The organism is Kitasatospora sp. NPDC001603 (genome assembly GCF_040298365.1).
Taxonomy (GTDB): Bacteria; Actinomycetota; Actinomycetes; order Streptomycetales; family Streptomycetaceae; genus Kitasatospora.
This window is the reverse complement of record NZ_JBEPAA010000003.1, coordinates 113,086-226,930: the sequence shown is the minus strand read 5'-3', so window position 1 is coordinate 226,930 and position 113,845 is coordinate 113,086. Positions and strand designations below refer to the sequence as shown.

At 73.6% G+C, this 113,845-nt stretch carries 99 protein-coding genes, 1 pseudogene and 3 riboswitches (2 of these 103 running past the window's edge); of the genes and pseudogenes, 34 read left to right on the top strand and 66 right to left on the bottom strand.

Annotated elements, in window-relative coordinates; all coding sequences use genetic code 11:
* The 4 genes in view from ABT263_RS03895 to hisD are tightly spaced (at most 5 nt apart) and all read right to left on the bottom strand, a layout consistent with a single transcriptional unit that may run on beyond the window.
* Positions 1-34 carry the 5' portion of a CG2302 family histidine operon protein gene (locus ABT263_RS03895; RefSeq protein WP_329487225.1) on the bottom strand. It extends 119 nt beyond the left edge of the window, so the window shows 34 of its 153 coding nt (coding positions 1-34); it begins with the start codon at positions 32-34; its stop codon lies off the left edge, out of view.
* On the bottom strand, positions 31-624 hold the full coding sequence (gene hisB / locus ABT263_RS03890; RefSeq protein WP_329487226.1) for an imidazoleglycerol-phosphate dehydratase HisB: 594 nt from the start codon (positions 622-624) through the stop codon (positions 31-33). The genes ABT263_RS03895 and hisB overlap by 4 nt, the downstream gene beginning before the upstream one ends.
* Positions 625-629: 5 nt before the next feature.
* A complete protein-coding gene (locus ABT263_RS03885; RefSeq protein WP_352287183.1) occupies positions 630-1,778 on the bottom strand; it encodes a histidinol-phosphate transaminase in 1,149 nt (382 codons plus the stop codon).
* Positions 1,775-3,109, bottom strand: a complete 1,335-nt coding sequence (gene hisD, locus ABT263_RS03880) for a histidinol dehydrogenase (protein ID WP_352287180.1) — start codon at positions 3,107-3,109, stop codon at positions 1,775-1,777. Before hisD ends, ABT263_RS03885 begins: the two co-directional genes overlap by 4 nt.
* A gap of 91 nt (positions 3,110-3,200) precedes the next feature.
* On the opposite strand from hisD, the gene ABT263_RS03875 reads away from it, so the two are divergent.
* The 3 genes from ABT263_RS03875 to ybaK are packed head-to-tail and all read left to right on the top strand — an operon-like array spanning position 3,201 to position 6,115.
* Positions 3,201-4,817, top strand: a complete 1,617-nt coding sequence (locus tag ABT263_RS03875) for an oxidoreductase (protein WP_352287178.1) — start codon at positions 3,201-3,203, stop codon at positions 4,815-4,817.
* Positions 4,818-4,859: 42 nt separating this feature from the next.
* Positions 4,860-5,588, top strand: coding sequence for an LON peptidase substrate-binding domain-containing protein (locus ABT263_RS03870; RefSeq protein WP_329487230.1), 729 nt, complete (start codon positions 4,860-4,862; stop codon positions 5,586-5,588).
* Positions 5,589-5,620: 32 nt separating this feature from the next.
* A complete protein-coding gene (gene ybaK, locus ABT263_RS03865) occupies positions 5,621-6,115 on the top strand; it encodes a Cys-tRNA(Pro) deacylase (RefSeq protein WP_352287176.1) in 495 nt (164 codons plus the stop codon).
* A 54-nt stretch (positions 6,116-6,169) separates the two neighbouring features.
* On the opposite strand, the gene ABT263_RS03860 is transcribed toward ybaK, so the two are convergent.
* The 6 genes from ABT263_RS03860 to ABT263_RS03835 form a co-directional block, all read right to left on the bottom strand.
* A complete protein-coding gene (locus tag ABT263_RS03860; RefSeq protein WP_352287173.1) occupies positions 6,170-7,009 on the bottom strand; it encodes a hypothetical protein in 840 nt (279 codons plus the stop codon).
* Between the two features lie 162 nt (positions 7,010-7,171).
* On the bottom strand, positions 7,172-7,984 hold the full coding sequence (locus ABT263_RS03855) for an ABC transporter permease (protein WP_352287170.1): 813 nt from the start codon (positions 7,982-7,984) through the stop codon (positions 7,172-7,174).
* Complete coding sequence (locus tag ABT263_RS03850; protein ID WP_352287167.1) at positions 7,981-8,982, bottom strand: ABC transporter ATP-binding protein; 1,002 nt, start codon at positions 8,980-8,982, stop codon at positions 7,981-7,983. The genes ABT263_RS03855 and ABT263_RS03850 overlap by 4 nt, the downstream gene beginning before the upstream one ends.
* Positions 8,983-9,131: 149 nt before the next feature.
* Positions 9,132-10,337 carry an NYN domain-containing protein gene (locus ABT263_RS03845; RefSeq protein WP_352287165.1) on the bottom strand — a complete coding sequence of 402 codons (1,206 nt, stop codon included), beginning with the start codon at positions 10,335-10,337 and terminating at the stop codon, positions 9,132-9,134.
* 309 nt (positions 10,338-10,646) lie between these two features.
* The gene (locus tag ABT263_RS03840) at positions 10,647-11,693 is read right to left on the bottom strand and encodes an aspartate-semialdehyde dehydrogenase (RefSeq protein ID WP_329487236.1); all 1,047 of its coding nucleotides are present in this window, start codon (positions 11,691-11,693) and stop codon (positions 10,647-10,649) included.
* Positions 11,694-11,851: 158 nt separating this feature from the next.
* Positions 11,852-12,751, bottom strand: a complete 900-nt coding sequence (locus ABT263_RS03835; protein ID WP_352287162.1) for a dihydrodipicolinate synthase family protein — start codon at positions 12,749-12,751, stop codon at positions 11,852-11,854.
* Between the two features lie 72 nt (positions 12,752-12,823).
* Between ABT263_RS03835 and ABT263_RS03830 the strand changes: the two genes are divergently transcribed.
* Positions 12,824-13,714 (top strand): LysR family transcriptional regulator, encoded by an 891-nt coding sequence (locus ABT263_RS03830; RefSeq protein WP_352287160.1) that lies wholly within the window; start codon positions 12,824-12,826, stop codon positions 13,712-13,714.
* A gap of 31 nt (positions 13,715-13,745) precedes the next feature.
* On the opposite strand, the gene dnaE is transcribed toward ABT263_RS03830, so the two are convergent.
* Positions 13,746-17,279 carry a DNA polymerase III subunit alpha gene (gene dnaE, locus ABT263_RS03825; RefSeq protein ID WP_352287158.1) on the bottom strand — a complete coding sequence of 1,178 codons (3,534 nt, stop codon included), beginning with the start codon at positions 17,277-17,279 and terminating at the stop codon, positions 13,746-13,748.
* A 187-nt stretch (positions 17,280-17,466) separates the two neighbouring features.
* On the opposite strand from dnaE, the gene ABT263_RS03820 reads away from it, so the two are divergent.
* Complete coding sequence (locus ABT263_RS03820; protein ID WP_352287155.1) at positions 17,467-18,795, top strand: DUF2252 domain-containing protein; 1,329 nt, start codon at positions 17,467-17,469, stop codon at positions 18,793-18,795.
* A gap of 2 nt (positions 18,796-18,797) precedes the next feature.
* On the opposite strand, the gene ABT263_RS03815 is transcribed toward ABT263_RS03820, so the two are convergent.
* Complete coding sequence (locus tag ABT263_RS03815) at positions 18,798-20,015, bottom strand: hypothetical protein (RefSeq protein WP_352287152.1); 1,218 nt, start codon at positions 20,013-20,015, stop codon at positions 18,798-18,800.
* A gap of 245 nt (positions 20,016-20,260) precedes the next feature.
* On the opposite strand from ABT263_RS03815, the pseudogene ABT263_RS03810 reads away from it, so the two are divergent.
* Positions 20,261-20,788 (top strand): annotated as a pseudogene (locus ABT263_RS03810) (DNA glycosylase AlkZ-like family protein); the annotation flags it as partial.
* A 169-nt stretch (positions 20,789-20,957) separates the two neighbouring features.
* Here the strand turns inward: ABT263_RS03810 and ABT263_RS03805 are convergent.
* The gene (locus ABT263_RS03805) at positions 20,958-21,548 is read right to left on the bottom strand and encodes a dienelactone hydrolase family protein (protein WP_352287149.1); all 591 of its coding nucleotides are present in this window, start codon (positions 21,546-21,548) and stop codon (positions 20,958-20,960) included.
* A 190-nt stretch (positions 21,549-21,738) separates the two neighbouring features.
* On the opposite strand from ABT263_RS03805, the gene ABT263_RS03800 reads away from it, so the two are divergent.
* Positions 21,739-23,373 carry an alkaline phosphatase D family protein gene (locus tag ABT263_RS03800; protein ID WP_352287246.1) on the top strand — a complete coding sequence of 545 codons (1,635 nt, stop codon included), beginning with the start codon at positions 21,739-21,741 and terminating at the stop codon, positions 23,371-23,373.
* A 69-nt stretch (positions 23,374-23,442) separates the two neighbouring features.
* Here ABT263_RS03800 and ABT263_RS03795 read toward each other — a convergent pair whose 3' ends face one another.
* Both ABT263_RS03795 and ABT263_RS03790 read right to left on the bottom strand, forming a co-directional pair.
* Entirely contained in the window at positions 23,443-24,315 is an 873-nt protein-coding gene (locus ABT263_RS03795) for an ABC transporter permease (RefSeq protein ID WP_352287147.1), read from the bottom strand.
* Positions 24,312-27,146 (bottom strand): alpha/beta fold hydrolase, encoded by a 2,835-nt coding sequence (locus tag ABT263_RS03790; protein WP_352287144.1) that lies wholly within the window; start codon positions 27,144-27,146, stop codon positions 24,312-24,314. The genes ABT263_RS03795 and ABT263_RS03790 overlap by 4 nt, the downstream gene beginning before the upstream one ends.
* A gap of 94 nt (positions 27,147-27,240) precedes the next feature.
* On the opposite strand from ABT263_RS03790, the gene ABT263_RS03785 reads away from it, so the two are divergent.
* Positions 27,241-27,693, top strand: a complete 453-nt coding sequence (locus ABT263_RS03785; protein ID WP_352287141.1) for a hypothetical protein — start codon at positions 27,241-27,243, stop codon at positions 27,691-27,693.
* On the opposite strand, the gene ABT263_RS03780 is transcribed toward ABT263_RS03785, so the two are convergent.
* The 4 genes from ABT263_RS03780 to ABT263_RS03765 form a co-directional block, all read right to left on the bottom strand.
* Positions 27,690-28,160: a GNAT family N-acetyltransferase gene (locus tag ABT263_RS03780; RefSeq protein ID WP_329487245.1), complete on the bottom strand. Its 471-nt coding sequence runs from the start codon at positions 28,158-28,160 to the stop codon at positions 27,690-27,692. The genes ABT263_RS03785 and ABT263_RS03780 overlap by 4 nt on opposite strands.
* Position 28,161: 1 nt before the next feature.
* Positions 28,162-29,100: an RluA family pseudouridine synthase gene (locus ABT263_RS03775; RefSeq protein ID WP_329487246.1), complete on the bottom strand. Its 939-nt coding sequence runs from the start codon at positions 29,098-29,100 to the stop codon at positions 28,162-28,164.
* Between the two features lie 33 nt (positions 29,101-29,133).
* Entirely contained in the window at positions 29,134-29,745 is a 612-nt protein-coding gene (gene lspA, locus ABT263_RS03770) for a signal peptidase II (RefSeq protein ID WP_352287138.1), read from the bottom strand.
* A 209-nt stretch (positions 29,746-29,954) separates the two neighbouring features.
* Positions 29,955-30,461, bottom strand: a complete 507-nt coding sequence (locus ABT263_RS03765) for a TraR/DksA family transcriptional regulator (RefSeq protein ID WP_352287135.1) — start codon at positions 30,459-30,461, stop codon at positions 29,955-29,957.
* A 605-nt stretch (positions 30,462-31,066) separates the two neighbouring features.
* Here ABT263_RS03765 and ileS point away from each other — a divergent pair.
* Positions 31,067-34,195 (top strand): isoleucine--tRNA ligase, encoded by a 3,129-nt coding sequence (ileS, locus tag ABT263_RS03760; protein ID WP_352287134.1) that lies wholly within the window; start codon positions 31,067-31,069, stop codon positions 34,193-34,195.
* 223 nt (positions 34,196-34,418) lie between these two features.
* Here ileS and ABT263_RS03755 read toward each other — a convergent pair whose 3' ends face one another.
* The 16 genes from ABT263_RS03755 to rsmH all read right to left on the bottom strand — a co-directional run bounded on the left by ABT263_RS03755 (position 34,419) and on the right by rsmH (position 53,242).
* Positions 34,419-35,750 carry a DivIVA domain-containing protein gene (locus ABT263_RS03755; protein ID WP_352287132.1) on the bottom strand — a complete coding sequence of 444 codons (1,332 nt, stop codon included), beginning with the start codon at positions 35,748-35,750 and terminating at the stop codon, positions 34,419-34,421.
* A 59-nt stretch (positions 35,751-35,809) separates the two neighbouring features.
* The gene (locus tag ABT263_RS03750) at positions 35,810-36,091 is read right to left on the bottom strand and encodes a YggT family protein (RefSeq protein WP_148645520.1); all 282 of its coding nucleotides are present in this window, start codon (positions 36,089-36,091) and stop codon (positions 35,810-35,812) included.
* Positions 36,092-36,184: 93 nt separating this feature from the next.
* A complete protein-coding gene (locus ABT263_RS03745) occupies positions 36,185-36,784 on the bottom strand; it encodes a cell division protein SepF (RefSeq protein WP_329487250.1) in 600 nt (199 codons plus the stop codon).
* A gap of 303 nt (positions 36,785-37,087) precedes the next feature.
* Entirely contained in the window at positions 37,088-37,876 is a 789-nt protein-coding gene (locus ABT263_RS03740) for a YggS family pyridoxal phosphate-dependent enzyme (protein ID WP_329487251.1), read from the bottom strand.
* Positions 37,873-38,607, bottom strand: a complete 735-nt coding sequence (gene pgeF, locus ABT263_RS03735; RefSeq protein ID WP_352287130.1) for a peptidoglycan editing factor PgeF — start codon at positions 38,605-38,607, stop codon at positions 37,873-37,875. Before pgeF ends, ABT263_RS03740 begins: the two co-directional genes overlap by 4 nt.
* Positions 38,608-38,610: 3 nt before the next feature.
* Positions 38,611-39,822, bottom strand: coding sequence for a cell division protein FtsZ (gene ftsZ, locus ABT263_RS03730; protein WP_329487253.1), 1,212 nt, complete (start codon positions 39,820-39,822; stop codon positions 38,611-38,613).
* A gap of 363 nt (positions 39,823-40,185) precedes the next feature.
* On the bottom strand, positions 40,186-40,929 hold the full coding sequence (locus tag ABT263_RS03725) for a cell division protein FtsQ/DivIB (protein WP_352287128.1): 744 nt from the start codon (positions 40,927-40,929) through the stop codon (positions 40,186-40,188).
* Positions 40,930-40,984: 55 nt separating this feature from the next.
* Positions 40,985-42,091 (bottom strand): undecaprenyldiphospho-muramoylpentapeptide beta-N-acetylglucosaminyltransferase, encoded by a 1,107-nt coding sequence (gene murG / locus ABT263_RS03720; RefSeq protein ID WP_329487255.1) that lies wholly within the window; start codon positions 42,089-42,091, stop codon positions 40,985-40,987.
* Positions 42,092-42,097: 6 nt separating this feature from the next.
* A complete protein-coding gene (gene ftsW / locus ABT263_RS03715) occupies positions 42,098-43,486 on the bottom strand; it encodes a putative lipid II flippase FtsW (RefSeq protein WP_352287125.1) in 1,389 nt (462 codons plus the stop codon).
* A 295-nt stretch (positions 43,487-43,781) separates the two neighbouring features.
* Entirely contained in the window at positions 43,782-45,215 is a 1,434-nt protein-coding gene (gene murD, locus ABT263_RS03710) for a UDP-N-acetylmuramoyl-L-alanine--D-glutamate ligase (RefSeq protein WP_352287123.1), read from the bottom strand.
* A complete protein-coding gene (gene mraY / locus ABT263_RS03705; protein WP_329487257.1) occupies positions 45,212-46,273 on the bottom strand; it encodes a phospho-N-acetylmuramoyl-pentapeptide-transferase in 1,062 nt (353 codons plus the stop codon). The genes murD and mraY overlap by 4 nt, the downstream gene beginning before the upstream one ends.
* Complete coding sequence (locus tag ABT263_RS03700) at positions 46,273-47,676, bottom strand: UDP-N-acetylmuramoyl-tripeptide--D-alanyl-D-alanine ligase (RefSeq protein WP_329487258.1); 1,404 nt, start codon at positions 47,674-47,676, stop codon at positions 46,273-46,275. The genes mraY and ABT263_RS03700 overlap by 1 nt, the downstream gene beginning before the upstream one ends.
* The gene (locus ABT263_RS03695) at positions 47,673-49,325 is read right to left on the bottom strand and encodes a UDP-N-acetylmuramoyl-L-alanyl-D-glutamate--2,6-diaminopimelate ligase (RefSeq protein WP_380382770.1); all 1,653 of its coding nucleotides are present in this window, start codon (positions 49,323-49,325) and stop codon (positions 47,673-47,675) included. Before ABT263_RS03695 ends, ABT263_RS03700 begins: the two co-directional genes overlap by 4 nt.
* Positions 49,326-49,331: 6 nt before the next feature.
* Positions 49,332-51,629: a peptidoglycan D,D-transpeptidase FtsI family protein gene (locus ABT263_RS03690; RefSeq protein ID WP_352287118.1), complete on the bottom strand. Its 2,298-nt coding sequence runs from the start codon at positions 51,627-51,629 to the stop codon at positions 49,332-49,334.
* On the bottom strand, positions 51,626-52,219 hold the full coding sequence (ftsL, locus tag ABT263_RS03685) for a cell division protein FtsL (RefSeq protein ID WP_352287115.1): 594 nt from the start codon (positions 52,217-52,219) through the stop codon (positions 51,626-51,628). The genes ABT263_RS03690 and ftsL overlap by 4 nt, the downstream gene beginning before the upstream one ends.
* Positions 52,220-52,267: 48 nt before the next feature.
* The gene (gene rsmH, locus ABT263_RS03680) at positions 52,268-53,242 is read right to left on the bottom strand and encodes a 16S rRNA (cytosine(1402)-N(4))-methyltransferase RsmH (RefSeq protein WP_352287112.1); all 975 of its coding nucleotides are present in this window, start codon (positions 53,240-53,242) and stop codon (positions 52,268-52,270) included.
* Between the two features lie 586 nt (positions 53,243-53,828).
* Here rsmH and ABT263_RS03675 point away from each other — a divergent pair.
* The 4 genes from ABT263_RS03675 (at position 53,829) to ABT263_RS03660 (ending at position 59,522) form a co-directional block, all read left to right on the top strand.
* A complete protein-coding gene (locus ABT263_RS03675) occupies positions 53,829-54,371 on the top strand; it encodes a beta-class carbonic anhydrase (RefSeq protein WP_329487263.1) in 543 nt (180 codons plus the stop codon).
* A 339-nt stretch (positions 54,372-54,710) separates the two neighbouring features.
* A complete protein-coding gene (locus ABT263_RS03670; protein WP_380382775.1) occupies positions 54,711-55,763 on the top strand; it encodes an AAA family ATPase in 1,053 nt (350 codons plus the stop codon).
* A 1-nt stretch (position 55,764) separates the two neighbouring features.
* Complete coding sequence (locus tag ABT263_RS03665) at positions 55,765-57,087, top strand: DUF58 domain-containing protein (RefSeq protein WP_352287109.1); 1,323 nt, start codon at positions 55,765-55,767, stop codon at positions 57,085-57,087.
* Positions 57,084-59,522, top strand: a complete 2,439-nt coding sequence (locus ABT263_RS03660) for a transglutaminase TgpA family protein (RefSeq protein ID WP_352287106.1) — start codon at positions 57,084-57,086, stop codon at positions 59,520-59,522. Before ABT263_RS03665 ends, ABT263_RS03660 begins: the two co-directional genes overlap by 4 nt.
* A 106-nt stretch (positions 59,523-59,628) precedes the next feature.
* On the opposite strand, the gene ABT263_RS03655 is transcribed toward ABT263_RS03660, so the two are convergent.
* The 3 genes from ABT263_RS03655 to ABT263_RS03645 all read right to left on the bottom strand — a co-directional run bounded on the left by ABT263_RS03655 (position 59,629) and on the right by ABT263_RS03645 (position 61,780).
* Positions 59,629-60,018, bottom strand: coding sequence for an SCO2097 family morphological protein (locus ABT263_RS03655; RefSeq protein WP_329487266.1), 390 nt, complete (start codon positions 60,016-60,018; stop codon positions 59,629-59,631).
* Positions 60,019-60,384: 366 nt separating this feature from the next.
* Entirely contained in the window at positions 60,385-61,137 is a 753-nt protein-coding gene (locus tag ABT263_RS03650) for a methyltransferase domain-containing protein (protein ID WP_352287104.1), read from the bottom strand.
* A gap of 79 nt (positions 61,138-61,216) precedes the next feature.
* Positions 61,217-61,780, bottom strand: a complete 564-nt coding sequence (locus ABT263_RS03645; protein ID WP_329487268.1) for an SAV_6107 family HEPN domain-containing protein — start codon at positions 61,778-61,780, stop codon at positions 61,217-61,219.
* A 542-nt stretch (positions 61,781-62,322) separates the two neighbouring features.
* On the opposite strand from ABT263_RS03645, the gene ABT263_RS03640 reads away from it, so the two are divergent.
* Entirely contained in the window at positions 62,323-62,952 is a 630-nt protein-coding gene (locus tag ABT263_RS03640) for a DUF4126 domain-containing protein (protein WP_352287102.1), read from the top strand.
* 10 nt (positions 62,953-62,962) lie between these two features.
* Positions 62,963-64,459 carry a phytoene desaturase family protein gene (locus ABT263_RS03635; protein ID WP_352287100.1) on the top strand — a complete coding sequence of 499 codons (1,497 nt, stop codon included), beginning with the start codon at positions 62,963-62,965 and terminating at the stop codon, positions 64,457-64,459.
* 31 nt (positions 64,460-64,490) lie between these two features.
* Here ABT263_RS03635 and ABT263_RS03630 read toward each other — a convergent pair whose 3' ends face one another.
* Together ABT263_RS03630 and metF are read right to left on the bottom strand one after the other, a co-directional pair.
* Positions 64,491-65,390, bottom strand: a complete 900-nt coding sequence (locus ABT263_RS03630; RefSeq protein ID WP_352287097.1) for a hypothetical protein — start codon at positions 65,388-65,390, stop codon at positions 64,491-64,493.
* Between the two features lie 133 nt (positions 65,391-65,523).
* Positions 65,524-66,438 (bottom strand): methylenetetrahydrofolate reductase [NAD(P)H], encoded by a 915-nt coding sequence (gene metF, locus ABT263_RS03625; protein ID WP_329487272.1) that lies wholly within the window; start codon positions 66,436-66,438, stop codon positions 65,524-65,526.
* 175 nt (positions 66,439-66,613) lie between these two features.
* Between metF and ABT263_RS03620 the strand changes: the two genes are divergently transcribed.
* Entirely contained in the window at positions 66,614-67,720 is a 1,107-nt protein-coding gene (locus tag ABT263_RS03620; protein ID WP_352287095.1) for a polyprenyl synthetase family protein, read from the top strand.
* 58 nt (positions 67,721-67,778) lie between these two features.
* On the opposite strand, the gene thiE is transcribed toward ABT263_RS03620, so the two are convergent.
* From thiE to ABT263_RS03605, 3 genes are read right to left on the bottom strand one after another with little or no spacing between them, the layout of a single operon-like run.
* A complete protein-coding gene (gene thiE / locus ABT263_RS03615) occupies positions 67,779-68,429 on the bottom strand; it encodes a thiamine phosphate synthase (protein WP_352287093.1) in 651 nt (216 codons plus the stop codon).
* Positions 68,429-68,794, bottom strand: a complete 366-nt coding sequence (locus ABT263_RS03610; RefSeq protein ID WP_329487275.1) for an Rv2175c family DNA-binding protein — start codon at positions 68,792-68,794, stop codon at positions 68,429-68,431. Before ABT263_RS03610 ends, thiE begins: the two co-directional genes overlap by 1 nt.
* A 52-nt stretch (positions 68,795-68,846) precedes the next feature.
* A complete protein-coding gene (locus ABT263_RS03605; protein WP_352287091.1) occupies positions 68,847-70,052 on the bottom strand; it encodes an NAD(P)/FAD-dependent oxidoreductase in 1,206 nt (401 codons plus the stop codon).
* 98 nt (positions 70,053-70,150) lie between these two features.
* A riboswitch (TPP riboswitch) is annotated at positions 70,151-70,263 on the top strand.
* 3 nt (positions 70,264-70,266) lie between these two features.
* On the opposite strand from ABT263_RS03605, the gene thiO reads away from it, so the two are divergent.
* The 5 genes from thiO to ABT263_RS03580 all read left to right on the top strand — a co-directional run bounded on the left by thiO (position 70,267) and on the right by ABT263_RS03580 (position 75,804).
* Positions 70,267-71,427, top strand: coding sequence for a glycine oxidase ThiO (gene thiO / locus ABT263_RS03600; protein WP_352287089.1), 1,161 nt, complete (start codon positions 70,267-70,269; stop codon positions 71,425-71,427).
* Complete coding sequence (gene thiS / locus ABT263_RS03595) at positions 71,424-71,633, top strand: sulfur carrier protein ThiS (protein ID WP_329487278.1); 210 nt, start codon at positions 71,424-71,426, stop codon at positions 71,631-71,633. The genes thiO and thiS overlap by 4 nt, the downstream gene beginning before the upstream one ends.
* A 2-nt stretch (positions 71,634-71,635) precedes the next feature.
* Entirely contained in the window at positions 71,636-72,433 is a 798-nt protein-coding gene (locus ABT263_RS03590; protein ID WP_352287088.1) for a thiazole synthase, read from the top strand.
* A gap of 89 nt (positions 72,434-72,522) precedes the next feature.
* Positions 72,523-74,292, top strand: a complete 1,770-nt coding sequence (gene pknB, locus ABT263_RS03585) for a Stk1 family PASTA domain-containing Ser/Thr kinase (protein ID WP_352287243.1) — start codon at positions 72,523-72,525, stop codon at positions 74,290-74,292.
* A 141-nt stretch (positions 74,293-74,433) separates the two neighbouring features.
* Positions 74,434-75,804 carry an FAD-binding oxidoreductase gene (locus ABT263_RS03580; protein WP_352287086.1) on the top strand — a complete coding sequence of 457 codons (1,371 nt, stop codon included), beginning with the start codon at positions 74,434-74,436 and terminating at the stop codon, positions 75,802-75,804.
* Between the two features lie 7 nt (positions 75,805-75,811).
* Here the strand turns inward: ABT263_RS03580 and ABT263_RS03575 are convergent, their stop codons facing one another.
* Positions 75,812-76,441, bottom strand: coding sequence for a molybdopterin-dependent oxidoreductase (locus ABT263_RS03575; RefSeq protein ID WP_352287084.1), 630 nt, complete (start codon positions 76,439-76,441; stop codon positions 75,812-75,814).
* Positions 76,442-76,659: 218 nt separating this feature from the next.
* Between ABT263_RS03575 and bfr the strand changes: the two genes are divergently transcribed.
* On the top strand, positions 76,660-77,139 hold the full coding sequence (gene bfr / locus ABT263_RS03570; protein WP_329487282.1) for a bacterioferritin: 480 nt from the start codon (positions 76,660-76,662) through the stop codon (positions 77,137-77,139).
* Between the two features lie 16 nt (positions 77,140-77,155).
* On the opposite strand, the gene ABT263_RS03565 is transcribed toward bfr, so the two are convergent.
* On the bottom strand, positions 77,156-77,440 hold the full coding sequence (locus tag ABT263_RS03565; RefSeq protein WP_352287082.1) for a (2Fe-2S)-binding protein: 285 nt from the start codon (positions 77,438-77,440) through the stop codon (positions 77,156-77,158).
* A gap of 187 nt (positions 77,441-77,627) precedes the next feature.
* Positions 77,628-78,965 (bottom strand): class II 3-deoxy-7-phosphoheptulonate synthase, encoded by a 1,338-nt coding sequence (locus tag ABT263_RS03560; protein WP_329487284.1) that lies wholly within the window; start codon positions 78,963-78,965, stop codon positions 77,628-77,630.
* A gap of 302 nt (positions 78,966-79,267) precedes the next feature.
* Here ABT263_RS03560 and ABT263_RS03555 point away from each other — a divergent pair, with 302 nt between their 5' ends.
* Positions 79,268-81,202, top strand: a complete 1,935-nt coding sequence (locus tag ABT263_RS03555) for an anthranilate synthase family protein (protein ID WP_352287080.1) — start codon at positions 79,268-79,270, stop codon at positions 81,200-81,202.
* Positions 81,203-81,253: 51 nt separating this feature from the next.
* Here the strand turns inward: ABT263_RS03555 and ABT263_RS03550 are convergent, their stop codons facing one another.
* The 3 genes from ABT263_RS03550 to ABT263_RS03540 are packed head-to-tail and all read right to left on the bottom strand — an operon-like array spanning position 81,254 to position 83,981.
* Entirely contained in the window at positions 81,254-81,937 is a 684-nt protein-coding gene (locus ABT263_RS03550; protein ID WP_396486880.1) for a response regulator, read from the bottom strand.
* On the bottom strand, positions 81,930-83,120 hold the full coding sequence (gene macS, locus ABT263_RS03545; RefSeq protein WP_329487286.1) for a MacS family sensor histidine kinase: 1,191 nt from the start codon (positions 83,118-83,120) through the stop codon (positions 81,930-81,932). The genes ABT263_RS03550 and macS overlap by 8 nt, the downstream gene beginning before the upstream one ends.
* A gap of 42 nt (positions 83,121-83,162) precedes the next feature.
* Positions 83,163-83,981 (bottom strand): lysophospholipid acyltransferase family protein, encoded by an 819-nt coding sequence (locus ABT263_RS03540; RefSeq protein ID WP_329487287.1) that lies wholly within the window; start codon positions 83,979-83,981, stop codon positions 83,163-83,165.
* A gap of 192 nt (positions 83,982-84,173) precedes the next feature.
* On the opposite strand from ABT263_RS03540, the gene ABT263_RS03535 reads away from it, so the two are divergent.
* Positions 84,174-84,968: an alpha/beta hydrolase gene (locus ABT263_RS03535; protein ID WP_352287078.1), complete on the top strand. Its 795-nt coding sequence runs from the start codon at positions 84,174-84,176 to the stop codon at positions 84,966-84,968.
* A gap of 10 nt (positions 84,969-84,978) precedes the next feature.
* A complete protein-coding gene (locus ABT263_RS03530) occupies positions 84,979-85,725 on the top strand; it encodes a hypothetical protein (protein ID WP_352287076.1) in 747 nt (248 codons plus the stop codon).
* Between the two features lie 60 nt (positions 85,726-85,785).
* Here ABT263_RS03530 and ABT263_RS03525 read toward each other — a convergent pair whose 3' ends face one another.
* The 5 genes from ABT263_RS03525 to ABT263_RS03505 all read right to left on the bottom strand — a co-directional run bounded on the left by ABT263_RS03525 (position 85,786) and on the right by ABT263_RS03505 (position 89,978).
* Positions 85,786-86,529, bottom strand: coding sequence for an endonuclease/exonuclease/phosphatase family protein (locus ABT263_RS03525; RefSeq protein ID WP_352287074.1), 744 nt, complete (start codon positions 86,527-86,529; stop codon positions 85,786-85,788).
* A 137-nt stretch (positions 86,530-86,666) separates the two neighbouring features.
* Positions 86,667-87,611: an ROK family glucokinase gene (locus tag ABT263_RS03520; protein WP_329487291.1), complete on the bottom strand. Its 945-nt coding sequence runs from the start codon at positions 87,609-87,611 to the stop codon at positions 86,667-86,669.
* A 192-nt stretch (positions 87,612-87,803) separates the two neighbouring features.
* Positions 87,804-88,163 (bottom strand): DUF5304 family protein, encoded by a 360-nt coding sequence (locus ABT263_RS03515; RefSeq protein ID WP_329487292.1) that lies wholly within the window; start codon positions 88,161-88,163, stop codon positions 87,804-87,806.
* A gap of 182 nt (positions 88,164-88,345) precedes the next feature.
* Positions 88,346-89,518 carry an ArsA family ATPase gene (locus tag ABT263_RS03510; protein ID WP_352287071.1) on the bottom strand — a complete coding sequence of 391 codons (1,173 nt, stop codon included), beginning with the start codon at positions 89,516-89,518 and terminating at the stop codon, positions 88,346-88,348.
* A gap of 25 nt (positions 89,519-89,543) precedes the next feature.
* Positions 89,544-89,978: an SRPBCC family protein gene (locus ABT263_RS03505; protein ID WP_329487294.1), complete on the bottom strand. Its 435-nt coding sequence runs from the start codon at positions 89,976-89,978 to the stop codon at positions 89,544-89,546.
* Positions 89,979-90,301: 323 nt separating this feature from the next.
* Between ABT263_RS03505 and ABT263_RS03500 the strand changes: the two genes are divergently transcribed.
* Positions 90,302-92,095, top strand: coding sequence for an AMP-dependent synthetase/ligase (locus ABT263_RS03500; protein WP_352287069.1), 1,794 nt, complete (start codon positions 90,302-90,304; stop codon positions 92,093-92,095).
* 47 nt (positions 92,096-92,142) lie between these two features.
* On the opposite strand, the gene ABT263_RS03495 is transcribed toward ABT263_RS03500, so the two are convergent.
* Positions 92,143-93,282 carry a glycosyltransferase family 4 protein gene (locus ABT263_RS03495; RefSeq protein WP_329487296.1) on the bottom strand — a complete coding sequence of 380 codons (1,140 nt, stop codon included), beginning with the start codon at positions 93,280-93,282 and terminating at the stop codon, positions 92,143-92,145.
* Between the two features lie 244 nt (positions 93,283-93,526).
* Here ABT263_RS03495 and ABT263_RS03490 point away from each other — a divergent pair, with 244 nt between their 5' ends.
* Complete coding sequence (locus tag ABT263_RS03490; RefSeq protein WP_352287067.1) at positions 93,527-94,951, top strand: glycosyltransferase 87 family protein; 1,425 nt, start codon at positions 93,527-93,529, stop codon at positions 94,949-94,951.
* On the opposite strand, the gene ABT263_RS03485 is transcribed toward ABT263_RS03490, so the two are convergent.
* The 6 genes from ABT263_RS03485 to ABT263_RS03460 all read right to left on the bottom strand — a co-directional run bounded on the left by ABT263_RS03485 (position 94,948) and on the right by ABT263_RS03460 (position 102,185).
* The gene (locus ABT263_RS03485) at positions 94,948-96,105 is read right to left on the bottom strand and encodes a hypothetical protein (RefSeq protein ID WP_352287064.1); all 1,158 of its coding nucleotides are present in this window, start codon (positions 96,103-96,105) and stop codon (positions 94,948-94,950) included. The two genes, ABT263_RS03490 and ABT263_RS03485, sit on opposite strands and share 4 nt — an antisense overlap.
* A 32-nt stretch (positions 96,106-96,137) precedes the next feature.
* Positions 96,138-97,196 carry a C40 family peptidase gene (locus ABT263_RS03480; protein WP_352287061.1) on the bottom strand — a complete coding sequence of 353 codons (1,059 nt, stop codon included), beginning with the start codon at positions 97,194-97,196 and terminating at the stop codon, positions 96,138-96,140.
* 225 nt (positions 97,197-97,421) lie between these two features.
* On the bottom strand, positions 97,422-98,570 hold the full coding sequence (locus ABT263_RS03475) for a C40 family peptidase (protein WP_352287058.1): 1,149 nt from the start codon (positions 98,568-98,570) through the stop codon (positions 97,422-97,424).
* Positions 98,571-98,580: 10 nt separating this feature from the next.
* A riboswitch (cyclic di-AMP (ydaO/yuaA leader) is annotated at positions 98,581-98,734 on the bottom strand.
* Positions 98,735-99,057: 323 nt separating this feature from the next.
* Entirely contained in the window at positions 99,058-100,101 is a 1,044-nt protein-coding gene (locus ABT263_RS03470) for a C40 family peptidase (RefSeq protein ID WP_329487301.1), read from the bottom strand.
* A 211-nt stretch (positions 100,102-100,312) separates the two neighbouring features.
* The gene (locus tag ABT263_RS03465; protein ID WP_352287055.1) at positions 100,313-101,857 is read right to left on the bottom strand and encodes an NYN domain-containing protein; all 1,545 of its coding nucleotides are present in this window, start codon (positions 101,855-101,857) and stop codon (positions 100,313-100,315) included.
* 76 nt (positions 101,858-101,933) lie between these two features.
* Positions 101,934-102,185, bottom strand: coding sequence for a hypothetical protein (locus ABT263_RS03460; protein WP_329487305.1), 252 nt, complete (start codon positions 102,183-102,185; stop codon positions 101,934-101,936).
* Positions 102,186-102,387: 202 nt separating this feature from the next.
* Here ABT263_RS03460 and ABT263_RS03455 point away from each other — a divergent pair, with 202 nt between their 5' ends.
* Together ABT263_RS03455 and ABT263_RS03450 are read left to right on the top strand one after the other, a co-directional pair.
* The gene (locus ABT263_RS03455; protein WP_352287053.1) at positions 102,388-103,170 is read left to right on the top strand and encodes a rhomboid family intramembrane serine protease; all 783 of its coding nucleotides are present in this window, start codon (positions 102,388-102,390) and stop codon (positions 103,168-103,170) included.
* 41 nt (positions 103,171-103,211) lie between these two features.
* The gene (locus ABT263_RS03450) at positions 103,212-103,493 is read left to right on the top strand and encodes an Lrp/AsnC ligand binding domain-containing protein (protein WP_329487307.1); all 282 of its coding nucleotides are present in this window, start codon (positions 103,212-103,214) and stop codon (positions 103,491-103,493) included.
* 10 nt (positions 103,494-103,503) lie between these two features.
* On the opposite strand, the gene ABT263_RS03445 is transcribed toward ABT263_RS03450, so the two are convergent.
* The 3 genes from ABT263_RS03445 to ABT263_RS03435 form a co-directional block, all read right to left on the bottom strand.
* A complete protein-coding gene (locus tag ABT263_RS03445; protein WP_352287051.1) occupies positions 103,504-104,868 on the bottom strand; it encodes an aminotransferase class V-fold PLP-dependent enzyme in 1,365 nt (454 codons plus the stop codon).
* Between the two features lie 51 nt (positions 104,869-104,919).
* Positions 104,920-105,037, bottom strand: a riboswitch (SAM riboswitch).
* A 146-nt stretch (positions 105,038-105,183) separates the two neighbouring features.
* Complete coding sequence (gene trpD, locus ABT263_RS03440; protein ID WP_352287048.1) at positions 105,184-106,260, bottom strand: anthranilate phosphoribosyltransferase; 1,077 nt, start codon at positions 106,258-106,260, stop codon at positions 105,184-105,186.
* Positions 106,261-106,382: 122 nt separating this feature from the next.
* Complete coding sequence (locus ABT263_RS03435) at positions 106,383-106,808, bottom strand: hypothetical protein (RefSeq protein ID WP_329487310.1); 426 nt, start codon at positions 106,806-106,808, stop codon at positions 106,383-106,385.
* A gap of 395 nt (positions 106,809-107,203) precedes the next feature.
* Here ABT263_RS03435 and ctaE point away from each other — a divergent pair, with 395 nt between their 5' ends.
* The 5 genes from ctaE (at position 107,204) to ABT263_RS03410 (ending at position 112,033) form a co-directional block, all read left to right on the top strand.
* On the top strand, positions 107,204-107,824 hold the full coding sequence (gene ctaE, locus ABT263_RS03430) for an aa3-type cytochrome oxidase subunit III (protein WP_073923280.1): 621 nt from the start codon (positions 107,204-107,206) through the stop codon (positions 107,822-107,824).
* Between the two features lie 187 nt (positions 107,825-108,011).
* Entirely contained in the window at positions 108,012-108,821 is an 810-nt protein-coding gene (gene qcrC, locus ABT263_RS03425; protein WP_329487311.1) for a cytochrome bc1 complex diheme cytochrome c subunit, read from the top strand.
* Positions 108,818-109,888 carry a cytochrome bc1 complex Rieske iron-sulfur subunit gene (gene qcrA, locus ABT263_RS03420; protein WP_380389855.1) on the top strand — a complete coding sequence of 357 codons (1,071 nt, stop codon included), beginning with the start codon at positions 108,818-108,820 and terminating at the stop codon, positions 109,886-109,888. Before qcrC ends, qcrA begins: the two co-directional genes overlap by 4 nt.
* Positions 109,885-111,546 (top strand): cytochrome bc1 complex cytochrome b subunit, encoded by a 1,662-nt coding sequence (gene qcrB / locus ABT263_RS03415; RefSeq protein ID WP_329487313.1) that lies wholly within the window; start codon positions 109,885-109,887, stop codon positions 111,544-111,546. Before qcrA ends, qcrB begins: the two co-directional genes overlap by 4 nt.
* A 103-nt stretch (positions 111,547-111,649) precedes the next feature.
* Complete coding sequence (locus ABT263_RS03410; protein ID WP_352287046.1) at positions 111,650-112,033, top strand: GntR family transcriptional regulator; 384 nt, start codon at positions 111,650-111,652, stop codon at positions 112,031-112,033.
* A 28-nt stretch (positions 112,034-112,061) separates the two neighbouring features.
* On the opposite strand, the gene ABT263_RS03405 is transcribed toward ABT263_RS03410, so the two are convergent.
* Entirely contained in the window at positions 112,062-113,321 is a 1,260-nt protein-coding gene (locus ABT263_RS03405) for a L,D-transpeptidase (protein ID WP_352287043.1), read from the bottom strand.
* Between the two features lie 165 nt (positions 113,322-113,486).
* On the bottom strand, positions 113,487-113,845 hold the 3' portion of the coding sequence (locus tag ABT263_RS03400; RefSeq protein WP_329487316.1) for a cytochrome c oxidase subunit 4. 58 nt of this gene lie beyond the right edge of the window; 359 of the gene's 417 nt are visible here — the last part of the coding sequence; the start codon falls outside the window, past its right edge; its stop codon occupies positions 113,487-113,489.

Here is a 113,845-nt window from a genome sequence, read left to right as displayed (position 1 = left end):
CGACGAAGAGGAGGACGATCGCGGACTTGCTCACAGCGCACCCTTGGTCGAGGGGAGGATGCCGACCGCGCGCGGGTCGCGCTCGGAGGCGTAGCGCAGGGCCCGGGCCAGCGCCTTGAACTGGCACTCCACGATGTGGTGCGCGTTGCGCCCGTACGGCACGTGGACGTGCAGGGCGACCTGCGCCTGGGCCACGAAGGACTCCAGGATGTGCCGGGTCATGGTGGTGTCGTAGCTGCCGATCATCGGCGCCATCGACTCCGGCTCGGTGTGCACCAGGTAGGGGCGGCCGGAGAGGTCCACCGTGACCTGGGCGAGCGACTCGTCCAGCGGCACCGTGCAGTTGCCGAACCGGTAGATGCCGACCTTGTCGCCGAGCGCCTGCTTGAAGGCGGCGCCCAGCGCGAGGGCGGTGTCCTCGATGGTGTGGTGGGTGTCGATGTGCAGGTCGCCGTCGGTCTTCACGGTGAGGTCGAAGAGGCCGTGGCGGCCGAGCTGGTCGAGCATGTGGTCGTAGAACCCGACGCCCGTGGAGATCTCGGTCCGGCCGGTGCCGTCGAGATCGATCTCGACCAGGACCGAGGTCTCCTTGGTGGTGCGTTCAACGCGTCCGATGCGGGACATGCGGGTTACAGCTCCTGACTGGCCGCGCGCGCGGAGCGCGCCGCTGCGGGGGTGGGGGCGGGCGACGGGAGGGCGGAGCGGACGGCGTCCAGGAAGGCGTCGTTCTCGGCCGGGGTGCCGGCGGTGACGCGCAGCCACCCGGGCACGCCGTTGTCCCGGACCAGGACGCCCCGGTCGAGGATCGCCTGCCAGACGGCGTGGGTGTCCGCGAAGCGGCCGAACTGGACGAAGTTGGCGTCCGACTCGGTCACCTCCAGGCCCAGCCCGCGCAGCGCGTCGACCAGCCGGTCCCGCTCGGCCTTGAGCCGGCCCACGTACCCGAGCAGGGTGTCGGTGTGCTCCAGGCAGGCCAGCGCGGTGGCCTGGGTGACGGCCGACAGGTGGTACGGCAGCCGGACCAGCTGCACCGCGTCCACCACGGCCGCGTCGGCGGCCAGGTAGCCCAGCCGCAGGCCCGCCGCGCCGAAGGCCTTGGACATGGTGCGGGTGACCACCAGGTTGGGGCGGCCCTCCAGCAGCGGCAGCAGCGAGGCGCGGTGCGAGAACTCGACGTAGGCCTCGTCCACGACCACCAGGCTGGGCCGGGCGGCCTGCGCGGCGTCGTAGAGCCGCAGCACCACGTCGGCGGCGACGGCGGTGCCGGTCGGGTTGTTGGGCGAGCAGACGAAGACGACGTTCGGCCGGTGCTCGGCGATCGCCGCGACGGCGGCGTCCACGTCGATGGTGAAGTCCGCGTCGCGCGGCCCGGAGAGCCAGCCGGTGCCGGTGCCCCGGGAGATCAGCGCGTGCATCGAGTAGGAGGGCTCGAAGCCCAGCGCCGTGCGGCCGGGGCCGCCGAAGGTCTGGAGCAGCTGCTGCAGGATCTCGTTGGAGCCGTTGGCGGCCCAGACCTGCTCGCGGGTGCGCGCGAAACCGGTCGTCGTGGTCAGGTAGGCGGCCAGGCCCTCGCGCAGCTCGACCGCGTCCCGGTCGGGGTAGCGGTTGAGGCCGCGGGCGGCCTCGGCCACCCGCTCGGCGATCCGGGCCACCAGCTCCGCGGGCAGCGGGTACGGGTTCTCGTTGGTGTTCAGCTGGACGGGGACGTCCAACTGCGGTGCTCCGTACGGGGACTGTCCGCGCAGTTCGTCACGGATGGGGAGGTCGTCGATCTTCACGAGCGGGGAACCGTCCAGTCGCTGTGCCAGTTCTGTTCGTCTCCCACGAAACGTGCCTTGACGGCGTCGCCGTGACCGGGGAGGTCCTCGGCGTCCGCGAGGTTGACGACGTGCGCGGCGATGCCGGCCAGCGCCTCCCGGTCGTACTCGACGACCTGGACGCCGCGCAGGAAGGTCTGCACGGAGAGTCCGGAGGAGTGGCAGGCGCAGCCGCCGGTCGGCAGCACGTGGTTGGAGCCGGCCGCGTAGTCGCCCAGCGAGACCGGGGTGTAGCGGCCGATGAAGATCGCGCCGGCGTTGCGGACCCGGTCGGCGACCGCGTGGGCGTCCCGGGTCTGGATCTCCAGGTGCTCGGCGGCGTAGGCGTTCACCACCGCCAGGCCCTGCGTCAGGTCGTCGACCAGGATGACGCCGGACTGCCGGCCGCCCAGCGCCTCGGCCACCCGCGCGCTGTGCTTCGTCCTGGCGACCTGCGTCTTCAGCTCGGCCTCGACCGCCTCGGCCAGCTCGGGCGAGTCGGTGACCAGCACCGAGCCGGAGGTGGGGCCGTGCTCGGCCTGGCTGATCAGGTCGGCCGCGACCTCCGCCGGGTCGGCGCTGTCGTCGGCGAGGACGGCGATCTCGGTCGGACCGGCCTCGGAGTCGATGCCGATCCGGCCCGCGAAGTACCGCTTGGCCGCAGCCACGTAGATGTTGCCCGGCCCGGTGACCATGTTGACCGGCTCGCACTCCTCGGTGCCGAGCGCGAACATGGCGACCGCCTGGGCGCCGCCGACCGCGTACACCTCGGTGACGCCGAGCAGCGCGCAGGCCGCCAGGATCGTCGGGTGCACCCGGCCGCCGAAGGCCTTCTGCGGCGGCGAGGTCACCGCGATGCCGGTCACCCCGGCCTCCTGCGCGGGCACCACGTTCATCACGACGGAGGACGGGTAGACGGCGAGGCCGCCCGGCACGTACAGGCCGACCCGGTCCACCGGCACCCAGCGCTGGGTGACCGTGCCACCCGGCACGACCTGGGTGGTGTGCCCGGTGCGGCGCTGGTCGGCGTGGACGAGGCGGGCGCGGCGGATCGACTCCTCCAGCGCGGCGCGGACCTTCGGGTCCAGCGTCTCCAGGGCCTCGGCGAGCTGCTCGGCGGGCACCCGGGTGGACTCCAGCCGCACGCCGTCGAAACGCTCGGTGATGTCGATCAGCGCCGCGACCCCGCGATGATGCACGTCCTCGGCGATCGGGCGCACCGTCTCCAGGGCGGCCGCGACGTCGAAGTCGGCACGGGGCAGCAGGTCGCGCGGGTCGTCGAGGGATCCGCGCAGGTCGATTCGAGAGATCACGCCACCCAGTGTAAGGAGTGGCCGGAACCGGCGGCCCCGCATTTCAGTCCGTGATACGAAAGGCGAGACGACCGGGGGAGACGGGGGAACGATGGCGGAGCGTGCGCCGGACGGCTGGACGCGGACCGAGCAGGGGCTCTGGGAGGCGTTCCGCCAGGGCGAGGTGTACGACCTGCGGGCCGGCGGCGCCGAACCGGCGAACGGCGCCGGCGGCCGGACCGGCACCCCGCTGGACGACCCCTTCGGCGACGCACCCTGGGGCCCCGGGCGCACCGTCCGCGCCGAGGTCCTGGCCCACCTGCTGCTGGACGGCCCGCCGGCCGCCCCCGGCCGGGTCGCCTCGCTCAAGCTGACCGGCGCCCGGGTCACCGGCCCGCTGGTGCTGGCCGGCGGCACCATCGGCCACTACGTCGAGGTGCACGACTGCCGCTTCGAGCGGAAGGTCCTGGTGTCCGAGGCCGACGCCGGCACCCTGCGCTTCGTCAGCTGCGCGATCCCCCGCCTGGAGGCCTCCCGCCTGACCACCTCCGGCGACCTGCACCTGGCCCGCTGCCGAATACCGGGCGGCGTCCGGCTCACCGACTCCCGGATCGGCACCGACCTGCTGCTCAACCAGGCCGTCCTCGGCGGCGACCGGTTCGGCCGGGCGCTGTCCGCCGACGGCCTGGCCGTCAGCCAGGACTTCGAGGCGGACCGGCTGGAGTCGCGCGGCGAGGTCAGCCTGCGCTCCGCCCGGATCGGCGGCCGGCTCTCGCTGCGCGGCGCCCAGCTGTACGCCGTCCCGGAGAACCCGAACGCCCTCAACGCCGTCCGGCTCACCGTCGGCCACACCCTGTACCTCAGCGGTTCGGCGGACGGCGGCTGGTCGTCCTCCGGCTCGTACTACGGCTCCGGCTACGGCCAGGTCGTCACGGCCGGCGTGGCCGGCACGCCGTTCCGCGCGCACGGCGCCGTCCGGCTCTCGGACAGCCGCTTCGACAACGCCTGCCTGATCTCCGACGCCGAGTTCCACCTGGGCACGGACGACGAGCTGGCGCTGCGCCGGATCCAGACCCCCGAGCTGCGCTTCACCTGCCGCACCCCGCCCACCGGCAAGGTCTCGCTCTCGCGCGCCCGGGTGGGGAACCTGGTCGACGCCCCGGACTCCTGGCCGCACGGCAGGCACCTCGGCCTCACCGGCTTCACCTACGAGTGCCTGCGCCCGGCCGCGCCCTTCAGCGTCCCGCAGCGGATCGCCTGGCTGGAGGGCTCCTCGGTGGAGTTCCAGCCCGAGTCCTACGAGCAGCTGGCCGCCGCCCTGCGCCGCGACGGCGCCGACGACGACGCCCGCGAGGTGCTGTACGCCAAGCAGCGCCGCCGCCGGCAGACCCTGCCGCTGCCGGCCCGGCTCTGGGGCCGGGTCCAGGACGTCACCGTCGGCTACGGCTTCCGCCCCGGCCGGGCCGCGCTCTGGCTGCTGCTCGCCTGGGCGCTCGGCAGCGGCTACTTCGCCGCCCACCGGCTCCAGCCGCTCAAGGCCGACGAGAGCCCGCACTGGAACCCGGTGCTGTACGCGCTCGGCCAGCTGCTGCCGGTCGTCGACCTCGGCCAGCAGGGCTGGAACCCCGGCGGGTTCAGCCAGTGGGTGGCCTCCGGGCTGGTGATCGTCGGCTGGATCCTCGCCACCACGGTCGCCGCGGGCGCGACCCGGATGCTCCAGCGCGGATAACCCGGGCGCGAGGCGGCCGTCCGGGGAACTACGCTGTCGGCCGTGACAGAACGGCTGCCGCTCTTCCCGCTGAACACCGTGCTCTACCCGGGCCTGGTGATGCCCCTGAACATCTTCGAGGAGCGTTACCGCCGTCTGGTCGCCGACCTGCTCGCCCTCCCCGAGGACCAGCCGCGGCGGTTCGGCGTGCTCGCCATCAAGGACGGCCGCGAGGTCGCGCCGGTCCGGCCCGAGGAGGGCCCGGCCGGTCCGCTGGACGGCCTGGGCACCGTCACCGGGGACCCTCTGGAGGCGCTGTACCACGTCGGCTGCGTGGCCGACGTCGCCTCGGCCCAGGAGCAGCCGGACGGCCGGTACGAGCTGCTGGTCACCGGGACCACCCGGTTCCGGCTCCGCTCGGTGGACACCGGCGGCGCGTACCTGAACGGCGAGATCGAGACGCTCGAGGAGCTGCCCGGCGAGGGCGCCGGGGCACTGGCCTCCGGCGTCGAGCGGGCGTTCCGGGCGTACCAGAAGCGGCTGGCCGGCGCCCGCGAGGCCAGCACGGTCGGCCGCCAGGAGCTGCCGGACGACCCGCAGGTGCTCTCCTACCTGGTGGCCGCGGCCTCGGTGTTCGGGACGCCGGTCAAGCAGGAGCTGCTGGCCTGCCCCGACACCGCCCGGCGGCTGACCTCCGAGCTGGAGCTGCTGCGCCGCGAGACGGCGGTGCTCAGCTGGCTGCCGTCGCTGCCCGCGGTCGATCTGACCCGGCAGTCGTTCAGTCCCAACTGACCACGCCCACTCACGCGTTCGAAGAGGTCCCGATGGCCAGGAAGCCGAAGAAGGGCGGCGGGGGAACGCCCGCCACCGTCGCCCTGGAGAACGCCGCGGTGGCGTTCACCGTGCACTCCTACCCGCACGATCCGGCCGCCGCCTCCTACGGCGGCGAGGCCGCCGAGGTGCTCGGCGTACCGCCCGAGCGGGTCTTCAAGACCCTGGTCGCCGATGTCGACGGGGTGCTCACGGTGGGCGTCGTCCCGGTCGCGGGCCGGCTGGACCTCAAGGCGCTCGCCACCGCCGTCGGCGGCAAGCGGGCCGCGATGGCGGACCCGGCGGCCGCCGAGCGCAGCAGCGGCTACGTCCTCGGCGGGATCTCCCCGCTCGGTCAGCGCCGCCCGCTGCGCACCGTGGTGGACGACAGCGCGCTCGCCCACGCCACGGTGTACGTCTCGGCCGGCCGGCGCGGGCTGGAGGTCGAGCTGGCCCCGGCCGACCTGGTCGGCGTCACCGGCGCGCTGACCGCCCCGATCGGCCGCTGACCGCCGGGGCGCACCGGGCGGGTCCGGCGAAGGCCGCCCCCGCCCGGTGCGCCGTCACGGCGTGCGGCCCTGCGGCGGCTGGTCCTGCGACGGGCGGTCACCCGGGTGCTCCCCCGCCGGGCCCGGGTGCTCCCCCGCCGGGCCCGGGTGGAACGGCCCGCCGGGCAGCGGACCGGCCGCGCCGGGCGGCCCGGCCACCGGCCGCTGCGGGTCGTACGGGCCCGCCCAGTACGGCGGCGGGTCCTCCTCGCGCTTGCCGAAGGCGGCCGAGAGCGCCAGGAGCACCACCATCGCGGCCATCGGCCAGGCCAGCAGCGCGCCGTAGGCCCCGAGGTCGATGTCCGCGTCGAAGTGGCCGCCGTTGCCGACCCGCCGCGCCTCGGCGACGAGGTCGCTCGCCGGGCCGAGCCGCCGGCCCAGACCCCAGGCGCCCACCGAGGCCAGCAGGCCGCCGACCGCGAGGCCGGTCGCCACCGCGATCCCGCCGCCGCGCCGCCGGGTGAGCAGGAAGGCGCCGAGCGCGGTCACGATGCCCATGCCCAGCCCGATCAGGACGAAGACGCTGTCCGCCCCGGCCCGCTGCTCGCCCTCCGGGTCGCCGTAGAGGATCTTGTTGCCGTCGACCACCAGCGGCACCTTCGGCGCCAGCCAGGCCCAGAGCACCGCCATCAGCAGACCCAGCGCCAGACAGGCCAGCACCGTGACCGCACCGACCTTCAGCTCGGGCAGCAGCCGCTCCAGCGGCGCCCGCCGGTCCGCGGCCCGCAGGACGGCCTGGTCCACGGGCGGCGGCGCGTACGGGTCCCGGCCGGCGGCCGGACCAGGGGCGGTGGCGTCCGCGTCGGTGCCCGCGGCGGCACGCAGGGGGTCCGGAGGTGTGTTCGGTACGGTCACGGGCCCCATCGTTTCACGACCACCGCCCGAACGGACCCGCCACCCGTACCGGCCCGCGCCCGGAGCCCGCCCGGCCTCGCGCGGCGGGACCGCCGCACGGTTGCCCGGGGCTCGCCCGACACCTCCCGCCGCCCGCCGGTGCGGCGGATCATCGGGCAGGCCCTAGCGGGTGGTGGCCCGCCGGTACGCCCAGGTGGCCACCGCGAGCGACGCCACGCCGACCCCGGCGCAGACCGCCAGGTCGCCCGCCACCGCCGCCCAGTCCGGGTCGGCCGCGAAGGTCCGGGCGAACGCCTCCACGCCGTACGTGGAGGGCAGCAGCTCGCGCAGCCAGAGCACCGGCTGCGGCAGGTTGTCCACCGGGAGCACGCCCAGCAGCAGCGCCGCCGACATGCCGAGCTGCCCCAGCATGGTGGCGATCTCCTGCTTGGGCGCCAGCAGCCCGCAGGCCGCGCCCAGCCCGGAGAGCGCCGCCCCGGCCAGCGGCACCACCGCGAGCAGCACCCAGAGCTGCCCCATCGGCAGCCCGAACATCCAGGCCCCGGCGACGGCCGTCACCACGGTGCCCGGCAGCGTGAAGGAGGCGTACGCGGCGGCCGCGCCGAGGACCACCGAGGCCGCCGGGACGGGCAGCGTCGCGTAGTGGTCGAGGCCGCCGGTGGCCCGCAGCCGGCCGAAGTACTGGGCCAGCAGGTTGAGCGCGACGAAGGCCACCACCAGCACGCTGGAGCCGGCCACCACCGACCGCGCGGCCGAGGTCTGCCCCGGGTCGACGACGCCCCGCATCATCACCAGGATGCCGAGCGACTGGAAGGTCGCCACGAACAGCAGCGGGATGCGGGCCACCTTGGCCCGGGCCAGCTGCGCCCGGTAGACGGCGGCCAGCGCGGGCAGCAGCCGGGCGGCGGGTGCCAGCGGGGCGGGCCCGCCGGCCAGGGCCCCGGCGGTCTGCGGCGGCACCGAGAGCAGCGTCACTTGGCCAGTCCTCCATGGCGGCCGCCCAGCTTGAGGTAGGCGTCCTCAAGGCTCGGGGTGGCCAGGGTGAAGTCGTCCAGCGCGGCGAAGGCCGGGCCGGTGGTGACGGCGGCGACCAGTTCGCGGGCCCGCTCGGGGCTGGTGCGCACGGTCCAGCGCCGGCCGGTGCGCTCGGCCCGCTCGGCGAGCGCGGCGACGGCGGGCACCGCCATCGGTGCCTCGTCCCGCCAGACCAGGTCCAGCCGGACGTCACCGTCCACCAGTGCCTTGAGTCCGCCGGGGGTGTCGCAGGCGATCACCCGGCCCTCGTCCACGACCGCGACGCGGTCCAGCACGGTCTCGGCCTCGATGACGTTGTGGGTGACCAGCAGCACGGTGGTCCGCCGTTCGGCGCGCCGGCGGTCGACGGCGCTCCAGACCGCGCGGCGGGCGACCGGGTCCATGCCGGTGGTCGGCTCGTCCAGCACCAGCAGCGGCCGCTCCCCCACCAGCGCGGCGGCGAAGCAGGCGAGGCGGCGCTGGCCGCCGGAGAGCTTGGCGAGCGGCCGGTGGGCGAGCGGTTCCAGGGCGAGTTCGGTCAGCACGTCGGCGGCCTCGGCCCGGGCCCGGGCCCGGCTGAGGCCGCGCAGCCGGCCGGTGGTCTCGGCGGCGAGCGCGACGGTCAGCTCGTCCAGCGCGCTGGACTCCTGGCCGAGGTAGCCCAGCAGGCGGGCGGCCCGCTCGGGGTGGCGGACGACGTCGTGGCCGAGCAGCTCGATGGAGCCCGAGTCGGGCCGCAGCAGGCCGGTGAGCTGGCGGACCAGCGTGGACTTGCCGGCTCCGTTCGGCCCCAGCAGCCCGAAGATCTCGCCCTGCCGGACGGTCAGGCTGATGCCGTCGTTGGCCCGGATCTCACCGGCGGCCCCGGTGCCGCGTCCGGCGCGGTAGGTCTTGACCAGGTCGCGTACGGCACAGCACGGCGAGGCCTCCCCGGGTGCCCGCCCGGCCGTCTCGCTCATCCGCCCGCCTCGCTCCACCGAGCGGTCGCACCACGGATCGCGTCCCTGTCGACGCTCCGCTCCTTGCCCTCGCTCACGAGCGAAGACTCTACGCGGTGGACGCGGTCGGCCGGACAAGGGGGCCCGGCCGCCCGGGGCGGCGGGGCGGGCTAGTCGTCGACGACGAGGTCCCCGCCCGGCACCCGGCCGGCGAGCTCCTTCCAGAATCCCGCCCGGATGGCGTACCGGTCGTGCTCGTCGATCTGGTCGTCCTTGTGCGCGAGCAGCCCGAACCGGGCCGCGTAGCGGAGCAGCTCGCCGTCGACCCGGTGCGGGATGCGCGGGTAGTCGGGCCAGAGCACGGTGAGCCGTTCGACGTCGCCGAGCCGCTCCGTCCAGCGGCGGGCGAACACCTGGCCGACCTCGTGGGCGTCCCCGCCGATGGTGGTGATGTCCTCCTCGCGGTCGGCCCAGCGCTGCTCGGCGGTGGTCAGCTGGGCCAGCGTGGGCAGGCCGTCCCCGGCGGTGACGGCCTGTTCGGCGGCGGGCCGCTCGACCCAGCCCCGGTCCGACGACCAGCGCAGCACCGGGCCGGTGGGGTGCGCCGCCGCCGCCGGCAGCTGGGGGGTGCGCCCGGCGAGGTCCTTGGGCGTCGGCACGACCTTCAGCGCGGTGGCCGTCCCGGTGGCGCGCCCGTTCGCCACCGGCACCTGCTCGGCCGCGGGGACTGCGGCGGGCCGGGCCGCGGACGCGACGGCGGCGGGCGGGGCGGCCAGGATCTTGGCGATCTCGTGGCGCGGCCCGGGGGCGGGGAAGGCGGTGGCGGTGTCGCGCAGGGTGAACGAGCCCTCGATCCACTCCCGGTCGAGCACCCGCCGCTCGTCCGCCTCGCCGACCAGGTCCTCGGACTGGTTGAAGTCGCCGTCGGCGGCCTGCAGCGCCCAGAGGTGCACGACCACGCCGTGCTCCTTGGCGGACATCATGCCGGGCAGCAGGTCCCCGTCGCCGGTGATCAGCACGACGTCCGCGCAGGCCCGGTTGCGGGCGAGCTCGGAGAGCTCGGCGTGCATCGCGGCGTCCACGCCCTTCTGCACCCAGCGGCCCTCCGCCCTGGTCAGGGCGCCCAGCCGGACGGTGACCCGCGGCAGGACCCGGAGCCGGCGGTGCTCGGGCATCGGGCGGCGGTCGGGGGCGGCGTCGAACCAGTAGATCCGCAGCAGCGGCAGCCCGGTCTCGGCCTCGGCGCGCTCGCGCAGCGCGGTGATGAGCGCGGTGTGGTCGACACTGACCCGGGAACGGCTCGGGTCGCCGGCGAGCAGGCTGGCGGCGGCGCCCAGCAGGTAACCGGCGTCCACCAGGACGACACAGCGGTCCATCGCGCACCTCTTTTCGCTCGCCCTCGGGGATCCGGCGGCGCCGGTGTGCGGCGCTGCCGGGTGGGCGCGGTCGGCCCGGCGCTCGGGCCCGTGGGGTGAGGGTGCCCGTGGCCGCCCGATCGTTGGGTCACCTTTACCCCTGGTGCGCCCGCCGAATCTCGGCGGATGTCGCGGTCCGGCAACATCCGGCGGCGGTGCGGCCGGGGCGCGGGCGAGGTGCGCGCGAGGTGCGGCCGGGGCGCGGGCGAGGGCCGGGAACGCGCGGCGGGCCCCGTCCGAGGACGGGGCCCGCCGGGTGCGACCGCGTGCTCAGCCCTTGAGCTCGGCGGCGACGAGTTCGGCCAGCTGGACGGCGTTGAGCGCGGCGCCCTTGCGCAGGTTGTCGTTGGAGACGAACAGCGACAGCCCGTTCTCCACCGTCTCGTCGACGCGGATGCGGCCGACGAAGCTCGGGTCCTTGCCCGCGGCCTGGAGCGGGGTGGGGATCTCGCTCAGCTCGACGCCGGGGGCGGCGGCGAGCAGCTCGACGGCGCGCTCGGGGCTGATCGGGCGCTCGAATCGGGCGTTGATCTGCAGCGAGTGGCCGGAGAAGACCGGGACGCGCACGCAGGTGCCGGCCACCTTCAGCCCGGGGATGCCGAGGATCTTGCGGCTCTCGTGGCGGAGCTTCTGCTCCTCGTCGGTCTCGTTGGAGCCGTCCTCGACGATGGAGCCGGCCAGCGGCAGCACGTTGAAGGCGATCGGGCGCTTGTAGACCTTGGGTTCGGGGAACTCGACCGCGGAGCCGTCGTGGGCGAGCGCCGAGGCGCCGTCGACGACCTTGGCGGCCTGGTCCTGGAGCTCGGCCACCCCGGCCACGCCGCTGCCCGAGACGGCCTGGTAGGTGGAGACGACCAGCGCGGCGAGGCCGGCCTCGTCGTGCAGCGGGCGCAGCACCGGCATGGCCGCCATGGTGGTGCAGTTCGGGTTGGCGATGATGCCCTTGGGGCGGTTCGCGATGGCGTCGGGGTTGACCTCGGAGACGACCAGCGGGACGTCGGGGTCACGGCGCCAGGCCGAGGAGTTGTCGATCACGACGGCGCCGGCCGCGGCCGCCTTGGGGGCGAGTTCCCTGGAGGTGGAGCCGCCCGCCGAGAAGATCACGATGTCCAGGCCGGTGTAGTCGGCCGTAGCCGCGTCCTCGACGGTGATGTCGGTGCCCTGCCAGGGCAGCGTGCGCCCGGCCGAACGGGCCGAGGCGAACAGCCGCAGCTGCTCCACCGGACCCACACCTCCGGGAAGTCCTGCGCGCTCCGCCAGGATCTCGCGGACCACGCCGCCGACCTGGCCGGTGGCCCCGACAATGCCGATCTTCATTCCGACTACTCCTCTTGATGGTGCTGGTCACAGCCGCCCTCCGCCCATCATGCCTTGTGACCCGGGCGGGGCGACCTGGTATTCCACGGTGTGAGAGCCCGGCCCCGGTCCGGCCGGTCCCGCCGGGCGCCGATCCGGCCGGATCGGCCCGGGCCGGACTAGTGGTCCAGACCGGTGGCGAGCGCGAGCGCCACCGCCACCTCGTCCGCCCCCGCCGGCAGCAGCGGCAGCCGGACGTCCGGGGTGGGGATCCGGCCCTGCGCGTGCAGCACGCCCTTGACCACGGCGGGGTTGGGCGCGGCGAAGGCGGCCGTCGCCAGCGCGGTCAGCCGGTGCCCCAGGGCCCGTGCCCGCGGTACGTCCCCGCGCTCCCAGGCGTCGGTCAGCTCGACGAACCGGGCGGTGGCCAGGTGGGCCGAGGCCGGGATGCCGCCGGCGCCGCCGAGCGCCAGCACCGGCGCGAGGAAGGCGTCCTCGCCGGACAGCACCGCGAACCCGTCCGGGGCCTGCGCGAGCAGCTCGACGGCCGCCTGGTCCAGCCCGCCGGTCGCGTACTTGACGCCGACCACGCCGTCGATCGCGGCGAGTTCGAGCAGCGCGCCGGCCGACAGCCGCTGCCCGGTCCGGTACGGGATGTGGTAGACGACCAGCGGCACCGCGCTCGCCGCGGCCAGCGCCCGGAAGTGCGCGACCGTCCCGGCCTCGCCCGGGCGGACGAAGGCCGGGACGGTGACCAGCGCGGCGGCCGCCCCCGGCACCCGCGCGCCCAGCCCGGCCAGCTCCTCGGCGGCGGCCCGGGTGTCGGCCCCGCCCGCGCCGACCACCAGCTGGGCGCCGCGGTCGGCGCAGACGGCCGCGCAGGCGTCGACCACCGCGCGCCGCTCGGCCGCGTCCAGCGTGGCCGGTTCGCCGGTGGTGCCGAGCGCGACCAGCCCGGCCGCGCCGTCGTCCAGCAGCGAACCGGCCAGCTTCTCCAGTGCGTCCAGCGCCACCGAGCCGTCCTCGGCGAACGGGGTGACCAGCGGGACGTAGATGCCCTTGAGAACCGTGTGTTCCATGCCCACGATCCTGCGGCCCGGTCATCACTCAGGTCCAGTTCACATTTCTGACGCTTCTCGTAAGCTGGGCCGATGCTCGATGTCCGACGCCTGCGCCTGCTGCGCGAACTCGCCCACCTCGGCACCATCGCCGCCGTCGCCGAGTCGCTCTCGTTCAGCCCTTCGGCGGTCTCCCAGCAGCTGTCCGTCCTGGAGAAGGAGGCCGGTGTCCCGCTGCTGGAGCGCACCGGGCGGCGGGTCGCGCTGACCCCGGCCGGGCTGGGCCTGGTCCGGCACGCCGAGGCGGTGCTGGCGCGGCTGGAACAGGCCGGCGCCGAACTCGCCCACGCCAGGGAGGGGCTGGCCGGTCCCCTGCGGATCGGCACCTATCCTTCGGCGGCCCGGGCGGTGATCCCGGCGGTGCTCGCCGAGCTGTCCGGCTGGCACCCGGGGCTGGAACCGATGGTGGCGGAGGTGGACCCGGCGGACGTGGCGGCGGCGCTGCGCGCGGGCGAGCTGGACGTCGCGCTGGTGCACGAGTACGACCTGGTGCCGACCGACCCGGAGCCCGGCCTCGCGGTGACCCGCCCGGTGTTCACCGAGCCGATGTACCTGGCGGCCCGGGCGGCCGGCACCGTCGCCGAGCAGCGCGCCGCGCCCTGGATCATGGCGCCGCGCGGCACGCTCTGCCACAGCATGGCCGTCCGGGCCTGCGAGAGCGCCGGCTTCGCCCCCCGGATCCGGCACCAGATCGACGACTTCGCGACGGTGCTGGCCCTGGTGGCGGCCGGCCAGGGGGTGGCGCTGGTCCCGCAGCTGGGCACGGAGCGGACCCCGCCCGGGGTGGTGCTGACCCGCCTGCCGATGTACCGCCGGACCCGCGCCGCCTTCCGGGCGGGCGCGGGCTCGCACCCGGCGATCTCGGCCTTCGTCTCGGCCCTGCACACCGCCGTCCCGCCAGCCCTCGGCGGCGCGGTGCTCTGAGCTCGCCCCGGGGCGTCTCCCGGGGCCGGTCTCAGTTCGCCAGGCAGCTCGGCCCGAGCAGCTGCTTGAGGTCCCCGAACAGCGCCGGGTCGGACTTCACCCGGTGCCGGTCCAGCCGCAGCACCGTGGTGGTGCCGCCGCGCCGGAGGTGGACGTGCACCTCGGTGGTCCCCTTGTGGTGGGCCAGTACCTCGCCGAGCCGGGTCACCACCTGCGGGTTGAGCCGGCTCTCCGCGATGGTGAGGGTGATCGGCAGCTGGGCGGCGACGTTCGACAGGTCCGGCACCGACAGCTCCATGCCCATCAGCCGCGGCACGTCCTCCCGCTTGTCCAGCTTGCCGCGGACGAACACCACGGAGTCCTCGACGAGTTGCGAGGAGACCAGCTGGTAGCTGGCGGGGAAGAACATGCAGTCGATCGAGCCCGCCAGGTCCTCGACGGTGGCGATCGCCCAGGCGTTGCCCTGCTTGGTCATCTTCCGCTGGAGGCCCGAGATGATGCCGCCGATGGTGACGATCGAGCCGTCCGGCCGCTCCGCGAGGTCGGCCACCGCGCAGTCCGCCCTGTCGGCGAGGAGGTGCTCGATGCCGTGCAGCGGGTGCGAGGAGACGTAGAGGCCGAGCATCTCCCGCTCCTGGGTGAGCAGGAAGGCCTTGTCCCACTCCTCCTCGGAGAAGACCACGTCCAGCCCGAAGCTCGGCTCGTCGGCGACCGCGTCGCCTCCGAACAGGTCGAACTGGCCCTCCGCCTCCTTGCGCTTGACCCCGACCACGTTGTCGATCATCGGCTCGAACTCCGCGGTCAGCCCCTTGCGGGTGTGCCCGAGCGAGTCGAACGCGCCCGCCTTGATGAGCGATTCGACGGTCCGCTTGTTGCAGACCACCGACTCCACCTTCTCCAGGAAGTCGGGGAAGGAGGTGAACTTCCCCTTCGCCTTCCGGGTGCGGATCATCGACTCCACCACCGGCCCGCCGACGTTGCGGATGGCGGTGAGACCGAACCGGACGAGGGTGTCCCCGTGCGGGGTGAAGTCGGAGTCGGACTCGTTGACGTCCGGCGGGAGCACCTGGATGCCCATCTTCCGGCACTCGTTGAGGTAGACCGCCGACTTGTCCTTGTCGTCCTTCACCGAGGTCAGCAGCCCGGACATGTACTCGGCCGGGTAGTTGGCCTTGAGGTACGCCGTCCAGTACGAGACCAGCCCGTACCCGGCGGTGTGCGCCTTGTTGAAGGCGTAGCCGGAGAAGGGGACGAGGACGTCCCACACCGCCTGGATCGCCGCGTCCGAGTAGCCGCGCTCGCGGCAGCCCCGCTGGAACGGGACGAACTCGGCCTCCAGGATCTCCTTCTTCTTCTTGCCCATCGCGCGGCGCAGCAGGTCGGCCTGGCCGAGCGAGTAACCGGCCAGGATCTGGGCGGCCTTCTGCACCTGCTCCTGGTAGACGATCAGGCCGTACGTCGGCTTGAGGATCTCCTCCAGGGGCTTCTCCAGCTCCGGGTGGATCGGGGTGATCTCCTGCTGGCCGTTCTTGCGCAGCGCGTAGTTGGTGTGCGAGTTGACGCCCATCGGGCCCGGTCGGTACAGCGCGAGGACGGCGGAGATGTCCTCGAAGTTGTCGGGCTTCATCAGGCGCAGCAGCGAGCGCATCGGCCCGCCGTCGAGCTGGAAGACGCCGAGCGTGTCGCCGCGGGCCAGCAGCTCGTAGGCGGGCTTGTCGTCCAGGGGCAGGTCGAGCAGGTTGATCCTGACGCCCTTGTTCCGCTCGATCGCCTTGACGGCATCGTCCATGATCGTCAGGTTGCGCAGGCCGAGGAAGTCCATCTTGAGAAGGCCGAGGCCCTCGCAGGTGGGGTAGTCGAACTGCGTGATGGTGACGCCGTCGGTGTGCCGGGTCCAGACCGGGATGTGGTCGGTGAGCGGCTCGGCGGACATGATGACGCCGGCCGCGTGCACCCCAGGCTGGCGGATCAGGCCCTCGATGCCGCGCGCGGTGTCGATCACCTTGCGGACGTCCGGGTCGTTCTCGTACAGCCCGCGGATCTCGCCGGCCTCGCCGTAGCGCGGGTGCGAGGGGTCGGTGATGCCCGAGAGCGGGATGCCCTTGCCCATGACGTCCGGCGGCATCGCCTTGGTGATCCGGTCGCCCATCGCGTACGGGTAGCCGAGGACGCGCGAGGAGTCCTTGATGGCGGCCTTCGCCTTGATGGTGCCGTACGTGACGATCATGGCGACCTTGTCGGAGCCCCACTTGTCCGTCACGTACCGGATCACGTCACCGCGCCGGCGCTCGTCGAAGTCGATGTCGACGTCGGGCATGGAGACGCGCTCGGGGTTGAGGAAGCGCTCGAAGATCAGGCCGTGCGGGATCGGGTCGAGGTCGGTGATGCCCATCGCGTAGGCGACCAGCGAGCCGGCCGCCGAGCCGCGGCCCGGCCCCACCGCGATGCCCTGCTCCTTGGCCCACATGATGAAGTCGGCGACCACCAGGAAGTACGCCGGGAACCCCATCTGGATGATGGTGTCCATCTCGTACTCGGCGAGCTTCTTGTGCTCCTCGTCGTACCCGCCCGGGAAGCGCCGGTCCATGCCCTGCCAGACCTGGGCCTTGAAGAAGTCCGCCTCCGACGCGAAGCCCGCCGGGATCGGGAAGCGCGGCATCAGGTTCTTGAACTCGAACATGCCCTCGGTGTCGACCCGCGAGGCGACCAGCAGCTGGCTGTTGCGGCAGCCCTCCTGCCAGGCGTCCGAGGAGTCCAGGGCGTACATCTCGGCGGCCGACTTGATGTAGTAGCCGGTGCCGTCGAAGCGGAAGCGGTCCGGGTCCGAGAGGTTCTTGCCGGTCTGGACGCAGAGCAGCAGGTCGTGCGCGCCGGCGTCGGACTCGGTGGTGTAGTGCGAGTCGTTGGTGACCACCGGCGGGATGTCCAGCTTCCGGCCGATCTCCAGCAGCCCGTCGCGGACCCGCTTCTCGATGTCCAGGCCGTGGTCCATCAGCTCCAGGAAGTAGTTCTCCCGGCCGAAGATCTCCCGGTAGTCGGCGGCGGACCGGAGCGCCTCGTCGAACTGGCCGAGCCGCAGCCTGGTCTGCACCTCGCCGGAGGGGCAGCCGGTGGTGGCCATCAGGCCGGCCGCGTGCTCGGCGATGATCTCCTTGTCCATCCGGGGCCACTTCACCAGCCAGCCCTCGGCGTAGGAGCGCGAGGTCAGCTTGAAGAGGTTGTGCAGGCCCTGCTTGTCGCGGGCCCAGATGGTCTTGTGGGTGTAGGCCCCGGACGCCGAGACGTCGTCCCGCTTCTGGTGCGGCTGGCCCCAGAGGACGCGCTTGGTGTTGGTGCGCGACTCGGGCGCGACGTACGCCTCGATGCCGATCACCGGCGTGATCCCGGCGGCGGTGGCCTGCTTGTGGAACTCCGCCGCGCCGTACATGTTGCCGTGGTCGGTCATCGCGACATGGGTCTGGCCCAGCCGCTCGACCTCCTTGAAGAGCTGCTTCAGCCGGGCGGCACCGTCCAGCATCGAGTACTCGGTGTGGACGTGCAGGTGCGCGTACGGCTGGTCGCTCAAGGCGGGGCCTCCGGAGGCTGGTGCTGTCTGGCTGGCCGGCGAACGCACAGGTCACGGAGGTGCCTGGAAACAGCTGTGGTCCGAGCCGCCATCGGGGCCCGGACCAGCTCTCACACGTTCACGGTCCTACTCTAGCCTCCGGCCCCAGAAGTGCCCGGCCGCCCACCACGCCGCAAAGGACCCTTCCATGTCCCACCCGCAGCCCATCGCCGACCACCGCGCCGAGACCGTCCTGAGCGTCTTCGACACGGCCTTCGGCGACCTGCTCGCCAAGGACCCGGCGGCGTTCCGGGTGAAGTTCCGGAAGATGGCCGCCTCGGCGTTCGCCTTCTACCGGGGCACCGCCGGGCTCTACTACGCCGACCTCGCCGACGGCCCGTTCGCCGGGTACGGCGCCACCTTCCTGGACGAGCGCACCAGCCGGGTCTGGATCCACGGGGACCTGCACGCCGAGAACTTCGGCACCTACCTGAACGCCGAGGGCCGCCTGGTCTTCAACGTCAACGACTTCGACGAGGCCTACGTCGGCGCCTTCACCTGGGACGTCCAGCGCCTCGCCGCCTCGCTGGCCCTGATCGGCTACGCCAAGGCACTGTCCGACACCACGATCACCCAGCTGGTCACCGCCTTCGCCACCGCCTACCGGGCCCAGATCGCCGCCCACGTCTCCTCCGGCGACGCCGACCCCTTCACCCTGGACACCGCCACCGGCCCGATCCTGGACACCCTGCGCCGGGCCCGGCTGCAGACCCGGGTCGCGCTGCTCGACGGCGACACCGTCGTCGAGGGCTACGAGCGCCGTTTCCGCCTCGGCGGCGGCGCGATCGAGCTGGACGAAGCGACCCGCGCCGAGGTGCTCGCCGCCTTCGAGGCGTACGTCGCCACCCTGCCGCCCGCCTCCCGCACCCGGCCGGAGTCGCTGAAGGTCAAGGACGTCGTCGGCCGCCGCGGCATCGGCATCGGCAGCGCCGGCCTGCCCTCCTACAACCTGCTGCTGGAGGGGCACACCGACGCGCTGGAGAACGACGTCGTCATCTACATGAAGCAGGGCCAGACCCCGGCCGTGTCGCGGCACGTCACCGACCCGGCGATCGCCGGGTACTTCGAGCACGAGGGCCACCGCACGGTCATCTCCCAGCGCGCCCTCCAGGCGCACAGCGACCCGTGGCTCGGCCACACCACCCTGCGCGGGCGCGGCCAGCTGGTCGCCGAGGTCTCGCCCTACACCACCGACCTCGACTGGACCGACCTCAACGAGCTGTCCGACCTGCTCGCCGTCACCGAGTACCTCGGCCGCGCCACCGCCACCATGCACGCGGCCGCCGACGAGTCCTCCAGCGGCCACACCCTGGTGCCGTTCTCCACCGAGCACGCCATCGACGCCGCCATCACCCGCGACGAGGCCGGCTTCACGGCGATGCTGGTCGACTTCGCGCACGCCTACGGGGCGCAGGCCCGCCAGGACCACCAGCTCTTCGTCGACCTCTACCGCAACGGCCGCATCCCCGGCCTGTAGGGCTACCCGGTCAGGGCCGCCAGCCGCTCCCCGGCGGCGGCCCTGACCTCCGCCTCCTCCATCGGGTCGTCCCGCAGGTAGGCCAGCCGCTCCCGCACCTCCGGCCCGTCCGGCGCCTGCCCGACGGCCAGCAGCCGCGCCGCCGCCTCGCAGTCCCGGAGCGACTCGGTGTACACCGCGCCCAGCCCGGCGGGGCCGATCGCGGCCAGCGCCTCCAGATAGGCGGCCCGCTCGTACGAGTGCGGCGTCCACAACCAGAACCGGCGCAGCAGCGAGACGGCGTCCCCGGCCTCCGCCGGCCCGAACCGGGCGAGCGCCTTGGCCTGCCTCCTCGGCCCGCACCAGTGCCGCCGCACCCAGTGCCGTTCCAGCTCCGCCACCAGCACCGGGACGTCCTCGACCGCCCCGTACTCGGCCAGTACCCACTGCCCCTGCGCCCGCAGCCAGTCCGGCTCCGTGACCGCGGCCCACTCCCGCGCGGCGGGCACCGCCCGGGCGCCGAGCTTCTCCAGCACCCCGATCAGTGGCCACAGCACGTACCTGCCGTCCGCCGTCCCCAGCGACGGCACCAGCGGAAGCACCCCGGGCTCCGGCCCCCGGTCGTCGAGCACGTCCAGCGCGGCGGTCCGGCGCTCCTGCGACTCGGCCGGATCCGCCAGCAGCTCCAGCAGCTCCGCGTTCCCCGTCCTCGCCAACGGCTTCGCCTCCGGGGGCCCGTGCACCGGCCCCGGCCTGACCCACCCCCAACGCGTCCACGGCTCGCCCCACCGGTCCGCCGGATCCCGTCGCGCCCGTTCCCCGGCCGTCTCCGCCAGGTCCTCCCACCACTCCACCGGCCACCGGTCCGCCATCGCCTCCAGCACCGGCGCCCAGTACCGCCCCACCCCCACATGCGCCCGCAGCGCCTCCCGGGCCTGCGCCGAACCGTCGAGCGCCAGCAGCACCAGCACCGCGCCGGCCCGCTCACAGGTGTCCTCGTCCCCCGCCAGCAGCTCGACCACCGGCCCGACCGGCAGCGCGAGGTCCCTGACCAGCCGCGCCAGATAGAGCGCCCGCTGATCGACGGACTCCCACCGCCAGTCCCACCGCACGCACCCGTACACCAGCTCGGCGGCCGCCGCCGGGTCCTCCTCGGCCATCCGTGCCCCGAGCCCCCGGCCCCGCTGCAACAGCCCCGGCAGCGTCGCCGCCGGGGCGTACTCGTATCTCCGCTGTGTCACCCCGCCATCCTCCCCCAGCCCCCCTCGAGGACGGTTTCCGACCTATATCCCCCCTAGCGTCGGCCTTCCCGGACATGCGATGCGGAGACCGACATGAACCTCACCTGGCCGCAGGTCAGCGCCCGCCGTCTCGCCCGGCACGGACTGACCGCTCCGCTGCCGGGCGGACCGGCCGCCGTCGCCGGGGCGGTCTGCCGCGCTGGCGCCAGGCCCTGCCATTGGCGGCGGTCCGCGGCGCGCTCTGAATCGGCCCGGACCGCGGCCGCCAGGTCACCTACACCAACCCGCACCGGCTGCTCCCCGCCTTCACTCCGGCCGAGCCGCGGACCGCCCTGGACTGGCTGCTCCGCCGCTACCCGCACGCCTACGGCCCGGCCACCCCGGAGCACTTCGCCCGCTGGCTGGCCGCCCCCACCCGCTGGGCCGAGCGGCTCTTCACCGACGACCTGGTGCCCGTCCCGCTCGAAGGCGGCACCGCGTGGCTGCCCGCCGACGACACCGACTTCCCGCCCGCCGAGCCGACCGGCCCGCGCCTGCTCCCCTACTTCGACGCCTACACCGTGGGCTGCCACCGCCGCGACCTGCTCTTCCCCGGCCCGGCCGCCACCCGCGCCCTGAACCGCGGCCAGGCCGGCAACTACCCGGTCCTGCTGATCGACGGCACGGTCGCCGGTGTCTGGCACCAACGCCGCACCGGCCGCCGCGTCGACATCACCGTCGAGCCCCTGACCGGACTCACCCGCCGGCACCGCCACGACCTCGACGCCCAGGCCACCCGAATCGGCGAAATCCCGGAAGCCACCCCCACCGTGACCATCGGCCAGGTCACCACCGGCCCCCACGCCCGACCGGGGCATCGAGGCGCCGAACAGAGTGGGGCGGGGCCGGAACAGCCGTGCACAGGAAGTCGGCCGGGCCGACTTCCTGTGCACGGGGCGCGTCTCAGGCCGCCTGGTCGTCCAGCTCGGCGAGAAAGTCCAGGGCCACCGCCCAGGTCCGCTCGGCCGCCTCGGCGTCGTAGTCGGGCAGCTCGGGGTCGGTGTAGACGTGACCGGCGCCCCGGTAGCGGTGGACCTCGACGTCGGCGCCGGCCCGACGCAGCTGCAGGTACCAGGCGTTCAGCCAGTCCTCGGACTCGAACGGGTCCGGCTCGGCCACGTGCAGCTGGACGGGGATCGAGGTCGCCGCGTCCTCCCGGATGTCCGAGGTGCCGTGCAGCAGGAGCAGGCCGAGCGCCTTCTCGTCGGCCAGCGCGAGGTTCTGGGCGAGCGAGCCGCCGAGCGAGAGGCCGGCGTAGACGAGCGCGGCTCCCGACCCCAGCAGCGGGGCGGCGGCGCCGACGGCCCGGCGCAGCAGCTCGTCACTGCCGAGCTCCTCCTTGTACGCCATGCCCTCCTCGACGTCGTCGAAGGTCTTCCCGTCGAACAGGTCCGGGGTGTGCACGGTGTGCCCGGCGGCGCGCAGCCGGTCGGCGGCGGCGTGGACGGCGGGGCGCAGTCCGTAGACGGAGTGGAGGAGCAGGATCTGGGCCACGGTCGGACTTCCTTGCAGGGCGGGCGGAGACTCCCCCCATCATCGCTCATGGCCACCGGGTGGCCTCGCGCCCGCGCGGCGGTGGCGGAGGCCACGCGTCGGTGAAGCGGCGACGAACAGTCAGTCCGTCCTATGGAGTGGCGCGTTACCGACCGGTAGCCTGTCCGCCGTGACTGACCTTGTCGATGACATGACCGCTGCCCGCCCGCACCGCCGCCAGGTGCTGAAGGCCACCGCGATCGTGGCGGGCGCCGCCGCCCTGCCGCTCGCCCTCGGCTCCGCGGCCTCGGCCGCGACCGCCCCGCAGTTCCTGCACGGCGTCGCCTCCGGCGACCCGCTCCCCGACGGCATCCTGCTCTGGACCCGGGTCACCCCGACCCCCGACGCCGTTCCCGGCTCCGCCACGGGCCCGGCCACCGAGGTCCGCTGGGAGCTCGCCACCGACAAGGGCTTCACCCGGATCGCGGCGAGCGGCACGGTGACCGCCACCGCCGCCTCCGACCACACCGTCAAGGCCGACGTCCGCGGCCTGACCCCGGACACCCTCTACTGGTACCGCTTCACCGCCGGCGCCGCCGTCTCCCCGGTCGGCCGCACCCACACCACCCCGGCCGCCGACGCCGCCCTCTCCCGTCTGCGCCTGGGCGTCGCGTCCTGCGCCAACTGGGAGGCCGGCTACTTCTCCGCCTACCGCCACCTCGCCGCCCGCGGCGACCTGGACGCCTTCCTCTTCCTCGGCGACTACATCTACGAGTACAAGACCGGCGAGTTCTGCGCCCGCGGCTCGGTCGTGCGCCCGCACGCCCCCGCCCACGAGATCCTCACCCTCGCCGACTACCGGACCAGGCACGGCCGCTACAAGACCGACGAGGACCTCCAGGGGCTGCACGCGCAGGTCCCGACCATCGCGATCTGGGACGACCACGAGTTCGCCAACGACGCCTGGTCCGGCGGCGCCGAGAACCACACCCCCGGCACCGAGGGCGACTGGGCCGACCGGATGGCCGCCGCCAAGCAGGCCTACTTCGAGTGGATGCCGGTCCGCCCGTCGATCGCCGGCACCACCTACCGCCGCCTGCGCTACGGCAAGCTCGCCGACTTCCACCTGATGGACCAGCGCTCGTTCCGCTCGGAGCAGGTCAAGGTCGGCAACGGCGACGTCGACTCGGCCGACCGCAGCATCACCGGTCGCGCCCAGATGGACTGGCTGAAGGCCGGGCTCACCGCCTCCGACACCACCTGGCGGCTGATCGGCAACGAGGTGATGATCTCCCCGGTCGCCTTCTTCTCGCTGCCGGACTACCTGCTGCGCCCGCTGGCCAAGCTGCTCGGCCTGCCGGGCGAGGGCCTCGCGGTCAACACCGACCAGTGGGACGGCTACACCCACGACCGCCGCGAGCTGCTCGGCCACCTCAAGACGAACGGCATCACCAACACCGTCTTCCTGACCGGTGACATCCACTCCGCCTGGGCGTCGGACGTCCCCAACGAGGCCGCCACCTACCCGCTCTCGGGCAGCGCGGCCACCGAGTTCGTGGTGACCTCGGTGACCTCGGACAACATCGACGACGTCCTCAAGGTCGCCCCGCAGACCCTCTCGCTGGTGGCGGCCGCGGCGATCAAGTCGGCCAACCCGCACGTCAAGTGGGTCGACCTGGACTCGCACGGCTACGGCGTCCTGGACATCACCCCGAGCCAGACCCAGATGGACTACTACGTCCTGTCCGACCGCACCCGCAAGGACGCCACCACCAAGTGGACGCGCTCCTACCGCACCCGGTCCGGCACCCAGCAGATCGAGCGGGTCTACTCCCCCGTCAAGTAGGCCGCGCCCCGGAGGGGGTACGCCACCCAGGCGTACCCCCTCCGCAGACGCCGCCCCTCCGCGGGCTCCTCAGGACACCACGTCCTTGCGCGCGAACCCGCGGAACGCCAGCGCCAGCAGCACCACCGCGTAGGAGAGCGACAGCGAGACGCCCTGCACCATGCCGCCCCACTCCAACTGCGGCTGCAGGGCGTCCGCCCAGGCGTACTGCCAGTGCGCGGGAAGCCATTCCCGCAGGTCACCGAGGGCGGTGACGGCGTCCAGCACCCCGGTGACGATCGAGGCGAACACCGCCCCGCCGACCGCGCCCAGCGGCGCGTCGGTCGCGGTGGAGAGCCAGAACGCCAGCGCCGCGATCACGACCTCGCTCAGGAACACGAACGCCACCGCGAGCGCCAGCCGCGGCAGTGCCTCCGTCGCCGACAGGGTCGCGCCGGTGGGCAGCTTCAGGTCCCCCCAGCCGTACGCGGCGGTGCCGACCAGCAGCCCGATCGTCGGCAGCAGCACCACGGCCGCCGCCGAGAAGGCCAGCCCCACCACGAACTTGCGGGCCAGCAGCCGGGCCCGCGGCACCGGCGCGGCCAGCAGGTAGCGCAGCGAGGACCAGCTGGCCTCCGAGGCCACGGTGTCCCCGCAGAACAGCGCCACCGGGATCACCAGCAGGAAGCCGGTGCCCATGAAGAGCAGGGTGGTCGCGAAGTTCGGGCCGGAGGCGGTGGCCAGCTCGATGAAGCTGGTCCGGTCGGCCCGTCCCGGCGTGCCGCCGATCTGGAACGCCGCCAGGATCACGAACGGCATCGCGGCCAGCACCCCGCCGATCACCAGGGTGCGCCGGCGCCGCAGCTGGCGCAGGGCCTCGATCCGCAGCGGAAGCGTCCGCCCGGGCCGGTACCCGGGCGCGTGGTCCGGTGAGACGTGGTCCGGTGACACAACGGCGCTCACGCCGCACCTCCGATCAGCGACAGGAACGCGTCCTCCAGCCGGCGGTGCGGTCCGGCCCGCTCCACCGGCACTCCCAGGCGCACCAGCTCGGCCAGCAGTTGGCTGGCCGCCATGCCGTCCAGCCGCACCAGCAGCCCGCCCTCGACCACCTCCACCGAGCCCACGCCGGCCAGCGCGCCCGCCTTGTCGGCGGCCACCGCCAGCTCCGACGGCCCAAACGAGTCGGGTGTGCCGATCAGCAGGTGCTCGCCCGCGCCGATGATCTCGGCGACGGCGCCCGCCGTGACCAGCCGGCCGCGGTCCATCACCACCAGGTCGGTGCAGCTCTGCTCGACCTCCGCCAGCAGGTGGCTGGAGACGATGACGGTCCGGCCGGCGGCGGCGTAGCGCACCATCACCTCGCGCATCTCGCGGATCTGCGGCGGGTCGAGCCCGTTGGTCGGCTCGTCCAGGATCAGCAGGTCCGGCAGGCCGAGCATGGCCTGCGCGATGGCCAGGCGCTGCCGCATGCCCTGCGAGTAGGTCCGCACCGCCCGGTCCAGCGCCTCGCCGAGCCCGGCGATGGCGAGCGCCTCCGCCAGGTGCGCGTCCGCCTCCGGGCGGCCGGTGGCCTGCCAGTACAGCCGCAGGTTGGCCCGGCCGCTCAGGTGCGGCAGGAACCCGGCGCCCTCGACGAAGGCGCCGACCCGCGACAGCACCGGCGCGCCGGGCCGCACCAGGTGGCCGAAGATCCTGATCTCGCCGGCGTCGGGCCGGATCAGGCCCATCAGCATCCGCAGCGTGGTGGTCTTGCCGGCGCCGTTGGGCCCGAGCAGCCCGAGCACCTGGCCCTGCTCCACCCGGAAGCCCACGTCCCGAACGGCGTACCGGTCGGTGGCGCCCTTGTAGCGCTTGCCGAGGCCGGTGATCTGCAGCGGCACCTCGGCCAGCGCCGGGTCGTAGGCCGGCCCGCGGGCGGTCCGGCCGCGCCGGCGCAGCCGCGGCAGGAGCAGCAGCGCGGCCGCCACCGCGACGGCGATCAGCGGCAGCACCCAGGTCCGGGCCGGCAGCGGGGCGGCCTCGGTGACCAGCTCGGCGACGGTCGGCGCGGTGACCGGGCCGGCCAGGGAGACCCGGTAGGTGGCCGGCTCGGCCGGCGAGGCGTACGCCAGGTCGGTCGCGGCGAGCACCAGCCGCAGCCGGTGCCCGGCGGCGAAGGTGTGGTCGACGGTGGGCAGCGCCACCGTGACGGTCCGGCCGCCGGGCGCGTCCGCGCCGGTCACCCGGAGCGGGGCGGACAGCTGCTGCGGCAGGGTCTGCTTGCCGTCCGGCGCGACGTCGTACAGCTTGGCGAAGAGCACCGCGTCCGGCCGGTCGGCCGCGACCTTCACCGTGACCGTCGGCTGCCCGGTCAGGTGCAGTTGCCCGTCCAGCGGCGCCGAGTCGAACCCGGCGTACTGACCGGGGAAGTCGAGCGAGAGCCCGGCCCCGAGCGAGGCGGCCTGGCTGAGCGCGCCGATGCCGGGCAGCGCGGAGATGTTGGGCGGCGCGCCGCCGGGCGGGTTGGCGAAGGTCTGCTCGGCGCCCGCCTTGCCGCCGGTCAGCTCCACCTGCCGCGAGCCGGTGCCCGCCAGGCCGGGGTAGGCGTCGGCGGAGGCGCCGCGCAGCACGGCCTGGAAGCCGGTGGAGTCCACCCCGCCGGTGCGGGTCACCCGGAACGCCGGCCCGGTGGAGCCGGCCGGGTCCTGCCCGGCCGGCTCCTTCAGGTACCGGTCGAACCAGGCCCCGACCCGGTCCTCCACCCGGGCGCTGGTGTCGGTGCCGCCGTCGTGCCCGCCGGCGAACCAGTCCACCGCGACCGGCGCGCCGTTGGCCGCGACCGCCCGGGCGATCGCATCGCCCTGGTCGAGCGGGAACAGCGAGTCCTGCTGGCCCTGGACGACCAGGGTGGGCGCCTTGAGCCGCCCGGCCACCGAGGACGGGCTGGAGCGGTCCAGCAGGGCCACGGCCTCCGGATCGGCGTGACCGGCGGTCGCCACCCGGTCGTACATCCGGCAGAGCTCGTCCAGGAAGCGGCCGCAGCCGACCGTCGCGTCCGCCGAATCGCCCGGGGCCTGCTGCGGCCCGGTGCCACCGCGCGGGGCCTCGCCCGAGGGGCCGAGGTCCCCCGCCGAGCCGGTGGTGAAGAAGATGCCGGCCCAGAGCTTCTTGAACACGCCGTCCACCGCGCCCGAGCCCCGCACGCCCTGCGGGAACAGCGCGTCGGCCAGGTTCCACCAGGTGATCTGGCTGGCCACCGCGTCGATCCGGCTGTCGTACGCGGAGCCGAGCAGCGACACCGCCCCGCCGTACGAGGCACCGGTGATGCCGACCCGCGGGTCGCCCGGCCCGTCGAGGCGCACCTCGGGCCGCTGGGCCAGCCAGTCGACCAGGTGCCGGACGTCCTCGACCTCGCGGTCGGGGGCGTTGAGGCCGATCCGGCCGCCGGAGTGGCCGAAGCCGCGCGCCGACCAGGTCAGCACCGCGTAGCCCTGCCGGGCGAGCTGCTGGGCGCGCTCGCGCTCGCCCTCCTTGGAACCGCCGAAGCCGTGGGCGAGCAGGACCGCCGGGCGGGGACCCGTCCCGGTCGTGAAGAACGAGGTGTCCAGCTGGACCGCGGCGTCGCTGCCGGGCGTCTCCGGCATGCTGAGGAAACGATCCTCCTGCCGGACGGGCTCGTCCCCGCCGGCGGCCACCGCCACCGCCGTGCCGACTCCGGCCACCACCACCAGGGCCACCGCCGCGGCCAGCACTCTTCGTCCGACAGCCGTTCCGCGGCCGCGCCACCGACGCCACGCCCCACCGAGCTCCATGGTCGGTGATCGTATCCGCCGTGCCGGTAGGCGTCCGATAAGGCCGCCCGGGCCGGGCCGCGCCGAGACGCCCGATTCATCCGGCTATGCCCGGGTGTCGTCCGCCCGTCCCGCCCCGTCCCGCCCCGTCCCACTGCCCGACGACGAGGTGCCTGCGCTCCGGCCGCTGATCGCCCTGCTCGCCGCCATCGCCGCCACCCTGGTGATCGGCCGGATCGTCGACCAGGCCCTCCAGCGCGTCGCCGCGAGCCACCCGGACGACGCCGTCCGGGCACTGCTGTGCGCCCGTTGCAGGATCCCCCTGCAGCTGGGGGCCGGGTCGGCGCTGACGCTCTCCGCCGCCCCGCGGGAGCGGATCCTCCACCGGCACGACGACGGCCCGCACCACCTGGTGCCGCTGTTCCTGCTCGGCTCCGTCGGCCGGCTCGCCGTCCGGGTGGTGGCGGCCGGCCTGGAGGCGGCGTTCAGCCGCGACGAGCCGGCGCCGACGACTGCGCACGGAGGAGCACCCCGGTCCCGGCGCGACCCGGGACCGGGCCGGCCCTAGAGCACCCGGGTCATGGTCCGGTGCGGGATCCCGGCGTCGTCGTAGACCGGCCCCTCCGCCGTGTAGCCGAGCCGCTCGTAGAAGCCCAGCGCCTGCACCTGCGCGTGCAGCTCGACCTCACGGGCGCCCCGCCCGCGTCCGGCCGCCTCGACGGCGCGGACCAGCTCGGCGCCCAGCCCGGTGCCGCGCGCCGCCTTCACCACCGCGAGCCGGCCGAGCAGCACCCGGCCCGCCGTCCCGCCGGTGAGGGCGAGCGCCTGCGGGCCGTGGATCAGCCGGGCGGTGCCGAGCGGCTCGCCCTCCGGCCCGACCGCCAGCAGGTGCTCGGAGGTCGCGTCGAGGTCGTCGTACTCCAGTTCCTCGGGCACGCCCTGCTCGGCGATGAACACCTCGTGCCGGACGCCCCGCACCAGTGCCAGGTCGTCCGCGCCCTCGGCCACCCGGATCCGCGCCGCGAAGGAGCTCATGTCAGCTCTCCGCCGAGATGATGTCCAGCGCCCTGCGCAGGTCCTCGGGGTACTCGCTGCCGAACTGCACCCACTCGCCGTCGGCCGGGTGCTCGAAGGCGAGCGAGACCGCGTGCAGCCACTGCCGGGTCAGCCCGAGCCGCTTGGCCAGCGTCGGGTCGGCGCCGTAGGTCAGGTCGCCCACGCAGGGGTGGCGCAGCGCCGACATGTGCACCCGGATCTGGTGGGTCCGGCCGGTCTCCAGCTTGATGTCCAGCAGCGAGGCGGCCCGGTAGGCCTCGATGAGGTCGTAGTGGGTGACGGAGGGCTTGCCCTCCTGGATGACCGCCCACTTCCAGTCGGAGCTGGGGTGGCGCCCGATCGGCGCGTCCACGGTGCCGCTCATCGGGTCCGGGTGGCCCTGCACCAGCGTGTGGTACTTCTTCTCGGTCACCCGGTCGTGGAACTGGCGCTTGAGGTCGGTGTAGGCGCGCTCGGACTTGGCGACCACCATCAGACCGGAGGTGCCCACGTCGAGCCGGTGCACGACGCCCTGGCGCTCGGCGGCGCCCGAGGTGGAGATCCGGTAGCCGGCCGCGGCCAGGCCGCCGATCACGGTCGGACCGGTCCAGCCGGGGCTGGGGTGGGCGGCGACGCCGACCGGCTTGTCGACGAGCACGATGTCCTCGTCGTCGTGGACGATGCGCATGCCCTCGACATGCTCGGCGACGATCCGCACGGGCGCGGCGGGGGCCGGGATCTCGACCTCCAGCCAGGAGCCGGCGGTGACCCGGTCCGACTTGCCGGCCAGGGCGCCGTCGAGCGTCACCTTGCCGTCGGCTGCCAACTCGGCGGCCTTCGTCCGGGAGAAACCGAACATCCGGGCGAGGGCGGCGTCGAGTCGCTCGCCCTCCAGGCCGTCGGGTACGGGGAGGCTGCGGATCTGCGCTGCGGTACTCACCCGTACGAGTATGCCGGACGCGGGAGCCGCCCCTTACGCGGTCGGGCCGGGCCGGTCCCCGTCGGCGTCGCCCCCGGCCGCCCCGTCCTTGCCGCCCGCGCCCTTGCCGGCCGGCTGGTGGACGGTGCCGTCCGGGTTGCTGCCGCGGAAGGAGAGCAGCACCACCAGGATGCCGCCGCAGACGATCGCCGAGTCGGCGAGGTTGAAGACGGCGAAGTGCTGGACGGAGATGAAGTCCACGACGTGGCCGCGGAAGGCGCTCGGCGAGCGGAACAGCCGGTCGGTCAGGTTGCCCAGCGCCCCGCCGAGCAGCAGCCCGAGCGCGATCGCCCAGGGGAGGCTGTACAGCCGGCGGGCGATCCGCCAGATGACCACGATGACCGACGCCGCGATCACGGTGAAGACGATGGTCAGCGCCTGGCCCATGCCGAACGCGGCGCCGGAGTTGCGGATCACCTGGAAGGTCACCACGTCGCCGATCACCTTGATCGCCGCGTGGTTCTCCAGGCGGGCGACCACCAGCAGCTTGGTCCCCAGGTCGATCAGGAAGGCGACCAGCGCGACGCCCAGCAGGACACCGATCCGCCGGCGCCCCTTCGGTGCCTCCTGCTCGACCGGAGCGGTCACCTCACCGGGCTCGGCCACGGCCTCCTCCAGGGCTTCGGCGGGGGTCGGGACGGACTCGTCCCGCGTCTGGGGGGAACCTTGCGTACTGATGATCCGCTCCGCTGCCGATGAGGGTCCCCCGGGGCCGAAGACCGGGGGAGAGTGGGCCGGTGGTCGCCGACCTCGACGAGTCAGGCGACGTTACGGGGTCGAGCGTACGGCAAGCCCGACCCCCCGCGTCGCCCCGGTCAGCGGCGTTCCTGCTTGGCCTTGCACTGGACGCAGAGCGTCGCCCGGGGGAAGGCCTGCATGCGGGCCTTGCCGATGGCCTGGCCGCAGGACTCGCAGGTCCCGAAGCCGACGCCCTCCAGCCGGCCCAGGGCCCGCTCGACCTGCGCGAGGCTGTCCCTGGCGTTGTTCGCCAGCGCCAGCTCGCTCTCCCGCGAGATGTTCTTCGTACCGGCGTCGACCTGGTCGTCGCCGGCTCCGTCGTTGGAGTCCCGCATCAGCCCGGTGATCGCGGCCTCGGCGGCGCCGATCTCGTTCTGCAGCCGGTCCAGCTCGCTGATCAGCTCGGCGTGCAGTTCGTGCACCTCCTGCGAGGTCCACGGGTCCTCGCCCGGGCGGACGGGAAGCTCGGCCGGGTCCACGGCCTCCGCGCCGCCGCCGCGGACCGCCGCGACGGCGGTGCGGGTGCGGCCGGGGGCCACGAGCGCGGAATCGTTGCTGGTCTTGTGCCGTGCGGTAGTGGTCACGGTCCCCTCCCCTGGTTCGCCTGCCACGGCCTTGCGGGCCCGCTTGGTGGCGGTACCCGCGCCGGTTGCCTCATCAGCCATGGCTTCGACCCCATCTACGAACGAATCGAGCCGCCGGTTCCCGGCGGCCTCCAGTGCCGGAACGATAATCCCCATCAAAACCGGTCACAACATGACATACCGACGCCTCACCATGATCCCACCCAGGCAGCCGTCACACCCGCCCCGCCCCGCGCGCTGACCTGAGTTGTGCCCAGAACACCCCCGCCTAACCGCCTCCGCGCGCCGTCGCGGCGGCGGACAAACCGACTTGCGGCTGCCGATAGACTGGGCCGGCAAGGCGCAGATGGGACGAGTACCGACGTACGCAGCCACCAGCGACCCGGGGACGGTGCGAGCCCGGGGGTGTGCGCGGCGGGAAGATCACCCCGGAGCCGCCGGAAGAACGGCCGCTGGTCAGCCCAGCGGCCCGGTAGAACCGGCAGCAAGCCCAAACAAGAGGGTCGCAGCAGCACCGCGGCCAAGGAGGGTGGTACCGCGGGGCGGCTCGCCGTCTCGTCCCTCCGTCGGATCCAGCCGATATCCGCCGGAGGTTTGACACCGCGATGACCACCTACAACGCCGTCCCCGCGCAGGTGGACCTGCCTGCCCTCGAACACCAGATCCTCTCGTTCTGGCAGGACAGCAAGATCTTCCAGCGCAGCCTGGAGCAGTCCGAGGGCCGCCCCGAGTGGGTGTTCTACGAGGGCCCGCCGACCGCCAACGGCATGCCCGGCGCCCACCACATCGAGGCGCGCGTCTTCAAGGACGTCTTCCCCCGCTACCGGACGATGAAGGGCTACCACGTCGCCCGCAAGGCCGGCTGGGACTGCCACGGCCTCCCCGTCGAGCTGGCCGTCGAGAAGGAGCTGGGCTTCTCCGGCAAGCAGGACATCGAGGCGTACGGCATCGCCGAGTTCAACGCCAAGTGCCGCGAGTCGGTGACCCGCCACACCGACGCCTTCACCGAGCTCACCACCCGGATGGGCTACTGGGTCGACCTCGACGACGCCTACCGGACGATGGACCCGTCCTACGTCCAGTCGGTCTGGTGGTCGCTCAAGCAGATCTTCGACAAGGGCCTGCTGGTCCAGGACCACCGGGTCGCCCCCTGGTGCCCGCGCTGCGGCACCGGCCTGTCCGACCACGAGCTGGCCCAGGGCTACGAGACCGTCGTCGACCCCTCGGTCTTCGTCCGCTTCCCGCTCACCTCCGGCCCGCTGGCCGGCGGGGCCGCGCTGCTGGTCTGGACGACCACGCCGTGGACCCTGGTCTCGAACACCGCCGCCGCCGTCCACCCCGAGGTCACCTACGTGGTGGCCACCGACGGCACCGAGCGGCTGGTCGTCGCGGAGCCGCTGCTGGCCAAGGCGCTCGGTGAGGGCTGGGAGGCCACCGGCGAGTCGTTCACCGGCGCCGAGATGGAGCGCTGGGCGTACCGCCGCCCCTTCGACCTGGTCGAGATCGAGGACGCGCACTACGTCCTCAACGCCGACTACGTCACCACCGAGGACGGCACCGGCATCGTCCACCAGTCCCCCGCCTTCGGCGCGGACGACCTCGCGACCTGCCGCCGCTACGGCCTGCCGGTGGTCAACCCGGTGCTCGCCGACGGCACCTTCGCGCCCGAGGTCCCGCTGGTCGGCGGCCAGTTCTTCAAGAAGGCCGACGAGGCCCTGGTCGCGGACCTCCAGGAGCGCGGCCTGCTCTTCCGCCACCTGCCGTACGAGCACAGCTACCCGCACTGCTGGCGCTGCCACACCGCGCTGCTCTACTACGCGCAGCCGTCCTGGTACATCCGGACCACCGCCGTCAAGGACGCGATGATCCGCGAGAACGAGGCCACCAACTGGTACCCGGAGACGGTCAAGCACGGCCGCTTCGGCGACTGGCTGAACAACAACATCGACTGGGCGCTCAGCCGCAACCGCTACTGGGGCACCCCGCTGCCGATCTGGCGCTGCGAGGAGAACCACCTCACCTGCGTCGGCTCGCTGGCCGAGCTCTCCGAGCTGACCGGCACCGACCAGAGCGGCCTGGACCCGCACCGCCCGTACATCGACGACGTCACCTTCGCCTGCCGCGAGTGCTCCGGCACCGCCACCCGGGTGCCCGAGGTGATCGACGCCTGGTACGACTCCGGCTCGATGCCCTTCGCCCAGTACGGCTACCCGTACCAGAACAAGGAGCTCTTCGAGAAGCGCTACCCGGCGCAGTTCATCTCGGAGGCGATCGACCAGACCCGCGGCTGGTTCTACACGCTGATGGCCGTCGGCACCCTGGTGTTCGACCGGAGCAGCTACCAGAACGTCGTCTGCCTGGGCCACATCCTGGCCGAGGACGGCCGCAAGATGTCCAAGCACCTGGGCAACATCCTGCAGCCGATCCCGCTCATGGACCAGCACGGCGCGGACGCGGTGCGCTGGTTCATGGCGGCCGGCGGTTCGCCCTGGTCGGCCCGCCGGGTCGGCCACGGCACCATCCAGGAGGTGGTCCGCAAGACCCTCCTCACCTACTGGAACACCGTCGCCTTCCAGGCCCTGTACGCCCGCACCTCCGGCTGGGCGCCGTCCGCGAGCGACCCGGCCCCGGCGGCGCGGCCGCAGCTGGACCGCTGGGTGCTCTCCGAACTGAACACCCTGGTCCGCGAGGTCGACGCGGCCTTCGAGGCGTACGACACCCAGCGCGCAGGCAAGCTGCTCTCCGGCTTCGTCGACGACCTCTCCAACTGGTACGTCCGCCGCGGCCGCCGCCGCTTCTGGCAGGGCGACGCCGCCGCGCTCGCCACCCTGCACGAGGCGCTGGAGACGGTCACCCGGCTGATGGCCCCGCTGACGCCGTTCATCACCGAGCGGGTCTGGCAGGACCTCGTCGTCCCGGTCGCCCCGCAGGCCCCGGCCTCGGTCCACCTGGCGGGCTGGCCGGAGGCGGACGAGGCGCTGATCGACGCCGACCTCTCGCGCCACATGGCGCTGGTGCGTCGCCTGGTCGAGCTGGGCCGGGCCACCCGCGCCGAGTCCGGTGTGAAGACCCGTCAGCCGCTCTCCCGCGCGCTGATCGCCGCCCAGGGCTGGGAGGAGCTGCCGGCCGACCTGCGCGCGCAGATCGCCGAGGAGCTCAACGTCTCCGCCCTGGAGTCGCTGGCCGAGGTCGGCGGCTCGCTGGTCGACACCACCGCCAAGGCGAACTTCCGGGCGCTCGGCAAGCGCTTCGGCAAGGGCGTGCAGGACGTGGCCAAGGTGGTCGCGGCCGCCGACGCCGCGGTGCTCGCCGCCGAGCTGCGCGCCACCGGCAGCACCGGGGTGGAGCTGAACGGCGAGCGGATCGAGCTGGGCCCGGACGAGGTGATCATCACCGAGACCCCGCGCGAGGGCTGGGCGGTCGCCAACGAGTCCGGTGCCACCGTCGCCCTCGACCTGGCCATCACCCCGGAGCTCAAGCGCCTCGGCATCGCCCGCGACGCGATCCGGCAGATCCAGGAGGCCCGGAAGAACTCCGGCCTGGAGGTCCCCGACCGGATCGTGCTGCGCTGGCAGGCCGCCTCCGACGAGACCACCGAGGCGATCACCGAGCACGGCCCGCTGGTCGCCGAGGAGGTGCTGGCCACCGACTTCGCGGCGGGCACCGCCGACTGGGAGTCCGAGACCTTCTCGGACGAGGGCCTCGGCCTGACCTTCCGGCTCCGCAAGGCCTGACCCGCACGGCCTGACCAGCAAGGCCCGACCCGTCGGGCCCGACCCGCACGGCGAAGCCGCCGCCGCCCCACCCGGGGTGGCGGCGGCTTCGCCGTCTCCGGAGCCCGCGCCCCGGCGCCCGGTCGCACCGGCGCTCACCCGGGGGCGGGCGCACAGACGAGGGCGCCCCCGTCATGACCCGGAAGTCACGGCAGGGGCGCCCTCGAAATGCCTGGCTACAACCTCAGTTGTCGCCGTCCTCGTCGATCAGGAAACCGCGCATCGGCGCCGGCGCCTGCTGCATCGGCTGCGGCGGCTGCGGGCGGACGGCGGCCATCGGCTGCGTCATCCCGGCCGGCTGCATCTGCGGGGCACCGGAGTTGCCACCGGAGGACTGCCCGCCGAAGCTCGGCGCACCGTTGTTGCCGCCGAAGGAGCTCTGGCCGCCGAACGAGGGCTGGTTCCCGCCGAAGGACGGCTGGTTGCCACCGAAGCTCGGAGCACCCCCGCTCATCGCGGACGCACCGGCCGGAGCCATCGACGACGCGGCCGGCGGCAGCGAGGCGGTGGCCGGGATGCGCGGCGGAGCGAGCGAGTCGTCCGCCTGCGACTCCAGCTGGCGCAGCTGGGTCTCCAGGTAGGACTTCAGACGCGTGCGGTACTCACGCTCGAACGCCCGCAGGTCCTCGACCTTGCGCTCCAGCGTGGCCCGCGCGGACTCCAGGGAGCCCATCGCGACGCGGTGCTTCTCCTGCGCGTCCCGCTCCAGGGCGTCGGCCTTGGCACGGGCGTCGCGCTCCAGACCCTCGGCCCGGCTGCGCGCCTCGCCGACGATCTTGTTGGCCTCGGAACGGGCCTCCGAGATCGCCTGGTCCGCGGTCTGCTGGGCGAGCGCCAGCACGCGGGCCGCGCTGTCGCCGCCGGGGCCCTGCTGCTGCTGCATCGGAGCGCCCATCGGGCCGCCCATCTGCTGCGGCTGGCCCATCGGGCCGCCCATCTGCTGCATCTGCTGCTGGCCCATGCCCTGGCCCATCGGGTTGCCCATCTGCTGCGGGCCGCCCGGACCGCCCATGGGCTGGAGCATCTGACCGCCCATCGGCTGTACCAGCTGCTGCTGGCCGCCCATGGTCTGGTTCATCTGCTGCTGCTGGCCGCCCATCGGGCCGCCCTGGCCGGACGGGAGCTGCGGGGCACCGGACGGCAGGCCGAGGGGCTGGTTGCCCATCTGCTGCTGCTGCGGGCCGCCCATCTGCTGCGGACCGCCGGGGCCGCCCATCTGCTGCGGGCCGGGGCCCTGCTGCTGCCCGGGCACCGGCGGGCCGGATATGGCGGCCGGCACCGGGGCGCCGGGACGCGAGTCCTGCGGCGGCTCCTTGCGCATGTTGGCCTGGTTCTGCGCGGCGGCACGGGTCGCGGCGGCCAGCTTGGCGCGCAGGTCCTCGTTCTCGCGGAGGAGGCGGGTCAGCTCCGCCTCGACCTCGTCGAGGAAGGCATCGACCTCGTCCTCGTCATAGCCTTCGCGCAGGCGGACGGTCGTGAACTGCTTGTTCCGAACGTCCTCGGGGGTCAATGGCATCTCTTCACCTCAACGTGATCGTCGGCACACCGGCATCCTGTCGCATCGCTCACCTACGACTAGGGCCGCACAAGCGAGATCAGGACATACACAATGATCATCAGTACGAAGAAGGACAGGTCGAGCGCCACGCCCCCGAGACGCAACGGCGGAATGAACCGCCGAAGAAGCTTGAGCGGCGGATCCGTGACAGTGTACGTGGCCTCCAGGACCAGGACCATGGCCTTGCCGGGCCGCCACGAACGTGCGAACTGGAAGACCCAGTCCATCACCAGCCGCACAAGCAGGAACACCAGGAAGACGGTCAGCGCGTAATAGAGCACCGCCCACACGATCCCCATCGCGCTTCCCTCTCCCCGGTTCTCGACCCTTCGGCCGTGCCGCCTGTCACTAACTCACTGTCGATCAGATCCACACGTAAAGTCATGGCCGGGTCAGCTCTGGTTGAAGAACCCACCCTCGGCGATCCGAGCCTTGTCCTCCGCCGTGACATCGACGTTAGCAGGCGACAGCAGGAACACCTTCTGTGTCACGCGCTCGATACTGCCGTGCAGACCGAAGACGAGTCCAGCGGCGAAGTCTACGAGCCGCTTGGCATCGGTGTCGTCCATCTCGGTGAGATTCATGATCACCGGGGTCCCGCCACGGAACTGTTCCCCGATCGTACGGGCCTCGTTGTAGGTCCGGGGGTGCAGCGTGGTGATGCGGTAGGGCTCTCGTTCGTTCACTACCTTGGGCATGATCACCGGGGCGCTCTTCTCCAGGTTGTGGCGGCGTTCGGGTGTGATGGACGACACTGGGGCCATCCTCGGGGTCTCCTGGCGGATCGGGACCGCGGCCGGCACCGGCTGCGGCGTGATCGAGGAGACCGGGGCGGGTGCCGCGGCGGGCCGGGGGATGTCCTCCGTCCGCCCCGTTCGGATCGGCTCGGGGTCCGCGTCGTAGTCGTCGTCGGGGTCGTACCCCTGGCCGTCGTACGTCTCGTCCTCCACGAGGCCGAGGTAGACCGCCATCTTGCGCATTGCGCCGGCCATGCTCCTGTCTCCTCCGCTCATGCCCACCTCGCTGTCCGCTCGGTGGTCGCTTCGCGAACGCGCGCCTCTCGATGGTCGCTCGCCCTGCCCGCTCCGTGGTGGACCGGCTCCGTACCGACGGCCGGGCCGTCCGGCCCCGGCTGCGGATTCCGCGGTCCGCCCACGACGAGCCGACGGGCCGACGGCCGGTCAGAACTCGTGGGTGGGGGCCGCGGAGCTACGATCCACGGTTCGCCAGCGCTCTGGAAAGCTGCTAGCTTCTGTCCTATTTTGTCCTGCAGTCTGATCTACTACCCGGTGACGTTACCCGAGGGGTGACCGCACTCCGAGTACCGCCGTTCCGACGCGCACGTGTGTCGCCCCGGCGGCAACGGCCTGCTCCAGGTCACCGCTCATTCCTGCGGAAACCATGGTGGCAGCAGGATGGGCCGCCCGTACGGCGGTTGCGATTTCCGTCAACCGCTCGAAGGCCCGGGCCGGATCGCCGGCGAGCGGACCGGAGAGCGGAGCGACGGTCATCACACCGTCCAGTCGCAGCCCGGGCGCGTCGGCGATCGCGTCGGCCAGCGCCTCGACCTCCGACGGGGTCGCCCCGGCCCGGCCCTCGCCCTCGCCGTGCTCCTTCTCCAGCGCGACCTGCACCAGGCAGCCGAGCTCGGGCCGCTCGGCCTTGAGCACCGCCGCGGAGAGCGACTCCACCAGCCGCGGCCGGTCCACCGAGTGCACGTGGTTCGCGTACCGGACCACCGAGCGGACCTTGTTGGTCTGCAGCTGGCCGACGAAGTGCCAGTCCAGCGGAAGGTTTCTGCACTGCTCCGCCTTGGGCGCCGCGTCCTGGTCGCGGTTCTCCGCGACGTCGGTGACGCCCAGTGCGGCCAGCAGTGCGCTGTCCTGCGCCGGGTAGGTCTTGGTGACGACGATCAGCCGCACCTCGTCACGCGCCCGCCCCGCGGCCGCGCAGGCGTCGGCGATCCGGCGTTCGACCACGTCGAGGTTGGTCCCGAGTTCCTCGTACCGGGCCCGCTGGCCCGGCGTCAGGGCGGCGAGGAAATCCGCACCGCCCGGGAACGGTCCGTAGATGTCGTTCGTCATGAGTGATCAGAGCCCAACCAGACGTAGCTCGCGAGCCGGCCCGTGCGCTGCTCGCGGCGATAGGAGTAGTGATCGGCGGATTCGAGGGTGCAGACCGATGATCGCACCAACTCGGTGACGCCCGCAGCGGACAGCTGCGCCGCCACTCCCTCCGGCACGTCCAGGGCCGGGGTGCCCCAGGAAGTCTCGGCGTGCGCGGCCGGCACCAGCCGGGCCACCTCCGCACGCAGTTCCGCCGGCACCTCGTAGCAGCGGCCGCAGACCGCGGGCCCGGTCGCGGCGGTGATCCGCCCCGGCTCGGCGCCCAGCTCCACCATCGCCCGGACCGCCGCCGGCACCACCCCGGCCGCGAGCCCGGGCCGGCCCGCGTGGGCCGCGCCCACCACGCCCGCCACCGGATCGGCCAGCAGGACGGGCGTGCAGTCCGCAGTCAGCACCGCCAGCGCCAGCGGCCGGTCGGTGACCACCGCGTCGACGGTCGGCGCCTCCCCCGCGGACTGGCGCCGCGTCACCACGGCCACCTCCGCGCCGTGGACCTGGTTCATCCAGACCACGTCCGCCGGGTCGAGGCCCAGCGCGCCGGCCGCGATCGCCCGGTTGCGCCGGACGGCGTCCGGGTCGTCCCCCACCGCGCCGCCGAGGTTCAGCTCCCCGTACGGCGAAGTGCTCACCCCGCCCCACCGGTCGGTGAAGGCGAAGTGAGCACCGTTGCGTACTGCGTGATCGACCACTGCTTACTTCAGGAAGTCCGGCACGTCGAGCTCCTCGGCGGGGCTCTCCACGTACGGCTGGCGGGCCGGCTGCACCTGCGGCGGCACCGGAGCGGCGGTCGTGGTGGCCGGGCTCTCCGTCGAACGCGCCGGGGCGTCGCCCTCGGAGCGGGCCGTCACCGACCCGATGCTCCCGTACGAGGGCCGGGTCGCCGGACGCTCGGGGGCGGCCGGCGGCGGCGTGGCCGGGGTGGCCTTGACCACCGGGTCGCGGACGATCGCCGGGGGCTGGCCGCCGTCGAAGCCGGCCGCGATCACGGTGACCCGCACCTCGTCGCCGAGCGCGTCGTCGATCACCGCACCGAAGATGATGTTGGCCTCGGGGTGCGCGGCCTCGCTGACCAGCTGGGCGGACTCGTTGATCTCGAACAGGCCGAGGTCGGAGCCGCCGGAGATGGAGAGCAGCACGCCGCGGGCGCCGTCGATCGAGGCCTCCAGCAGCGGCGAGGAGATCGCCATCACGGCGGCCGCCTTGGCGCGGTCCTCGCCCCGGGCCGACCCGATGCCCATGAGCGCCGAACCGGCCTCCGACATGACGGACTTGACGTCCGCGAAGTCGAGGTTGATCAGACCGGGGGTGGTGATCAGGTCGGTGATGCCCTGGACGCCGGAGAGCAGCACCTGGTCGGCGGAGCGGAACGCGTCCAGCACGCTGACCTGGCGGTCCGAGATGGACAGCAGGCGGTCGTTGGGGATCACGATGAGGGTGTCGACCTCTTCGCGCAGGCCGGCGATGCCGTCCTCGGCCTGGTTCGCGCGGCGACGGCCCTCGAAGGTGAAGGGGCGGGTGACCACGCCGATGGTCAGCGCGCCGAGCGAGCGGGCGATGTTGGCGACGACCGGCGCGCCGCCCGTGCCGGTACCACCGCCCTCGCCCGCGGTCACGAAGACCATGTCGGCCCCCTTGAGGACCTCCTCGATCTCCTCGCGGTGGTCCTCGGCGGCCTTGCGGCCGACCTCGGGGTTGGCGCCGGCGCCGAGGCCCCGGGTGAGTTCACGGCCCACATCGAGCTTGACGTCGGCGTCGCTCATCAGGAGGGCCTGCGCATCGGTGTTGATCGCGATGAACTCGACGCCCTTGAGACCGACCTCGATCATCCGGTTGATGGCGTTGACACCACCGCCGCCGATGCCGACAACCTTGATGACTGCGAGGTAGTTCTGCGGTGCTGCCACGTCGAAGGCCTCTCGCCTCGAATTTCCGGGTCGGCCGGCCCCCTGTGGGGTGCCGTACCGACGGATGTCGATGGGTAGGGAGCCTGGTTTCTGACTGAATGTCCGAAATGCCGACCGCCGACCCCAACCCTAAACTTGACGTTTAGGGTTAGTGCTGTGCCTCCGTCACATCACCAGGAAGCACAGTCTGGTGACACAGGACACTAGGTGGCCCCGGGCACGTGTTTCAACGAACACGCCGAGCTTCCCTTTTTCTTTTGAGCCTATGTGATCATCAACCAGCTTATGAAACCGGGGTGACCACCAAGGGTCGGGCCGTCACCGAAAGGCGTCAACCCCTCCCCAGGGAGAGAACCTACCGGATCATCCCGACACCGCCGGCGCGTCCGGCGCACTGACGTCGAAGTTCGTACCCTTCTGACTCATCAGTGCCACCAGCACCCGGGCTTTTCGATCGATCTGGTCCGGACTCCCCCAGCGGACCGTGGCACCCCCGCTGAGCTGCAGCTGGATGTCGTCGTAGGAGTGCACCAGCACCGCCCCGGCCCGCTGCCGGACCTCGGCGGGCAGCCCGGCGGCGACCGCCACCGCCCCCTGGACCAACTGCGGACGGGACATCACCCCGGCCGCGTCGTTCGCCTGCTGACTGAGCCGCAGTTCGACCACCGGCACTCCGGCCGGGGCGGCGTCCTCGGTGGCGAAGCTCACGCCACCTGCGTCCACCTGGGTGAATCTGCCGTCGTCCCCCTTGACGGCGGCCACCGCGGTGCGCTGGGTGATCTTCACCCGCAGGGTGTGCGGCCAGCCCCGCCAGACCTCGGCCCGGGCCACCCGCGGGATCGCCTCCACCCGCCGGGTGGCGGCGTCCAGGTCGACCCGGGCCAGCGGGCCGGCACCGACCGTGCCGATCGCCGCGCGGACCTGGTCGACCGTCAGCCGGTCGTCCTGCACCCCCTGCACCGCGACGCTGCGCACGTCCAGGGCCGAGGAGAGGAAGACCAGCCAGGCCAGCCCGCCCAGCACCGAGGCGCCGAGCGCGGCCAGCACCGCGATGCCCCGCCGGGAGAGCCGGAGCCGGGGCGAGTACTCCTCGTCCCCGAACTCCACCTCCTCCCGCGGGTACCCCCGGCCGGAGGCCGGGGGTTGATCGGCGGGCCGACCGTCAGCCACGGCGGCGGCCACCCCTGGCGGCCTCGATCGCTTCGTAGACCATGCCGACCAGCAGGTCGTCGGCGTCCCGGCGGCCGAACTCGGCGGCGGCCCGGCTCATGTCCCAGAGCCGCTGCGGGTCGGTGAGCACCGGCAGGACGTTCTGCAGGACCCACTCCGGGGTCAGTTCCGCGTCGTCGACCAGCAGCCCGCCGCCGGCCTTGACCATCGGCTGGGCGTTCAGCCGCTGCTCGCCGTTGCCGATCGGCAGCGGGACGAAGGCGGCCGGCAGGCCCACCGCCGCCAGCTCGGCCACCGTCATGGCGCCGGCCCGGCAGAGCATCAGGTCGGCGGCGGCGTACGCGAGGTCCATCCGGTCCACGTACGGCACGGCGCGGTAGGGCGGCATCCCGGGGATGTCGTCCACCTGCGGCAGCTCGTTCTTCGGCCCGACCGCGTGCAGGATCTGCACGCCGTACTGCTGGAGCCGGGGCGCGATGGCGGTGACGGTCTCGTTGAGCCGGCGGGCGCCCTGCGAGCCGCCGGAGACCAGCAGCGTGGGCAGCCGCTGGTCGAGGCCGAAGTAGTGCCGGGCCTCCGGCCGGGCCGCGTTGCGGTCCAGGGTGGCGATGGTCCGGCGCAGCGGGATGCCGATGTACCGGGAGTCGCGCAGCTTGCTGTCCGGCGTGGAGACGGCGACGAAGTCGCTGTACCGGGCACCGATCTTGTTGGCCAGGCCGGGCCGGGCGTTGGCCTCGTGGACCACGATCGGCACCCCGGCCCGCTTGGCGGCCAGGTAGGCCGGCATCGCGACGTAGCCGCCGAAGCCGACCACGACGTCCGCCTTGACCCGCTCGATGATCTCCTGGGCGGCCCGGACGGTGCCGCGCAGCCGGCCCGGGACGGTGATCAGCTCGGGGGTGGGCTTGCGGGGCAGCGGAACGGCCGGGATCAGCTCCAGGTGGTAGCCCCGCTCGGGCACCAGCCGGGTCTCCAGGCCGCGCTCGGTGCCCAGGGCGGTGATCCCGATGGACGGGTCGTGCCTGCGGAGGGCGTCCGCGAGGGCGAGGGCCGGCTCGATGTGACCGGCGGTCCCCCCGCCGGCGAGTACGACATGCACCGAAATTCACCGCTCCCTGCGTGCCGGCACCGGGGCCGGGCGCGCTGTGGTTCGTCGTCGTGGCAGCACCCGGGCCAGTCGTCTCCTGATCCGGGAGTTCTTGCTCCGGGCGGCCAGGGCCGCCTTCGCGCCCGAGGTGCTGCGCGCGAGGCACAGCAGCACACCGATCACGGACATGGCCGACAGCATGGCGGAACCGCCGTAGGAGAACAGCGGGAGCGGGACGCCCGCGATGGGCAGCAGTCCCAGTGCCGACCCCAGGTTGATCACGGCCTGCGCCATGATCCACGTGGTGGCGGCCCCCGCGGCGTACCTGACGAAGGGGTCCTTCGTACCGATGGCCACACGGATACCCGCGTAGCCTAGTGCCGCGAAGAGACCGATCACCGACAGCGTCCCCACCAGACCCAGTTCCTCGCCCGTCGTGGCGAAGATGAAGTCGGTGTGCGCCTCCGGGAGCTGGCCCCATTTCTCGACGCCGGCGCCGAGGCCGGAACCGAACAGACCGCCCAGTCCGAACGAGTACACCCCGTGCAGCGCCTGGAAGCACGCGCCGGCCGGGTCGAGCTTGGTCACCCCGATGCAGGAGAGCCGTTCGGCCCGGTGCGGGACGGTGACCACCAGGGCGGTGCAGACCACGACGGCGACGCCGAGGGTGGCGACGAACAGCCGCATCGGGGCGCCGACCATCCAGAGCAGGCCGAACAGCATGGCGACCAGGATCATCGAGGTGCCCATGTCGCCGCCGAGCATGATCATCGCGAGCAGCAGCAGCGCGCCCGGCACCAGCGGGACCAGCAGGTGCTTCCACTGGTCGAGGGTGCCGGTCCGCTGCTTGCGGGCGAGCAGGTCGGCCCCCCAGAGCACCAGCGCGAGCTTGGCGAACTCGGACGGCTGGAACTGGAAGAAGCCCAGATCCAGCCAGTTCCGGTTGCCGTTGACCTCCACCCCGACCCCGGGGATCGCGACCAGCGCGAGCGCACCGATCACGCCGAACATCACGGGGTAGACGATCACCCGGAGCACCGCCACCGGGACCAGCGCGAAGCCGACCAGCAGCGAGAAGCCGAGCAGCACCGCGACCAGTTGCTTGAAGAAGTAGAACTGGGTGGACCGGTGCTGGCCCAGCGCCAGGATCTGCGAGGCCGAGAAGACCATCATCAGGCCGAGCACCACGAGCAGCAGCGTCGCGCCGATGATCAGCAGATAGGGCGTGAGCGGCCGGTCCAGGGTGTACCGCAGACGGGCCCGGAAGGCCTGCAGACGGGCCAACGGGCCGGCCGACTTGTAGGCGGTCGTGGTGGCCGAGAGCACCCGCCACGGATCGCCGGAGCCCTTTCCCGGCGTACCGGAACCGCCCTCCCTGCCCTGCCCCGCCACCACGCTGCCCCTCATTCCTTTTGAGGCTCGGCTCGCCTCCGGGGCGCTTTGACCCGGCGCCGACACTCGTCGCTCCAACGCCCCTCGTTCCTCGGGGCGTCCTCGCTCCACCCTTTCGGCACCGGCGCGCCCCTTCGGCTCGCTCGCCCGTGCACTGGTCGGCGGGCCGAGCCGGACGTCTGTGCGAGCCAGGCCGGGCGGCCCGTGCACCGGTCGGCGGCCGAGTCGGACGTCCGGGCGAACGGGACGGGCCGCCGTGCACGGGCGGATGAGCCGAGTCGGACGTCCGGGCGAACCGGCCGGCCGGCCGTCAGCTGTCCGCGAGCTCCCGGACCGCCGCGGCGAAGAGGTCGCCGCGCTCGCCGTAGTTGGTGAACATGTCCATCGAGGCGCAGGCCGGGGCCAGCAGCACCGTGTCACCCGATCGGGCGAGTGACGCGGCCGTACGGACCACCTCGGTCATCGCCACCGCGCCAGTCTGGCCCTCGGCCGCCTCGATCACCGGGACATCCGGCGCGTGTCGCGCCAGCGCGTCCCGGATCACCCCGCGGTCCTGGCCGATCAGCACCACGGCGCGCAGCCGCTCGGCCGCGCCCTGGACCAGGTCGTCGAACGCGGCGCCCTTGGCCAGCCCGCCGGCGATCCAGACCACCGGCCGGTACGCGGCCAGCGAGGCCGCGGCGGCATGGGTGTTGGTGGCCTTGGAGTCGTCGATGTACGTGACCCCGGCGACCACGCCGACCTCGGCGATCCGGTGGGCGTCCGGGCGGAAGGCCCGCAGCCCCTCCCGGACGGCCGCGGCGTCCACCCCGTACGCCCGGGCGAGGGCGGCGGCGGCGAGCGCGTTGGCGATGTTGTGCGGGGCCGGCGGGTGGACGTCGGCGACCGAGCCCAGCTCGGCGGCGTTCTTGTCCCGGTCCGGCACGAAGGCGCGGTCCACCAGCAGGCCGTCGACGACACCGAGGTTCGACAGGCCGGGCGAGCCGAGGCCGAATCCGATCGCCCGGCAGCCCTCCTCGACGTCGGCCTCGCGGACCAGCGCCTCGGTGGCCGGGTCGGCCAGGTTGTACACGCAGGCGACGACGTTGCCCTCGTAGATCCGGCCCTTGTCGGCGGCGTACGCCTCCATCGAGCCGTGCCAGTCGAGGTGGTCGGGTGCCAGGTTGAGCACGGCCGCCGCGTACGGGCGCAGCGAGGGCGCCCAGTGCAGCTGGTAGCTGGAGAGCTCGACGGCGAGCACGTCGTACGGCTCCTCGGCGAGCACCGCGTCCAGCACCGAGACCCCGACGTTGCCGACGGCGGCGGTGCGCCGGCCGGCGGCGGTGAGGATCGAGGCGAGCATCTGGACGGTGGTGGTCTTGCCGTTGGTGCCGGTGACGGCCAGCCAGGGGGCCGGCTCGCCGGTGGACGCCAGCGGCGCGCGCAGGCGCCAGGCCAGTTCGACGTCGCCCCAGACCTCGACGCCGGCCGCCTCGGCGGCGGCGAACAGCGGGCTGCTGGGCGGCCAGCCCGGCGAGGTGACGACCAGCCGGGTGCCCTCGGGCAGGCTGTCGCCGTCGCCGAGGCGGACGGTGACGCCCAGTGCCCGCAGCTCGGCGGCGCGGGCCTCCAGGCCCGGGCCGGAGCCGCCGTCCACGACCGTGACCAGCGCGCCGAGGCCGTGCAGCACCCGGGCGGCGCTGATGCCGGAGACGCCCAGGCCGGCGACGGCGACCGGCAGTCCGGTCCACACCGGTCCGGTCATCCCGTCACCCATCCCGCGTAGAAGAGGCCGAGACCGACGGCCACGCAGAGGCCCTGGATGATCCAGAACCGGACCACGATCAGGACCTCGGTCCAGCCCTTGAGTTCGAAGTGGTGCTGCAGCGGGGCCATCTTGAAGACCCGCTTGCCGGTCATCCGGAAGGAGCCGACCTGGATGATCACCGAGAGGGTGATGATCACGTAGAGGCCGCCGAGCAGCGCGAGCAGCAGCTCGGTGCGCGAGCAGATCGCCAGACCGGCCAGGGCGCCGCCGAGGGCGAGCGAGCCGGTGTCACCCATGAAGATCTTGGCGGGCGAGGTGTTCCACCAGAGGAAGCCGAAGCAGGAGCCCATCAGGGCGGCGGCGACCACCGCGAGGTCCAGCGGGTCGCGGACGTCGTAGCAGCTGGAGGTGGCCGAGATCGCGTAGGCGCAGCTCTGGCCGTACTCCCAGACGCCGATGAACGTGTAGGCGCCGAAGACCATCACCGAGGCGCCGGTGGCCAGGCCGTCGAGGCCGTCCGTCAGGTTCACGCCGTTCGACATCGCGGCGATCATGAAGTACGCGAAGATGACGAACAGCACCGGGCCGATCGACCAGCCGAAGTCCCGGACGAAGGAGAGGTGCTGGGAGGCCGGGGAGAGCCCGCGGTCGTCGCTGAACTGCAGCGCGAGGATCGCGAAGGCGAGGCCCACGAACGACTGGCCGAAGAGCTTGGCCTTGGCCCGCAGGCCGAGCGAACGGCGCTTGACGACCTTGATGTAGTCGTCCAGGAAGCCGACCAGGCCCAGACCGACCGTCAGGAACAGCACCAGCAGACCGGAGGCGGTCGGCGAGTCGCCCGTTATCGCCTTGGTCGCGAAGTAGGCGATCAGCGTCGCCAGGATGAAGGCGATGCCGCCCATGGTGGGCGTGCCCTTCTTGCTGTGGTGCGCCTTGGGGCCGTCGTCGCGGATGTACTGGCCGTAGCCGCGCTTGGCGAGCAGCTTGATCAGGGCCGGGGTCCCGAGCAGCGAGAGGACGAGGCCGATCATGCCGGAGAAGAGGATCTGCTTCATTACTCGGCCGCACCGTCCGCGAGCAGTGCCTCGGCCACCTTCTCGAGCCCCACCGAACGGGAAGCCTTCACCAGGACCACATCCCCCGGCCGAAGCTGACTGCGCAGCAGTTCGACCGCCGCGTCCGCGTCGGACACCAGCACCGACTCCTCACCCCACGAACCTTCGTTCCTAGCGCCCAGTTCCATGCAGGCCGCCTCGCGTCCGCCGACCGCCACCAGCTTGGTGACGTCCAGCCGTACCGCGAGCCGCCCGATGGCGTCGTGCTCGGCCAGGCTGTCCTCGCCGAGCTCCCGCATCTCGCCGAGCACCGCCCAGGTGCGGCGGCGCTCCGGGCCGCGCCCTCCGATCGAGACCAGCGCCCGCAGCGCGGCCCGCATCGAGTCGGGGTTCGCGTTGTAGGCGTCGTTCACGACGGTGAGACCATCGGCCCGGTCGACGACCTCCATGCGCCAGCGGGACAGCGCACCCGCCTCGCTCAGCGCTTCGGCGGTGTCATCGACGGACATCCCGAGCTCCACCGCCACCGCTGCGGCGGCGAGGGCGTTCGAGACGTGGTGCTCACCGTACAGGCGCAGCTGCACGGGTGCGGAACCGGCCGGGGTGGTCAGCGTGAACGATGGCCGTCCGGTGGAGTCCAGGCGAACATCCTGTGCCCGGACGTGCGCCTCGCGGGACTCCCCGAAGTACACCACCCGGGCCCTGGTGCGGGAGGCCATCGCGCGCACCAGCGGGTCGTCGGCGTTGAGGATCGCCGCACCGTCCGCCGGCAGCGCCTCGACCAGCTCGCCCTTCGCCTCGGCGATCGCCTGCTGGGAGCCGAACTCGCCGACGTGGGCGGTGCCGACGTTCAGCACCAGGCCGATCCGCGGCGGGGTGATCGAGGTGAGGTACTCGATGTCGCCCTTGTGCCGGGCGCCCATCTCCATCACCAGGTGCCGGGTGCCGGCCTCGACCCGCAGCGCCGTCATCGGGTGCCCGATCTCGTTGTTGAGCGAGCCGGGCGGGTAGACGGTGTCGCCGAGCCGCTGGAGCAGTTGGGCGATCAGGTCCTTGGTGCTGGTCTTGCCGGCCGAGCCGGTCAGCGCGACCACGGTGGTGGATTCGGCGCGGGCCACCACCGCCCGGGCCAGCTTGCCGAGTGCGTCCACCACGCTGTCGACCAGGACGGCGGGCACCCCGACCGGGCGGGCGGCCAGCACCGCGACGGCGCCGGCGGCGACCGCCTTCTCGGCATAGTCGTGGCCGTCCACGTGTTCGCCGGCGAAGGCCGCGAACAGGCAGCCGGGGCGCACCTTGCGGGAGTCGACCTCGACCGGGCCGGTGACCGGGGTGTCGGGGTCGGCGCCGTCCAGGGTGCCTCCGACGGCTGCGGCCACCTCGGCGAGGGTCAGTGCGATCACGGCTGCTCTACTCCTCCGGTGCCCCGGGCGGCCGTGGTCCGCGTGATCGAGTCCCGCAGTACCTCCCGGTCGTCGAAGGGGCGGATCTCGTCTCTTACGTACTGGCCGAGCTCATGGCCCTTGCCGGCCACCAGCACGGTGTCACCGGCCTGGGCGCGGGCCACCGCGAGGTGGACCGCCTCGGCCCGGTCGGGCACGACCAGGACGGCGCCGCGCTCGGCCTCGGGCACCGAGGCGGCGCCCGTGAGCATGGTGGCGAGGATCGCCAACGGGTCCTCGCTGCGCGGGTTGTCGCTGGTCAACAGGGCGGTGTCGGCGAGCTCGGCGGCGATGGCGCCCATCGGGGCGCGCTTGTGCGGGTCGCGGTCGCCGCCGCAGCCCACCACGACGTGCAGCCGGCCCTTGGTGACCTCGCGCAGTGAGGCGAGGACGGCGCGCAGGGCGTCCGGCTTGTGGGCGTAGTCGACCACCGCGACGAACGGCTGCCCGGCGTCCACCCGCTCCAGCCGGCCCGGCACGCCGGGCACCTCGGCGATCCCTGCGACGACCTGCTCCAGCGGCAGCCCGGCGGTCACCAGCACGGTGATCGCGGCCAGCGCGTTGGCGACGTTGAACGGCCCCGGCAGCGGGACGGCCGCGTCGGCCTCGGCGCCGTCCGGGCCGAGCACCCGGAAGGTCGAGCCGATCGGGCCGAGCTGGACGTCCACCGCGCGCCAGTCGGCCTCGGCCGCGCCGGTCGCGGAGAACGAGGTGACCGGGATCTTCGCCTCGGCGACCAGCCGGCGCCCGTAGGCGTCGTCCAGGTTGGCCACTCCGAGCCGGGACTTGCCGGGCTGGAAGAGCCGGGCCTTCGCCTGGAAGTAGTCCTCCATGTCCGGGTGGAAGTCGAGGTGCTCCGGCGTGAGGTTGTTGAACAGCGCGACGTCGTAGACGACGCCGTCGGTCCGGCCGAAGACCAGCGCGTGGCTAGAGACCTCCATGGTCACCGCGTCCGCGCCGCGCTCCCCCATCACGCCGAGGATCGCGTGCAGGTCGGTGGCCTCGGGGGTGGTGCGCTCGCTCTTGATCCGCTCGTCGCCGACCCGCATCTCGACGGTGCCGATCACGCCGGGGCTGTGCCCGGCGCCGCGCAGACCGCCCTCGACCAGGTAGGAGGTGGTGGTCTTGCCGTTGGTGCCGGTCAGCCCGATCATCAGCAGCCGGTCGGCGGGGCGGCCGTAGACCGCGGCGGCCAGTTCGCCCATCCGGGCCCGCGGCCGGTCGACCACCAGCGACGGCAGACCGCTGCCGGCCGCCTGTTCGGCACCGGCCGGGTCGGTGAGCAGCGCCACCGCGCCGGCGGCCGCGGCCTGGGCCGCGAAGGCCGCGCCGTGGTGGTTGGCGCCCGGGAAGGCCACGTAGACGTCGCCGGGGCGCACCGCGCGGGAGTCGTGGGTGACGCCGGTGACCGGGCCCCCCTCGACCGGCGCGAGGCCGAGCAGACGGGCCAGCTCGGCGAGCGGCAGGGCCTTCACCCCGGCGGGGCGGGGCGGGCTCACGGTGATTTGATCGGGTTTCGGCACGGCGGGCAGGCTATCCGCCGAAGGGCGTCCAGGGCCAAACCGGGCCCTCGCCGTGCCGTCGTCCCGCCCGGCCCGCTCGTTGCTCATGGTCGATCACGGCTTCCACTCGACGGGCAGGTTGGGTGCCTCGCTGCCGCTCGGCGGCACCTGCAGGGTCTTCAGGGTGAACTCCATCACCTGCTTGAACACCGGACCGCAGAGCTGGCCGCCGAAGTGGCCGTTGACCGGGTCCTGGATCACGCAGGAGACGGTGACCCGGGGCGCGTCGGCCGGCGCGAAGCCGATGAACGAGGCGGTGTACCCGCGGTATCCGCCGGTCTTCGGGTCCACCCGGTTGGCGGTGCCGGTCTTGCCGGCCACCCGGTAGCCGGGGACGGCGGCCTTGCCGCCGGTGCCCTGCTCGTCGGTGACGACCGATTCCAGCATCTCGGTGAGCGTCTTCGCGGTCTGCTCGCTGACCACCCGGGTCTGGGCCCCCGGCGCGGCCGGGGTGTACCTGCCGTCCGGCGAGGTGGTGCCCTGGACCACGCTCGGCGCCACGCGCACGCCCCCGTTGGCGATCGTGGAGTAGACCGAGGTGGCCTGGAGGGCGCTGAGGGTCATCGGGCCCTGCCCGAAGGTGATGTTGTACTTCTCCGAGGCCACGAGGTCCTCCGGCTTCTTCAGCTTTCCGGCGGCCTCGCCCGGGAAGCCCAGCCCGGTGGGCTGCGCCACCCCGAACTTGCGCAGGTAGCCGTCGAGCACCCGGTTGGCCTCCGGCTGGTCGGCGCCGAGCGTCTCGAAGGCCTCGATGGTGCCGATGTTGGAGGACTTGGCCAGCACCCCGGCCAGGGTCAGGTACCAGGTGCCGTGGTCGACGTCGTCCTGGAAGTTGACGTCGGCCCGCTGAAGCCGCCCGGGCACCGTCACCTTGGTGTCCCAGGTGGCCTTGCCGCTGTCCAGCACCGCGGCCATCGTCATCAGCTTCGCCGTGCTGCCCGGCTCGTAGGAGTCCTGCAGGGCCGGGTTGCCGAGCTGGGAGGACTTGGCCGTGCTCAGGTCGTTGGGGTTGAAGCCGGGCGAGGTGGCCATGGCCAGGACCTGACCGGTCTTCACGTCCTGGACGACGACGTAGCCCTTCTCCGCCCCGGCGTTGGCGACCTGGTCGGTGATGGCGCGCTGGGCGGCCCACTGGATGTCCCGGTTGACGGTCAGCCGCAGGTCGGTGCCGGGCACGGCCTGGTCCAGCGAGCCGCCGGCGGTGGGCACCAGCCGGCCGCCCGCCTGGGCGTAGCTGCTGCGGCCGTCCTTGCCGGCGAGCTGCTTCTGGTACTGCTGCTCCAGGCCGCCGGCGCCCTCGCCCTCGGCGTTGACGAAGCCGACCAGGTTGGAGGCCAGCCCGTCCGAGGGGTAGACGCGCTTCTGGGTGTCCCGGTTGAAGACGCCGGCCAGCGGGTTGGCGCACTCGTTGTCCACCCTGGTCCGGCCGCCCTCCTCGGCCGACTTGGTCAGCAGGCGCTTCTGGGCCAGGCAGGCCTTGGAGTTCGCCTGCTTCTCCAGGCCCGACTTGAGGTCGCTGATCTGGTTCTTGACGTCCGGGCTCTGCTGGGCGGCGAGCCGCTTGTAGCGGGTCTTGGGGGTGTGCAGGTCGGCGGCGAGCTTCTCCTTGGACAGGCCGAGGATCGGCGCGAGCAGCGCGGCCGCCTGCTCGGGGGCGTCCGGGACGCCCGCGGCCTCCGGGGTGAACATGGCCGGGTCCGCGGTGATGTCGTAGGCGTCGACGGTGGTGGCGAGGGCGACGCCGTCGGCGGACGTTATCGAGCCGCGCTCGGCGGTGATCGGGATGCTCAGGTAGCGGTTGGTGTTGGCGTCGGCGGCCAGTGCGTCGGAGTCCAGCAGCTGGAGCTGGACGAGGCGGCCGGCGAAGACCGAGAACACCAGGAACAGCGCGACGGTGACCACCCGCAGCCGGCGGCGCGGGTCGGCCAGCCGGATCGCCCTGGCCTGGGGGCGCTGCGGCGGGCGGGACTTCGGGCGCGGGCGGCCGGGCAGCCGGCCCTCCGGGCGGCGCTGGCCCGGGGTGCGGAGCGGTCGGCGGGCGGCCTTGGGGTCGCCGGTTCCGGCCGACTGCGCCCGCGGGGGCCGCGGCATGGCCGACTGGGCCTTGACGGACTGGGCCTTCCGGGGTCCTGCCGCCTTCGGGGACTGCGCCTTCGGCGGCTGGGCCTTCGGGGGCTGCTTCGCCCGGGCGGGCTGCGGCTTGGCCGGCTGGGCCTTCGCGGGCTGCGCCTTGCCGGGCTCAGCCCGGCCGGCCTGGCCGCGCGGGGTCTGCCGCGGTGCGGCGCCCTTGGCGACGAATCGGCGGCCACCGGCGCCGCCGGTCCCGCCGGTGGGCTGTCGGGGCGTGCTCATCGGCCCGCACCTCCGGTCGCGGTCGGCGCCGGCTGGGGCGCGGCCGGCGAACCGGCGGGGGCGGGGGCGGCCGGAGCGGCCGGGTTGATCTGGACGGTGGTGTCACCGCCGGGCGCCGGCGCGGCCGGCCCACCCGGCTGGGCACTCGGCGACGGCTGCTTCCCGGGCCACGGCTCGGCGGTGGACCGTTTCACCGGGGGGCTGTCCTGGGCCGGTCCGGGCGTGCCGAGCACCTTGCCGCCGTTCGGGACGTCCAGGAAGGCCATCCCCCCGGCGGGCACCATGCCCAGCTCGGTGGCCCGGCGGGCGAGCGCGTCCGGTGCGGAGTTCTGGTCGATCTGGTGCTGCAGGCCCTGCTGCTCGTCGGTGAGCACGGTGGTCTGCCGCTGCAGTCTGGACAGCTCGAAGGAGCCCTCGTTGAGGGCGGTGTTCAACGCCAGCAGGCCGAGCAGCCCGGCCGCGAGCAGCACCACGACCAGGACCGCGAACGGTGTCCTCCCCCGCACCGGGCGCCGCCCGGGCCGCACCGTGATCCGCGCCCTGCCGCCCTGCCCGGGGAGCACCGCGCTCCCCGCCCCGCCTCCGGCCACCGGCCCCACGCTGTTCCCTCCGCCCTTCGGACCGCCCCGTGAACCTGGTCAGCCCCGGGTGCTTCGGTCCCTGATCCTCTCCGCCACCCGCAGCCGCACGGGCGCGGCGCGCCGGTTCTCCTCGATCTCCTGCTCGGTGGCCAGCTCGGCACCGCGGGTGATCAGCTTCAGCCAGGGCTGGTGCTCCTCCGGGACGAACGGCAGCCCGGGCGGGGCGGTGGTGGTCGCGCCCGCCGCCAGGTACTGCTTGACCAGGCGGTCCTCCAGCGACTGGTAGGACATCACCACGATCCGCCCGCCCAGCGCCAGCGCGTCCAGGGCGCCCGGGATCGCCCGGTCCAGCACCTCCAGCTCGCCGTTGACCTCGATCCGCAGCGCCTGGAAGGTGCGCTTGGCCGGGTTCCCGCCGGTGCGGCGGGTCGCGGCCGGAATGGCGTTGCGCACCAGATCGACCAGACGCGCGCTGTTGGTGAACGGTTCCTTCTCCCGCTCGCGCAGGATCACCGAGGCGATCTTCCCGGCGAACCGCTCCTCGCCGTACACCTTGAGGATCCGGGCCAGCTGCCCGTGGGTGTAGGTGTTGAGCACCTCGGCCGCGCTGAGGCCCCGGGTCTGGTCCATCCGCATGTCCAGCGGGGCGTCCTGGGAGTAGGCGAAACCGCGCTCGGCCTCGTCCAGCTGCATCGAGGAGACCCCGAGGTCGAACAGGACGCCCTGCACCCGGGGGATCTCCAGGCGCTCCAGCACCTCGGGGATCTCGTCGTAGACGGCGTGCACCAGGGTGGCCCGGTCGCCGAACGGGGCGAGCCGCTCCGCGGAGAGCTTCAGGGCCGCCGGGTCACGGTCCACCGCGACCAGCCGGACCTCCGGGAACTGGGTCAGCAGGGCCTCGCTGTGCCCGCCCAGGCCGAGGGTGGCGTCCACCACCACCGCGCCGGGCTGCGAGATCGCCGGGGCCAGCGCGTCCATGCACCGCTGCAGCATCACGGGGACGTGCTTGGGGGCCGGATCGTTGGTGCTCATGCGCGGTGGCGCCCTTCTTCGGTGCGGAGCAGCCCGACGTCCGGGAGCTCCGACCTATTTTGGCCCACTGTGCGCCGGAGTCGCCGCGTGGGGCGGCGGGTGGCAGCCGCCGGCGGCCGGGACGCGGCCCGTGGTCCCCGCCCGCTCAGGGGGAAGATCGTGACCGCCCGGCGCCGGGGAAGGTGCGCCAGGTGGCACGGGAGCGGGTGGAGGCCACCGGCCGCGTCGGCCGCCGCACCGGCCGGAATCGCCCGGTTGACGGGCGCCGGCGGGTGTGCTTCTCCACTGCGCCGCAACTCTATCGCGGACACCCCGTCAGTCAACGGTCCGCTCCGGCGCACCACCCGGGCGGCGGTACGGATCACCGCAGGTCGCGGCCGTCCGGCGGGCTGCCGGGGGCACCGTCCGGGGGTCGCGCGGCACGGCCGCGCGCCCCGACCCCGACGAGGCCGGACAGACCCGCTCGGAACACCTCGGCCACCGGCACGCCGCTCCACCCGGTTGTCGATATGCACTCGGTCACAGCCGCCCGGTCTGTAGCCCTCCGCCCCACCACGGAAGCCGGATTCGCACTAACGTCTTCACCATGACAGTGACCCCCGACCGGCCCACGCCGACAGCCGCTGCCGACACCACCGAACCGAAGATCATCGACCGCTTCGTGGCGGCCAACCGCGAGTACGCGGTGACCTTCCGCGACGGCGGCATGGACGCCCGCCCCGTCCAGCGCATCGCCGTGGTGGCGTGCATGGACGCCCGACTCGACCTGTTCGCCGCGCTCGGCCTCGAACTGGGCGACGCCCACGTCATCCGCAACGCGGGCGGTGTCGTCACCGACGACACCATCCGCTCGCTCACCATCAGCCAGCGTGCCCTCGGCACCCGCTCGGTCGCGCTGATCCACCACACCGGCTGCGGTCTGCTCGGCCTCACCGAGGACTTCCGGCGCGAGCTGGAGCTGGAGGTCGGCCAGCGCCCGCAGTGGGCGGTGGAGTCCTTCATCGACCTCGACGGCGACGTCCGGCAGTCCATGCAGCGGGTCCGCACCTCGCCCTTCCTGCTGCACACCGACGACGTCCGGGGTTTCGTCTTCGACGTCCACACCGGTCTGCTCCGCGAGATCGACTGACCCGCCCCGTCCACCGGCCGTCTCCGGCCCGGCCAACGTCGTCCGGGCCCCCGCCGGCACTCCCGCCGACGGCCTCCGCACCCGTCCCGCCGCCCCCGCGCGGGCGCCCCGCCTCCCCGCGGCGTCCCGGGCGCTTTCGGCCGGGTGGTGACTTCTGGTCACCACCCGGGGGAGAATGCGCCTGCCGGTCGGACCCCGAACCACCTGGGGCGGCCGGCCGCAGGCCCCCACGACGGCACCGGCTCCCGCCACGGAACCGCTTCCCGAGGAGCCGCGTCCAGCATGGGGTGGGGGCCCGCCTCGGGGTGAGGCGGGCGCAGTGTGCCAGGGAGCGTACGGGTGACGAGCTACAACGATCAGGCCGGTCTCGAAGGTCGTCCGGGGGGCGACCGGGGGACGAAGGGGTACCACCCGGTCGGCCTGCCCGAGCTCGCCGCCGTGGTGGAACGGGTCCGGGCCAACATCGAGAGCGTGATCGAGGGCAAGCCGGAGGCCGTCCGGATCGCGCTGACGGTGCTGCTCGCCGAGGGCCACCTGCTGCTGGAGGACGTGCCCGGCGTCGGCAAGACCATGCTGGCCAAGGCACTCGCCCGGTCCGTCGACTGCACGGTGCGCCGCATCCAGTTCACGCCGGACCTGCTGCCCTCCGACGTCACCGGCACCAACATCTTCGACCAGCACCAGCGCGACTTCGAGTTCCGCCCGGGCGCGATCTTCGCGCAGATCGTGGTCGGCGACGAGATCAACCGGGCCTCGCCGAAGACCCAGTCCGCGCTGCTGGAGTCGATGGAGGAGCGCCAGGTCACCATCGACGGCACCAGCTACGAGCTGCCGTCGCCGTTCATGGTGGTCGCCACCCAGAACCCGGTCGAGATGGAGGGCACCTACCCCCTCCCGGAGGCCCAGCGGGACCGCTTCATGGCCCGGATCTCGATCGGCTACCCGAGCCCCGAGGCCGAGTTCGCGATGCTCGACGTGCACGGCGGCGCCAGCCCGCTGGACGACCTCCAGCCGGTCGCGCACGCCGCCGACATCCTCAAGCTGATCGACCTGGTGCGCACCGTGCACGTCGCCGACCCGGTCCGCCGCTACGCCGTCGACCTGGTCGGTGCCACCCGGAACAGCCACGAGCTGCGGCTCGGCGCCTCGCCGCGCGCCACCCTGCACCTGGTGCGGGCCGCCCGCGCCGCCGCCGCGCTGGACGGCCGCGACTACGTCACCCCGGACGACATCCAGCGCCTGGCCGTCCCGGTGCTCGCGCACCGCCTGATGCCGACCGCCGAGACCCAGCTGAGCCGGCGCACCGCCGAGCAGATCGTGACCGACCTGGTCGCCCGGCTGCCGCTGCCGCGCCCGCAGGGCCAGGCCGGCCCGGCGCTGCGGAGGGGCTGAGGTGGGACCGTCCGACGCACCGTCGGGCCTGCGCGCCGGCCTGAACGGCCTCACCACCCGGGGTCGCTCCTTCCTCGCCGCCGGGGCCACCTCGGTGGTCTGCGCCTACGTGCTCGACCAGGACGCGCTGCTGCGCGTCGGCGTCCTGCTCGCGGCGCTGCCGCTGGCCGCCGCGCTGCTGCTGGCCAACACCCGCTACCGGGTGGCCAGTGGACGCCGGCTCAACCCGCGCCGGGCCGTCGCCGGCCACGAGGCCCGCGTCCACCTGCGGGTGGACAACGTCTCCCGGGTCCCCACCGGCCTGCTGCTGCTGGAGGACAAGGTCCCGTACGTGCTCGGGCCGCGCCCGCGCTTCGTCCTGGACCGGGTGGAGCCGCACGGCCACCGCGAGGTGTCCTACCGGGTCCGCTCCGACCTGCGCGGCCGCTACCCGCTCGGCCCGCTCCAGCTGCGGCTCTCCGACCCGTTCGGGATGTGCGAGGTCAATCGTTCCTTCACCGCCTCGGACGTCCTCACCGTCGTGCCGCAGGTGCAGCAGCTGCCGCAGGTGCGGCTCAGCGGCGAGTGGGTCGGCCAGGGCGAGAGCCGCACCCGCACCCTGGCGCTGGCCGGTGACGACGACGTCATCCTGCGCGAGTACCGGCACGGCGACGACCTGCGCCGGGTGCACTGGAAGTCCACCGCCCGGTACGGCGAGCTGATGGTCCGCCGCGAGGAGCAGCCGAAGAAGGCCCGGGCCACCGTCCTGCTGGACACCCGGGAGTCCGGCCACCGGGGCAGCGGCCCGGCGTCCTCCTTCGAATGGGCGGTCGGCTGCGCGGCCTCGGTCGCCGCGCACCTGCTGGAGCGCGGCTACCAGACCCGGCTGCTCACCGACACCGGCCACTGCGTACCCGGCCCGGACGCCGGCGGCGGCAACACCGCCGCCGACGCCTCCGGCCTGATCCTGGACGCGCTCGCGGTGGTCGACCTCTCCGACGGCGGCGGGCTCTCCCGGGCCGAGGAGCCCCTGCGCAGCTCCGGCGAGGGCCTGCTGGTCGCCGTGCTCGGCGAGCTGGACGAGGCCCAGACCGCCAGGCTGGCCCGGTTGCGGGGCCGGACCGGCGGCGCCGTCGTCTTCCTGCTCGACACCGGCACCTGGTCCGGCCTGCGGATGCTCGCGCCCGACACCGGCGGGGACGAGTTCCGTGCCAGGGTGCGGCAGCTGCGCGAGGCCGGCTGGACCGTCCTGCCGGTCCGCGCCGGGGACTCCGCGCCGGAGCTCTGGCAGGCCGCCGACCGGACCGAGTCGCCCTCCCCCTACCGAGATGAGGCCGGCGCGTGACCACCCGGGCCAAACTGACCGTCTACTCGGCGCTGGCCACCGCCCTGGCCTCGCTCTGCCTGCTCCCGCTGCTCACCACCAAGGGCTGGATCACCCACGCCTACCTGGTCGTCGCCGTGGTCGCGGCGGCCGGCGCGGGCCTGCGCCGGACCCCGTTCTACCGCTGGACGGTGCCGCTCGGGCAGCTGCTCGTGCTGACCGTCCTGCTGCTGGTCGGCTTCGCCAGCTCGACCGCGCTCTGGGGCGGCGTGCTGCCCGGCACCCAGTCGGTGCACACCCTGGCGCAGGTCCTCGGCCAGGGGCTGGACGACATCCGGGAGTACAGCATCCCCGCGCCGCCCAACCCGGGCCTGCGGCTGATCCTGGTCGCCTCCGTCGGTCTGATCGCCATCGCGGTGGACACCGTCGCGGTCACCTACCGCCGCTCCGCGCTGGCCGGGCTGCCGCTGCTGGCGCTCTACTCGGTGGGCAACGGGCTGGCCGGCGACGGCGGCAGCTGGGCCTGGTTCGGCCTCGCCGCCGCCGGCTACCTGGTGCTGCTCTTCGCGGAGGGCCAGGACCGGGTCTCCCGCTGGGGCCGGATCTTCCGCGGCACCTCGCGCCAGGGCGAGGACTCCGGCGCGCTCAGCCAGGGCGGCCGGCGGATCGGCGTCCTGGCCCTCGCGGTGGCCCTGCTGGTCCCGGCCTTCCTGCCGCGCTGGGAGGGCGGACTGATCCACACCGGTCCGTCCGGCGGCACGGCCGCCGGCGGCGCCGGCGGCGGCATCACCACCCTCGACCCGCTGGTGACCCTGGAGGCGGCCCTGGCCACCCCCAGCAACGTCGAGCTGCTCACCTACCGGATGGACAGCAGCCTCGCCGACACCGCCTACCTGCGCACCGGCTCGCTGGACGAGTTCGACGGCACCGCGTGGAAGCTCAGCAACCCCGGGGTGACCGAGCTCAAGACCACCTTCGCCCCGCCGGAAGGCCTGGCGAGCACCAACGTCCCGTCGGAGTCGGGCGACTTCCAGGCCTCCGACAAGCTGGAGTCGGGCTGGCTGCCGCTGCCGTACCCGGCCGCCGGCGTCAGCGTCCCCAACCCCGGCGACTGGCGGGTGGACACCCTCACCGGCACCGTGCTCCCGGACCGGGACAAGGCCATCAAGGGCCTGCGCTACCAGGCCACCGCACTCGACATCCGGCCCACCGCGGCCGAGCTGCGCAGCGTGGGATCGGTACCGCCGAAGATCTCCGACCACTACACCCAGCTGCCCAAGGACCTGCCGGCCTCGGTCCGGGAGAAGGCGCAGGAGGTCACCCGGAACGCGTCCACCGCGTACGACCGCGCGCTCGCGCTGCAGGACTGGTTCACCAGCTCCGAGTTCACCTACAGCACCAAGATCAAGGCCGGTACCGGCAGCACCGCGATCGAGACCTTCCTGCGCGACCGCAAGGGCTTCTGCGTGCACTTCGCCTCCACGATGGCGGCGATGTCCCGCACCCTGGGCATCCCCGCCCGGGTCGCGGTCGGCTTCACCCCGGGCGACGCCAAGGGCAACGACCGGTACTCGGTGAACGGGCTGATGTACCACGCCTGGCCCGAGCTCTACTTCCAGGGCTTCGGCTGGCTGCGCTTCGAGCCCACGCCGACCCGCGGCGTGCAGCCCCGCTACACCGCGCCGGTCGCCGCACCCGCCACCGCGCCGACCCAGCAGCCGACCGCCGCCGCGCAGAGCACCGCGCCGGTCGCGGCGCCCTCCAGCAGCAGCGACTGCGACCCCAAGCTGCGCCGGATGGGCGAGTGCGGGAACGACGGCAAGGCCGCGGCCGGCGCCCAGCAGGACTCCTGGCTGCTGTCCTGGCAGGTGCTGACCACCCTGGCCGCCGTGCTGGCGCTGCTCGCCCTGCTGTTCACCCCGATGATCTGGCGGGAGCGGCTGCGCCGCCGCCGGCTCGGCACGGGCGGACGGCGCCGGCCCGGCGAGGACGGCCCGGCCGGGCCGACCGACGCCCAGGTGCTCGCCGCCTGGGACGAGCTGATCGACTCCGCCTGGGACCTCGGCATCCCGCCGGTCGATTCGCAGATCCCGCGCGCCGCCGCCCGCCGGATCGCCGAGGCCGCCGAGCTGGACGAGGCCTCGGCGGCCGCCGCCGGGCGGGTGGCGCTGGCCACCGAACGGGTGCTCTACGCCCGCTCCGCCGAGGTGTCCGAGCCCCTGGCGGCGGACGTCCGGACCGCCCGGGACGGCCTGCGGGCCGGCGTCGGCAGGGTCGGCCGGACGAAGGCGGCACTGCTGCCGCCGTCCGCCGCCACGCTCTGGTGGCGGTTCTCGGACGCGGTCGTGGCCGCCCGGCTCGCGACGCGCGGCCTGGCCTCCCGGGCGGCCGCGCCGTCGCGGCGGGTGCTGGGCCGGCTGCGCCGCCGCGGCGGGGGCGACCGGACGCCGTCCTGACACCGGACGCACACGGAACGCCGACACCGGGCACACGAGGGGAACGCCGAGGGCGGGCAGTCGGATCGACTGCCCGCCCTCGTGGCGTTACGGTTCGGCCGGTGGCTCAGAAGCCGCCGGTCTGTTCGTCCCGGCGGCGCTGCCAGCGCTGCTCCACCCGGTCCATCACCCCCGCCTTGCGGCGCGGTGCCGCGGCCGGCCGCGGGCCGGAGGCCTGGCCCGCGGGCCCGCGCCGCCAGCCGGTGACGGCGAAGACGGCGCACCCCAGCATCACCAGGAACCCGACCACACTGACCCAGATCTGGTCCGGTACGACCATGCCGCCCATCAGCAGCCCGATGCCCACCACGAAGCCGCCGACAGCCAGGTAGACCCGCCGACGGGTGTAGGTGCGCAGCCCGGTTCCCTCAAGCGCCGTCGCGAATTTGGGATCTTCGGCATACAGCGCTCGCTCCATCTGGTCGAGCAGTCGCTGCTCGTGCTCCGAGAGCGGCACGGAGTCCTCCTACTCGTCGGTCGCCGGTGCGACCGGTCCGCCGCCCCGGTCGGGGAGGCAAAGTCCAATCAGCCTTCAGAACACGCGGTCGGACGCCTGTACGGGGGCCCAGGCCCGTGTCGTCCATATGCCCCATGCATCCGGCTGTCATGCTTTCCGGCTTTACCCAGATCATACGGTCCACGGGCTCGTTGCGGGGCGGTCGGCCACGCGTGGGCCGGGCCGTACCGGGCCGCACCCGGCCGCACAGGGCTCAACGCGGCCGACACCGGACAAGTGCCCGACGGCGTGGAATCGGCCGGGACCTGGGGAGCTTCCGCGCGGATCGCGAGGAGACCCGCCGGAGAACGGCGGGAGGAACCGGGGTCAGGCCAGCGTGGCCAGCAGGTGGAGCTGGGTCGCCACGGCGTGGAAGGCCGGCTGCTCGGCGGCGGCCTCCTCCAGCTTGAGCAGCGCCTCCAGCGCGCCCGGCTCGGTGTCCACCAGGACGCCGGGCACCAGGTCGGCGAAGACCCGGACGCCGTGCACCGAGTCCACCCGCAGGCCGGCGCCGGCGGCCAGCTGACCGAGCTCCTCGCCGCTGAAGCGGCGCGGCATCGGGTCGCTCGCGCCCCAGCGGCCGTCGTCGGCCTCCAGGACGGTACGGGCGTCGGTGAAGTGGCCGGCCAGGGCGCGGGCCAGCACCGCGCCGTTGCGGTTGGCGGCGAGCAGGCTGACGAAGCCGCCGCGGCGCAGGGCGGCGGCCAGGCTGCCGAGCGCCTCGGCCGGGTCGTCCACGACCTCCAGCACCCCGTGGCAGAGCACCGCGTCGACGGTGCCGGGGGCGACCAGCTCGGGCAGCGTCTGGGTGTCGCCCTGGACGGCGCGGACGAGGTCGGTGACACCGGCCTCGGCGGCCCGGCGCTCCAGCGCGAACAGCGCGTCGGGGCTCGGGTCGACCACGGTCACCCGGTGGCCGAGCCGGGCGACCGGCACCGCGAAGTTGCCGGTGCCGCCGCCGGTGTCGACCACGTCGAGCACGGGCTGGTCCAGCTCGGCCGCCCGCTTCTCCAGGGCTGCCCGCACCACCTCCCACACCACGGCGGTACGCAGGGCGCTGCGGGGACGCGTCGGGTACAAGGTCGGGCTCCTTGGCACGTGCAGATGGATCAGGATGCCTCCACCTTAGACCGGGCCGGGAGCCGGACCGTGCCGCCGGTCACCGCCGCGGACCCGGGTCGCGGCCGTCGCCCGGGCCGTCGTCCAGGGGCAGCCGCGGGGCGGGCGGCACCGGGTGCAGGCCGAGCAGCCGTTCGACCAGCCGCAGGAAGAGCGCGGAGTTGCGGATCAGGTCGTCGGCGTCGCGGGCCGAGGCGGCGCCCCGGATCCCGGCCTCGGCGGCGGCCCGGCGGCGGGCGCCGGCCGCGTAGTACACCGCCCATTCGGCGAGCTCCGGGGCGATCTCGGGCAGCACCTCCCAGGCGCTGCGGATGGCCTGGCGGCGCCGGGCGTTCTTCTCCGGCCGGCCGCGCGCGGCGAGCACCGCGGCGACGGTGCGCAGCGCGGCGAGGTGGGCGGCGGCGTACCGCTCCAGCGGGTCCTCCCGGGCGCGGGCTCCGGCGAGGGTGCGGTGCGCGTCGGCGAGCAGGTCGAGGGCGGCGGGCGGAGCGGCGATCCGGCGCACCACCGGGTGGACGTCCCCGGTGGCGGGGCGGTGGGCGTCCGGGCGGTGGGCGGCGGAGTGGAGGCGGGTGGTGACGGGCTCAGGACGGCTGATGGTCATGGTCTCCCCCGGTCCGAGGCAGCGCGCGGACCGGGTGGTCCGTGCTCCTCCATCGTGACCGGGGCCACTGACAACGCGGCCGCGCGGCGGGTCCGCGTGCGGGCGGCGGCCCGCCGGCCGCCCCTGTCGGCCCCGCGCCCCACCGCCCCGCACCCCGCCGGAGCGCCGCCCCCCACGGTCGCCGCTCCGGAGCCCCCTCCGGGTCACCGGTTCCCCCCTGACCGCGCTCCGCCGCCCCGTGTCGGCGGTGCGCGGCCTGCGACCGGCTCCCGTACGGACCTTCCGGTGACGTCCGCGGCCCCCGTGCCCGCTGGACGGCACCTGTCCGCCGTCCCGGGACCTCAGCGCCCGACGCGCCGTCGTCCCGGTGCCCCTACTGTCCCGTCTCCGCAGGTCGGGGGCCATCCGCTCAGGTACTCAACCGGGTTTCTGAGTATCCGTACTCAGTCCGTCCGGGGCGGGAACCGCGGGCCGCCCGGGCGGCGTCCCGGTACGGTACGGCGAGCCGGTCGGATCCCGGCGGGCGCCACGAGGAGGAACGGATGACGATCGTTCCGCTGATCTTCACCAGCGGGCTGGCGAGCGGGATCAACGCGTACGCGGTGGTGCTGCTGCTCGGGCTGCTCGGCCGGTTCGGCGGCGCCGAGTCGGTGCCGGCCGCGCTGGAGCGCACCGATGTGCTGGCCGCCGCCGCGGTGCTGTTCCTGCTGGAGGCGGTGGCCGACAAGATCCCGTACGTGGACAGCGTCTGGGACGGCGTCCACACCGTGATCCGCCCGATCGCGGGCGCCACCGTCGGCGCGCTGCTGGCCAGTGCCGACCCGGGCTCGCTGGGCGAGGTCGCGGCGGGGGCGATGGGCGGGACCACGGCGCTGGTCAGCCACCTGGTGAAGGCCTCGCTGCGGATGGCGGTCAACACCTCGCCCGAGCCGGCCAGCAACATCGTGGTGAGCCTGGCCGAGGACCTCTCGGTCGCCGGTCTCGTCACGCTGGCGATCTTCCACCCGTGGGTGGCCGCCTCGGTCTCCACCGTGCTGCTGGCCGTCGGCCTGCTGCTGGTCTGGTTCGCGATCAGCCGGATCCGCCGCTTCCGGGACCGCCGCCGCGAGCGCCGGGCCGCCCGTGCGGCGGGCGTGCGACCGGCGCGGGAGGTGCCCGTCCCCCGGCCGTAGGATGCGGTCCATGGCACGGATCGTCATCATCGGCGCAGGAATGAGCGGGCTCGCGACGGCCTCCCGGCTGGCGACCCTCGGCCACCGGGTGACGGTCTGCGAGGCGACCGGGACGTACGGCGGCATGGTCGGCCGCTACGAGCGGGACGGCTTCGCCTTCGACACCGGCCCCGGGCTGCTCACCCTCCCGGCCGTCTACCGCGACCTCGCGCTGAAGACCGGCCGGGAGCCGCTGGAGCAGCTGGTCGAGCTGGCGCCGGTGGATCCGGAGAGCCGGCACCTGCTCCCCGACGGCACCGACCTGCTGCTGCCCAACGCCTCCCGCGGCGGGGTGATCCAGGCGCTGGACACGGCGTTCGGCACCGGCTCGGGCGCCCGCTGGGCCGAGGTGATGAACCACGGCCGCACGGTCTGGGAGGCCACCCGCCGCCCGCTGCTGGAGGAGCCGCTGCCGGCCGACACCGCGCCGCTGCGCACCGATCCGTACCCGGCGCCGCGGCCCGGTCGCCTCGCCCGCCTGTTCGGTGCCAGGGCGTGGACCCTCGCCGTCGTGGCCGCCCGTGGACTCGGCGGCCACGACGGGATGACCGCCCTGCTGCACGAGCACGCCCTGCGCTTCGGCCTCGACCCGCGCACCGCGCCGGCCGGGGCCACCGTGCTGCCGTACATGGAGCAGTCCTTCGGCGTCTGGTACGTCCGGGGCGGCATCCGGGCGCTGGCCGACGCGGTGTACCGGCGGTGCGAGCGGCGCGGGGTGGAGTTCCGCTTCGACACCCGGGTCGAGGAGGTGCTGGAGAAGGACGGCCGGGCCTGCGGCGTCGACACCGCGGCCGGCCGGATCGACGCCGACGTGGTGGTCTCCGCGATGGACGCCCGGGTGGTCTTCTCGGAGTACCTCGGCACGGCCGGCTCCCAGGACGACTGGCCGTCGTCGATGGAACGGCTGCACGACGCCCCCGGCCGCGTCGTGGTGCTGCTCGCCCTGCGCGGGGAGCGCCCCGCCGGGACGGCGCACCGGACGGTGGTGCACGCCGCCGACCGCGCCGCCGAACTGGACGGGATCTTCCGCGCCGGCGCCCCGCTCGCCCAGCGGCCGACCGTCCAGGTGCTGCGCCCGGACGACGCCTCGCTGCACCCCGCCGGCCACGAGGCCGTGGTGCTCACCGCGACCACGCCGGCGATGGGGTTCGACTGGACCGGACCGGGCGTCGCCGAGCGCTTCGCCGACCGGATGGTCGCGCAGGCGGACGCGGCCGGTCTGGGCCTCGGTGAGCGGGTGCTCTGGCGGGTGGTGCGGACCCCGGCGGACACCGCGCGGGAGACCGGTTCCTTCCTCGGCTCCGTCCCGCTGCCCGCCCTGGCGGGCGCGCGCGGCGCCTACCTCCAGGCGCCGACCGAGGAGGCGCCCGGCTTCTACCTGGTGGGCGGCGCCGCCCACCCCGGCGGCGGGCTGGCCCGGGTCGGCATGTCGGCCTGCATCGCGGCCAACCTCATCGGCCCGGCCTGAGCCGCTCCGGACCGGCCCGGCGGGCGGGAGTTCAGCCCTGCTGCTGCCAGGTCGGCTGCTGCTGGTAGCCGTACTGGTCGTACTGCGGCTGCTGGGGGATGCCCTGCTGCTGCGGGTAGGGCTGGTGCTGCTGGTCGGCCTGCTGCTGCCACTGCTGCTGCGCCTGCTGGGCCTGGTCGTAGCCGTACTGGTCGGGCTGCTGCTGGTAACCGCCGTACGCGTCCACCTGCGGCTGCTGCTGGTAGCCCGCGTACGGCTCCGGCTGCTGCTGGTAGGTGCCGTAGCCCTGGTCGTAGGCGAAGGCCGGCTGCTGCTGGGCCTGCCACTGCTGCTGGCCGTTCGCGTCCCAGCCGGGCTGCTGCTGCGAGGTGTCGTAGCCGGCCTGGTAGGCCTCGGCGTACGGGTCGGGCTGGGCCTGCGGCACGGGCTGCTGCTGCTGCTCGTAGTAGCCGGGGGTGTAGACGCCGTCGGCGGCGATCTCCTGCATCTCGAAGGCGGCGGTCTGCTCGACGGCCGGGACGTCCTCGGCCACCGGGGCCGGCGCCGGGCTCTCCTCGACCGCGCTGACCGTGCCGATCCGGTCGGCCGCCACCGCGGTGGCCACCACCGCGCCACCGGTCAGCGCGCCCAGCAGGGGCACCCTGGCCAGCGGGCCGGGCAGTCCGCCGTCGGCCCGGCGCAGTGACCAGCCGGCCGCGTAGCCGCGTTTCACGGAGAGGGTGACGAGGGTCTGGCCGACCGCGAAGAGGGCCGCGCCCGCGCCGATCAGCGGGACCGACCCGGCCGCCATCCCGGCCGGCACGCCGAGGAAGCCGGTCAGGGCGAGGGCGCGCCAGTGCACCGGCGCGCGGTTCTGCAGCAGCAGCTCGGCCAGCAGCCAGAGCGCCACGACCGCCAACGCGCCGTACAGCAGCAGGTATCCGATGCCCATCCGCCCGCTACCTCCAGTCGCGTGCCCGCGCGCGCCGCGCGTGTTCGGCGACTGTACCGGTTGAACGGTCCGGGTACCGCATCGCGTTCCCGGCCGGAACGGCGGGCCCGGCCGGCCGGGAACGGCGGCCCGCTCAGCGCTGGTGCAGGCCGAGGTTCTGGTAGATCTCCAGCGTCGCGGTCGAGTGGTTGAGCGTGATGAAGTGCAGCCCGGGGGCGCCCTCCGCCAGCAGCCGCTCGGACATCGCGGTGGCGTGCTCCATGCCGATCGCGCGCAGCGCGGCCGGGTCGTCGATCGCGGCGCGCAGCCGCTCCTCCAGGTCGGGCGGGAAGGCCGAGCCGCTCAGCTGGGGGAAGCGCTCCAGCTGCTTGGCGTTGGTGACCGGCATGATCTCCGGGATGATCGGCGCCTCGCAGCCCGCGGCCGCGACCCGGTCGCGCAGCCGCAGGTAGTCGTCGACCTCGAAGAACATCTGGGTGATCGCGTAGTCGGCCCCGGAGCGGATCTTCGCCACGAAGTGCCGGATGTCCTCGTCCCAGTCGGTCGAGCGCGGGTGCATGTTCGGCGAGGCCGCGACGCCCACGCAGAAGTCGCCGATCCCCTTGATCAGCTCCACCAGCTCGTAGGCGTAGGTCACACCGTCCGGGTGGCTGACCCACTCGCCCGTCGGGTCGCCGGGCGGGTCGCCGCGCACCGCGAGGACGTTGCGCACGCCCTGGTCGGCGTACTGGCCGATGATGTTGCGCAGCTCGGCGACCGAGTGGTCCACCGCGGTCAGGTGGGCCACCGGGGTGAGGGTGGTCTCGGTGGCGATCCGCCCGACCATGTTGACCGTGCGCTCGCGCGAGGAGCCGCCGGCTCCGTACGTCATGCAGACGAAGTTGGGGTCGAGCGGTTCGAGGCGGCGGATGGCGTCCCAGAGGCGCTGCTCACCGACCTCGGTCCGCGGGGGCATGAACTCGAAGGAGAAGGACCGCTTGCCGGCCGCCAGAAGCTCGCGGACCGTCGAAGCGCGGTCTGTTCTGGTGGAAGCGATGCCGAGTGCCATGGGGGCAGGTTAACCGTCGGCCGAAGGACACGGACAACCCGGTTCCAGGTATTGAGACAACTGGTGGACGACCGTCCGCTTTCCGTCCGAACGGGTGCACGGCCCTGCCCGACGGCCGTTCGCGGCCGTCCGGCTAGGCTTGCCGGACCCCCAGCGAACCCTCCGGAGCCTCATCGTGACCTCGTCCAGCAACCGGCCGGCCAACCCGATCGACGTGGAGGACGTGCGCGAGCGCGTCAACGCCGCGCTCGCCGGGTTCATGGACGGCCAGTCGGCCCTGCTCGGGAAGATCTCCCCGCAGCTGGCGCCCGCCGTCGAGGCCCTGCGCGACTTCCTGCTGGACGGCGGCAAGCGGCTGCGCCCGGCGTTCTGCTACTGGGGCTGGCGCGGCGCCGGCGGCCCGGCCGCCGGCGAGGCCATCGCGCACGCCGCGGCCGCCCTGGAGCTGCTGCAGGCCAGCGCGCTGGTCCACGACGACCTGATGGACCGCAGCGACACCCGGCGCGGCCTGCCCTCCGTGCACCGCCGCTTCGAGGCGCTGCACCGCGCGAGCGGCTGGCGGGGCGACCGCGAGCAGTTCGGCGCCTCGGCGGCGGTGCTCCTCGGCGACCTGCTGCTGATCTGGTGCGACGAGCTGTTCCTGCGCTCGGGCCTGGACCCGGCCGCGGTGCTGGCCGCCAAGCCGGTGTTCGACCTGATGCGCACCGAGGTCATGGTCGGCCAGTACCTGGACGTCCTGGAGCCGGTCGCCGGGGACTCCACCGACGAGGGCGCGCTGGACCGGGCACAGACCGTGCTGCACTACAAGTCGGCCAAGTACACGATCGAGCGGCCGCTGCAGGTCGGCGCACTGCTGGCGGGCGCCGGGCCGGAGCTGGTCGAGGCGTACGGCGCGTTCGGCCTGCCGCTGGGCGAGGCCTTCCAGCTCCGTGACGACCTGCTCGGCGTCTTCGGGGACCCGGCGGTCACCGGCAAGCCGGCCGGGGACGACCTGCGCGAGGGCAAGCGGACGCTGCTGGTCGCGCACGCCATGCGGAGGCTGCCCGCCGCCGACGCCCGCCACCTGGACGACCGGCTCGGCGCGCCGGACCTGGCGCCCGAGGAGGTGTCCCGGCTGCGCGAGCTGGTCGGGCGCAGCGGCGCGCCCGAGCTGGTGGAGCGGCGGATCGAGGAGCTGATGCGGCAGTCGCTGGCCGCGCTGGAGGCGGCCCCGCTGGCCGACCGGCGGGCCCGCGAGGTGCTGCTGGCGCTGGCCGAGGCCGCCACCGTCCGCAAGTACTGAGCCGGGTGTCCGAAAAACGGGCACCCGGACGTACCGGGAACGGCGGCAGCCGTCCGGGTCAGACCGCGCGCAGCCGCCGGGCGAACGCGGCGGCCGCCGCCCGCGGGTCGTCCGCGGCGGTGATCGCGCGGACCACCACGACCCGGCTCGCCCCGGCCGCCAGCACCTCGTCCAGGTTGCCGAGGTCGATGCCGCCGATCGCGAACCACGGCCGGTCGGTGCTCTGCTTCGCCGCGTACGAGACCAGGCCGAGGCCGGGCGCGTGGCGGCCCGGCTTGGTCGGGGTGGGCCAGACCGGGCCGGTGCAGAAGTAGTCGACGCCGGGCTCGACGACCGCCGCGTCCACCTCGGACTCGGCGTGGCAGGACCGGCCGATCAGTACGTCCTCGCCGAGGATCGCCCGGGCGGCGGGCACCGGCAGGTCGTCCTGCCCGAGGTGCAGCACGTCGGGCCGGGCCGCGTGCGCGACGTCGGCGCGGTCGTTGACGGCGAGCAGCTTGCCGTGGCGGCGGCAGGCGTCGGCGAAGACCTCCAGGGCCGCCAGTTCCTGCTTGGCCTCCAGGCCCTTGTCGCGGAGCTGGACGATGTCCACCCCGCCGCCCAGCGCCGCGTCCAGGAACGCGGCGAGGTCGCCCTGCTCGCGGCGGGCGTCGGTGCAGAGGTAGAGCCGGGCGTCGGCGAGGCGCCGGCGCGGTGTGTCCGCCGCCATCAGATCAGCATCGCCTGGGCGCGGCGCTTCACCTCGGTGCCGCGGTTCTCCTGCAGCGCCTGGATCGGGCTGCCGGGCAGCGACGGGTCCTCGGTGAAGAGCCACTCCAGGATCTCCGCGTCGTTGTACCCGCAGTCGCGCAGCACCGTCAGGGTGCCGGACAGGTGCTTGACCAGGCCCGGGCCGTCGATGAAGGCGGCCGGCACCTGGAGCGACCTGTTCGGGCCGCGGCGGACGGCGATCAGCCCGCCGTTCTTGACCAGGTCGCGCACCTCGGTGACCCGGACCCCCCACTGCTCCGAGATGTCGGGCAGGTACATCCAGTCGGTGACCAGGGATTCAATCTTGCTTTCGATCTCACTCACGTCACCAGACTGCCACCTCCGGGGCCCGCCGCGCACCAACCGGCCCCGCGGACTACCCCGCGACGGCCGACTTCAGGGCCACCGCCGGGTCCGCCGCGCGCACCGGATCGAGCACCGCGGCGCGCTCGGCCAGCCGGCGGCCCTGGGTGAGATCGCGCGGGCGGTCCACCGTCAGCAGGGCCCGCAGCACGCCGTCCCGCAGCCAGAGCACCGCCCAGGACGGGTCCTGCGGGGAGCCGCGCCAGAGCAGTTCGTCACCCTCGCCGTGCCGCCCGGCGTACTGCACCGTCCGGCCGAACTGCTCCGACCAGAAGTACGGCACCGGGTCGTACGCCACCTCCGCGCCGAGCACGGCGGCGGCCGCCGCCGCACCGGACCGCAGCGCGTGGTCCCAGTGCTGGACGGTCAACCGGGCGCCGGCGCGGGCCGACGGGTAGCTCACGCAGTCACCGGCCGCGTGGACGCCGGGCAGCGTGGTGCGCAGCCGCTCGTCGACCAGGATCGCGCCGGCGGCGTCCAGCGCGACCCCGGAGCCGGCCAGCCAGCCGGTCGCCGGGCGGGCGCCGATGCCGACCACCACCTCGTCGGCGGGCAGGTGCGAGCCGTCCGCCAGCAGCACCGCGCCGGGCTCGACCGCCGCGACGCCCACCCCGCAGCGCAGCTCCACCCCGGCCTCGGCGTACCAGGCCGCCATCGCCCGGCCGATCACGGCCGGCAGCGCGCCGGGCACGGGCGCCGGGCCCGCCTCGACGACGGTGACCTCGCAGCCGGCCGCCCGGGCGGCGGTGGCCACCTCGGCGCCGATCCAGCCCGCGCCCACCAGGACCAGGCGCAGGCCGGGCCGGAGCAGGGCGCGCAGCGCCAGCGCGTCGTCCAGGGTGTGCAGCAGGTGGGCGCGTTCGGCGCCGGGCAGGGCGCGCGGGGCGGCGCCGGTGGCGATCACCAGGGCGTCGTACGGCAGGTCGCCGCCGTCGGTGCGCAGCACGCCGGGGGTGAGGCCGGTGGCGCGGCGGCCGGTGAGCAGTTCGACGCCGAGCTGCGCGAGGTCGAGGTCGAGCGGGGTGGCGTCGGCCTTGCCGAGCAGCACCTCCTTGGAGAGCGGCGGCCGGTCGTACGGGGTGTGCGGCTCCTCGCCGACCACCACGATCCGCCCCCGCCAGCCGCCCTGCCGCAGGCCCGCGGCGCAGTGCGCCCCGGCCAGCCCGGCCCCCACCACGACCACCTGATCCGTCCCGCTCAGCTCTGCCACGCCCGTCACTGTACTGGCGGGCGCCCGGGGCACCAGAGGGCCTCGGGCGCCCCGCGTCCGCCCCTCGTACGCGCCTTCGGTGGCGGCGACCCCCGGAGTTATGGTGGGGGCACCATCACGGGAGCCCGGCGGACCGGGCTGAGAGGCGGGCTTGCACGGCCTGCGACCGTCCGAACCTGATCCGGGTCATACCGGCGAAGGGAGAGCAGCGACTTTGACACGCTTGGCAGCAGGTACACATGCCCACGTGCTGGTCGTCGGCGGCGGCATCATCGGCCTCGCCGTCGCCTGGCGGGCAGCCCGGCGCGGACTGACGGACATCGCGGTGGTCGACCCCGACCCGGGCGGCGGGGCCGCCCGGGTGGCCGCGGGCATGCTGGCCCCCGTCACCGAACTCCAGTACGGCGAGGAGCCGTTGCTGCGCCTCGGGATGGCCTCCAACGAGCGGTACGCGGCCTTCGCCGACGAGCTCACCGAGGCCTCCGGCGGCCGGGACACCGGCTACCGCCGGTGCGGCACCGTCGCTGTCGCCCTCGACTCCGACGACCGCGAGGAGCTGCGCGAGCTGCACGCCTTCCACGGGCGGCTCGGCCTCGACTCGCAGTGGCTGACCGGCCGGGAGGCCCGCAAGCTGGAGCCGATGCTCGCCCCCGGCGTCCGCGGCGGCCTGCACGTCACCGACGACCACCAGGTGGACGGCCGCCGGCTGGCCGCGGCGCTGGTCCTCGCCTGCGAGCGGGCCGACGTGCGGCTGCACCGCACCGAGGCCACCGAGCTGCTGGTCGAGGGCGACCGGGCCGTCGGCGTCCGGCTGGGCACCGGGGAGACCCTGACCGCCGACCGGGTCGTGCTCGCCGCCGGCTCCCGCAGCCATCTGCTGCCCGGCCTGCCCGCCGGTGTGCTGCCGGCGATCCGCCCGGTGAAGGGCCAGATCCTGCGGCTGCGGATCCCGCCGGCCTACCGGCCGTTCCTCTCCCGCAACGTCCGCGCGGTGGTCCGCGGCCAGCACCTCTACCTGGTGCCTCGCGAGGACGGCGAGCTGGTGATCGGCGCCACCAGCGAGGAGCAGGGCTACGACACCACCGTCACCGCCGGCGGGGTGTACGAGCTGCTGCGCGACGCCCACGAGCTGGTCCCCGGCATCACCGAGCTGCCGCTGGTGGAGACCTCCGCCGGGCTGCGGCCGGGCTCGCCGGACAACGCGCCGCTGCTCGGGCCGACCGCCCTGCCCGGCCTGGTCGCCGCCACCGGCCACTACCGCAACGGCGTGCTGCTCACCCCGGTGACGGCCGACCTGCTCGCCGAGTACCTGGTCACCGGCACGACGCCCGCGCTCGCCGAGCCGTTCTCCCCCACCCGCTTCACCACGAAGGTCCCCGCATGAGCGAGATCGAACTCACCGTCAACGGCGAGCCCCGCCGGGTGCCCGCCGCCACCACCCTGGCCGAGGTGGTGACCACCCTCAGCCGGGCCAACTCCGGCGTCGCCGCCGCCCTCAACGAGGCCGTGGTGCCGCGCGGCTCGTGGCCGCTGACGCGGCTGGCCGCAGGCGACCGGGTCGAGATCCTCACCGCCGTCCAGGGAGGCTGACCATGGCCGACGACGTGTTCACCATCGCCGGGACGGCCTTCGGCTCACGCCTGATCATGGGCACCGGCGGCGCCCCCAGCCTGGACGTCCTGGAACAGGCGCTGCGGGTCTCCGGCACCGAGCTGACCACCGTGGCGATGCGCCGGGTCGACGCCACCACCCAGGGCTCCGTCCTGGACGTGCTGACCCGCAACGGCATCCGCGTGCTGCCCAACACCGCCGGCTGCTTCACCGCCGGCGAGGCCGTGCTGACGGCCCGGCTGGCCCGTGAGGCGCTCGGCACCGACTGGGTGAAGCTGGAGGTGATCGCCGACGAGCGGACCCTGCTGCCCGACCCGATCGAGCTGCTGGACGCGGCCGAGACGCTGGTCGACGACGGCTTCACCGTCCTGCCCTACACCAACGACGACCCGGTGCTGGCCCGGAAGCTGGAGGACGTCGGCTGTGCGGCGATCATGCCGCTGGGCTCGCCGATCGGCTCCGGCCTGGGCATCCGCAACCCGCACAACTTCCAGCTGATCGTGGAGAGCGCGACCGTCCCGGTGATCCTGGACGCGGGCGCCGGCACCGCCTCGGACGTGGCCCTGGCGATGGAGCTGGGCTGCGCCGCGGTGATGCTCGCCTCGGCGGTGACCCGGGCCCAGGAGCCGGTGCTGATGGCCGACGCGATGCGGCACGCCGTGGAGGCCGGCCGGCTCGCCCACCGGGCGGGCCGGATCCCGCGCCGCTTCCACGCCGAGGCCTCCTCGGCGATGGCCGGCCGGGCCGCGCTGGACACCCGCGAGCGCCCGGCGTTCTAGGCGGTGTCACAAGCCGGGCACAGAGCGCCCCGGGAGCGGTGTCTCCCGGGGCCGGTGCCGGGCGCCCCCACTACACTCGCCGGGTGGACATGGCACTGGACGACCCGCTGATCGGTACCCTGCTCGACGGCCGGTACCGGGTCGAGCAGCGCATCGCGGCCGGCGGGATGTCCACCGTCTACCGGGGCACCGACACCCGGCTCGACCGGGTCGTGGCGGTCAAGGTGATGCACCCCTCGCTCGCCGGCGACGAGGACTTCACCGGCCGGTTCATCCGCGAGGCCAAGGCGGTCGCCCGGCTCGCGCACCCCAACGTCGTCAACGTCTTCGACCAGGGCGCGGACGGCGCCCACGTGTTCCTCGCGATGGAGTACGTGCCCGGCCGGACCTTGCGGGACCTGCTCCGCGACCGGGGCGCGCTCTCCATCCGGGCCGCCCTGGACGTCCTGGAGCCGGTGCTCGCCGCGCTCGGCGCCGCCCACCGGGCCGGTCTCGTCCACCGCGACGTCAAGCCCGAGAACGTGCTGATCACCGACGGCGGCCTGGTGAAGGTCGCCGACTTCGGCCTGGTCCGGCTGCTGAACGCCGCCGACGGCGCGGCGAGCTCCGGCACCGCGACCACCGGCACCGTCCTCGGCACCGTCTCCTACCTGGCCCCCGAACAGATCCGCCCCGGCGCCGGGACCGACCAGCGGGTGGACGTCTACGCCGCCGGCATCCTGCTCTACGAGCTGCTCACCGGCCACCGTCCGCACACCGGCGAGAACCCCGTCCAGGTCATGTACCGCCACCTGCACGAGGACGTCCCGGCGCCCTCGCTGACCGTGCCGGGCGTCGGACCCGAGCTGGACGCGATAGTCGCCGCGGCCTGCGCGCGCGACCCGCGGGACCGCCCGTACGACGCGGTCGAGCTGCTGGCCGCCCTGCAACGGGTCCGCCGCGCGCTCACCCCCGCCCAGCTCGACGCCGAGCCCCCGGCCTCCACCCGGCCCAGCCCGCGGTACCCCACCAACGAGCCGACCTCGGTGATCCGGCCGGCCGTGGTCGCGCCCCCGGTCGAGCGCACCAGCGTGCTGGACGTGCCGCCGGAGGTGATGGAGCAGCTGCTCACCGAACCGCGCCCGTACGACGAGCCCGCGCCGGTGCGCACCCGGCGCCGCCCCGGTCCGTGGCGCCGGCTCCCGCGCAAGCCGCTGATCTGGACCTCCGTCCTGGCCGCGCTGGTGCTGCTGGTCGGCGGCACCACGTACGCGCTCTCCGGCGCGCTGTACACGACGGTGCCGGGCGTGATCGGCAAGGACCGCGGCGAGGCGCAGCGGATCCTCGACGGCGCCGGGATGCACGGGCGGTTCACCGAGGTGTACAGCGAGAGCGTCCCGGCCGGTCAGGTGATCTCCACCGACCCCGGCGTCGGGGCGCGGGCGCGCAAGAGCGACGCGGTCGGGGTCACCGTCTCCCGGGGGCCGAAGCGGATCGCCGTGCCCGAGCTGGTCGGCCGGCCCGCCGAGCAGGCCGCCGCCGCCCTGAGCGGCGTCCAGCTGGCGCGCGGCGGCGTCACCGAGACGTACAACGACACCGTGCCGGAGGGCTCGGTGATCAGCAGCTCGCCGGTGGCCGGCCAGCAGGTGCCGGAGAACACCCCGGTCTCGCTGGTGGTCAGCAAGGGCATGGTGGCCGTCCCGGACGTCACCGGGATGTCCAAGGACGACGCCGCCAAGGCACTGCAGGCCGCCGGGTTCGCCATGCAGAGCAGCGGGGTCAACCTGTTCGGCACCGGCAAGGTCTCCAGCCAGTCCCCGGCCCCGGGCGAGCGCCGCCCGCAGCGCACCGTGGTCACGGTCAACTTCCCGTTCATCTAAGGATTTTGCCCAGCCTTGGGGTCACGCGACGTAGCGTGGAACCAGGCCTGCCCGGCCCCGCCTGCCACGGCCAGGAGGGCTGCGGCGCCGGGACCTCCGGACGGGGCTGCGCGGCGGCCGGTACCCGAGGATGTGGTCGTCATGGGCGGACCCGCCGTCGACGGCTTGAGGGAGCGTGTACGGGGCGCGGTGATCACGCCCGCCGACGAGGGCTACGAGCAGGCCCGCCGGGTCTACAACGGCACGGTGGACCGCCGGCCGGCGGCGGTCGTCCGGGTGGCCAACGCCGGGGACGTGATGGCCGCCGTCGACTTCGCCCGGGAGAGCGGCCTGGAGCTCGCGGTGCGCGGCGGCGCCCACAGCGCGCCCGGCTACGGGACCTGCGACGGCGGCCTGGTGATCGACTTCTCCGACCGGCACGGCGTCCGGATCGACCCGGTGGGCCGGACGGCGCGCTGCGAGGGCGGCGTCACCTGGGGCGACCTCAACGACGCCGGGTACGCCTTCGGGCTCGGGGTGACCGGCGGGATCATCTCCACCACCGGCATCGCCGGGCTGACCCTCAACGGCGGCTTCGGCCACCTCGCCCGGGGGCTGGGGCTGAGCTGCGACAACCTGGTCTCGGCCGATGTGGTCACCGCGGACGGGCGGTTCCGGACGGTGAGCGAGGAGCAGGAGCCGGACCTCCTCTGGGCGCTGCGCGGCGGTGGCGGCAACTTCGGCGTGGTGACGTCCTTCGAGTACCGGCTGAGCCCGGTCAAGGACGTGGTCGCCGGGCCGTTCGTCTACGAGCTGGAGCACGCGGCCGAGGTGCTGCGGTTCTACCGCGAGTACGTCCGGGAGGCCCCCGAGGAGCTGGGCATCTTCCCCGGCTTCCACGTCGCGCCGCCGCTGCCGTTCCTCCCCGAGGACCGGGTCGGCGACTCCTTCATCCTGCTGGTGCCGTGCTGGTCCGGGCCGCCGGAGCGGGCCGAGGCGGTGCTGGCCCCGCTGCGGGACGCCGCGCCGTTGGTCGCCGAGGGCGTGGACACGGTGCCGTACCCGGCCTTCGCCGCCGCCTTCGACCCGCTGCTGCCGCCCGGCCTGCGGCAGTACTGGAAGGGCGCCTTCGCGACCGAGCTGACGGACGCGGCGATCGCCGCGCACACCGAGCACGGCCCGCGGGTGCCGACGGTCCACTCGGCGGTGCACATCTACCCGATCAACGGCGCCTGCCACCGGGTGCCCGCCGACGCGACGGCCTTCGCGCACCGGGAGGCGACCTTCGCCACCGTGATCCTCGCGGCCTGGACCGACCCGGCCGACGACGCGGCCGACACCGCCTGGGTGCGCGGCTACTACGACGCGCTCGCCCCGCACTCCGACGAGGGCGGCTACATCGGCTTCATGGACCACGACGACCAGCACCGGATCGAGGCCAACTACCGGGGCAACTACGCCCGTCTGACCGAACTGAAGCGGCGGTACGACCCGGGCAACCTGTTCCGGCTGAACCAGAACATCCGGCCCTGAGGGGCCGCTACCGCAGCGGCCCGTCGCCCGGCTCCTCCTGGTAGGAGTAGCGCTGCTCCCGCCAGGGGTCGGCCAGGTTGTGGTACCCGCGCTCCTCCCAGAAGCCGCGCCGGTCCGCCCGCATGTACTCCACCGCCCGCACCCACTTGGGCCCCTTCCAGGCGTAGAGGTGCGGGACCACCAGCCGGACGGGGAAGCCGTGCTCGGCGGTGAGCGGCTCGCCGTTGCGGTGGGTGGCGAAGAGCGCCCCGGGGTCGGCGAAGTCGGCCAGCCGGAGGTTGGCGCTGTAGCCGTACTCGGCCCAGACCATCACATGGGTGACACCGGGCGCCGGAGGCACCCGGGCCAGCACTTCGGAGGCCGACACGCCGGTCCACTCGCTGCCGAGCACGGAGAACTTGGTCACGCAGTGGAAGTCGGCGCGGACGGTCGCCCGGGGCAGGTCGTTGAAGCCGGCGAAGTCCCAGCGGTGCTTCGCCGCCGAGGCGGTGGCGCCGAACACCTGGAAATCCCAGGTCAGCGGCTTGAAGCGGGGCACGGGGCCGTAGTGCAGGGCGGGCCAGCCGCGTTGCGTCCGCTGGCCCGGCGGGAGTCTCGGGTCAGACGGCGGAGGTGGTTCTTGCTCGGACTGACCCATGGCTCCATGGTGACAGACGGCGGACAACGCCTGGCGCGCGCCCCTTTCGGGTGCCGTGCGCCCCGCCCGTACGGCCCATTGGGCCACCAAATCGGATATTCCGACACATGTCCTAGTGAGTGTGAACTTACTGGAATTCGGCCCCGGCGCGGTGCCAGGATGCGTGCAGCCGGAGGGTACGGCCGTGAGTCCCGGACGCGAAGCAGGAAGGCACCGCCATGAAGGGCGACACCGAGGTCATCGAATTCCTCAACGAGCAGCTCACCGCCGAGCTGACCGCCATCAACCAGTACTTCCTGCACGCGAAGATGCAGGAGAACAACGGCTGGACGAAGCTCGCCAAGTACACCCGGCACGAGTCCTTCGACGAGATGAAGCACGCCGAGGTGCTCACCGACCGGATCCTCTTCCTGGACGGGCTGCCCAACTACCAGCGGCTCTTCCACGTCCGGATCGGCCAGACCGTCAAGGAGATGTTCGAGGCGGACCGCCAGGTCGAGGTCGAGGCGATCGACCGGCTGAAGCGCGGGATCGTGGTCATGCGGGCCAAGAACGACGTCACCTCGGCGAACATCTTCGAGGACATCCTGGCCGACGAGGAGCACCACATCGACTACCTCGACACCCAGCTGGAACTGCTGGAGAAGCTCGGGGAGGCGCTCTACCTCGCCCAGCTGATCGAGCAGCCGGAGTCCTGAACCCCCGGCCGTACCCTCAGGCCGCGCGCAGCGGCCGGGCCGGCAGGACGGCCGGCGCCTGGGCCCCGTCCCGCGGTTCGGCCTCCTGCTCGTCGGCCAGCCCCAGCTTGGCCGCCAGCCGGGCGGTCGGGCAGGGCCGTGCGCCGTGCTCACCGAGCAGCGCCTGGATCCGTCGGACGCAGGAGCCGCAGTCGGTACCGGCCTTGCAGCCCCGGGCTATCTGGCGCGGGGTGTTGGCACCCGCGTCGATCTCCTTCTTCACCTGGGCCTCGGTGACCGCATGGCACATGCACACGTACATCGCGGTCTCTCCCTGCGAAGGCGACTGGCTCGAAATCGATCTTGACTAAGGCATGCCTTAGTTCACTAAGCCTCACCTTACCCGGGGATCCGGGCATGAAAAAGCCCCTCCGGGTTCGGAAATCCCGAATCCGGAGGGGCTTTCGTCACATCGGGGCCGGCCGCAGGGCCCGCCCGGGGGCGACGGCTCAGTTGCCGCCGCGGTACATCTCGGCCACCAGGAAGGCCAGGTCCAGCGACTGGCTGCGGTTGAGCCGCGGGTCGCAGGCCGTCTCGTAGCGCTGGTGCAGGTCGTCCACCAGGACCTCGTCGCCGCCGCCGACGCACTCGGTGACGTCGTCGCCGGTCAGCTCCACGTGGATGCCGCCCGGGTGGGTGCCGAGGCCGCGGTGCACCTCGAAGAAGCCCTTGACCTCGTCGAGCACGTCGTCGAAGCGGCGGGTCTTGTGGCCGCTGGAGGCCTCGAAGGTGTTGCCGTGCATCGGGTCGCAGATCCAGACCGGCTGGGCGCCGGAGGCGGTGACCTTCTCCACCAGGGTGGGCAGGTGCTCGCGGATCTTGCCCGCGCCCATCCGGGTGATGAAGGTGAGCCGGCCGGGCTCGCGCTCCGGGTCCAGCTTCTCGATCAGGGTGAGCGCCTCGTCGACCGAGGTGGTCGGGCCGAGCTTCACCCCGATCGGGTTGCGGATCCTGGACGCGAACTCGATGTGCGCGTGGTCCAGCTGGCGGGTGCGCTCGCCGATCCAGACCATGTGGCCGGAGACGTCGTACAGCTCGCCGGTCCGCGAGTCCACGCGGGTCAGCGCGGTCTCGTAGTCGAGGATCAGCGCCTCGTGCGAGGAGTAGAACTCGACGGTCTTGAACTCCTCCGGCGCCACGCCGCAGGCGTTCATGAACGCCAGCGCGTTGTCGATCTCGCGGGCGAGCTGCTCGTAGCGCTGGCCGGCCGGCGAGTTGCGCACGAAGTCCTGGTTCCAGGCGTGCACCTGGCGCAGGTCGGCGTACCCGCCGGTGGTGAAGGCGCGGACCAGGTTGAGCGTCGCGGCGGAGGCGTTGTACATCCGCTTCAGGCGCTCCGGGTCCGGGTTCCGGGACTCGGGAGTGAAGTCGAAGCCGTTCACCGAGTCGCCCCGGTAGACCGGCAGCGTCACGCCGTCGCGGGTCTCGGTCGACTTGGAGCGCGGCTTGGAGTACTGGCCGGCGATCCGGCCGACCTTCACCACGGGGACGGAGGCGGCGTACGTCAGCACGGCCGCCATCTGCAGCAGGGTCTTCAGCTTGTTCCGGATGTGCTCGGCCGAGACACCGTCGAAGGCCTCGGCGCAGTCACCGCCCTGCAGGAGGAACGCCTCACCACGCGCCACGGCACCGAGCCGGGCGCGCAGCTGGTCGCACTCGCCCGCGAAGACGAGCGGCGGATAGGAGGCGAGCTCCGCAAGGGTCTTGCGCAGAGCCTCGTGGTCCGGCCATTCAGGCTGCTGCGCCGCGGGCAGGGACTGCCAGGGGTGGGGATTCGTCACGGTCACACGGCAAGGCTACGGGGTGGGACAACCGAATTGTGACCGCCGCTCGCTGGGTGAGACACCAGGTGGACAATCGTGTGAGGCGGCTCACGACGCCCGCCGGATCCGCTACGCTCGACGCATGAACGCGCCGCACACCTTTTCCTGGTGGTGGGCCGACCCCTCGGGTGGCCCACCGATCGCGCGTTCCTAGACGAACACGACGGCCGCCCCTCGGGGCGGCCGTCGGCGTTTCGGCGCAGACGGCCCTCCCGGGAGCGGAACCCCGAACCACCGCACCCGCCCTCCCGGAAGGAAGCCGCACCGTGAACCTCGCAGCCGACCTGCTCGCCCGCCTCACCGGCCCCGACGCCCCGGCGTTCGCCCTGCTGCACCGCCGCGCCCCCCGGCTCGCGCCGGACACCGTCGAGGTCCTGCTGGGCACCGTCGACAGCTACGAACGGCTGGCCGACCTGCCGGTCCGCGCGGGCGTCCCGGCCGACGGCCCGGTGCACGACCTGCTCGCCCTCGTCCCGTTCCGGCAGATCCGCGAGCGCGGCTTCGAGGCCGTCGACGACGCCACCCCGCTGCAGGCGCTCTCGGTCACCGAGCAGTACGCCCTCCCGCTGGCCGAGCTGCTCCCGGCGCTCCCCCGGCGGCGGGTCGCCCTGACCGGCGGCGCGTTCGACATCGACGACCAGGAGTACGCCGGGATCGTCCGCCGGGTGATCGCGGACGAGATCGGCCGGGGCGAGGGCGCCAACTTCGTCATCCGGCGGGACTTCACCGCCACCCTGGAGGACTACTCCCCCGCGCTCGCGCTGACGCTCTTCCGCCGGCTGCTCGAACAGGAGCGCGGCGCCTACTGGACCTTCCTGGTGCACACCGGGGAGCGGGTCCTGGTCGGCGCCTCCCCCGAGGTGCACGTCCGCCAGAGCGGCGGCACGGTCGTGATGAACCCGATCTCCGGCACCTACCGCTATCCGGCGGGCGGCTCCGACATCGACTCGCTGCTCGCCTTCCTCCGCGACCCCAAGGAGCTGGAGGAGCTGACCATGGTGGTCGACGAGGAACTCAAGATGATGTGCACCGTCGGCGACCTCGGCGGCCAGGTGCTCGGCCCCCGGCTCAAGGAGATGTCCCACCTCGCGCACACCGAGTACGAGCTGCGCGGGCGCACCTCGCTGGACGTCCGCGAGGTGCTGAAGGAGACCATGTTCGCCGCCACCGTCACCGGCAGCCCGGTCCAGAACGCCACCCGGGTGATCAGCCGGTACGAGCGCGGCGGGCGCGGCTACTACGCCGGCGCGCTCGCCCTGATCGGCCGCTCGGCCAGCGGGGGCCAGCAGATGGACTCCCCGATCTGCATCCGCACCGCCGACGTCGACCCGGCCACCGGTCGGCTGGTCGTCCGGGTCGGCGCGACCCTGGTCCGCCACTCCGACCCGGACTCCGAGGTCGCCGAGACCCACGCCAAGGCCGCCGGGGTGCTCACCGCGATCGGCGCCCGCCCGGCCCCCGCCCGGCTCCCCAACCCGTCCGGCCCGCGGCTCGCCGAGGACCACCGGGTCCAGGCCGCGCTGGACGCCCGGCGGGCCGACCTCGCGCCGTTCTGGCTCCGGATGCAGGAGCCGGCCCCGGTCACCCGGAGCGAGGAGACCCTGGTGGTGGACGGCGAGGACACCTTCACCTCGATGCTCGCCCACCTGCTGACCTCGCTCGGCCACCGGGTCACCGTGGCGCGCTTCGACGAAGCCGGCCTGCGCGAGCGGGTCGCCGCCCACCCCGGCCCGCTGGTGCTCGGCCCCGGCCCGGGCGACCCGGCCGCCGCCGACGACCCCAAGATGGCCGTCCTGCGCCCGATCGTCGCCGACGCGCTGGCCGCCGTCCGCTCCGGTGCCCGCACCGCGCCGCTGCTCGCCGTCTGCCTGAGCCACCAGCTGCTCGCGGAGCGGCTCGGACTGCCGCTGGCCCGCAAGGCCGTGCCCCACCAGGGCGCCCAGGAGACGGTCGAACTCTTCGGCGCCCGGCACACGGTGGGCTTCTACAACACCTTCACCGCGCGCTGCTCGGACCAGGACGCCGCCCGGCTCGCCGCCGAGGGCGTCGAGGTCTCCCGGGACCGGCTGACCGGCGACGTCCACGCGCTGCGCGGCGCCGGGTTCGCCGGGCTGCAGTTCCACCCGGAGTCGGTGCTCACCCGGGACGGCGTCGGGATCGTCGCCGGGCTGCTGCGGTCGGCCGCCGCCGTCCACGGCTGAGACCCCGGGCGGGGTGCGCGCGTTCGTCCGGCGCGCCCCCGCCCCGGGGCGTCAGGCCTCGTCGTCCAGGCCCTGCTGGATCGCGTACCGGACCAGCTCGACCCGGTTGTGCAGCTGGAGCTTGCCGAGGGTGTTCTGGACGTGGTTCTGCACCGTGCGGTGGGAGAGCACCAGCCGGTCGGCGATCTGCCGGTACGACAGGCCCTTCGCGACCAGCCGCAGGACCTCGGTCTCCCGGGCCGTCAGCTGCGGCGCGGCGGGGGCCGTCGGGGCGGCCGGCTCGGCGGCCAGCCGGCGGAACTCGCCGAGCACCAGCCCGGCCAGGCCCGGGGTGAAGACCGCGTCGCCGACGGCGGTGCGGCGCACCGCGTCCAGCAGCTCGTCACGGCCGGCCGACTTCACCAGGTAGCCGGTCGCCCCGGACTTCACCGCCTCCAGCACGTCCGCGTGCTCACCGCTGGCGGAGAGCACCAGGACGCGCACCGAGGGATCCTGGGCGACCACCTGGCGGCAGGCCTCGGCGCCGGACAGGCCGGGCAGGTTGAGGTCCAGCACCACCACCTGCGGGGCGCAGGCGCGGGCCCGGCGGACGGCCTCCTCGCCGTCCCCGGCGGTGGCCACCACGTCCAGCCCCGCCTCGGCGAGGTCGCGCGACACGGCGTCGCGCCACATCGGGTGGTCGTCCACGACCATCACCCGCACCGGCGGCCGGTCGGTCATCGGCTGGTCAGCCATCGGAACCCCTCCTCGGGACGCGCAGTTCGACCTCGACGCCCTCCCCGGGCACCGAGTACAGCTCGGCCGTACCGCCGAGGTCCAGCAGCCGGCCGCGGATCGACTGGGAGACGCCCAGCCGGCCGGCCTGTTCCGCCTCACCGAGCCGCCCGGCCGCGAAGCCCGGACCGTCGTCGCGGACGCTGACCGTGACGGCCTCCGGCTCGTCCTCCAGCAGGATCCAGGCGTGCGCCCCGGGCCCGGCGTGCCGGCGGACGTTGTCGACCGCGGCGCCCACGGCCGCCGCCAGCTCGCCGGCCGCCGGGCCGGGCAGCAGCACCGGGGTGCCGGGGGCGGAGAGGGTGATCCGCTCGTCCGTGTAGGGGCCGAGCAGGGTGCGCAGGTCCTGCGGCTCCAGCGGCGCGCGCTGCGCGGGCAGCGGTCCGCCGCTCATCAGGGCCCGCAGCGCGCGCTCCTGCTCGCCGGCCAGCCGGCCGAGTTCGGCGAAGTCCGCGCCCCGGCCGGGGCCCTGCTCGCCGCCCCGGCGCTGGACCAGGGCGAGCACCTGGAGCACCCCGTCGTGGATGTCGCGGGAGAGCCGCTCGCGCTCCCGGTTCGCGGCCTCGACCTGGAGCGCCCGGGTCAGCGTCGCCTCGCTGGCGCGGGCCAGTTCGATCACGTAGCCGATCGCGCAGCCGGCCACCATCAGCAGCACGATGTTGTGGATGTTGTCGCCGGTCGGACCGCCGTGGCCGAGGATGTTCGCCACCCCGATCACCGATCCGGCCGCCGCCGCCCAGCGCCAGCCGCCCCGGCCCGCGAAGCCCAGGACGGTGCCGGCCGCCCAGATGGTGGGCAGCGTGGGCGCGCCGTGGGCGATCCGGGCCGGGTCGTCGGTCATCCCGCTCATCACGATGCCGGTGACGACCAGGGTGAGGTCGGTGCCGAGCACGTACCAGGTGCAGCGCAGCGGCCCGGCGAAGGCGCGGGTGCTGGCGAGCGTCCAGAGCGTCAGCGCGCCGAGGTAGATCCAGCCGGCGACGGGGTGCAGGAACTCCAGGTACGAGTCGAGGTAGCGCAGCACCGCGTAGCAGAGCGCCAGCACCCGGAAGAACGAGATGGCCCGCCAGAGCGGCAGTTCGACGGACATGCCGCCGGCCGCCACCGCCGCGCCGACCGCTCCGGGTCTGTTCCCGTCCGACATCTCCGTGCCCCTCCCCCTGCGGGCGGACTCCGGCCTCCCGGCCTAGGCCGACCCGCTCTCCTTCTGCTCCTGCTCGGCGGCCTTCTGCGCCTTCTCCGCCTCCGCCTTCTCGGCCTTGGCGGCGGCCTGCTCGGCCTTCTGGACGGCCTTGCGCTCGGCGTCGGCACGCTTCTTGTCGTCGGCGATCTGCCGCTTGGCGGCGGTCGCGTAGACGTCCACGTACTCCTGGCCGGAGAGCCGCATGATCTCGTACATCACCTCGTCCGTCACCGAACGGAGGATGAAGCGGTCGTTCTCCATGCCGTGGTAGCGGGAGAAGTCCAGCGGCCGGCCGATCCGGATGCCCGGACGGATGCCGAAGTTGGGGACGACCTGGCCGGGCGGCTGCACCTTCTCGGTGTCGATCATCGCGACCGGGATCACCGGCGCGCCGGTGGCCAGCGCGACGCGGGCCAGGCCGCCGACCTTGCCGCGGTACAGCTTGCCGTCGGGCGAACGGGTGCCCTCCGGGTAGACGCCGAACAGCTCGCCGCGGTCCAGCACGGCGATCGCGCTGCGGATCGCCGCCTCGCCCGCGCCGCGCACGCCGGAGCGGTCCACCGGCAGCTGGCCGACGCCCTTGAAGAAGGCGGCCGTCAGCTTGCCCTTCAGGCCCGGCGTGTTGAAGTACTCCGCCTTGGCGATGAAGGTCACCCGACGCCTGATCAGCGCGGGGAAGAAGAAGGAGTCCGAGAAGGAGAGGTGGTTGCTCGCGATGATCGCGGCACCCTCGGCGGGGATGTTCTCCTCACCCTCGATCCACGGCCGGAAGAAGATCCGTAGCAGTGGCGCGACGATCATCTTCATCAGTCGGTAGAACAACGCCGGGCCTCCTGTTATGCGGACCGGTCGATCCTAATGCCCCGCGGCCACCGCCCGCGCCCCGCCCCGCCCCGCCGGGGTGTCCGGCAGGGGTGTACGACGCGTGCGGGCGCGTGGGACGATGCGGTTTCCGCAGCCCGCCGTTCCGCCCTCCCCCGTCCCAACGCGCCGCCGCCCGCGAAGGAGCCCGTCATGCCGCTGCTGCCCGGTGCCGAACCGTACCGCCACCGGGGCGGGCCGGTGGGCGTACTGCTCTGCCACGGGTTCACCGGCTCGCCGCAGTCGCTGCGCCCGTGGGCCGAGGAGCTGGCGGCGGCCGGGTACACCGTCTCGCTGCCGCTGCTGCCCGGCCACGGCAGCCGCTGGCAGGACATGCAGGTGACCCGCTGGGAGGACTGGTACGCGGAGGTCGAGCGGGAGTTGCTGGCGCTGGCCGCCGAGTGCGAGCGGGTCTTCGTCCTCGGGCTGTCGATGGGCGGCGGGCTGGCGCTGCGGCTGGCCGCGCTGCACGGCCCGGTGGTCTCCGGACTGGTGCTGGTCAACCCGTCGGTGCGTTCCGACAACCCCGCGAGTGTGCTGCTTCCGGTGCTGCGCCACGTGGTGCCGAGCCTGCCCGGGATCGCCAACGACATCGCCCGCCCGGGCTCCGTCGAGGTCGGCTACGACCGGACGCCGCTGCACGCCGCCTGGTCGCTGGCCCGGCTCTGGAAGGACGTGCAGCGCCGGCTGCCGCAGGTGACCCAGCCGGTCCTGCTCTTCCACAGCCCGCAGGACCACGTGGTCTCGGCGGCCAACTCGGAACTGGTGCTGGCCCGGATATCCTCGACCGACGTGACGGAGCGGTTGTGCCAGCGCAGCTACCACGTCGCGACGCTGGACCACGACGCGGCGGAAATATTCGCGGCCGGCCAGGACTTCATCCGACGGCTGGCTCCCGCGCACGCGGCGGGCGTCACCCGGATCGAATCCGACGATCACCAAGGCTGAAGGGCCGGAAGTGCACGAGAGCAGCACGGCGGGCGGCGGGGACGAGGCGCCCCGCGAGGACGCGGAGAACACCGAGGCGGACGCCTCGAAGGCCGAGGCCGCCAAGGCCGACGGCGTGAGGACCGAGGCCGCCAAGACCGAGGCCGCCAAGACCGAGAGCGCGAAGACCGACGGCGTGAAGACCGAGGGCGCCTCGGGTGAGGCCGCCCCGGCGCCCGAAGCGCCCCGGGTGCGGCGCGCGCCCGAACGCAGCCAGGCCGAGCAGGACGAGATCTTCGCCGCGCTGGTCGCCCAGTTCGACGACCCCGTCGACCTCAACAACCCGGACTGGCCGGAGGTCGAGGACCTCCGGGCGCGCGGCGAGCTCAAGGGCGGGTTCAAGGAGGGCACCGACCCGGACGACCTCGCCGACCTGGCACCGCAGCCGCGGCCCCGCTCCACCCGCCCGGTGATGCCGGCCGCCGGATCGGGCCCGCGCGACTTCGAGCTGACCGAGGAGGCGGACGAGGGCCACTTCGTCCCGCCGGAGCCGCCGCCGCTGCCCGCCGCCGACGTCACCGCCAAGTTCGCCTGGCTCGCCGTGCTCGGCGGGCCGGCCCTGCTGCTGTTCGACGCGGTGGTCTGGCGCGAGGTGTCCGGCTGGCCGGCCTGGGTCGGCGTGACCGCCTTCCTCGGTGGCTTCGTCACCCTGGTGGTCCGGATGAAGGAGCGCGACGAGGACGAGCCGGAGGACCCGCACGGCGGCGCCGTCGTGTAGGGCCGGCGCACCGGCGGCCCTACACGGGCCGAGCCGGTCACCCCGGCCCGGCCACGGAGTTCAGCCGGCCGGGAGCTCCAGGACGGCGAGCAGCGGCAGATGGTCGGTGGCGGCCCGCAGATCGCCCTCGGTGACACCGGGCAGGCCGTGCGGCACCCCGCACGCGAGCACCCGGACGCCGGGGGTCGCGAAGACGGCGTCGATCCGCTGGTAGGGGTTCTCCGGGACGGACGTGAAGGTGCCGCCCCAGGGCGCCGCGAGATGGCCGTCCTGCAGCCGGCCGGCCAGCAGCTGCCAGCCGGCGCCGTCCGGGTGTTCGTTGAAGTCCCCCGCCACCACGCCGAGTTCGGTGATCTTCAGCTGGTCCAGCAGCAGCTCGAACTGGCCGCGGCGCTCCTCGGCGTCCAGGCTCAGGTGGCAACTGGTGACGCCGAACGGCGCCGAGCCGGCGATCCGGACCAGCGCGCTCGCGAAGCCGCGCGCGTGCAGCCCGCGGGTCTTGGGCAGCAGCCGGTCGTGGACGGCGAGCAGCTCCACGCCCGGGCCGCCGAGCAGTAGCGGCCCCGCGGCGATCCGGCCGCCGCCGGCCAGCACCTCGGTGCCGGTCGCCCGCGCCAGCCAGGCCGCCTGGCCCCGCGGGCGCCAGTATCGCGGCGACTCCTGAACGCAGACCACGTCCGGTTCACACGCCCGGATCACCCGAACGAGGGCGTGCCGGTCGTCGCGGAGCGAGCGGATGTTGTAGCTGAGCAGCCGCAGCCGCCGCGGCCCGGGCGGCGGCAGGTCGGTCGGTCCGGTGGTCAAGGCGGTCCTCCCCTTTCGTCCGGTGTCGACCGTACGACAGGGGCCGGGCGGCCGGGGCGGAACACGACGGCGGCGGCGCGGCCGGGCCACGAGGCTCCGGTCGCGCCGCCGCCGTCGGCGGGTGCGGGGTGGGTGGGTCAGACGGTGCGGGCGAGGTCCGCCGCGCCGGCGATGCCGGAGGCGGAGCCCATCGAGGCGAGCACCACCTCGGCGCGCGGGCGGTGCACCCCGCCGGTCAGGTAGTGCTCGAAGGCCTTGGCGACCGGGTCGAGCAGCAGCCGGCCGGAGTCGGAGACCCCGCCGCCCAGCACGAAGACCGCCGGGTCGAAGAGCGCGGCGAGGTCGGCCATGCCGCGGCCCAGCCAGTCGGCCAGCTCGTTGTAGCAGTCCAGGGCGAGCGGGTCGCCCGCCTCGGCCGCCTCGGTGATGTGGATGCCGCGGATGGTCTCGGCGACGCCGTCGTTCAGCTCCAGCATCCGCCGGCCGCGCACGGGGTCGGCGGCGGCCATCTCCCGGCCGTAGCGGCGCAGCGCCCGGCCCGAGCCGTACTGCTCCCAGCAGCCCTTGCCGCCGCAGCCGCAGGGCAGGCCGTCGGGGACCATGTTGAGGTGGCCGATCTCGCCGGCCACGCCGAACCGGCCGCGGTGCAGCCGGCCGTCCAGGACGATCCCGCCGCCGATGCCGGTGCCGACGGTGATCAGCACCATGTCCGAGTACTCGGCGGCGGCGCCGAAGCGGAACTCCGCCCAGGCGGCGCAGTTGGCGTCGTTCTCGACCACGGTGTCCAGGCCGGTGAGCTCCTCGATCCGGCCGCGCAGCGGCTCGTCCTCCCAGTCGATGTTGGGGGCGAAGATCACCGTGGAGCGGTCGCGGTCGACGAAGCCGGGGGCTCCGACGCCGGCCGCGACCACGTCGGGGTACTGCTCCTTGAGCTCGCGCACGGCCTGCGCGATGGCGTCGACCGCCCACTGCGGGTCGGCCGGGGTGGGCACCCTGGTCCGGGCCAGGATCTCGCCCGCCTCGTTGACCACGCCTGCCGCGATCTTGGTCCCGCCGACGTCGACGCCGATGGTCAGAGCCATGTGTCCCTCAGCTATTCACTCGTTCCCGCTGGACGGAACGGTACCGTCCAACCCTGCCCCCGTACACACCGTCGCCTACATTAACCGAAGACAATTCACGACCAAGCTCGCCGAGCAGCTTCAAAAGTCGTACATTCCGCCCCGCTCCGTCACAGCAAGGGTCCGCACGGTCACTTCCCGGGAGTCCGGGCTTCACTGCTTGTCGGACGGCCCGTCAGGTGTGTCGAGGTCGATCCGCTCGCTGCGCGCGGCGTCCCCGGCGGTCCAGCGGTGCTCGTGGCCGGCCACGGCGGCCCGGTAGGCGGCCATCAGCTCCCCGCCGGCGGCGGCCAGGCCGGTGCCGGCCGCGGACAGGTGGCCGTACACCTCGGGCTGCTTCTCGCGCAGGCGCTCGGCGAGGCCGGCCAGCGAGATCAGGGTGTCGGCGCTCGCCTCCTGGGCCTTCTGGCCGACGACGGACGCGAACCGGCGCACCTCGTCCACCAGCGGGCCCAGCTCCGGGCCGAACGGGTGCTCGGCGGCCTGCTCGGTGCGGTCGTCGGCAGTGGTCATCGCGGGCGTCTCCTCAGCTCCGGCCGCGCCTGCGGCCCCTGGCCCCGACGCTACCGGACGGGCCCGACCGCCCCGACGGCCCGCCATCGGGGCCGGCGCACGGTCACCGGGCGGCGCGGAGGGCGAACCGGCGCACGGCCACCGGGCGGCGCGGGAGGCCCGGTCGCGTCCGCGCGGGGTGCTCAGCCGCGCGGCCAGAGCGCCGGATCGGGCGCGAAGCGGACGGCGAGCGCCCCGTCGTGCAGGCCCGCGCCCGCCACCGTGCAGCGGCGCAGCGCCGAGGGCAGCGTGAGCACCCGCCGGTGGGCACCGAGGCCGACCACGAGTTCGTCGCCGCGCCGCACCAGGTCCAGGTCGGCCCGCTCGGCACCGGGCAGCGCGAGGTGCCAGACCAGCAGTCCGTCCTCGGCCAGCCGGTCCTCGACGCTCCACGGTTTCGGGTCGAGCGGGGCCGGGCCGGCGCCCGCGCCGTAGAGGCGGTCCGCGACGGCCTCCAGGGTGACCTCGGTGAACCCGGTGACCAGCACCGGGACGTCGCTCGCGGCGGTCAGCGCGGCCAGCTCCTCCTGCCGGCGCCGGGCCAGCCCGGCCAGCCAGGGGTCGGCCGAGTCGGCGGCGGCGTCCGGCAGCGCGCCGTGCACCACCACGGCGTCCGGCCGGTGGCCGTGCAGGGCCAGCCCGGCCCGGATCCGGCGCAGCTCCCCGTACGGGTGGGCGTCGGCGGCGGTGACCAGGCGGACGCTGGTGCCGGGGGCGGCGAGCGCCGCACGGGCCTCGGCGAGCGCGGCGGCCGCCTTGGTCCGGCCCTCGTAGAGCCAGTCGGCGGGCATCGGCACCCCGGCCAGGCCGGCCAGCAGCGGGCGCAGCGCCCGGGCGGCCTGCCGCTGCTCGGGCACCAGCCGGGCCAGGTAGCGCTCCAGCTGCTCGGGCAGCGCGAGCGCGGCGATCAGCTCGGCGGGCGGCGGGGCGAGCACCACCAGGACGTCGGCCTCGGCGGCGGGCAGGGCCCGGAGCAGGGCGAGCCGGGCGGTGCCGGGGAGGGCGGTGAGCTCCTCGGGGTCGAGCGGGTCGGCGCCGAGCAGGTCGAGCGCGGGCTTGATCCGGCCGCCGATCTCGCCGAGGGCGTGCCGGAACGCGGCCTGCTCGTCGATCCTGGCCACGGTCAGGCAGGGGGCGTACGGGGCCGGTTCGGGCTCCAGCCGGGCGCCGAGGACGGCGTCCAGGGTGCGGTGCGGGTCGTCGGCGGCCAGCAGCAGGGTGCGCCGCCCCTGCCGGGCGGCGTGCAGGGCGGTGGCGGCGGCCACCGTGGGCGCCGCCGCGTCGCCGCTGACCAGGATGGTGCGTGTCGCCGTCATGCCGTCCAGCCCCGCTTTCCCGGCGTCAGCCCTCGACGCGCTTCTTCAGTCCGGCCAGCGCCCGGTCGATGATGACCTTCTCGGCCTTGCGCTTGATCATCCCGAGCATCGGGATCTTGACGTCGACGGCCAGCTGGTAGGTGACCTCGGTCCGGCCGCCGTCCAGCGGGGCGAGCGAGTAGGAACCGTCCAGCGAACGGAGCATCTGGCTGCGCACCAGCGTCCAGCCGACCTCGCGGTCGCCGTCCCAGGTGTAGGCCAGCACGTGCTCGTCGCGGATGGCGCCGGCGTCGAGCAGCAGGCGCACCTGGGCGGCGCGGCCGTTCTCGGCGGTCTCCAGCACCTCGACCTCCTTGACCTCGCCGGTCCAGGCCGGGTAGGCGGCGAAGTCGGCGATCACGGCCATGACCTTCGCCGGGGTCGCGTCGATGGTGATGCTCGACCTGGTGTGCTCCGCCATGGGTATGGCCCTCCGCGTCGTCCCTTGCTGCCGGCCCGGCCGAGCCTGCTCGGTCGGGTGCGCCCGGAGCAGGCTATCGCGCCCGGCGATCCCTCAGGTCCGGGGCTCGGAGGGTGCGCGGCCCCGGGCTCGGGGGCGCTCGCAGGCTACCCGCCGGTCACGTCCGGGCTGCCGTAGGGTGCCATTCGAACGACCCGGTCACGGCCTGGTCGGACCGGGTAAAGGTGTGACACTTCGAACACCGGAGCCGACCCCCCTGGTCGAAGCTGCCTACCGGGCAGTAACGTCCTGCCGTCCCGCAGCGTCGCGAACGAGGAGCAGTCTTGCTCGACTTCAGCCTTCCGGCCCTCTACCAGGTACCGAGCGGCGGTAACCTCTCCGACCTCGTGCACCAGAACGCCGAGCGGCACCCGGACGTCGTGGTGCTCAGTCGCAAGGTGGACGGCCGGTGGCAGGAGTTGACCGCCGCCCAGTTCCTGGTCGAGGTGCACGCCGCCGCCAAGGGTCTGATCGCCGCGGGCATCGAGCCCGGCGACCGGGTGGGCATCATGTCCCGCACCCGCTACGAGTGGACGCTGCTGGACTTCGCGATCTGGACGGCCGGCGCGATCACCGTGCCGGTGTACGAGACCTCCTCCGCCGAACAGGTGGAGTGGATCCTCGGCGACTCCGGGGCGGTGGCCGTCCTCACCGAGACCGCCCAGCACGCCGCGGTGGTCGAGGAGGTCCGGGGGCGCCTGCCGCTGCTGCGGCAGACCTGGCAGATCGAGGGCGGCGCCCTGGCGACGCTGGCCGGGGCGGGCCGGGACGTCACCGACGCGACCGTGGCCGAGCGCCGGTCGCTGGCGACGGCCGACTCGATCGCCACCGTCGTCTACACCTCGGGCACCACCGGCCGCCCCAAGGGCTGCCAGCTGACCCACGCCAACTTCATGGCCGAGTGCGGCAACATCGTGGAGCGGCTGGCCCCGCTGTTCCGCACCGGCGAGAGCTCGGTGCTGCTCTTCCTGCCGCTGGCCCACGTGCTCGGCCGGATCGCCGAGATCGCCCCCGCGATGGCCCCGATCAAGCTCGGCCACGTCTCGGACATCAAGGACGTCACCGCCGAGCTGGCGGCGTTCCGGCCCACCCTGATCCTGGGCGTGCCGAGAGTGTTCGAGAAGGTCTACAACACCGCCCGCGCGAAGGCCCAGGCCGACGGCAAGGGCAAGATCTTCGACAAGGCCGCCGACACCGCGATCGCGTACAGCCGGGCGCTGGACGCCGGCGGCGCGGGCCTGGGCCTGCGGATCAAGCACAAGATCTTCGACAAGCTGGTCTACAGCAAGCTGCGCGCCGCGCTCGGCGGCCGGGCCACCCACGCGATCTCCGGCGGCGCCCCGCTCGGCGAGCGGCTCGGCCACTTCTACCGGGGCATCGGCTTCACCGTCCTGGAGGGCTACGGCCTGACCGAGACCTGCGCGGCCACCGCCTTCAACCCCTGGGACAAGCCGAAGATCGGTACGGTCGGCCAGCCGCTGCCCGGCGCCGCCGTCCGGATCGCCGAGGACGGCGAGGTCCTGTTCAAGGGTCCGCAGGTGTTCACCGGCTACTGGAACAACCCGCAGGCCACCGCCGAGGCGCTGAAGGACGGCTGGATCTCCACCGGCGACATCGGCTCGCTGGACTCCGAGGGCTACCTCACCATCACCGGCCGCAAGAAGGAGATCATCGTCACCGCGGGCGGCAAGAACGTCGCCCCGGCGGTGATCGAGGACCGGATCCGGGCGCACGCGCTGATCGGCGAGGTGATGGTGGTCGGCGACCGCAGGCCGTTCATCGGCTGCCTGGTCACCGTGGACGAGGACTTCTTCCCCAAGTGGAAGGAGCTGAACGGCAAGCCCGCCACCGCCACGGTGGCCGAGCTGCGGGAGGACGCGGACCTGCTGGCCGCCGTCCAGGCCGCCGTGGACGACGGCAACGCCGCCGTCTCGCACGCCGAGGCGGTGAAGAAGTTCCGGCTGCTGGACACCGTCTTCTCCGAGGAGAGCGGCCACCTCACGCCGTCGCTCAAGCTCAAGCGCAACCTGGTGCTGAAGGACTTCGCGGCCGACGTCGAGGCGATCTACCAGCGCTGACCGTACGGTGCGGGCCCCGCCGCGGTGGCGGGGCCCGCACCGCTTCGTCAGCCCGCCAGCAGCGAGGTCAGCCGCCCGGCCAGCAGGTCCCACCGCCAGGAGCGGTCCACCCAGCGCCGCCCGGCCTCGCCGAGCCGCCGGCGCAGCTCCTCGTCGTTCAGCAGCCGGACGATCCGCTCGGCCGCGGCGGCCGGCGAGCCGCCCGGCACCACGTAGCCGGTCTCGCCCTCCAGCACCGCGTCCGGCGCGCCGCCGGAGTCCCCGGCCACCACCGGCAGACCGGTCGCCGAGGCCTCCAGGTAGACGATGCCCAGGCCCTCGACGTCCAGCCCGCCCCGCCGGGTCCGGCAGGGCATCGCGAAGACGTCCCCGGCGCCGTAGTGCGCGGGCAGCTCCGACCACGGCACCGCGCCGGTGAACCGCACCGCGTGGCGCACGCCCCGGGCGTCGGCGAGCTTCTCCAGGTCCGCCCGGTAGGGGCCGTCGCCGACGATCAGCAGCACGGCGTCCGGCACCTCGGCGAGGATCTGCGGCATCGCCTCGATCAGGGTGTCCTGGCCCTTGCGCGGCACCAGCCGGGAGACGCAGACCACCACCGGCCGGTCCGCCAGCCCGAGCCGGCGGCGCAGCTCGGCGCCGCCCGAGTCGGGGTGGAAGGTCTGCTCGTCGACCCCCGGCGGCAGCTGCACCATCCGGGCGGCCGCCTCCGGGCCGACCGCGTCGGCGATCCGGGAGCGGGTGTACTCGCCGAGGTAGGTGAGGGTGTCGGTACCGGCGCCGATCCGGCGCAGCAGCTGCCGGGCCACCGGGAGCTGGGCCCAGGCGGCCTCGTGGCCGTGCGTCATGCCGAGCAGCCGGCCGCCGGCTCCGGCCCGGCGCAGCGCGGGCGCCATCAGCCCGAGCGGGGCGGCCGCGCCGAACCAGACCGAGTCGCACTTCTCGGCGCGGAGGATCTCGGCGGCCCGGCGGGTGACGCGCGGTGTGGGAACCATCACCTTCGTCCGGTCGCGGATCACCGGGAACGGCTGTTCGGCGTCGAAGCGGGCGACCTCGGCGCCGTCGCGCCAGGTCGACGCGTAGACCACGATGCTCCCGGCGGGCTGACGGACAGCCATGTTGTGGACGAAGGCCTGGATGCCGCCGGGTCGCGGCGGGAAGTCATTGGTGACGATCAAGGTCTTGTGCATCTGGCCACGGCTCGCTCGGTCGGGGGGTGCTCGGTGTACCGCTGGGTGATCCGTACGATAGGTCAACACCACGACCCGCCGGGAACGGATCCGCGCACGGCAACCGTTTCTCCCCCGGGTCTGTCCTAGAACCTAGGCAGCCGGTGCGGCCCCGCCGAACGTGGCGCCGCGCCCGGCACCGGCCGCCCGGGCGTCCGTCGCGCGACGCCTCCGGTGGGACGTCCGAGACGAACGAGGGAGCGCAGTGGAGTTGGCCCCGGCCACCAAGTCCGGTTCACCCAGCGGCGCCGACGGCCCCGGCACGGCGCTGGCCGTCCGCCAGGAGCCCGTACCGGCCCCCACCGGCCCCTCCCGGCGTACCGGGGCGCTCTGCGCGCTCGGCGGGACGTGGCTGGCCTCCCGGGCACTGCTGCTGCTGCTGGTGACCGGCGTGCTGCGGATGGCCGGCGGGGACATCACCACGGACGTCTGGCTGATCTACCACGGCTGGTACGGCGTCCTGCAGACCGGCACCTTCCCGCTGGACGACGTGACCTGGCAGTACCCGCCCGGCGCCGCCCTGGTGATCATGCTGCCCGGGCTGCTGCCCTGGTCGTACCTGGTCTCCTTCTGGGTGATCTGCGGGCTGGCCGACGCGGTCGCGATGGCCCTGCTGGTGCGTACCGGCCTGCGCAGGGGCCGGGCCCTGACCGGTGCCTGGGTCTGGGTGGCCGGCGTGCCGCTGCTCGGTCCGATGATCTACAACCGGTACGACGTCATCGTCACCGCCGTCGCGGTGGCCGGCCTGCTGGCGCTGATCCGCCGCCCGGCGATCGGCGGCATCCTGCTGGGGCTGGGCGGGATCATCAAGATCTGGCCGCTGATCGGCCTGATCGGCACCCCGTCCGGCCGCCGCACCCGCCGCTCCTGGACCGCCGCCGCGGCCACCGCCGTCTCGGTGGGCTTCCTGCTGGCGGCCGGGATGAACGGCGCCTTCGAGTTCCTGACCTTCCAGAAGGACCGCGGCGTCGAGGTGGAGTCGGTCGGCGCGCTGCCGCTGCACTTCGCCCGGATGGCCGGCGCCTGGGACGGCAGGGTGACGATGAACTACGGCTCGGTCGAGATGCTCGGGCCGTGGGTGAACGTGGTCGGCAAGGTGATGCTGGCCGGCAGCCTGCTGGGCTTCGCCTGGCTGCTGCTCTGGCGCTTCACCGCCAAGCGCCGCAACGCGGCGACCATGTACGACGCGGCGCTGGCCGCGCTGCTGATCTTCACCGTGACCAGCCGGGTGATCAGCCCGCAGTACCTGGTCTGGCTGGTCGGCGTGGCGGCGGTCTGCCTGACCGTGCGCGGCACCAGCCAGCGCCCGGTGGCGCTGCTGGTCCTGGCCGCGACGCCGCTGACCGTGGTGGAGTTCCCGCTGCTCTTCAGCGAGCTGGTCGGCAGCGAGCCCTGGGCCGTCACCGCGCTGACCCTGCGCAACCTGCTGCTGCTGGCCGCCACCGGGCTCTCCTGCGTCCGGCTCTGGCGCTCGACCCGCGGGACCGCCCAGCTCCCGCCGACCGTCGTGCTGGACCGCGCGGAGCCGGAGCCGGTGTCGGCGAACGGCTACCCGGTGCGCCCGGGGATCGCGTACGAGCAGGACCTGCTGGACGGCATCGACCGGCCGCCGGCCCAGCGGCGGCGCTAGGCCGCCAGGCGGCGGACCTCGGTGACCCAGAGCGCGGTGAACTCGGCCAGTCCCAGGCCCAGCTCGTCCCGCAGGACGCGGTCCGACTGCTCCTCCCGGCCCGCGCCCGCGCCCGCCGCGCCGACCGCCCGGTAGTAGCCGACCAGCCGGTCCGGCCCGAAGCGGCGGGCGATCAGGTCGCAGGCCAGCCAGGCCTGCTCGTAGGCCTGGGCGATGCCGTCGGCCCCGGCGGTGAAGTCCCGGTCGGCGGGGAGCGCCGAGGGCACCCGGCCGGCGGCGACGTCCCGGGCCAGCTCGGGGGCGATCTGCCGGGGCGAGCGGCCGGAGTCCCGGTAGCCGGTCCAGTCGGCGACGCCCTCGGAGAGCCAGAGCGGCGTCCAGGCCCGGGTGTCGGCCCGGGTCGCCACGTGCACGGCCTCGTGGGTGATCACCACCTGGCGGCCGAAGTCGCTGAGCCCCCGGTAGGCCCCGGGGTTGACCAGCACCCGGTCGGCCGGGGTGTGCCGGGGGGCGCCGGGCGCCGCGGTGGTGACCGCCACCATGCCGGTCCAGCCCGCCGGGTCGGCGTCCAGCAGCCGGCCGAACTGCTCCTCGGTGGCGGGCAGCTCCAGGAGCAGCCGGCCCGGCCAGGCGGTGCCCCAGAGCGCGGTGACGGCCGGGACGGCCCGGTCGGCCACGGCCGTGAGCTGCGCCGGGTCCGGACCGTCGGCCAGGCCGAGCACCAGGCAGTGCGCGCCGGCCGCCGCCCGGACGGTCCCGAAGTCCCAGAGCGGCGCCGGCCCGTCCGGGCCGTCCTCGCGTTCGACCCGCCAGCCCCCGCCGGTCCGCCACAGCTCCAGCCGGCGCTGGTGGACCACCGGGTAGGCGTCGTAGCCGGTCACCCGGACGGTCAGTTCGGCAGTGGCGGTGAGCCGGTCCGGCCGACCGGCCGGACCGAGCACGAGGTTGCGGTAGGCCGCCTCCACCGGGGGCGCGGACGGTGGGGCGGTCAGCGTCCGGGCCCGCTCGGCCAGCAGCGCGGCCACCTCGGCCCGCTGGTCCGCCACCGCGGCCACGGAGGCCGCCGGAGCCGCCCGGGGCAGCGACAGCTGGGCCAGTCCGCCCGCCGCGAGCAGCAGGGCCCCGCGCCGCGACAGTGCGCGGCGGCGTGTCACGGCATCGGCGGGAGGGGTCGGGACGGGCCGGCTCAGAGCCGGATCACCTCCGCGACGGGCATCGCGTTGACGCTCTCGTAGCGGACCTTGGCGCCCGGGTAGGGGGCGTGCACGATCACCCCGCCGCCGGCGTACATGCCGACGTGGTGCCTGTCCCGGTAGAAGATCACCAGGTCTCCCGGTCGCGCGTCGGAGATGCTGACCCGCTGGCCGGCGTACGCCTGGGCCTGCGAGGTGCGCGGCAGGGTCACTCCGGCCTGCCGCCAGCTCCAGTACATCAGACCGGAACAGTCGAACGCGCGGGGCCCGGCGGATCCGTACACATAGGGCGAACCGATCATCCGCACGGCGGCGGCCAGCGCGGCCGCGCCGCGTTCGGAGGCGGGCGGGGCCGTGCCCAGGTCGAGGCGGTCGGTGCCGCGGGTGGCCCGCTGCTCGGCCTCGCGGGCGTCCTGGGCCACCATCCGGGCCCGCTCGCCCGCCCCCAGGCTGTTGAGCAGCCGCTGCGCCTTGGCCAGCCGCTGCTGGATCTGCTGCTTGCTCTCGGCCAGGGCCCGGCGGGTCTCCTCCAGCTCGGAGAGCTTCATCGAGGCCTCCGTCCGGCGCTGGTCGAGCCGGCGCTGACGGGCCACCACCTCGTGCAGCGTCTCGTTCTGCCGCTCGGCGGCCTGGTCCAGGCTGCGGGCCTTGGAGAGGTAGCCCTCCGGGTCGGTGGAGAGCATCAGCTGGACGGTCTGCGCCATCCCGCCGCCCCGGTACTCGGCGCCGGCCACGGTGGCGAGGTCGCCGCGGAGCTCGTTGAGCTCGCCCTGGGCGACGGCGACCTGCTGCTGGAGCGTGCCGGTCTCGTGCTGGAGGCGCTGCTGGACGTCCAGTGCGGCGTTGTACTTCTCCGAGGCCTGCTCGGCCTCGTCGTACAGCTGTTCCACCTGCGCCTTGACGTCCTTGCGGTTCGACGGCCCGTCCGGCGTGCCCGGGGCGGCCTGGGCGGCACCCCCCGTGGCCACCCCCAGCGCGGTGGTGGCCGCGGCGGTCAGCACCAGCGCACGGGCGAACGCGCCCGGCAGGGGGGAACGGCGGTGCACGGCCATACGACGGTAACTCCGATCCTGCGACCCGGCCCCGCCGCCGCACCGGTGCGGGCGGCTGTCGAGCGGGAGTCCGGTGGCAGACGTTAGCGAGTCCGGGCGAGCGAGTCCAAACCCCTCCCAACCCGAATATTTGACCCGCAATCGGACATCAGCACGGTCCGGCACGAAAGCCGCAGGCCCGGCCTCCCGCGAGGGGAGACCGGGCCTGCGGGAGCAGACGTCGGATCAGACGCGCACGATGGCCGAGATCGGCAGCATGCTGGCGGTCTCGTACCGGACGTTCGCGCCGGGCTTCGGCGCATGGATGACCTGGCCGCCACCGACGTAGAGCGCGACGTGGCTGCGGTCCGCACGGTAGATGATCAGGTCGCCGGGCTGGGCGTTGGCGATGTTGGTGCCCACGTTGGTACCGGCGGTGGCCTGGGACTGCGAGGTGCGCGGCAGCGACACGTCCGCCTGGGCGTAGGCCCAGCTGGTCAGGCCGGAGCAGTCGAAGGAGCTCGGACCGGCCGCGCCGTAGACGTACGGGGCGCCCAGCTTGCTCTCCGCGGCGGCGATCGCGGCGGCGGCGCGCGAGCCGTTGGCGGCGGGCGCGGACGGCGCGGCGGCGGCGGGCTTGGCGGCCGGCGAGGACGGGGCGGGCAGCTGGTCGCGGGTGTTGTCGCGGGAGGCGCGGTCGGCGTCCGCCTTGGCCTTGGCCTCGGCCTTGGCGGCGTCCGCCTTGGCCTTCGCCTCGGCGGCGGCCTTCTCCTCGGCCGCGCGCATCGCCTGGCGCTCCTGCTCGGACAGCGAGTTGTACAGGTCCTGGGCCTTGGCCAGCTTGCCCTGGACCTCCTCCTTGGAGGCCTTCAGCTGCTGGGTGGTGGCTTCGAGCTCGCCGAGCTTGCCCTGGGCCTCGTTGCGGTCCTGGTCGAGCCTGCGCTGCTGCTCCTGGAGGTCCTTCAGCGCACCGGACTGCGTGCTGCCGGCCTGGTTGATGGCACCGGCCTGGCTGAGGAAGCTGTCCGGGCTGGACGAGAGCATCAGCTGCACGGTCGGCGATATGCCGCCGTTGCGGTACTGCTCGCCGGCGATCTCGGCGAGACCGCCCTGGGCCTCGGTCACCGCGGCCTGCTGACGGGCCACCTTGTCCTGCAGCTCACCGACCTGCTTCTGCAGCTCCTGCTGCTTGGCCTGGGCGCCGTTGAGCTTCTCGGTGGCCTGCTCGGCCTGCTCGTTGAGCTGGTCGATCTGCTCCTTGACCTGATCCTTGGTCGGCGTCGGGTCGGCGTGGGCGCCGGACTGCGCGGAGAGCGCGACCGCCGCGGCGGCGACACCGGTCAGAATCGAGACCCGGGCACGGCCGGCGGGCTTGGGACGACGATGGGACGCCACGAAGGCGGACTCCTTCTTCCTACGTCCGCCTACCGGGTGAGCTGACGGGTTCGGGCCGGAAGCGTGCCCCACGACGCCTCACCGACCGCACGGCGGTCGACCTGGCGCCGATTCACCCCGGAGGAACATGGTTCCCCGGCTCCGTTCCACAGCGCCCCCGACTACTGGACTCCCCGTCGGGCAGATGCTCTGCCCCGCTGCTTCACGAACTCGGCGGTAAACCTCCGCCGCCACCCCTGCTGGGTGATCGACTGTGCGGTGGTTCGAGGCATGACCCTAGTAACAGAACCGTGATCCGTTCAAATCCTTGTCAGAAAAATGCCGGAAGAATATCCAAGTTCATTTGTGAATATGACCGGGTGTGATCACGCGCCCACATGGAGCTGATCGTTTGTCATGATGCGGCCGCAGACACCGACGCCACCCCCGGTTCAGGGGGTGGCGCGGATCACAGGGCCGGATCCCGGCCCGTGGGCATGTCGGTGCGTCAGACCCGGCGGATCGCGTTGATCGGCATCGCGTCGGCCTTCATCACCTTCACCACGTCACCGGTGTGCGGCGCGTGGACCACCATCCCGTTGCCGATGTACATCCCGACGTGGCTGCGGTCCGGGCGGTAGATGATGAGGTCGCCCGGCTGGGCGTCGGCCAGCGAGGCCACCTTCGAGCCGTAGTTGGCCTGCGCCTGCGAGGTGCGCGGCAGCGAGACGCCGGCCTTCGCGTACGACCAGACCATCAGACCGGAGCAGTCGAAGGAGTTCGGGCCGACCGCGCTCCAGACGTACGGCGAACCCTGCTTGCTCATCGCGTTGGCGACGGCCTGCCCGGCGAAGCCGCTGCCCTGCGGCAGGCTGCTCAGGTCGGTGCGCTCGCTGCCGCGCGAGGCCCGGTCGGCCTGCTGCTGGGCGGCCTTCAGCGCGGCCCGGTCGGCGGCGCTGAGCGAGTTCAGCAGGTCCTGGGCTTCCTTGAGCTTCTTGTTGACCTCGGCCTTGGACTGGTTCAGGTCCTTGGTCGTGCTGTCCAGCGAGGCGAGGACGGCGGCCGCCTCGGCCTTCTGCTGGTCCAGCCGGCGCTGCTGGTCCTGCAGGCCCTTGAGCGCCTCGGTCTGGCTGGAGCTGGCCTGCTGGACGCTGGCGGCCTTGTCCAGGTAGCCGGACGGGTCGGAGGCGAGCATCAGCTGGACGGACGGGTCGATGCCGCCGGTCCGGTACTGCTCGGCCGCCACCTCGGCCAGCCCGCCCTGAAGCTGGGTCATCTGGTCCTGGCCGCGAGCCACCTGGTCCTGGAGCTGGTCCGCCTGCTTGCGCAGCTGGTCCGCCCGCTCCTTGGCACCGTTGAACTTCTCGGTGGCCTGCTCGGCCTCCTCCTGCAGCTGGTCGACCTGCGCCTTCACGTCCTCCTTCTTGGGGGACGGGCTGGGCGCGGCGTGGGCGCTGACCTGGGCCGAGAGGGCGACCGCGGTCGCAGCGGCAGCGGTCAGCACGGTGACCCGCGCACGGCTCGACTGCTTGGGACGGCGGTGGGTGGCCAAGTGACCGGCTCCTTCTTCCAACGGACTCACCCGAACGAGTGAGAATCCGGAAAATAGGTTTGACGCCAGACCCTAGTGAAGATCCACGCTTTGCGCCACTCCCCCGATGGCGTGAACTCCCGCCCCCCGCCATGACTTCACGGGATCCACACATCCCCGCAAACCGGGCGCTGACCAGGCGTCATCTCCTGCCGGCCGGCCCCGCCCAAGGTCAGGGCCGGGCCAGTCGGTTCAGCAGCAGCACCGAGGCTACAGGGCGCGCGCCCGCCTTCCGCACGCCCTCCGCGACCTCCCGGTCGGTGGAGACCACCACCACCGGCCGGCCCTGCGGCTCGGCCCGCACCAGGCGGCGGATCAGTTCGTCGGCGGTCTCCCCGGTCCGGCTGAACCGCACCCGGACCCCGCGCGGCGGCGCCAGGATCACCGGCACGTCGAGGTCCTGGCCGTCGAACACGCAGGTCACCTCCGCCTGCGTGCGCTGGGCCAGCATCGCCAGCCCGCCCAGCAGCCGGATCCGCTGCTGCTCCAGCGGGAGCGCGGGGTAGCCGGTCTTGGTCACGTTGTAGCCGTCCACCACCAGGTGGACCTGCGGGATCGCCAGCAGCTGGTCCAGCAGCGCCGGGTCGTCCTCGGCCAGCCCGCGCCGCGCCACGTCGTGCGGCGAGGCCGAACCCGGCACCACCGCCTCGACCAGGTCGGCCGGGCGGATCTGGGAGACCGGCAGGGCCAGCTCCCGCTGGAGCCCCTGCGCCGACTGCAGCACGGTGTCCAGCAGCAGCCGCAGCCGCATGTCCTCGACGCTGCGCCCCTCGCGGGCCGAACGGCGGCCCTGCTCGGCGGCGTTCTCCAGCTCGGAGATCCGGTGCCGCAGCCGCCGCGCCTCGCTCTCGGCGGCGCCGCGCTCGACGCCCGTCTGCGCCTTCAGGGCCTCCAGCTCCCCGGTGACCCGGCGCGTCTCGGCCTGGGCCCGCCGGGTGTCGCTCTCCAGCGAACGCACCTTCTTGCGCAGCGACTCCACCTCCTTGCGGACGTCCTCCGACTCGGCCCGCTGCCGGTCCAGGTCCGCCCGGGCGGCGGCGCGCACCTCGGCCAGCTCCGCCTGCAGCTTCTCGGCCAGCCGGGCCGCCTCGGCCGCCGCGCCCTCGGCGCCGGCCCGCTCGGCCTCCTCGCCGGCCTCGACGACCAGGCGGCTCCAGCCCGCCGACCGGACCAGGTAGGCGGCGGCCGCCACGTCCATCGGATCGGCGGCGCCCGGCACGCTGCCCGACTCCAGCGCCCGGACCAGGTCCGGCTGCCCGAGCCGCAGCCGCTCCGCTATCCGCACCCGGAACGCCGGCTCGGACTCCAGCGCCGCGGCGAGCGCGGTGGCGGCGTACTTGGCCCGGCGCGCCGGGGTGAACTTGGCGTACGGACGCAGCGTCTGCGGCAGCTCCGCGACCGGCAGCCCGCCGAGCGCGTCGGCGGCGAGGCCCACCACACGCCGGCGCACCCCCTCGGGCAGCGGCCGGTCGAGCTTCTCGGCCGCGCGGGCTGCCGCCGGCTCCTCACCGCCGGAGCCGCCGGCCTCCTCGCCGTCGACCTCCTCGGCGGGGGCGCCGGTGCCGGGCGCGGCGGCCTCGACCGCGTCCGGTGCCTGCGCGTCCACAGCGGGCTGCCGCCCCTGCGGCCCGGCGGGCTCCTGCGCTGCGTCCACCACGTCCTCGGCTCCGATCCTCGCCAGCGGGGTACGGCCGTCGGCCGTACCCCTGGTCGTCACGCTCCGTGCGCTCTGTCTGTATTGTCCCGCGCGGCGGACGGCCGTGCCGCGCACCGTCCACCGCGCGGGGCGGGCATCAAGCCTGCTCGGCGGCCTCGGCGCCCGGACGGGCCACCAGTTCGACCTGGTCCACCGCGTTGCACCAGCGGCAGCGCACCGACTCGATGGTCTCGCTGTGCACCTCGGTCTCCTCCACCTTGGACTCGCCGGCCAGGTCGAAGTGCAGGAACTCGGTCACCCGGGCGGTGCGGGTGACGTCGAAGCGGGTCAGGTTGCCGCACAGGGTGCAGCGCCAACGCGTCTCTGCGGTCAGGGCGGGGACGGTCATCGGGGGTCCTCTCGGGTGGTCCCTGGGTGGGCTCAGGCGCTCCCCCCGGAGCCCCGGCATCGGCGGCGGGAGGCGGGATTGCCCGCCCCAAGCCTATTGCCTGGGGCAACCACCCCGGCCACCGGTCACGGCGATCGCGGGGGTGGTCCACCTGCCGTACAGCGCGGTGTCGCCCGGGCCCGACGGAGGGATGCTTGGTCGCATGGCGATCCCGGTCCTCGACCACACCGGCGCGCGGGACGGCCCCCCGGCCGCGCCCGTCCCGGCCGTCAGCTACGCGCTGATCGCGCTGAACGTGCTGGTCTTCCTGCTCGGCCCGGCGGCCGGGCTCAACCCGCTGTACGGCCGCGGGCAGGACCGGGTCTGCGCGGAGCAGCGGTACGAGCAGCGCTGGGGCGCCGTCCCGGCCGAACTGCTGGCCGGACGGCCGCTGAGCGCCGAACAGGTGGCCGAGGCCCCCGACCCGGTGCCGGGCTGCCCGGCCGCCCCGACCCCCGGCAAGCACCCGGCGATGTCCGTCCTCAGCGGGCTCTTCGTCCACGCCGGCTGGCTGCACCTGCTGGGCAACCTGCTCTTCCTCCAGGTCTTCGGCCCCACCGTGGAGGCCCGCTTCGGCCGGGCCCGGTTCGCCCTCTTCTACCTGGCGGCCGGCTCGCTGGCCACCTACGGCTTCGCGCTGGCCGAGGCGCACTCGGCGGACTCCACCCGGGTCCTGATCGGCGCCTCGGGGGCGATCGCCGGCGTGCTCGGCGCCTACCTGAGGCTGCACCCGCGGGCCCGGGTGACCACCCTCGTCCCGCTGCTGCTCTTCCTGCCCCTGCGGTTCCCGGCCTGGCTGGTGCTCGGCCTCTGGTTCGCGCTCCAGTGGTGGTCGGTGCACTCGGCGGGGCCGGGCGTCGCCTACCTGGTCCACGTGATCGGCTTCTCGGCGGGGTTCCTGTACGCCTGCACGCTGGCCACCCGCCCCTCGCGACGGCCCCGCTGACGCCCGATACCCTGGCGGCACCTCACAAAGGAGCCCGAACAGTGATCACCGCCATCGTCCTGATCAAGACCAGCGTCGACCGCATCCCGGAGATCGCCGAGGCGATCGCGGCCATCGAGGGCGTCAGCGAGGTCTACTCGGTCACCGGCGGCTACGACCTGGTGGCGATGGTGCGGGTGCGCCGGCACGACGACCTGGCCGAGGTGATCCCCGGCCGGCTGAACAAGGTCCCGGGCGTGGCCCACACCGAGACCCAGATCGCCTTCCGCACCTACTCCCAGCACGACCTGGAGACCGCCTTCGCGCTCGGCCTGGGCGAGTAGCCTCCCCCGTTCAGCCCTCGCGCCGGGTGTCCGCGACGCAGCGGCCGCCCTCGTTGCGGTAGTTCCAGGCCGCGCCGTCCGTGACCAGCTCGCGGACGGCGGTCAGGAACCGGTCGATGTGCTCGTCCGGGGTACCCGCGCCGAAGCTGACCCGGATCGCGTTCAGGCTGCGCTCCCCCGGCAGCGACGCCTCCGGCGCACCGCACTCGGACGGCGCCACGTCCTCGTCGCCGAGCAGGGTGCGCACCAGCGGGTGCGCGCAGAACAGGCCGTCGCGCACCCCGATGCCGTACTCGGCGGAGAGCGCGGCCGAGAAGTGCGAGCTGTTCCAGCCCTGGACGACGAAGGAGAGCACGCCCACCCGGGCCGAGTCCGCGCCGAACAGGTTCAGCACCCGCACCTGCGGGACCTCCGCCAGCCCGGCCTTCAGCCGGGCGATCAGCTGCTGCTCGCGGGCCTCCAGCGCGTCGAAGCCGGCCTCGGTCAGGGCCCGGCAGGCCGAGGCGATGGAGTAGACGCCGATCACGTTCGGCGAGCCGGCCTCGTGCCGGGCCGGGCCGGTGTGCCACTGCACGGCCACCGAGCCGTCGGCCTCCCGGGCGACCGTGCGGGTGGCGCCGCCGCCGGCCAGGTACGGCTCGGCCGCGTCCAGCCAGTCGGCCCGGCCGGCCAGCACCCCGGCGCCGAACGGCGCGTAGATCTTGTGGCCCGAGAAGGCGATCCAGTCCACGCCCAGCTCGCGCACCGAGACCCGGTGGTGCGGGGCGAGCTGCGCGGCGTCCAGCACCACCCGGGCGCCGTGCCGGTGGGCGGCCTCGGTGAGCTCGGCGACCGGCCAGAGCTCGCCGGTGACGTTCGAGGCGCCGGTGACGCAGAGCAGCTTGGGGCCCTCGGGGGCCTCGGCCAGCGCGGCGTCCAGCGCGGCGACGGCCTCGGCGTGCGAGCGCGGGGCGCGCAGGTAGGTGACGCTCAGCCCGGCGTGGCGCCAGGGCAGCAGCGAGGCGTGGTGCTCGGTCTCGAAGGCGAAGACCCGGGTGCCGGCCGGGACGGCGCCCGCCAGCAGGTTCAGCGAGTCGGTGGTGGCCCGGGTGAAGACCACCTGGTCGCCCTCGCGCAGGTCGAGGAAGTCCGCGACGGTCCGGCGGCTCTGCTCGAAGAGGTCGGTGGAGAGCTGGGAGAGGTAGCCGGCGCCCCGGTGCACGCTGCCGTAGTAGGGGGCGTAGGCGGCGACGTCGTCCCAGACCCGCTGCAGCGCCGGGGAGCTGGCGGCGTAGTCGAGCGCGGCGTAGGTGACCTTGTCACCGTTGACCAGCGGGACCTCGACGTCGTGGCCGAGGACGGGGAGCGGGGCGCAGATCTCGGTGGCGACGGACATGGGGGCGCACTCCTTCGACGGGTAAGGACCCCGGAGGTGCGTGTCAGCCGGCGTCCGCGCTTGTCACGCGGACGGTTCGCCGCGAGACCCGGTCCTCACCCAGGGCACCCCGCCACGGACGGAGGGTTGCCGGACAGCCAGCTGGGGCTTGACGCTGTCACTCATGACCTGGCGAAGACTCTAGGTCGCGTCCGCCGAGTGGTCAAACAGGGGTCCGCCATCCGGACAGCGGTCCACCGCCGGGGCCCGGCGACGGCCCCGCCGGACGCGCGAAGGCCCGCGGGGAGGCGTCCCCCCGCGGGCCCGACCGCCGCTTCACACCCGGGTGGTGGCCTCCGACCAGCGCCGCAGCAGATCCTGCGCGGCGCCCGAGTCGATGGCCGCCGCGGCCCGCTCCATCCCGGCCGCCAGCTGCTCGGCGAGCGGCGCGTCGGTGAGGTCCAGCGCCACCAGGGCCGTCGCCGTGTTCATCAGGACGGCGTCCCGCACCGCCCCGCGCTCCCCGGCCAGCAGCCGGCGCGCGACGTCCGCGTTGAACGCCGGGTCCCCACCGCGCAGCGCCTCGATGCCCACCAGCCGGACGCCGACGTCGCGCGGGTCGAAGGAGGTCTCGGTGACCTCGCCGTCGCGCACGATCCAGACCCGGGAGGTGGTGGTGACGGTCAGCTCGTCCAGGCCGTCGTCGCCGCGGAAGACCAGCGCGGTGGACCCCCGGCGGGCCAGCACCCCGGCGATCAGCGAGGCCAGCCGGGTGTCGAAGCAGCCGATCGCGTGCGCGGTGACCTTGGCCGGGTTGGTCAGCGGGCCGAGGGTGTTGAAGGCGGTCGGCACCCCGAGCCCGCTGCGGGCCGGGGCGGTGTGCCGCATCGCGGGGTGGAACCTGGCCGCGAAGCAGAAGGTCAGTCCGACCTCCTCGGCCACCTCGGCGACCCGCCGGGCCGAGAGGTCCAGGTTGACGCCGAGCTTCTCCAGCACGTCCGAGGAGCCGCTCGCCGAGGAGGCCGCCCGGTTGCCGTGCTTGACCACCTTGGCACCGGCCGCCGCGGCGACGATCGCCGACATGGTCGAGATGTTGACGGTCTTCGCCCGGTCGCCGCCGGTGCCCACGATGTCGACCGCCGGGCCGGGGATGGAGAGCGGTTCGGCGTGCGCGTACATCGAGTCCACCAGGCCGACGATCTCGTCCACCGTCTCGCCCTTGGCCCGCAGGGCGACCATGAAGCCGGCCATCTGCACCGCGGAGGCCTCGCCGCTCATGATCCGGTCCATCGCCCAGGCGGTGTCCGCCCGGTCGAGGTCCTCGCCCCGCAGCAGCGCCGACAGGATGTCCGGCCAGGTGCGGACCACCTGCACGGGGTCCTTGCCGCCGTTCGCAGGGTTCACGTTCACCATGGCTGACTCCAGCTCTTGTCGGTTCCCCGAGGGGTTCTCCGTAAGGATGGAGCCAGCCTATCGAGCGGCGGGACGCCTCCGCCCCGCCGTCGCCTTCACTTCTCTCCCACTGAGACGCGGTCCTACCGGGCGGCCGGCGCCCGCTTCGCCAGCCGGGCCCGGAGCAGCGTGGCCGCCGCCTCGGCCAGCGCCACCGGGTCCACCGGGTGGGAGATGGCCGCGTCGGCCCGGCTCCAGGCGGCCAGCCAGGAGTCCTGCGGCCGGCCGATCACCACCAGCACCGGCGGGCAGCCGTAGATCTCGTCCTTCAACTGCCGGGCGAGCCCGAGGCCGCCGGCCGGGACCGCCTCGCCGTCCAGCACGCAGAGGTCCACGCCCCCCTTCTCCAGCGCCTTCAGCACCGCGGGGGTCGTCGCGCACTCCAGGTAGGTCAGCTCCGGCAGATCCTCCGCGGGCCGGCGGCCGAGGGCCGTCAGCACCTGCTCGCGGGTGTTGCGGTCGTGGCTGTAGACGAGAACGGTCAGCGTCTCGTCGGTGGTGTACGCCATGGGCCCTGCTCCCTCAAGTGTGATCCGGACCACGTTCGTCTCAACCCGGATGCTACTCCCGATCACCGCCCGCCGAGCCACTCCCGCGCGATCCATCTCAAGCCGCCGCGCCCACGACTCACCCGCCCGGAGGACAGGCCGTCACCCCCGCAGTCGCGGTCCACCCGTACGGCCGACCCGAGGGCCTTTCCCTTACTCCCGGCGGACCCCGAACGAGTGGAGCGACACGCTGGGCATCAGGGTCGAAGATGCCTTCGAAGAACCGTCAGAAAAGGGACACGCCCCTGCTCAGCCGCCATCCGGGCGTCCCGGCGGGCCCCACCGGGGCATACCGCACGCACCGGACACTCCGAGGGACACCCCCCGGCGTGAAGACGGAATAAGGGACCGACATAATGTCCGTCGTGGCGACAGCAACAGCAGTAGAAACCGGGCACGCGCACGGATCGGTCAACCGGCCGAACATGGTCAGCGTCGGAACGATCGTCTGGCTCAGTTCCGAGTTGATGTTCTTCGCGGCCCTCTTCGCGATGTACTTCACGCTCCGCTCCGTCAAGGGAGCCGAGTTCTGGAGCGAGAAGGCGCACGCCCTCAACGTGCCCTTCTCCTCGGTCAACACCACGATCCTGGTGCTCTCCTCTCTCACCTGCCAGCTCGGCGTGTTCGCGGCCGAGCGCGGGGACGTGAAGAAGCTCCGCTCGTGGTTCGTCATCACCTTCGTGATGGGCGCGATCTTCATCGGCGGCCAGATCTTCGAGTACACCGAGCTGGTCAAGAAGGACGGCCTCTCGCTGTCCTCCGACCCGTACGGCACGGTGTTCTACCTGACCACCGGCTTCCACGGTATGCACGTGACGGGTGGTCTGATCGCCTTCCTGCTGGTCCTCGGACGGACGTACGCAGCCAAGCGCTTCACGCACGAGCAGGCCACCGCCGCCATCGTGGTGTCGTACTACTGGCACTTCGTCGACGTCGTGTGGATCGGCCTGTTCGCGACCATCTACCTGATCAAGTAACCAGCTGATCAGGTCGCTGGCCACCGGCTCCGGGTCCCGCCCTCACCGGCGACGGCCCGATTTGCCGGTGCCTACGCTCCCAACCGACCGACCGCGCGCGCAGCCCTAGACAGGCAGCCTCGTGCCGGCCAGACCGGCCGCCGGGTGCACCCACCAGTCGACCAGATCCTGACACCGGGGTTATTCCGTGAAAAAGCTCTCCGCACGACGGCGCCACCCATTGGCGGCGCTGGTCGTCCTACTTCTCGCCCTGGCGGCAACCGGGGGGCTGTACGCCGCGTTCGCGCCCGCCGACAAGGCGCAGGCCGACGTCGCCGCGCAGTCGCTCGCGATCGATGAGGGCAAGAAGCTCTTCGCCGTGGGCTGCTCCTCCTGCCACGGCCTGAACGGCCAGGGCAGCAGCGACGGTCCGAGCCTGGTCGGCGTCGGCTCAGCCGCGGTCGACTTCCAGGTCGGCACCGGCCGCATGCCGGCCCAGCAGCCCGGCGCCCAGGTGCCGAGCAAGAAGAACATCTACTCGCAGGCGGAGATCGACCAGCTCGCCGCCTTCGTGGCTTCGCTCGGCCCCGGCCCGGTCATCCCGACCGAGGAGCAGTACACCTCGACCAACCCCGAGGACCTCTCCAAGGGTGGCGAGCTGTTCCGCACCAACTGCGCCCAGTGCCACAACTTCGCCGGCCAGGGCGGTGCCCTGACCCAGGGCAAGTACGCCCCGTCGCTGGAGGGAGTGGACGCCAAGCACATCTACGAGGCCATGCAGACCGGCCCGCAGAACATGCCGTCGTTCCCGGACACCACCATGCCCGAGGAGCAGAAGAAGCAGATCGTGGCCTTCGTCCGCCACACCACCAACGATGAGCCGAACCCCGGCGGTCTCACGCTCGGCAGCCTCGGTCCGGTGACCGAGGGCCTGTTCGGCTGGATCTTCGGTCTCGGCACGCTCATCGCGGTCGCGATCTGGGTCGCCGCCCACACCACCAAGGCCAAGAAGTCATGAGCCACGACATGTCAGAAGAGAAGCTCCCGGAGTCACACGGCTCCGCCGGACACCACGAGGTGGCCGCCCACGGCGATCCGTTCGCCGACCCGGGCCTGCCGGCCCACCAGCCGCGTCGCACCGACATCGACGAGCGGGCCGCCCAGCGGGCCGAGCGCCAGGTCTCGCTGATGTTCGTGGTCTCGATGCTCGCCACCGTGGGCTTCATCGCCTCCTACGTGGCCATCGACCCGGACAAGATCGTCTACATCTTCCCGCTGGGCCACGTCAGCGCGCTGAACTTCGCGCTGGGCATGACCCTGGGCGTCGCGCTGTTCTGCATCGGCGCGGGTGCGGTCCACTGGGCCCGCACCCTGATGTCGGACCACGAGATCCCGGCCGAGCGTCACCCGATCGAGGCCGACGACGAGGTCCGCGCGGACGTCATCGAGCAGTTCAGGACCGGCGCCGCCGAGTCCGGCTTCGGCCGCCGCAAGATGATCCGCAACACCCTCATCGGTTCGATGGCCCTGGTGCCGCTGTCCGGCGTCGTGCTGCTGCGCGACCTGGGCCCGCTGCCCGAGGACAAGCTGGAGCACACCGGCTGGCGCGAGGCCACCGATGTGAAGCCGCTGCAGCTGATCAACATGAACACCAACCAGCCGATGAAGGCCGAGGACGTCATCGTCGGCTCGCTGACCTTCGCCATGCCGGAGGGTCTCAGCACGCACGACGAGGACTTCCAGCAGCAGATCGCCAAGGACGCCCTGATGCTGGTGCGCATCGCACCGGAGGACATCAAGGACACCGAGTCCCGGGAGAAGGGCTTCGAGGGCATCCTCGCCTACTCCAAGATCTGCACCCACGTCGGCTGCCCGATCAGCCTGTACGAGCAGCAGACCCACCACGCGCTCTGCCCCTGCCACCAGTCGACCTTCGACCTGGCGGACGGCGCGCGCGTCATCTTCGGCCCGGCCGGCCACCCGCTGCCGCAGCTGAAGATCACCACTGACGAGAAGGGCTTCCTGGTCGCCACCGGCGACTTCGACGAGCCCGTCGGCCCGAGCTACTGGGAGCGTGCTCGATGAGTAGCGCGAGCAGCACCACCTCCGGTGCCGCCAAGCCCGCCGGCAGCACGCGTGCCAAGCCCGCCAACAAGTGGGAGCAGGCTGCTGACTGGACGGACGGCCGGCTGGGGATCTACTCCCTCGCCAAGGCCAACCTGCGGAAGATCTTCCCGGACCACTGGTCCTTCATGCTGGGCGAGATCTGCCTCTACACCTTCGTCATCATCATCCTGACGGGCGTGTACCTGACGCTGTTCTTCAAGCCCAGCATGGGCGAGGTCATCTACGACGGCTCGTACATCCCGCTCAAGGGCATCCCGATGTCCGAGGCGTACGCGTCGACGGTGGACATCAGCTTCGAGGTCCGCGGCGGCCTGCTGGTCCGCCAGATCCACCACTGGGCCGCGCTGGTCTTCGTGGCCGCGATGCTCGTGCACATGATGCGCGTGTTCTTCACCGGCGCGTTCCGCAAGCCGCGTGAGATCAACTGGGTCTTCGGCTTCCTGCTGCTGGTCCTGGGCATGTTCGACGGCTTCTTCGGCTACTCGCTGCCCGACGACCTGCTCTCGGGCACCGGTATCCGCTTCATGGAAGGCGCGATCCTCGCCGTCCCGCTGGTGGGCACCTACATCCAGATGTTCCTGTTCGGCGGCGAGTTCCCCGGCCACGACATCGTGCCGCGGTTCTTCACCATCCACGTGCTGCTGATCCCCGGCATCATGCTCGGCCTGCTGGTCGCGCACCTGATCCTGGTCTTCTACCACAAGCACACCCAGTGGGCGGGCCCGGGCAAGACCGAGAAGAACGTCGTCGGCATGCCGCTGATGCCGGTCTACATGGCCAAGGCCGGTGGCTTCTTCTTCCTGGTCTTCGGTCTCATCGCCGCCGTCTCGGCGATCGCCACGATCAACCCGATCTGGGCGTACGGCCCCTACCGCCCCGACCAGGTGTCCACGGACGCCCAGCCGGACTGGTACATGGGCTTCTCCGAGGGCCTGATCCGCGTCATGCCGGGCTGGGAGATCGGCCTGTGGGGCCACACCCTGAACCTGGGTGTCTTCGTCCCGCTGATGATCTTCCCGCTGGTCCTGGTCGCGATCGCGGTCTACCCGTTCATCGAGTCCTGGGTCACCGGCGACAAGCGCGAGCACCACATCCTGGACCGCCCGCGCAACGCGCCGGTCCGCACCGCGCTGGGCGCCGCCTGGATCAGCCTGTACCTGGTGCTGCTGGTCGGTGGTGGCAACGACCTGTTCGCCACCCACCTGCACCTGTCGATCAACGACATCACGTACTTCGTCCGCGTGGGCTTCTTCGTGGTGCCGGTGCTGACCTTCATCGCCACCAAGCGCTGGTGCCTCGGCCTCCAGCGCCGGGACAAGGAGAAGGTGCTGCACGGCCGCGAGACGGGCGTCATCAAGCGCCTGCCGCACGGCGAGTTCATCGAGGTGCACGCCCAGCTGCCGCAGGCCGACCTGCACAAGCTCACCTCGCACGAGCAGCCGCCCGTGTTCGAGCTGCCGGCCGAGACGGACGAGAACGGCGTGGCCGCCAAGGCCGGGCTGATCCCCCGTACCCGGGCGAAGCTCTCCCGCGGCTTCTACGGCGAGGGCAGCCGGATCCCGAAGCCGACCGCCGAGGAGCACCACGAGATCACCAGCGGCCACGGCCACCACTGATCCCGTACGCATCCCCCGCGTCACCCCCGAGGGCCGCCGACCAGAGTTCTTCCTGGTCGGCGGCCCTCGGGCTTTCCCGTCCGCCCCACCGTCAGGAGCCCCCGTGGAGCTGTCCGTCGACCCCGCCGCCGCCACGCCCCCGTACGAGCAGATCCGGGAGCAGATCGCCGAGCGCGCCCGCACCGGTGACCTGCCGACCGGGCTGCGGCTGCCCACCGTCCGGGCCCTGGCCGAGCAGCTCGGGCTGGCGGCCGGGACGGTGGCGCGGGCCTACCGCGAGCTGGAGACCGACGGGGTGGTGGAGACGCACGGCCGGCGCGGCACCCTGATCGCCGCCACCGGGGACACCGCGCACCGGCTGGCCGCCGCCGCGGCCACCGAGTACGCCGAGCGGGTCCGGCGGCTCGGCGTGCCGGAGGCGGACGCCCTGGCGGCCGTGGCGACGGCGCTGCGGCTGGCCCACCGGGAGCCCGGCCGGGAGCGCTGAGCGGCCCGGGCCGGGGCCGGGAGGGGCGTCAGAGCTCCGGGCGGATCATCCCGGTGGCGGGGGCCCGGGAGGCCGGCGGCGTGGTGCTGACGGGCTGTCCGAGGGCGCTGTGCTTGACCCAGTCGGTCCAGGCGATGTTCCAGTCCCCGAAGCCGTTGCCGAACGACTCCATGCTCGGACCCTGGCTGTTGACCACCGTGACCAGGTCACCGATCCGGGTGTTCTGGTAGAACCACTTCGCGTTCTCGGTGCTCATGCCGGTACAGCCGTGGCTGACGTTCGCCACCCCCTGCGAGCCCACCGACCAGGGCGCGGCGTGCACGTACTCGCCGCTCCAGGTCACCCGGGTGGCCCACTCGACGTTGAGGTCGTAGGCCTCCGAGCTGCCGGCGGCTATGCCGATCGTCTCGCCGCTCATCCGCACCTGGCGCTCCTGTCCGAGCACCACCTTGACGCCGTTGCGGGTGTCGAAGCCGGGCTTGCCGGTGGTCACGGGTATCGTCCGGACCACCTCGCCGCCGCGCGTCAGGGTGAGCTCGTGGGTGGCGGCGTCCACCACCGACTCCACCCGCTCGCCGATCCGCAGGGCCAGCGCGGCGCGGTCGCCGCCGTAGAGGCCGTCCGAGATCCGGCTGCCGGTGCCGTCGTAGACCAGGCTGACGGTGGTGCCGGTCGGCCAGTACTCCTCCGGCCGGAAGTGCAGGTTCTTGTCGTCCACCCAGTACCAGCCGCCGGTGACGGCGGGCTGCGAGGTGACGGCCAGGGCGCGCTCGACCTCCTGGCGGGCCTGCGGGTCCTTCACCGCCTCCGAGAGCTGGACGGTGAGCGGCTGGCCGACGCCGTAGAGGCCGGTGCCGGAGGAGTCCGGGCCGAGCTTGGCGGTGAGCAGGCGCTGGCCCGCCACCGTGCTGAAGCCGGCGGTGGTCTCGCCGCGACCGCCCTTGCCGTCGTCGGCGGCGATCCTGACGGTGTAGGCGGTGGCCGCCTTGAGGCGCCCGGTGGTCTGCCAGCTGAGCTGGTCCGCCGAGAGCTGTCCGGCCACCACCCGGCCGTCCGGACCGACCACCGTGACGTCGGTGAGCCGGCTGCCGGGTACCGCCGTCACCGTCACCGGCTGGGACGGATCCACCGTCCCGGTCGCCGAGAGGTGCACCAGCGGGGCCGCGTCGACCCGGTGGACGGCGCCCGGGGCGTCGTCCTCACCGGACGAGCAGGCGGCCAGTGGGGCCAGTACGACGAGAGCCAGCGAGATGCTGCCGATACCTGCGGTTCCGCGCCTGTCGGCCATGACCGCCTCCGAGGGTTCGCACGATTGATCAGATCGTAGGAATGTGAAGCGGCGGAGCGACATCCGAGCGACCCCCCGTTCGCCCAGGGGGGTGAGGCCGTCACTCCGGGGACGCAAAAGGGCCGGGCATCCTTTGCGGAATGCCCGGCCCTGTGCGAGGGAGACCTACTGGTTCTGGTTCTCGCCCCGGTAGAACTCGAAGACCCAGCCGAACAGGCCGATCAGGATGATCGGGATCGACCAGTACAGCAGCCACCAACCGAAGATCACGCCCATGAACGCGAGCGCGCCACCGATCGCCAGCGAGAGCGGCTGCCAGCTGTGCGGGGCGAAGAAGCCCAGCTCGCCGGCGTCGTCCGCGACCTCGGCCTCGGGGTTGTCACCAGCGCCGCTGTCCACCCGGCGGGCGGTGAAGGCGAGGTAGTACCCGATGAAGGCGCAGAGGGCGAAGGCGAGGAACAGCGCGGTGGTACCGGCGGCCTCCACCCCGAGGTCGGAGTGGTTGGTCCAGACGCCGTAGGTGA

What these genes read in the sequence shown, in the direction of transcription:
- ABT263_RS03875 (WP_352287178.1), top strand. Translation starts at nt 3,201, where the DNA reads ATGGCGGAGCGTGCGCCGGACGGCTGGACGCGGACCGAGCAGGGGCTC.
- thiS (WP_329487278.1), top strand. Translation starts at nt 71,424, where the DNA reads ATGAGCGAGATCGAACTCACCGTCAACGGCGAGCCCCGCCGGGTGCCC.
- ABT263_RS03495 (WP_329487296.1), bottom strand. Translation starts at nt 93,282, where the DNA reads ATGCACAAGACCTTGATCGTCACCAATGACTTCCCGCCGCGACCCGGC.
- ABT263_RS03435 (WP_329487310.1), bottom strand. Translation starts at nt 106,808, where the DNA reads ATGGCGTACACCACCGACGAGACGCTGACCGTTCTCGTCTACAGCCAC.
- ABT263_RS03845 (WP_352287165.1), bottom strand. Translation starts at nt 10,337, where the DNA reads ATGGACCGCTGTGTCGTCCTGGTGGACGCCGGTTACCTGCTGGGCGCC.
- ABT263_RS03790 (WP_352287144.1), bottom strand. Translation starts at nt 27,146, where the DNA reads ATGGAGCTCGGTGGGGCGTGGCGTCGGTGGCGCGGCCGCGGAACGGCT.
- qcrB (WP_329487313.1), top strand. Translation starts at nt 109,885, where the DNA reads ATGAGTAGCGCGAGCAGCACCACCTCCGGTGCCGCCAAGCCCGCCGGC.
- ABT263_RS03630 (WP_352287097.1), bottom strand. Translation starts at nt 65,390, where the DNA reads ATGGGCATCGGATACCTGCTGCTGTACGGCGCGTTGGCGGTCGTGGCG.
- pknB (WP_352287243.1), top strand. Translation starts at nt 72,523, where the DNA reads ATGGCACTGGACGACCCGCTGATCGGTACCCTGCTCGACGGCCGGTAC.
- ABT263_RS03695 (WP_380382770.1), bottom strand. Translation starts at nt 49,325, where the DNA reads ATGAGCAACGAGCGGGCCGGGCGGGACGACGGCACGGCGAGGGCCCGG.
- thiE (WP_352287093.1), bottom strand. Translation starts at nt 68,429, where the DNA reads ATGGCGGCGGACACACCGCGCCGGCGCCTCGCCGACGCCCGGCTCTAC.
- ABT263_RS03640 (WP_352287102.1), top strand. Translation starts at nt 62,323, where the DNA reads ATGACGATCGTTCCGCTGATCTTCACCAGCGGGCTGGCGAGCGGGATC.
- mraY (WP_329487257.1), bottom strand. Translation starts at nt 46,273, where the DNA reads ATGAAGCAGATCCTCTTCTCCGGCATGATCGGCCTCGTCCTCTCGCTG.
- macS (WP_329487286.1), bottom strand. Translation starts at nt 83,120, where the DNA reads ATGTCGGACGGGAACAGACCCGGAGCGGTCGGCGCGGCGGTGGCGGCC.
- ABT263_RS03590 (WP_352287088.1), top strand. Translation starts at nt 71,636, where the DNA reads ATGGCCGACGACGTGTTCACCATCGCCGGGACGGCCTTCGGCTCACGC.
- ABT263_RS03745 (WP_329487250.1), bottom strand. Translation starts at nt 36,784, where the DNA reads ATGGCCGGCGCAATGCGCAAGATGGCGGTCTACCTCGGCCTCGTGGAG.
- ABT263_RS03520 (WP_329487291.1), bottom strand. Translation starts at nt 87,611, where the DNA reads ATGGCTCTGACCATCGGCGTCGACGTCGGCGGGACCAAGATCGCGGCA.
- ABT263_RS03550 (WP_396486880.1), bottom strand. Translation starts at nt 81,937, where the DNA reads ATGGCTGACCAGCCGATGACCGACCGGCCGCCGGTGCGGGTGATGGTC.
- ftsW (WP_352287125.1), bottom strand. Translation starts at nt 43,486, where the DNA reads ATGAGGGGCAGCGTGGTGGCGGGGCAGGGCAGGGAGGGCGGTTCCGGT.
- ABT263_RS03830 (WP_352287160.1), top strand. Translation starts at nt 12,824, where the DNA reads ATGCTCGATGTCCGACGCCTGCGCCTGCTGCGCGAACTCGCCCACCTC.
- ABT263_RS03750 (WP_148645520.1), bottom strand. Translation starts at nt 36,091, where the DNA reads ATGGGGATCGTGTGGGCGGTGCTCTATTACGCGCTGACCGTCTTCCTG.
- ctaE (WP_073923280.1), top strand. Translation starts at nt 107,204, where the DNA reads ATGTCCGTCGTGGCGACAGCAACAGCAGTAGAAACCGGGCACGCGCAC.
- rsmH (WP_352287112.1), bottom strand. Translation starts at nt 53,242, where the DNA reads ATGAGCACCAACGATCCGGCCCCCAAGCACGTCCCCGTGATGCTGCAG.
- qcrA (WP_380389855.1), top strand. Translation starts at nt 108,818, where the DNA reads ATGAGCCACGACATGTCAGAAGAGAAGCTCCCGGAGTCACACGGCTCC.
- metF (WP_329487272.1), bottom strand. Translation starts at nt 66,438, where the DNA reads ATGGCACTCGGCATCGCTTCCACCAGAACAGACCGCGCTTCGACGGTC.
- ABT263_RS03635 (WP_352287100.1), top strand. Translation starts at nt 62,963, where the DNA reads ATGGCACGGATCGTCATCATCGGCGCAGGAATGAGCGGGCTCGCGACG.
- murD (WP_352287123.1), bottom strand. Translation starts at nt 45,215, where the DNA reads ATGACCGGACCGGTGTGGACCGGACTGCCGGTCGCCGTCGCCGGCCTG.
- ABT263_RS03740 (WP_329487251.1), bottom strand. Translation starts at nt 37,876, where the DNA reads ATGACGAACGACATCTACGGACCGTTCCCGGGCGGTGCGGATTTCCTC.
- ABT263_RS03675 (WP_329487263.1), top strand. Translation starts at nt 53,829, where the DNA reads ATGACAGTGACCCCCGACCGGCCCACGCCGACAGCCGCTGCCGACACC.
- ABT263_RS03535 (WP_352287078.1), top strand. Translation starts at nt 84,174, where the DNA reads ATGCCGCTGCTGCCCGGTGCCGAACCGTACCGCCACCGGGGCGGGCCG.
- trpD (WP_352287048.1), bottom strand. Translation starts at nt 106,260, where the DNA reads ATGGTGAACGTGAACCCTGCGAACGGCGGCAAGGACCCCGTGCAGGTG.
- ABT263_RS03645 (WP_329487268.1), bottom strand. Translation starts at nt 61,780, where the DNA reads ATGACCATCAGCCGTCCTGAGCCCGTCACCACCCGCCTCCACTCCGCC.
- ABT263_RS03800 (WP_352287246.1), top strand. Translation starts at nt 21,739, where the DNA reads ATGACCGCTGCCCGCCCGCACCGCCGCCAGGTGCTGAAGGCCACCGCG.
- ABT263_RS03850 (WP_352287167.1), bottom strand. Translation starts at nt 8,982, where the DNA reads ATGAGCGAGACGGCCGGGCGGGCACCCGGGGAGGCCTCGCCGTGCTGT.
- bfr (WP_329487282.1), top strand. Translation starts at nt 76,660, where the DNA reads ATGAAGGGCGACACCGAGGTCATCGAATTCCTCAACGAGCAGCTCACC.
- ABT263_RS03460 (WP_329487305.1), bottom strand. Translation starts at nt 102,185, where the DNA reads ATGACCGTCCCCGCCCTGACCGCAGAGACGCGTTGGCGCTGCACCCTG.
- ABT263_RS03565 (WP_352287082.1), bottom strand. Translation starts at nt 77,440, where the DNA reads ATGTACGTGTGCATGTGCCATGCGGTCACCGAGGCCCAGGTGAAGAAG.
- ABT263_RS03455 (WP_352287053.1), top strand. Translation starts at nt 102,388, where the DNA reads ATGGCGATCCCGGTCCTCGACCACACCGGCGCGCGGGACGGCCCCCCG.
- ybaK (WP_352287176.1), top strand. Translation starts at nt 5,621, where the DNA reads ATGGCCAGGAAGCCGAAGAAGGGCGGCGGGGGAACGCCCGCCACCGTC.
- ABT263_RS03780 (WP_329487245.1), bottom strand. Translation starts at nt 28,160, where the DNA reads ATGAGCTCCTTCGCGGCGCGGATCCGGGTGGCCGAGGGCGCGGACGAC.
- ABT263_RS03755 (WP_352287132.1), bottom strand. Translation starts at nt 35,750, where the DNA reads ATGCCATTGACCCCCGAGGACGTTCGGAACAAGCAGTTCACGACCGTC.
- ABT263_RS03515 (WP_329487292.1), bottom strand. Translation starts at nt 88,163, where the DNA reads ATGACCACTGCCGACGACCGCACCGAGCAGGCCGCCGAGCACCCGTTC.
- ABT263_RS03405 (WP_352287043.1), bottom strand. Translation starts at nt 113,321, where the DNA reads ATGGCCGACAGGCGCGGAACCGCAGGTATCGGCAGCATCTCGCTGGCT.
- ABT263_RS03510 (WP_352287071.1), bottom strand. Translation starts at nt 89,518, where the DNA reads ATGACGGCGACACGCACCATCCTGGTCAGCGGCGACGCGGCGGCGCCC.
- ABT263_RS03820 (WP_352287155.1), top strand. Translation starts at nt 17,467, where the DNA reads ATGTCCCACCCGCAGCCCATCGCCGACCACCGCGCCGAGACCGTCCTG.
- ABT263_RS03505 (WP_329487294.1), bottom strand. Translation starts at nt 89,978, where the DNA reads ATGGCGGAGCACACCAGGTCGAGCATCACCATCGACGCGACCCCGGCG.
- ABT263_RS03835 (WP_352287162.1), bottom strand. Translation starts at nt 12,751, where the DNA reads ATGGAACACACGGTTCTCAAGGGCATCTACGTCCCGCTGGTCACCCCG.
- ABT263_RS03580 (WP_352287086.1), top strand. Translation starts at nt 74,434, where the DNA reads ATGGGCGGACCCGCCGTCGACGGCTTGAGGGAGCGTGTACGGGGCGCG.
- ABT263_RS03480 (WP_352287061.1), bottom strand. Translation starts at nt 97,196, where the DNA reads ATGGCCGTGCACCGCCGTTCCCCCCTGCCGGGCGCGTTCGCCCGTGCG.
- ABT263_RS03690 (WP_352287118.1), bottom strand. Translation starts at nt 51,629, where the DNA reads ATGAGCACGCCCCGACAGCCCACCGGCGGGACCGGCGGCGCCGGTGGC.
- ABT263_RS03575 (WP_352287084.1), bottom strand. Translation starts at nt 76,441, where the DNA reads ATGGGTCAGTCCGAGCAAGAACCACCTCCGCCGTCTGACCCGAGACTC.
- ABT263_RS03445 (WP_352287051.1), bottom strand. Translation starts at nt 104,868, where the DNA reads ATGTCCGTCGCCACCGAGATCTGCGCCCCGCTCCCCGTCCTCGGCCAC.
- hisB (WP_329487226.1), bottom strand. Translation starts at nt 624, where the DNA reads ATGTCCCGCATCGGACGCGTTGAACGCACCACCAAGGAGACCTCGGTC.
- ileS (WP_352287134.1), top strand. Translation starts at nt 31,067, where the DNA reads ATGACCACCTACAACGCCGTCCCCGCGCAGGTGGACCTGCCTGCCCTC.
- ABT263_RS03840 (WP_329487236.1), bottom strand. Translation starts at nt 11,693, where the DNA reads ATGAAGATCGGCATTGTCGGGGCCACCGGCCAGGTCGGCGGCGTGGTC.